Origin of the sequence: Dyadobacter chenwenxiniae (assembly GCF_022869785.1) — a bacterium.
Classification (GTDB): Bacteria; Bacteroidota; Bacteroidia; order Cytophagales; family Spirosomataceae; genus Dyadobacter; species Dyadobacter chenwenxiniae.
Genome location: NZ_CP094997.1, coordinates 4,037,009 through 4,152,351, shown reverse-complemented (window position 1 = coordinate 4,152,351; position 115,343 = coordinate 4,037,009). Strand labels below are relative to the sequence as shown.

94 protein-coding genes (2 of these 94 running past the window's edge) are annotated in these 115,343 nt (G+C 45.0%); 56 read left to right on the top strand and 38 right to left on the bottom strand.

The features are described from left to right. The 3 genes from MUK70_RS17685 to MUK70_RS17675 form a co-directional block, all read right to left on the bottom strand. Nucleotides 1–284, bottom strand: the start of a protein-coding gene (locus MUK70_RS17685) for a LytR/AlgR family response regulator transcription factor (RefSeq protein WP_234654172.1). It extends 451 nt beyond the left edge of the window; only the first 284 of its 735 coding nucleotides appear in the window; it begins with the start codon at nt 282–284; its stop codon lies off the left edge, out of view. Between the two features lie 199 nt (nt 285–483). Continuing rightward, entirely contained in the window at nt 484–1,827 is a 1,344-nt protein-coding gene (eat, locus tag MUK70_RS17680) for an ethanolamine permease (RefSeq protein ID WP_234654171.1), read from the bottom strand. Nucleotides 1,828–1,883: 56 nt separating this feature from the next. Beyond that, a complete protein-coding gene (locus tag MUK70_RS17675; protein WP_234654169.1) occupies nt 1,884–2,669 on the bottom strand; it encodes a phosphatidylinositol-specific phospholipase C/glycerophosphodiester phosphodiesterase family protein in 786 nt (261 codons plus the stop codon). Between the two features lie 207 nt (nt 2,670–2,876). Between MUK70_RS17675 and MUK70_RS17670 the strand changes: the two genes are divergently transcribed. Beyond that, nucleotides 2,877–4,562, top strand: a complete 1,686-nt coding sequence (locus MUK70_RS17670) for an amino acid permease (RefSeq protein WP_234654166.1) — start codon at nt 2,877–2,879, stop codon at nt 4,560–4,562. Here MUK70_RS17670 and MUK70_RS17665 read toward each other — a convergent pair. Both MUK70_RS17665 and hxpB read right to left on the bottom strand, forming a co-directional pair. Continuing rightward, nucleotides 4,559–5,899, bottom strand: coding sequence for a sensor histidine kinase (locus tag MUK70_RS17665; RefSeq protein ID WP_234654164.1), 1,341 nt, complete (start codon nt 5,897–5,899; stop codon nt 4,559–4,561). The two genes, MUK70_RS17670 and MUK70_RS17665, sit on opposite strands and share 4 nt — an antisense overlap. Nucleotides 5,900–5,925: 26 nt before the next feature. Further along, a complete protein-coding gene (gene hxpB, locus MUK70_RS17660) occupies nt 5,926–6,600 on the bottom strand; it encodes a hexitol phosphatase HxpB (RefSeq protein ID WP_234654163.1) in 675 nt (224 codons plus the stop codon). A gap of 76 nt (nt 6,601–6,676) precedes the next feature. Between hxpB and thiD the strand changes: the two genes are divergently transcribed. The 4 genes from thiD (at nt 6,677) to MUK70_RS17640 (ending at nt 11,220) form a co-directional block, all read left to right on the top strand. After that, on the top strand, nt 6,677–7,498 hold the full coding sequence (thiD, locus tag MUK70_RS17655) for a bifunctional hydroxymethylpyrimidine kinase/phosphomethylpyrimidine kinase (RefSeq protein ID WP_234654161.1): 822 nt from the start codon (nt 6,677–6,679) through the stop codon (nt 7,496–7,498). 399 nt (nt 7,499–7,897) lie between these two features. Next, entirely contained in the window at nt 7,898–10,216 is a 2,319-nt protein-coding gene (locus MUK70_RS17650) for a TonB-dependent receptor (RefSeq protein ID WP_234654159.1), read from the top strand. A 163-nt stretch (nt 10,217–10,379) separates the two neighbouring features. Continuing rightward, on the top strand, nt 10,380–10,655 hold the full coding sequence (locus MUK70_RS17645; RefSeq protein WP_234608456.1) for a 2TM domain-containing protein: 276 nt from the start codon (nt 10,380–10,382) through the stop codon (nt 10,653–10,655). Between the two features lie 64 nt (nt 10,656–10,719). After that, complete coding sequence (locus MUK70_RS17640; protein ID WP_234654157.1) at nt 10,720–11,220, top strand: pyridoxamine 5'-phosphate oxidase family protein; 501 nt, start codon at nt 10,720–10,722, stop codon at nt 11,218–11,220. Between the two features lie 177 nt (nt 11,221–11,397). Here MUK70_RS17640 and MUK70_RS17635 read toward each other — a convergent pair whose 3' ends face one another. Next, on the bottom strand, nt 11,398–11,937 hold the full coding sequence (locus MUK70_RS17635; RefSeq protein WP_234607925.1) for a YciE/YciF ferroxidase family protein: 540 nt from the start codon (nt 11,935–11,937) through the stop codon (nt 11,398–11,400). Between the two features lie 249 nt (nt 11,938–12,186). Between MUK70_RS17635 and MUK70_RS17630 the strand changes: the two genes are divergently transcribed. Further along, entirely contained in the window at nt 12,187–13,110 is a 924-nt protein-coding gene (locus MUK70_RS17630; protein ID WP_234654155.1) for an LEA type 2 family protein, read from the top strand. Between the two features lie 40 nt (nt 13,111–13,150). Here MUK70_RS17630 and MUK70_RS17625 read toward each other — a convergent pair whose 3' ends face one another. Together MUK70_RS17625 and MUK70_RS17620 are read right to left on the bottom strand one after the other, a co-directional pair. Further along, nucleotides 13,151–15,100, bottom strand: coding sequence for a glycoside hydrolase family 127 protein (locus MUK70_RS17625; protein ID WP_234654153.1), 1,950 nt, complete (start codon nt 15,098–15,100; stop codon nt 13,151–13,153). A 63-nt stretch (nt 15,101–15,163) separates the two neighbouring features. Continuing rightward, nucleotides 15,164–16,531: a sigma-54-dependent transcriptional regulator gene (locus MUK70_RS17620; RefSeq protein WP_234607928.1), complete on the bottom strand. Its 1,368-nt coding sequence runs from the start codon at nt 16,529–16,531 to the stop codon at nt 15,164–15,166. A gap of 360 nt (nt 16,532–16,891) precedes the next feature. Between MUK70_RS17620 and MUK70_RS17615 the strand changes: the two genes are divergently transcribed. From MUK70_RS17615 to MUK70_RS17595, 5 genes are all read left to right on the top strand, one after another. Then, nucleotides 16,892–18,139, top strand: coding sequence for an efflux RND transporter periplasmic adaptor subunit (locus tag MUK70_RS17615; RefSeq protein ID WP_234608137.1), 1,248 nt, complete (start codon nt 16,892–16,894; stop codon nt 18,137–18,139). A gap of 150 nt (nt 18,140–18,289) precedes the next feature. Next, nucleotides 18,290–18,967 (top strand): ABC transporter ATP-binding protein, encoded by a 678-nt coding sequence (locus tag MUK70_RS17610; protein WP_026632278.1) that lies wholly within the window; start codon nt 18,290–18,292, stop codon nt 18,965–18,967. A 31-nt stretch (nt 18,968–18,998) separates the two neighbouring features. After that, nucleotides 18,999–19,598, top strand: coding sequence for a hypothetical protein (locus MUK70_RS17605; RefSeq protein ID WP_234607929.1), 600 nt, complete (start codon nt 18,999–19,001; stop codon nt 19,596–19,598). A 30-nt stretch (nt 19,599–19,628) separates the two neighbouring features. After that, nucleotides 19,629–22,058, top strand: a complete 2,430-nt coding sequence (locus MUK70_RS17600; RefSeq protein ID WP_234654151.1) for an ABC transporter permease — start codon at nt 19,629–19,631, stop codon at nt 22,056–22,058. A 96-nt stretch (nt 22,059–22,154) separates the two neighbouring features. Continuing rightward, nucleotides 22,155–24,515, top strand: a complete 2,361-nt coding sequence (locus MUK70_RS17595; RefSeq protein ID WP_234654149.1) for an ABC transporter permease — start codon at nt 22,155–22,157, stop codon at nt 24,513–24,515. A gap of 11 nt (nt 24,516–24,526) precedes the next feature. Here the strand turns inward: MUK70_RS17595 and MUK70_RS17590 are convergent, their stop codons facing one another. Both MUK70_RS17590 and MUK70_RS17585 read right to left on the bottom strand, forming a co-directional pair. Beyond that, on the bottom strand, nt 24,527–24,928 hold the full coding sequence (locus tag MUK70_RS17590; RefSeq protein WP_234654147.1) for a PIN domain-containing protein: 402 nt from the start codon (nt 24,926–24,928) through the stop codon (nt 24,527–24,529). Further along, complete coding sequence (locus tag MUK70_RS17585) at nt 24,921–25,169, bottom strand: hypothetical protein (RefSeq protein WP_244784441.1); 249 nt, start codon at nt 25,167–25,169, stop codon at nt 24,921–24,923. Before MUK70_RS17585 ends, MUK70_RS17590 begins: the two co-directional genes overlap by 8 nt. A 78-nt stretch (nt 25,170–25,247) precedes the next feature. Between MUK70_RS17585 and MUK70_RS17580 the strand changes: the two genes are divergently transcribed. The 10 genes from MUK70_RS17580 (at nt 25,248) to MUK70_RS17535 (ending at nt 41,617) form a co-directional block, all read left to right on the top strand. Further along, nucleotides 25,248–27,632 (top strand): ABC transporter permease, encoded by a 2,385-nt coding sequence (locus MUK70_RS17580; RefSeq protein WP_234654142.1) that lies wholly within the window; start codon nt 25,248–25,250, stop codon nt 27,630–27,632. A gap of 20 nt (nt 27,633–27,652) precedes the next feature. Beyond that, nucleotides 27,653–30,043: an ABC transporter permease gene (locus tag MUK70_RS17575; protein ID WP_234654140.1), complete on the top strand. Its 2,391-nt coding sequence runs from the start codon at nt 27,653–27,655 to the stop codon at nt 30,041–30,043. A gap of 113 nt (nt 30,044–30,156) precedes the next feature. Next, nucleotides 30,157–30,384 (top strand): DUF433 domain-containing protein, encoded by a 228-nt coding sequence (locus MUK70_RS17570; RefSeq protein ID WP_234607936.1) that lies wholly within the window; start codon nt 30,157–30,159, stop codon nt 30,382–30,384. Continuing rightward, the gene (locus tag MUK70_RS17565) at nt 30,381–30,554 is read left to right on the top strand and encodes a DUF5615 family PIN-like protein (RefSeq protein ID WP_234654138.1); all 174 of its coding nucleotides are present in this window, start codon (nt 30,381–30,383) and stop codon (nt 30,552–30,554) included. The genes MUK70_RS17570 and MUK70_RS17565 overlap by 4 nt, the downstream gene beginning before the upstream one ends. Before the next feature lie 225 nt (nt 30,555–30,779). Further along, nucleotides 30,780–33,236 (top strand): ABC transporter permease, encoded by a 2,457-nt coding sequence (locus tag MUK70_RS17560; RefSeq protein WP_234654136.1) that lies wholly within the window; start codon nt 30,780–30,782, stop codon nt 33,234–33,236. 121 nt (nt 33,237–33,357) lie between these two features. Further along, nucleotides 33,358–35,778, top strand: coding sequence for an ABC transporter permease (locus MUK70_RS17555; RefSeq protein ID WP_234654134.1), 2,421 nt, complete (start codon nt 33,358–33,360; stop codon nt 35,776–35,778). An 86-nt stretch (nt 35,779–35,864) separates the two neighbouring features. Then, nucleotides 35,865–36,065 (top strand): hypothetical protein, encoded by a 201-nt coding sequence (locus MUK70_RS17550; protein ID WP_234654133.1) that lies wholly within the window; start codon nt 35,865–35,867, stop codon nt 36,063–36,065. Then, on the top strand, nt 36,065–36,622 hold the full coding sequence (locus MUK70_RS17545) for a hypothetical protein (protein WP_234654131.1): 558 nt from the start codon (nt 36,065–36,067) through the stop codon (nt 36,620–36,622). Before MUK70_RS17550 ends, MUK70_RS17545 begins: the two co-directional genes overlap by 1 nt. A 174-nt stretch (nt 36,623–36,796) precedes the next feature. Beyond that, the gene (locus tag MUK70_RS17540) at nt 36,797–39,211 is read left to right on the top strand and encodes an ABC transporter permease (protein WP_234654129.1); all 2,415 of its coding nucleotides are present in this window, start codon (nt 36,797–36,799) and stop codon (nt 39,209–39,211) included. A gap of 27 nt (nt 39,212–39,238) precedes the next feature. Next, the gene (locus MUK70_RS17535; RefSeq protein ID WP_234654128.1) at nt 39,239–41,617 is read left to right on the top strand and encodes an ABC transporter permease; all 2,379 of its coding nucleotides are present in this window, start codon (nt 39,239–39,241) and stop codon (nt 41,615–41,617) included. A gap of 5 nt (nt 41,618–41,622) precedes the next feature. Here MUK70_RS17535 and MUK70_RS17530 read toward each other — a convergent pair whose 3' ends face one another. Beyond that, complete coding sequence (locus MUK70_RS17530; RefSeq protein ID WP_234654127.1) at nt 41,623–42,018, bottom strand: type II toxin-antitoxin system VapC family toxin; 396 nt, start codon at nt 42,016–42,018, stop codon at nt 41,623–41,625. Then, nucleotides 42,019–42,228, bottom strand: a complete 210-nt coding sequence (locus MUK70_RS17525) for a DUF2281 domain-containing protein (protein WP_234654126.1) — start codon at nt 42,226–42,228, stop codon at nt 42,019–42,021. Between the two features lie 202 nt (nt 42,229–42,430). Here MUK70_RS17525 and MUK70_RS17520 point away from each other — a divergent pair, with 202 nt between their 5' ends. Beyond that, nucleotides 42,431–42,802 carry a hypothetical protein gene (locus tag MUK70_RS17520; protein WP_234654124.1) on the top strand — a complete coding sequence of 124 codons (372 nt, stop codon included), beginning with the start codon at nt 42,431–42,433 and terminating at the stop codon, nt 42,800–42,802. 46 nt (nt 42,803–42,848) lie between these two features. Here the strand turns inward: MUK70_RS17520 and MUK70_RS17515 are convergent, their stop codons facing one another. Beyond that, nucleotides 42,849–43,367 (bottom strand): hypothetical protein, encoded by a 519-nt coding sequence (locus MUK70_RS17515; protein ID WP_234654123.1) that lies wholly within the window; start codon nt 43,365–43,367, stop codon nt 42,849–42,851. 7 nt (nt 43,368–43,374) lie between these two features. After that, nucleotides 43,375–43,926: an RNA polymerase sigma factor gene (locus tag MUK70_RS17510; protein ID WP_234654121.1), complete on the bottom strand. Its 552-nt coding sequence runs from the start codon at nt 43,924–43,926 to the stop codon at nt 43,375–43,377. Nucleotides 43,927–44,081: 155 nt separating this feature from the next. Between MUK70_RS17510 and MUK70_RS17505 the strand changes: the two genes are divergently transcribed. The 16 genes from MUK70_RS17505 to MUK70_RS17430 all read left to right on the top strand — a co-directional run bounded on the left by MUK70_RS17505 (nt 44,082) and on the right by MUK70_RS17430 (nt 75,651). Then, entirely contained in the window at nt 44,082–44,420 is a 339-nt protein-coding gene (locus MUK70_RS17505) for a DUF6249 domain-containing protein (RefSeq protein ID WP_234654119.1), read from the top strand. A 191-nt stretch (nt 44,421–44,611) separates the two neighbouring features. Beyond that, nucleotides 44,612–47,050: a TonB-dependent receptor gene (locus MUK70_RS17500; protein WP_234654117.1), complete on the top strand. Its 2,439-nt coding sequence runs from the start codon at nt 44,612–44,614 to the stop codon at nt 47,048–47,050. Nucleotides 47,051–47,247: 197 nt separating this feature from the next. Continuing rightward, the gene (locus tag MUK70_RS17495) at nt 47,248–49,650 is read left to right on the top strand and encodes an ABC transporter permease (protein WP_234654115.1); all 2,403 of its coding nucleotides are present in this window, start codon (nt 47,248–47,250) and stop codon (nt 49,648–49,650) included. Between the two features lie 26 nt (nt 49,651–49,676). After that, the gene (locus tag MUK70_RS17490) at nt 49,677–52,088 is read left to right on the top strand and encodes an ABC transporter permease (protein ID WP_234654113.1); all 2,412 of its coding nucleotides are present in this window, start codon (nt 49,677–49,679) and stop codon (nt 52,086–52,088) included. Between the two features lie 11 nt (nt 52,089–52,099). Then, nucleotides 52,100–54,475, top strand: coding sequence for an ABC transporter permease (locus tag MUK70_RS17485; protein ID WP_234654111.1), 2,376 nt, complete (start codon nt 52,100–52,102; stop codon nt 54,473–54,475). 28 nt (nt 54,476–54,503) lie between these two features. Beyond that, complete coding sequence (locus MUK70_RS17480) at nt 54,504–56,933, top strand: ABC transporter permease (RefSeq protein WP_234654109.1); 2,430 nt, start codon at nt 54,504–54,506, stop codon at nt 56,931–56,933. A 115-nt stretch (nt 56,934–57,048) separates the two neighbouring features. Beyond that, a complete protein-coding gene (locus MUK70_RS17475; protein ID WP_234607951.1) occupies nt 57,049–57,459 on the top strand; it encodes a hypothetical protein in 411 nt (136 codons plus the stop codon). A 181-nt stretch (nt 57,460–57,640) separates the two neighbouring features. Then, nucleotides 57,641–60,022: an ABC transporter permease gene (locus MUK70_RS17470; protein WP_234654107.1), complete on the top strand. Its 2,382-nt coding sequence runs from the start codon at nt 57,641–57,643 to the stop codon at nt 60,020–60,022. Nucleotides 60,023–60,137: 115 nt separating this feature from the next. Further along, the gene (locus MUK70_RS17465) at nt 60,138–62,516 is read left to right on the top strand and encodes an FtsX-like permease family protein (RefSeq protein WP_234654105.1); all 2,379 of its coding nucleotides are present in this window, start codon (nt 60,138–60,140) and stop codon (nt 62,514–62,516) included. A 32-nt stretch (nt 62,517–62,548) separates the two neighbouring features. After that, nucleotides 62,549–64,927, top strand: coding sequence for an ABC transporter permease (locus tag MUK70_RS17460; RefSeq protein WP_234654103.1), 2,379 nt, complete (start codon nt 62,549–62,551; stop codon nt 64,925–64,927). Nucleotides 64,928–64,939: 12 nt separating this feature from the next. Then, the gene (locus tag MUK70_RS17455; RefSeq protein ID WP_234654101.1) at nt 64,940–67,360 is read left to right on the top strand and encodes an ABC transporter permease; all 2,421 of its coding nucleotides are present in this window, start codon (nt 64,940–64,942) and stop codon (nt 67,358–67,360) included. A gap of 12 nt (nt 67,361–67,372) precedes the next feature. Continuing rightward, nucleotides 67,373–69,790 carry an ABC transporter permease gene (locus MUK70_RS17450; RefSeq protein ID WP_234654099.1) on the top strand — a complete coding sequence of 806 codons (2,418 nt, stop codon included), beginning with the start codon at nt 67,373–67,375 and terminating at the stop codon, nt 69,788–69,790. A 233-nt stretch (nt 69,791–70,023) separates the two neighbouring features. After that, entirely contained in the window at nt 70,024–71,436 is a 1,413-nt protein-coding gene (locus MUK70_RS17445; RefSeq protein WP_234654096.1) for a capsule assembly Wzi family protein, read from the top strand. A 151-nt stretch (nt 71,437–71,587) separates the two neighbouring features. Then, nucleotides 71,588–73,987 carry an ABC transporter permease gene (locus tag MUK70_RS17440; protein WP_234654094.1) on the top strand — a complete coding sequence of 800 codons (2,400 nt, stop codon included), beginning with the start codon at nt 71,588–71,590 and terminating at the stop codon, nt 73,985–73,987. 57 nt (nt 73,988–74,044) lie between these two features. Then, a complete protein-coding gene (locus tag MUK70_RS17435; protein ID WP_234654092.1) occupies nt 74,045–74,332 on the top strand; it encodes a hypothetical protein in 288 nt (95 codons plus the stop codon). A 110-nt stretch (nt 74,333–74,442) separates the two neighbouring features. Beyond that, a complete protein-coding gene (locus MUK70_RS17430) occupies nt 74,443–75,651 on the top strand; it encodes a hypothetical protein (RefSeq protein WP_234654090.1) in 1,209 nt (402 codons plus the stop codon). A 40-nt stretch (nt 75,652–75,691) separates the two neighbouring features. Here MUK70_RS17430 and MUK70_RS17425 read toward each other — a convergent pair whose 3' ends face one another. The 3 genes from MUK70_RS17425 to MUK70_RS17415 are packed head-to-tail and all read right to left on the bottom strand — an operon-like array spanning nt 75,692 to nt 78,776. Then, nucleotides 75,692–76,618 carry a serine hydrolase gene (locus MUK70_RS17425; RefSeq protein ID WP_234654088.1) on the bottom strand — a complete coding sequence of 309 codons (927 nt, stop codon included), beginning with the start codon at nt 76,616–76,618 and terminating at the stop codon, nt 75,692–75,694. Beyond that, nucleotides 76,618–77,451 carry a carbohydrate-binding family 9-like protein gene (locus MUK70_RS17420; protein ID WP_234654086.1) on the bottom strand — a complete coding sequence of 278 codons (834 nt, stop codon included), beginning with the start codon at nt 77,449–77,451 and terminating at the stop codon, nt 76,618–76,620. Before MUK70_RS17420 ends, MUK70_RS17425 begins: the two co-directional genes overlap by 1 nt. Then, nucleotides 77,448–78,776 carry a hypothetical protein gene (locus tag MUK70_RS17415; protein ID WP_234654084.1) on the bottom strand — a complete coding sequence of 443 codons (1,329 nt, stop codon included), beginning with the start codon at nt 78,774–78,776 and terminating at the stop codon, nt 77,448–77,450. Before MUK70_RS17415 ends, MUK70_RS17420 begins: the two co-directional genes overlap by 4 nt. A gap of 146 nt (nt 78,777–78,922) precedes the next feature. Here MUK70_RS17415 and MUK70_RS17410 point away from each other — a divergent pair, with 146 nt between their 5' ends. Both MUK70_RS17410 and MUK70_RS17405 read left to right on the top strand, forming a co-directional pair. Continuing rightward, nucleotides 78,923–79,492, top strand: coding sequence for an RNA polymerase sigma factor (locus MUK70_RS17410; RefSeq protein ID WP_234654082.1), 570 nt, complete (start codon nt 78,923–78,925; stop codon nt 79,490–79,492). Nucleotides 79,493–79,800: 308 nt separating this feature from the next. Then, the gene (locus tag MUK70_RS17405) at nt 79,801–81,150 is read left to right on the top strand and encodes a GH1 family beta-glucosidase (protein ID WP_234654079.1); all 1,350 of its coding nucleotides are present in this window, start codon (nt 79,801–79,803) and stop codon (nt 81,148–81,150) included. Between the two features lie 25 nt (nt 81,151–81,175). Here MUK70_RS17405 and MUK70_RS17400 read toward each other — a convergent pair whose 3' ends face one another. After that, on the bottom strand, nt 81,176–81,406 hold the full coding sequence (locus tag MUK70_RS17400; RefSeq protein ID WP_234654078.1) for a hypothetical protein: 231 nt from the start codon (nt 81,404–81,406) through the stop codon (nt 81,176–81,178). 103 nt (nt 81,407–81,509) lie between these two features. Between MUK70_RS17400 and MUK70_RS17395 the strand changes: the two genes are divergently transcribed. Together MUK70_RS17395 and MUK70_RS17390 are read left to right on the top strand one after the other, a co-directional pair. Next, nucleotides 81,510–82,553, top strand: coding sequence for a DUF4097 family beta strand repeat-containing protein (locus MUK70_RS17395; RefSeq protein WP_234654076.1), 1,044 nt, complete (start codon nt 81,510–81,512; stop codon nt 82,551–82,553). Between the two features lie 105 nt (nt 82,554–82,658). Next, the gene (locus MUK70_RS17390; RefSeq protein WP_234654075.1) at nt 82,659–83,636 is read left to right on the top strand and encodes a ComEA family DNA-binding protein; all 978 of its coding nucleotides are present in this window, start codon (nt 82,659–82,661) and stop codon (nt 83,634–83,636) included. 21 nt (nt 83,637–83,657) lie between these two features. Here the strand turns inward: MUK70_RS17390 and MUK70_RS17385 are convergent, their stop codons facing one another. Next, a complete protein-coding gene (locus MUK70_RS17385; protein ID WP_234608138.1) occupies nt 83,658–84,377 on the bottom strand; it encodes an LOG family protein in 720 nt (239 codons plus the stop codon). Nucleotides 84,378–84,558: 181 nt separating this feature from the next. Here MUK70_RS17385 and rpiB point away from each other — a divergent pair, with 181 nt between their 5' ends. Next, entirely contained in the window at nt 84,559–84,990 is a 432-nt protein-coding gene (gene rpiB, locus MUK70_RS17380) for a ribose 5-phosphate isomerase B (RefSeq protein ID WP_234607969.1), read from the top strand. On the opposite strand, the gene MUK70_RS17375 is transcribed toward rpiB, so the two are convergent. Next, nucleotides 84,987–86,399: a hypothetical protein gene (locus MUK70_RS17375; RefSeq protein WP_234654073.1), complete on the bottom strand. Its 1,413-nt coding sequence runs from the start codon at nt 86,397–86,399 to the stop codon at nt 84,987–84,989. The two genes, rpiB and MUK70_RS17375, sit on opposite strands and share 4 nt — an antisense overlap. Nucleotides 86,400–86,500: 101 nt before the next feature. On the opposite strand from MUK70_RS17375, the gene rbfA reads away from it, so the two are divergent. The 3 genes from rbfA to MUK70_RS17360 all read left to right on the top strand — a co-directional run bounded on the left by rbfA (nt 86,501) and on the right by MUK70_RS17360 (nt 90,777). Beyond that, nucleotides 86,501–86,884, top strand: coding sequence for a 30S ribosome-binding factor RbfA (rbfA, locus tag MUK70_RS17370; RefSeq protein ID WP_234607971.1), 384 nt, complete (start codon nt 86,501–86,503; stop codon nt 86,882–86,884). A 16-nt stretch (nt 86,885–86,900) separates the two neighbouring features. Continuing rightward, nucleotides 86,901–88,127: an ABC transporter permease gene (locus tag MUK70_RS17365; protein ID WP_234654071.1), complete on the top strand. Its 1,227-nt coding sequence runs from the start codon at nt 86,901–86,903 to the stop codon at nt 88,125–88,127. Between the two features lie 82 nt (nt 88,128–88,209). Next, nucleotides 88,210–90,777 (top strand): M1 family metallopeptidase, encoded by a 2,568-nt coding sequence (locus MUK70_RS17360; protein ID WP_234654069.1) that lies wholly within the window; start codon nt 88,210–88,212, stop codon nt 90,775–90,777. A 20-nt stretch (nt 90,778–90,797) separates the two neighbouring features. Here MUK70_RS17360 and MUK70_RS17355 read toward each other — a convergent pair whose 3' ends face one another. From MUK70_RS17355 to rplU, 6 genes are all read right to left on the bottom strand, one after another. Then, nucleotides 90,798–91,862, bottom strand: a complete 1,065-nt coding sequence (locus MUK70_RS17355) for a LacI family DNA-binding transcriptional regulator (RefSeq protein WP_234654067.1) — start codon at nt 91,860–91,862, stop codon at nt 90,798–90,800. 448 nt (nt 91,863–92,310) lie between these two features. After that, nucleotides 92,311–93,357 carry a ferredoxin--NADP reductase gene (locus tag MUK70_RS17350; RefSeq protein ID WP_234654065.1) on the bottom strand — a complete coding sequence of 349 codons (1,047 nt, stop codon included), beginning with the start codon at nt 93,355–93,357 and terminating at the stop codon, nt 92,311–92,313. A gap of 30 nt (nt 93,358–93,387) precedes the next feature. Further along, on the bottom strand, nt 93,388–94,479 hold the full coding sequence (locus tag MUK70_RS17345; RefSeq protein ID WP_234654063.1) for a hypothetical protein: 1,092 nt from the start codon (nt 94,477–94,479) through the stop codon (nt 93,388–93,390). A gap of 80 nt (nt 94,480–94,559) precedes the next feature. Beyond that, the gene (locus MUK70_RS17340) at nt 94,560–95,156 is read right to left on the bottom strand and encodes a NifU family protein (protein ID WP_234654061.1); all 597 of its coding nucleotides are present in this window, start codon (nt 95,154–95,156) and stop codon (nt 94,560–94,562) included. A gap of 156 nt (nt 95,157–95,312) precedes the next feature. Next, on the bottom strand, nt 95,313–95,618 hold the full coding sequence (rpmA, locus tag MUK70_RS17335; protein WP_234607978.1) for a 50S ribosomal protein L27: 306 nt from the start codon (nt 95,616–95,618) through the stop codon (nt 95,313–95,315). Nucleotides 95,619–95,660: 42 nt separating this feature from the next. Further along, nucleotides 95,661–95,972, bottom strand: coding sequence for a 50S ribosomal protein L21 (gene rplU, locus MUK70_RS17330; protein WP_244784438.1), 312 nt, complete (start codon nt 95,970–95,972; stop codon nt 95,661–95,663). 279 nt (nt 95,973–96,251) lie between these two features. Here rplU and MUK70_RS17325 point away from each other — a divergent pair, with 279 nt between their 5' ends. The 6 genes from MUK70_RS17325 to MUK70_RS17300 all read left to right on the top strand — a co-directional run bounded on the left by MUK70_RS17325 (nt 96,252) and on the right by MUK70_RS17300 (nt 100,421). Continuing rightward, a complete protein-coding gene (locus MUK70_RS17325; protein WP_234654060.1) occupies nt 96,252–96,896 on the top strand; it encodes a thioredoxin family protein in 645 nt (214 codons plus the stop codon). A 23-nt stretch (nt 96,897–96,919) separates the two neighbouring features. Beyond that, entirely contained in the window at nt 96,920–97,828 is a 909-nt protein-coding gene (locus MUK70_RS17320; protein WP_234654058.1) for an SMP-30/gluconolactonase/LRE family protein, read from the top strand. A gap of 96 nt (nt 97,829–97,924) precedes the next feature. After that, nucleotides 97,925–98,605, top strand: coding sequence for a DUF1361 domain-containing protein (locus MUK70_RS17315; RefSeq protein WP_234654056.1), 681 nt, complete (start codon nt 97,925–97,927; stop codon nt 98,603–98,605). Next, the gene (locus MUK70_RS17310; RefSeq protein ID WP_234607982.1) at nt 98,580–98,954 is read left to right on the top strand and encodes a diacylglycerol kinase family protein; all 375 of its coding nucleotides are present in this window, start codon (nt 98,580–98,582) and stop codon (nt 98,952–98,954) included. Before MUK70_RS17315 ends, MUK70_RS17310 begins: the two co-directional genes overlap by 26 nt. A 24-nt stretch (nt 98,955–98,978) precedes the next feature. Continuing rightward, nucleotides 98,979–100,088 carry a hypothetical protein gene (locus tag MUK70_RS30965; RefSeq protein ID WP_310590005.1) on the top strand — a complete coding sequence of 370 codons (1,110 nt, stop codon included), beginning with the start codon at nt 98,979–98,981 and terminating at the stop codon, nt 100,086–100,088. 36 nt (nt 100,089–100,124) lie between these two features. Then, the gene (locus tag MUK70_RS17300) at nt 100,125–100,421 is read left to right on the top strand and encodes a winged helix-turn-helix domain-containing protein (RefSeq protein ID WP_234607983.1); all 297 of its coding nucleotides are present in this window, start codon (nt 100,125–100,127) and stop codon (nt 100,419–100,421) included. Nucleotides 100,422–100,482: 61 nt separating this feature from the next. Here MUK70_RS17300 and MUK70_RS17295 read toward each other — a convergent pair whose 3' ends face one another. Next, nucleotides 100,483–100,983, bottom strand: a complete 501-nt coding sequence (locus MUK70_RS17295; protein ID WP_234654054.1) for a DUF2911 domain-containing protein — start codon at nt 100,981–100,983, stop codon at nt 100,483–100,485. 179 nt (nt 100,984–101,162) lie between these two features. Between MUK70_RS17295 and recG the strand changes: the two genes are divergently transcribed. Next, nucleotides 101,163–103,283: an ATP-dependent DNA helicase RecG gene (gene recG / locus MUK70_RS17290; RefSeq protein WP_234654052.1), complete on the top strand. Its 2,121-nt coding sequence runs from the start codon at nt 101,163–101,165 to the stop codon at nt 103,281–103,283. 8 nt (nt 103,284–103,291) lie between these two features. Here recG and MUK70_RS17285 read toward each other — a convergent pair whose 3' ends face one another. The 10 genes from MUK70_RS17285 to MUK70_RS17240 all read right to left on the bottom strand — a co-directional run bounded on the left by MUK70_RS17285 (nt 103,292) and on the right by MUK70_RS17240 (nt 113,195). Continuing rightward, a complete protein-coding gene (locus tag MUK70_RS17285; RefSeq protein WP_234654050.1) occupies nt 103,292–104,635 on the bottom strand; it encodes an FGGY-family carbohydrate kinase in 1,344 nt (447 codons plus the stop codon). Between the two features lie 131 nt (nt 104,636–104,766). After that, nucleotides 104,767–105,462: a GDSL-type esterase/lipase family protein gene (locus MUK70_RS17280; RefSeq protein ID WP_234654049.1), complete on the bottom strand. Its 696-nt coding sequence runs from the start codon at nt 105,460–105,462 to the stop codon at nt 104,767–104,769. Nucleotides 105,463–105,548: 86 nt separating this feature from the next. Next, nucleotides 105,549–106,229 (bottom strand): outer membrane beta-barrel protein, encoded by a 681-nt coding sequence (locus MUK70_RS17275; protein WP_234654046.1) that lies wholly within the window; start codon nt 106,227–106,229, stop codon nt 105,549–105,551. Nucleotides 106,230–106,237: 8 nt separating this feature from the next. Continuing rightward, nucleotides 106,238–106,894 carry an outer membrane beta-barrel protein gene (locus MUK70_RS17270; RefSeq protein WP_234654045.1) on the bottom strand — a complete coding sequence of 219 codons (657 nt, stop codon included), beginning with the start codon at nt 106,892–106,894 and terminating at the stop codon, nt 106,238–106,240. A gap of 260 nt (nt 106,895–107,154) precedes the next feature. Further along, nucleotides 107,155–108,465 carry a TolC family protein gene (locus MUK70_RS17265; protein ID WP_234654043.1) on the bottom strand — a complete coding sequence of 437 codons (1,311 nt, stop codon included), beginning with the start codon at nt 108,463–108,465 and terminating at the stop codon, nt 107,155–107,157. A 15-nt stretch (nt 108,466–108,480) separates the two neighbouring features. Beyond that, the gene (locus tag MUK70_RS17260; protein ID WP_234607991.1) at nt 108,481–109,143 is read right to left on the bottom strand and encodes an ABC transporter ATP-binding protein; all 663 of its coding nucleotides are present in this window, start codon (nt 109,141–109,143) and stop codon (nt 108,481–108,483) included. A gap of 232 nt (nt 109,144–109,375) precedes the next feature. Continuing rightward, nucleotides 109,376–111,760, bottom strand: coding sequence for an ABC transporter permease (locus MUK70_RS17255; RefSeq protein ID WP_234654041.1), 2,385 nt, complete (start codon nt 111,758–111,760; stop codon nt 109,376–109,378). Between the two features lie 5 nt (nt 111,761–111,765). Beyond that, nucleotides 111,766–112,083 carry a winged helix-turn-helix domain-containing protein gene (locus tag MUK70_RS17250; protein ID WP_244784436.1) on the bottom strand — a complete coding sequence of 106 codons (318 nt, stop codon included), beginning with the start codon at nt 112,081–112,083 and terminating at the stop codon, nt 111,766–111,768. A 140-nt stretch (nt 112,084–112,223) separates the two neighbouring features. Then, the gene (locus MUK70_RS17245; protein ID WP_244784434.1) at nt 112,224–112,487 is read right to left on the bottom strand and encodes a hypothetical protein; all 264 of its coding nucleotides are present in this window, start codon (nt 112,485–112,487) and stop codon (nt 112,224–112,226) included. A 246-nt stretch (nt 112,488–112,733) separates the two neighbouring features. Then, entirely contained in the window at nt 112,734–113,195 is a 462-nt protein-coding gene (locus tag MUK70_RS17240) for a hypothetical protein (protein ID WP_234654037.1), read from the bottom strand. A gap of 197 nt (nt 113,196–113,392) precedes the next feature. Between MUK70_RS17240 and MUK70_RS17235 the strand changes: the two genes are divergently transcribed. The 3 genes from MUK70_RS17235 to MUK70_RS17225 all read left to right on the top strand — a co-directional run bounded on the left by MUK70_RS17235 (nt 113,393) and on the right by MUK70_RS17225 (nt 115,297). Next, on the top strand, nt 113,393–114,637 hold the full coding sequence (locus MUK70_RS17235) for an MFS transporter (RefSeq protein ID WP_234654035.1): 1,245 nt from the start codon (nt 113,393–113,395) through the stop codon (nt 114,635–114,637). 88 nt (nt 114,638–114,725) lie between these two features. Beyond that, nucleotides 114,726–114,956 carry a DUF433 domain-containing protein gene (locus tag MUK70_RS17230; RefSeq protein ID WP_234654033.1) on the top strand — a complete coding sequence of 77 codons (231 nt, stop codon included), beginning with the start codon at nt 114,726–114,728 and terminating at the stop codon, nt 114,954–114,956. Further along, a complete protein-coding gene (locus MUK70_RS17225) occupies nt 114,953–115,297 on the top strand; it encodes a DUF5615 family PIN-like protein (protein WP_234654030.1) in 345 nt (114 codons plus the stop codon). Before MUK70_RS17230 ends, MUK70_RS17225 begins: the two co-directional genes overlap by 4 nt. Here MUK70_RS17225 and MUK70_RS17220 read toward each other — a convergent pair whose 3' ends face one another. Continuing rightward, nucleotides 115,298–115,343: the 3' portion of an ABC transporter permease gene (locus MUK70_RS17220; RefSeq protein ID WP_234654029.1), read on the bottom strand. The gene runs 2,360 nt beyond the window's last position; only the last 46 of its 2,406 coding nucleotides appear in the window; its start codon lies off the right edge, out of view; its stop codon occupies nt 115,298–115,300.

Here is a 115,343-nt window from a genome sequence, read left to right as displayed (position 1 = left end):
GAAGCTTGCAAAGCCGCATTGACAATGGCTATATCCTCGTGACTGGAAAGAAACAGGAAGGGGATCTTGAAATTTTCACGAATGTAATGCGCAAGGTCAATCCCGGTTTGGTAGCCGTTCAAACTAATGTCTAAAATGGCAACATGGAAGACTTTGCTATTGAGTAATTCAACAGCCGTACTGTAATCCGTTGCAACGTCATTCGCATCATACCCGAAGCCGTTAAGTAAATATTGAAGATGTTTTGCTACAATCAGGTCGTCCTCAACAATTAAAATATTCATTCTGGATTTGTAAAATTCAATCCCATACTGTTAAAATCAGGGTTTACGAGCAGGGACAATGTTAGCATTTTCAAAAAATTGCAAATTTAAGGTTACCGTTGAGTAAAAATTCCAGATTAATGTACGAATTAGTTGTCAATCGAGACCATTTTTTTAAAACAATTTAGTAACCGGTAAAAACTATGTCGGCCTCAATCCTTTAATTACCTGTGGCGCTGTCGATGTGTTTGGAAACTTTGTGTCTCCCTGTTGCCATATAGAGAACAGTAACCAATACAAGCCCGGAAAAGAACCATAAGCTCAGGACCAGATTATAATAGATAATTGCAATGAGACAGACGACTGATAAGATAAGTGCTATGAGAGGGAAGTAAGGATAGGCAGGCACGATAAAGGGGCGCTCGAGACCGGGTTCATTACGGCGAAGCATGAAGAGCGCAACCATACTGATAATGTACATCACAACCGCTCCCAATGCCGCCAGAATGATCACCTGGTCAGTCGTGCCCAATTTAAGCGCGATGCACCCGACAATTCCGCCGCCGATGAGTGCCCAGTGTGGTGTCTGGAATCTGGCATTCACATTTCCCAGAAAAGAAGGTAACAATCCAGCCCTTGCCAATGCGTAAATTTGTCGTGAATACCCAATGATGGTGCCGTGAAAAGAAGCGATAAGCCCAAAAAGTCCCAGGCTGGCAAATAGTTGTGTAAGTGCACTGTCGCGGCCCAGCACAATGCCTAGTGCGGCGGGCAGGGGATAATCGATTTCGCTCAAAAGCCGCCAATGTGCTACGCCACCGGTAAAAACCATCACGGCGAGCGCCAGCACAACCAATGTTAAAATTCCGTAAATGTAACCTCTGGAAATAGTCCGTTTAGGATCTTCCACTTCTTCGGCCACCATGGCAACGCCTTCAATGGCGAGGTAAAACCAGATTGCAAATGGTAACGCAGCAAACACGCCTGGCCAGCCAAATGGCATCGGCTCGGTCACGAAAGTTTTGTATGAAAAATGCGGAGCAACAATGCCTATATAGATCAGCAGCTCGCCGACCGCCAGCAACGTCACCACCAGTGAGAACATTGCAGACTCCTTGATTCCCAGTAGATTAATTAATATAAAAATAACATAACAGGCAAAAGCTACATCTAGCACTCCCAGTGACGGATAAAGAAAGTGTGTGTAGCTTCCCAATGCAAATGCAATGGCGGGTGGTGTCACCAAAAATTCTACGAGTGTAGCGTAACCTGCTATTAACCCCCCAAACCAGCCAAAAGCGCGTTGCGAGTAAGAAAACGGCCCGCCAGCCTGCGGAATGGAAGTGGTAAGCTCGGTAAAGCTGAAAATAAATGTCACGTACATCAGCGTTACCAGGAGTGTCGCGATGAGGAAGCCAACGGTGCCCGAAACGCCCCATCCATAGTTCCATCCGAAATATTCACCTGAAATCACCAGCCCGACGGCAATCGCCCAAAGGTGTATTGGTTTTAAAACTTTCTTGAGCGTAGCGCCGGGCGCCGACGCGTTGTGTTCGGACGACATGGAGGAGAAGTTATACCATTGAAAAATGTAAAAGCAGTTAAATCTAATTAAAAATGTTATCGAGGTGCAGTGCGGAGGTAATCGCCCAATTCTTTTACTTTATCCGTATTCAGATAATCCACACCCAGGGCCATCATGATCTTCCAGGAATTGATGTTGTCCGGCGTAGCCCATAACCGCATTTTTTTACCCAGATCGTGGGTTTGCCTGATCACTTTCTGGATCGTTTTCTTTTCCTTTTCAGGTAAGGGGCCCTCGCCGTTCCATTTTGAGTATTTCCCGAAACCCTGGCTGATCAAGCCGACCCGTTTGAGTTGATCCGGCGTGTAAGTAAGTTCGGGTCTTCCATCGAAAAAAATGAAGTCCGGATATTTGTCAAAATCGGCAGGGGCGGGCGTGTTGCCGCTCACTACAATTGTTACAGTGCCGTTGGGTGCAAAAATTTGCTTGTGCGGTTCGAGTTCCCTGACCAGCGCAGCGAGCGTCTCCGAAGCCCCGGTTTTCAAATCAATCAGCAATTGTAACGGCACATCCTTTTGTGCATAAATGCTCCCGCCGTTTTTCTCGACGCTAGCGAGGATCGGCTGAATGTAGAGCGTACTTAATGTTCTTTTAGGATGGATGTCTTTTAGATTGTGAGCTACGAACAGCGTGTCATTTATTAAAAAAAGGTCCGCTTCAATGGACCCGAACTGCTGATCATAAGCGTCCCGGAAGGCACCTTTTCTTTCGTAATCATTGTGGGAATGAGCCTGAGCAGTTGTGTAGGCCTTCATGTCCTGGGCATCCAATATCCTGACAGAAAGCAGTATAAGGACAAGTAACGTAACGTTTTTTTTCATGGGATGTGGTGGGGTTGCTAGCCGGAAAATTAAGTAATTATATGGTTTCAAACACATTGTTTTCGCGTTTGATTTCAGCCCGGAGAATTTTCTATGGAAAATTTGTGATTTATTAAACAAAATATCAACGGATGGAAAGATGCGTTGAGAATATCGTTATTTTAGCCAACTTATTACATACCTAGACTTTGCCAAATCAGCGCCTGCATGAAACAAAATTCTTCTCTCTTTCGTAAAAAAACAGTTAGCCAAATACTTAAAGATGCTGATTCTGCGGAAAATGGCGGTTTAGCCAAGATCCTTGGCGTGAGGGACCTGGTCTCCCTCGGTATAGCGGCAATTGTAGGGGCAGGGATTTTCAGTACGATCGGGGTTGCGAGCTATAACGGTGGTCCGGCTGTATCATTATTATTCATTTTTACGGCTATTGCCTGCGTTTTTACAGCATTGTCGTATGCGCAGTTTGCGAGCACCGTGCCCGTCTCCGGTAGCGCGTACACGTATGCGTACGTTGCTTTTGGTGAGTTGTTTGCATGGATCATTGGCTGGTCGTTGATTTTGGAATATGCGGTTTCCAACATGGTCGTCGCGATTTCCTGGTCGGAATACTTTACGGGAATGCTTAAAGGCTTCGGCATTGTCCTGCCGGGCTGGCTTACGGTCAACCATGAAACGGCCTCTGATGCATTTGCCAAGTTGCAAAGTGGCGCTGCCGCCGAAATGAGCACTTACGAACGTTTTGCGGCTGCGGCTTATGAATCTTCTCCGGCAATCGGTGATTTCCACATCATGCTTAATCTGCCTGCGGGACTGATAACATTGCTTATTACTGCATTGGTTTACATTGGTATCCGCGAGTCGCGAACCGCCAGCAATATCATGGTGGTGCTGAAAATAGGGGTCGTTTTGCTGGTGATTTTCGCCGGGGCATTTTATGTAAAACCCGAAAACTGGTCGCCATTTGCACCCAATGGCATCAAAGGCGTCATGGGTGGGGTCGCCTCCGTTTTTTTCGCATTCATTGGTTTTGATTCTATTTCAACAACTGCCGAAGAATGTAAAAATCCGCAGCGCGACATGCCCAAGGCGATGATTTACTGTCTGGTAATTTGCACAATATTATATGTACTCATCACATTGGTGCTTACCGGAATGGTCAATTATTCAGAGCTGAAAGTAAGTGATCCGCTGGCATTTGTTTTTGAGAAAAATGGCCTTGATTTCATGGCTGGCGTTATTTCGGTCAGTTCTGTCATTGCTATTACGAGTGCATTGCTGGTTTATCAGCTTGGTCAGCCACGTATCTGGATGACGATGAGCCGCGATGGTTTGCTTTGGAAAAAATTCTCGAAGATTCATCCCAAATATCAGACTCCCTCCTTCGCAACCATTGTTACGGGTTTTGTAGTGGGTATTCCCGCATTATTTTTCAAGATGGATTTCTTTGTGGACCTGACCAGTGTGGGGACATTCTTTGCATTTATTTTGGTTTGTGGCGGCGTGCTTTATCTGGATCACACAGGCATTTCAGCGCAATCCAAATTCCGTGTCCCTTATCTAAATGGAAAATATCTGGTAGGACTTCTGCTGGTCCTTGCTATCCTTGGGTTAAGCATTTATGGACAAAGTGTGATAGACGAATGGAAAGCCATGTCGGGTATGGAAATCATTGAGCACAAGCTTTTAACGATCATTTTCTGGATCACCTGGTTCGTGATGGCCGTGATGAGCTACAAATACAATTTTTCGATTCTACCTGTTGCGGGAATTTTGACAAACCTCTACTTAATGACGGAATTAGGTTCCTCCAACTGGCTGATCTTCGTGATCTGGCTCGCGATCGGGCTTGTCATTTATTTCAGTTATGGATACAGAAAAAGCAAGTTAGCTTAAATAATCAGCGTAAAAACAGTTCCTTTTCCCACTTGCGAAGACACGTTCAGCTGCCCGTTGTGCTGCTGCAAAATCTGCCGTGAAAGGCTCAATCCAATGCCGGAGCCGGTCTTTTTTGTTGTGTAAAAAGGTATGAAAATATTTTCAATGGCCTCGGGTTCAATGCCGTCCCCATTATCCTCAACATCGATAATAGTCACATTGTCAGTCTGGTAAGCGCTTAGGGTGATCAATCTGTTGGTTTGATTTGAGAATGCTTCGGAAGCATTTTTTACCAAGTTAATGAGCACTTGCTGGATCTGGCTGGCGTCGGCTTTCACAGTTAATGTTTCCGGTTTTACAGAAATTTTCCACAAAACGCCCGAGCCCGTAAGGTCTGTTTGTAATAACTGGATCACTTCCTGCAAAAGTTCGGCAACGCTGAGATTGGCAAAAACAGGTTTTGGCAATGTTGTAAAATCGCGGTAGGCATTCACAAATTGCATCATTCCCTTGCTCCGTTTTTCCAGCGTGTGTAATGCTTCTTTCAAATCATTAACGGCTTCCTGGTCATTGGTGGATTTCTCGATGTCTTCATTTACAATGAGCCGCATTGTGCCTACAAGCGAAACTATGGGCGTCATCGAGTTCATGATCTCATGCCGGAGAACGCGGGTAAGGTTTTGCCAGGATTCCACTTCCTGTTGTTGCAGTTCCGTCTGAATATTCTGTAAAACCACAATCCTGACCCACATTCCCCGGAGCTGAATGGCCGCTCCCTGCAACGCAAGGGGTTGGTCGGAAGGCGTCCGGTAAAGTTCGCGCACACCACTATCGAGCGTGGAAAGCAATTCGTAAAGTCTTGGATGTTTTTCTTTTAACTCGCTCAGCTGATGCAACCTGTAAATACCCAGCATACGCAATGCCGCATTATTAATAAGATTAACCTGCCCGTTGCTGTCGAAAGTGATCAGACCAGTTCCAATATGCTGAACAATTGTATTCAAGTATTGCAAGTTAGCCTCCTTCTCCGCCCGGGCCTGGCGAAAAGCATGCAGCACCTCATTAAATTGCTGGTTAAGTTCCTTAAAAGTCCGGCCCATTTTATTGTCGGAACGGAAATTGATCGTAAAATCCGAGTAGCGGACTGATTCGAGGAAGTACGTCAGTTTTCGGTTAACATTGGTAACATACTGATACAATAATGATCCCTGAACAAAGATGAAAATGGTTCCCAGCACATATACAAGCACTTCGTTCGTGTGCTTGGACGCGAGCCAGGCAAGGGCAATCACGCTCAGGATAATTACCACTATCCTGATCATGATCACAATGCTGAAATGTCTTAGTCCGATCATTAATAAATGAAATTGATATTTGGGTATTAATTTTCAACCGCGTTTTGAGGCACGCCGGACATTTCGCTCAATATGAATTTTTCCAATGAACTGATCTTGTAGTGAGCCATATCAAATTTGGTATCCTCAAAAACCTCCATCGCAGGCACCGAAATTGTGATCATTCCCGCCGCATGAGCCGATCGGAGGCCCGCGTGTGAATCTTCAAAAGCAATGCATTCTTGCGGGAGCAAGCCCAACTTGGCGGCTGTTGTCAGGTAAACTGCCGGGTGCGGTTTGGTGAATTCTTCCAGCTCGCCCGAATGCCAGGTGTCGAAATAGTCAATGATGTCCAGCCTTTTCAGCACGCCTTCTATCAAGTCCATATGCGAAGCCGAAGCCACAGCCAGCTTCAAACCCTGGGCTTTTAAATTCTTGACCAATGCTATTGCGCCTGGCATTGCCACCGCGCGGGCCAGAATATTCTCATGGGCATATTCCAGGATCTGTTGCTCCAGCTCTTCAAAACTAGGGGCGTTCCAGGGCTGAATTTTGTGACAATATTCAAGGAAAAGTTTGATGGAAAGACCGGTTGTTTGGTTTTTGAGTGCATCGGAAATCGTGAAATTCACTCTTTGCATCACCCTGCGGGCGGCGTCTGTCCAGATTGGCTCCGAATCTATCAGCAATCCGTCCATGTCAAATATGGCAGCTTTAATCATTATTAAGTGAGTCTTTTTTTAGTCTACCCAAAACTACTACTTTCACCGATAAGTATTTACAAATCCCGGACCATTCATGAACCGATATCCAACCATACTTACCATTGCGGGGTCAGACAGCGTCGGCGGCGCTGGAATTCAGGCAGACTTGAAAACGATCGGCGCATTAGGCGGCTACGGCACATCTGCAATCACGGCACTCACTGCCCAGAATACCTTGGAAGTAAGAGCGGTTTTTCCAGTGCCAGCGGACTTTTTGAAAGAACAATTACTGGCGGTTCTGGAAGATATTCAGGTTGATGCGGTTAAAATTGGCATGATAGGCACTGTTGAAAACGCGTTGATTATCGCTGACATTATTGCGCAGTTCAATCCCAAATTTGTGGTTATCGACCCGGTGTTGACATCGACGAGCGGCACGAAACTTGCAACGACCGAGATGATCAGTGTTTTTTGGGAAAGGTTATTTCCAATCGCAGATCTTGTGACCCCTAACATGGACGAAGCGAAACTTTTGTTACCCACGGAAATCGGTTCGCTGGAAACCATGAAGAAGGCGGCTTCGGAAATGGTTACCAAAGGCTGCAAGGCTGTTTTGCTCAAAGGAGGGCATATGGTTTCGGAGAAGTTGTTTGATGTTTTGGTACAAAAAACCCAGGAAGTGTTGGTTTTCGAGTCAGACTTCATCCCCAGCCAGAATCTGCACGGAACCGGCTGCACGCTGTCTTCCGCTATTGCAACATTCATGGCTCATGGCAATTCCCTCCCGGAAGCCATCATCTTTGCCAAAGAATACATATCCGCCGCGATAGAAGCCGGCAAAGATGTGAAAACCGGCAACGGTAACGGTCCGCTGAACCATTTTTTTGATCCGGTGCCGTTGCGGGCAATGTTGTAGTAAAAATTGGCACCATTACAGTCAATGACAGGCGAATTCAAGAGGGATATAATTGGTAGGATAAAATGAGCCGTTATTTTTCGAAAAATCCCGGAGGGATGAAATTTTGGTAGAATGGAATGAAGTATCAATACGAAAAAATCCCGGAGGGCTGAAACGGCGTGTATGAAGTCACATCCCTCAGGGATTCGGCGGAACCGGTGCCCATTATCTTGCTACCAATATTGCATCGCTCCGCGATTCTGCGGAATGCTTGTTAATAACATTGCTACCAACATTGTATTACTCTGCGATAGCCTGCGGAAATAATTTGTTACAAAGTAGCCTCGACAAAATAATTTTTCCCAAAAAAATTAGGGTAGGGCATAGCTAAGTTGTCTGAAAGAAAAACTGTTAGCTATGAAAAAATATATCCTCGTGCTGATCGCTCTGGCGGTCTTCTCGCTGGCTTACGCCCAGCAACCTACCCAACTTGTTAAAGGACATGTTATCGATGCGGAATCCCGGCAGCCGGTGATCGGGGCAAATGTGATCATTACTACATTGAACCCGATCATGGGCGGGACGACGGATGCGGAGGGCACATTCCGTGTCGAAAAGGTGCCGGTAGGCAGGCATTCCTTCAAAATTACGAGTCTGGGTTATGACGATGCATTCCTTCAGGAAATCAATGTGGGTTCAGGTAAGGAGGTGGAACTGACCATTAAACTGGCTGAATCGTTCAGGTCGCTGGATGAAGTGGTGGTGAAGGCGCAAAAGGAAAATGGCACTCCGCTCAATGATATGGTGAGTGTCAGCGGGCGCTCTTTTACCGTGGATCAGACCAAGCGTTTTGCGGCTTCGGTGAATGACCCGGCCAGGATGGCTTTGTCATTTGCGGGTGTGGCGACCAATGATGACGGCGGAAATCAGATTATCATCCGTGGTAACAGCCCAAAAGGAATGTTATGGAGAATGGAAGGCGTGGAAATCCCTAATCCCAACCACTTCGGCGAAGAAGGTTCGAGCGGTGGAGGCATCAGCGCGTTGAGTGCGAACGTTTTAGGCAATTCTGATTTCCTGACAGGGGCTTTTCCGGCTGAATATGGCAATGCAACCTCGGGCGTTTTTGATTTGAAATTAAGAAACGGAAACAACGAAAAGCGAGAATACGCCATGCAAGCCGGCGTACTAGGCCTCGATTTTGCGGCTGAAGGGCCAATCGGCGCTAAGGGCGGGGCTTCCTATCTGGCCAATTACCGCTATTCAACATTGTCTGTACTCAGTAAGCTCGGTCTGAACATTCAGGGCGATGCTTCTACTGACTTCCAGGATGGTGCTTTCAAAATCCATGTTCCTTCTGACGACAAGTCTGTTGTGACGGTGTGGGGAATTGGCGGCATCAGTACTTCCAAGGAAAAAACCGGTTTTGAAAACGAGGTCTTCACGTCGAACCGCGGCATTTTAGGGATCAATTATCTGCGCTATATCAACAATAAGGCCTACGTGGAAAGCATCATTTCGTATGCTGGAACCAAGGTTACCGATGAAACCGACAACGTGGGAAAGCAAATTTCTTACAGACAAAGTTTCGTCAATCAGGCGCTCCGGATTTCTTCTCTCTTCAACTATAAGCTGAATGCCCGCAATACTTTCCGCGGGGGATTTATCATTAATCATCTTGACTTCAACCTTTTCGACAGGAATAATGAAAATGGTCCTTTTCGCACTTTTCTGGATCAAAAGGGGAATACTCAGCTTTATCAGGCATATGGCCAGCTTAAATCGCGTATATCACCGACAGTTACGATCAATGCGGGTGTTCATGGCATGCTATTGGGACTTAATAACCAGGTTTCGCTCGAACCAAGATTAGGGATGAAATGGGCTGTCGCTCCGAAATCCACGTTAAGCTTCGGTGCCGGATTGCATAGCAAAACAGAGTCAATATCAACCTATTTCGCGCAAGTGAATGCGGAAACCGGGAAAACGGCGGCAGCTAATAAAGATCTTAAACTGATGAAGTCTGCACATTTTGTAGGCGGTTATGAATTCCGTCCCACCAGCAGCTGGCGGATTCTGACAGAGGCTTATTATCAACATCATTATCACGTGCCGATCGGCACGCCAGGTTCCACAAAACCGTATCTGTTACATAATTCTCAAATTAACGAGATCAGCGGTTTCGCAAACGATTCGCTGGTAAGTGATGGAACCGGACGCAGTTATGGTGTAGAGTTAACCATTGAAAAATCGCTGACGGGCGGCATCTATTTAATGAGCACCACATCATTATATCAGTCAAAATACACAGGTAGGGATGGTATTGAACGGGATAGCAGGTTCAATGGACATTTTGTTCAGAATGTGCTGGCGGGAAAAGAATGGAAAGTTGGTAAGAACAAAACGAACGTCTTTGCAGCAAACATTAAACTGCTGGCATCCGGCGGAAACCGCATCACGCCTGTCGATCTTGAAAAATCCAAAGAAACTGGTAAAACGGAACTAGATTGGACCAGGGCTTACTCCCGGCAATTGCCCTACTATTTCCGGTCCGATGTCCGTGTCAGCTACACAAAAAACAAAAAACGTACGGCCTCGACCATTTCCCTGGACATTCAGAATGTTACCAACCGTTTGAATGCTTACGAACAAACTTACGACCCAACCGATAAGGTAGTCAGAAACACGACACAGACAGGCCTGATTCCGGTCCTGAATTATCGTCTTGAATTTTAAGCAATTACCAATCAGTTCATCCGGATAATCTGTTCTTTCGTCGTGAAAATAGTAAACTCTGTCCTCATTCACTTTTGCCGGGGCTGTGTGTGCTTTAAATTGGTATATCAATTGAGAAACGATTGGTTATAAAAATACCTTAACAAGCCAAACCGATACCGATATGGAAACGCCGCGTAATGAGTTTATCTGGAGAAAAGCGAAAAAGAGAGCATCATTCAAGGTTCATCTCAGCACTTACCTGGTTGTTAATGCTGGCTTGTGGCTGCTGTGGGCTGTAACTGCTTATCCACACTTTGGCAATGACCATTTGCCTTGGCCTGTTTTTCCGATGGCAGGATGGGGCATCGGGCTTTCAATGCATTTTTTTACCGCATATAGCAGCCTGGATGAAAAAGGATTGGCAGAGCGTGAATATGAAAAATTAATGCGCAGCTGATCAGGTTTTGGAATAGTTGTTTTATAATCTCAGATAAATAATTATCGGATTAAACTAAACAATTATGGAAAAGGACCTTCAAAATAAAGAGGCGATACAAAAATTAAAATCATTGGCAGAGGATATCCGGTTTTGTATGTACACCACTTACTCCAATGGAAAGATAGAGTCGCGCCCGATGACGACCCTGGAAATCGATGAGCAAGGAAATGTATGGTTTTTTACAAGCCGGAATACAGAAATCGGTGATGCCTCTAATCAGGGTGAGCCGGTCACATTAATTTATTCAGACCCCAAAAATAACACTTACATCAGCGTTTCTGGTACTGCGGAGATTGTAGAGAATGAGACCAGGAAAGAGGAATTGTGGAACCCGATGTCGAAGGCATGGTTCCCGGAAGGAAAGGAAGATCCGAATCTGGTTGTACTAAAAGTAACAACCGATGAAGCAGCCTATTGGGACGCAACCTCTTCGAAAATGGTAGTTTTCTTCTCCATGGTAAAAGCGGTCCTTACGGGTACAACGCCTGATGGCGGTGATCATGGGAAATTGAATCTGGCTTGATCCTTCCCCTAAATCCCCTAAAGGGGACTTTACGTTGTGCTTGAGGGTAACGGCAACAAAACGACAATAATAAGCCCCTTTAGGGGTTTGGGGCACTTGGGAGCACAATCCCATCAAACAAAAAGGGTTGGCCATTTGGTCAACCCTTTTTGTTTAGTCTGATGATGAAGTGTAATATTATTCTGCGCTGGCTTCTTCGTTCACATATGTTTCAGCCAGTTCTGTCAGTTTGTGGTCGGTTTCGCCTTCCTGATCAAGCGTCATTTGCAGCATATCTGCTACGTCGCCGTATCCAAGTGTGCGGGCAATGTTCCTTAATGTTCCGTAAGATGCGATTTCATAATGCTCTACTTTCTGAGCAGCCATGATCAATCCACAGTCGCGAACCATTGTTCCTTTGTCTGTGCTGCTGATAATCTCCTCGCCTTCCTCGATCAGGCCTTCCATAGCAGCACATTTTTTCGCCTGTGCTTTTTCGCCAACCAATCCGAAAATTTCTTCAAGTCTGGCCGCATGTTCCTCGGTTTCTGTTGTGTGTTTCTCAAACGCTGCTTTCAGTTCTTCCGAAGTAGCACTTTTCGACATCTTTGTCAATGCTTTTGCCAAGTGTTTTTCTGCCCAATAAATATCTTTCAGGCCGTCTACAAAAAGCTCTTTCAACTTTGCGCTATCTGATTCAGTGATTTGGTTAACGAATTTACTTTTGCTCGCTTTCATAATTCTAGTAGTTTGTTGTTATTAGATGTGAAGGATTTAATCCTTGTGACCTGCCTTCTTAAAAATCCGTACCAAAATCGGAGTGCCGTGTAAGACGTTGCGTCACCGTTATTGTGAAGACTTAACTACACATATACGTTCGCGGAAATCCGTTATTGGGGAAGTTTTTAAGTGACCCGCATTGATTCGGACATTTACCGGAACGATTTTTGAACAGAGCATTTATCCATTTATTTAAACCAACCTTTTATGCACTCCAACCGGTCGCTTAAAATCTCGCTTATCATTATGATACTTCTGGCGACCGCCGGACTTGGTTGGTATTTTTTTAAAAAATATAAGAATGAGAATGCAAACCCGGTTTCAGGATTGAAGCCGAAGGTTGAAATGGGAATTGGGCAAATCAGCAACATTACGGACAGTACCATTGATCTTTCGCTAAAACTGCTCGTCGACAATCCGCTCCCGGTTGGGATGGATGTGGAAAGGTTTGACTACTTCGTACAAATGAACGGGGTAACGATTATTGAAGATGAATATGCCAAACCGTTATCCATCAATCCGCGTGACAGCACATTGGTAACGATTCCGGCAAAATTGAAAATTGCCAAACTGAAAAAAGAAGGTGATTCCGAAGCAGCCACCGGCCAGGATAGTGCTGATTATCATTTCGAAGGCCGCTTCCATTTGAAGAAAGCCATTCTGGGAAAAGATAGCATTACGCTGGATATGGATAAAAGGTTGCCTCTTTACAGATTGCCGAAGGTCGAAATTGTGGACTATGATATGACAAAGTTTCGTTTGGGGAAATCGGAGGTGGTGTTGAAATTGAAGTTTTCCAACCAAAACCCTTTCCCGGTGCAATTCGAAAATCCTGCTTATGCTGTTGATCTCGGAAAACAGGACCGCCTTGCGGAAGGAAGTGTGAAAGGCGTTACCAAGGTCAAGGGGAAAAGCAGTGAGCTTTATGAAATCCCGTTGGCCATTGATATGGGTAAAGTTCTGAAAGCTGCCGGGCAGTTGGTTTCAAAAGGGAAGGGGCTTCCATTTACATTGTATTTCAAAAGCAAGCTGGTTTCGGAGAATGATATTTTTAAAAACAGTGATGTTAATATCATAGTCAACGGCACATTGAAGGATTTGGAAACTGTACAAAAAAACCTTTCGAAGTGAGTGTCCGAAAGGTTTTTCTGAATGTAGAAGCTTGATATTATCACTGACCTTTATTGAACCAGATCACCATTTCATTCGGACCGCGATTTGCCCAGGCATAATAGGGGATGAGCGTCACGTTGCCCGCCTCGGATTTCAGCACATTAACACCGCCCAACAAGCCTTGCTGATAACTGGCAGCAAAGGTCTGATTTTCTCCAATGGGAATAGCCAGCGCTTTTCCGTTGTTATCATGGCCTTCTGCACAATACAGAACAGGCCCGCGCTCAATGGCTATTTTGTCCTTATTAGCAGCAATCTTTTCATTTGAAATAATCTTCCTGACTGGCATATCCAGCGCCAATTCAACCTGATCCCCTTTTTTCCAGTTTCGGACCAGCTTAATGTAACCTTTTTCAATGTTGGCAGGCATATTTTTACCATTCACACGCAAGGTCACCGGCTTGGAATCTTTGCTCATATAATTGTAGAGGTTGCCCGGGATCGCCTCGCCAGTTGCCCAGCCCGGGATGCGCACAGACAAAGTGAAATTCCCGACTTTCTCAGGATCTACCAAAATTCTGACATTTCCATCCCACGGATAATTCGTTTGCTGCGCGAGTTTCACTGCATTATTGTTAACAGAAATAGTCGCGTCGTTGTCTGCGAACAAATTAACAATCAGCTCGTTGCCCTTTGTTGCATAAATGTAGGCAGGCATTGAAGGCAGAAAGCGCGACACATTGGTAGGGCAGCAGGCCGTTCCGAACCAGGGCTGTCTTTCTGCACCGGTGCCTTTGTTAAAATCGTTTACGCCATTGGAAGCCATCGGATTTACGTAAAAGAACTTATCGCCTTTCACGGACATTCCACCCAAAAAACCATTATAAAGCACACGTTCGAAAACATCCATATATTTGGATTCACCCGTGTAGAGATACATTTTGTGGTTCCAAAGCATATTCGCAATGGCCGCGCACGTTTCCGCATATGCATTATCATTCGGCAGGATGTATGCTTTATCAAAAGCCTCACCGTCTTCACGGGCGCCTACGCCACCCGTTACATATTGTTTTTTTTCCGTAGCATCTTTCCAGATTTCGTGAACGGCGTGGCTGTGTTCAGGTTCTTCCTCGATCGTAAGCATATCCGCAACGGCCGTGTATAAATATTGCGCACGAACCGCATGCCCTACGGCCTCTTTCTGCCTTACAAACGGAACCTGATCCTGAAAGTACGCGGGGCCGAGTTTGTGTTCGTCGAGATACAATGCCCGCTTGTCTGAGCGACCGCGCATATCAATGAAAAATTTCGAAAGATCCAGATATTCCTTTTTGCCCGTTGTCCGGTAAAGTTTGATCAATGCAAGTTCAATTTCCTGATGACCGGGAACAACCACTAACTGTCCGGGTTTTGTTCCAAATGTTTTAACCAGATGATCTGCATTTTTGGTTGCAATGTCCAGGAGCGTTTTCTTACCCGTGGCTTCGTAATGGGCAATCGCCGCTTCATAAAGGTGCCCCACATTGTAGAGTTCATGGCTGCCGTTTTCGAATCCGTAACGGTAAGGCCCGGCGATCCAGTCGTAGGAGCCGGTGGTGTCTTTGTTAATGGTCCTGATTGTATATAAATAGCCATCAGGCTCCTGTGCGGCTGCAAAAAGCGTGATCAGGCTGTCCAGATAATGGTCTAATTTGGGATCATATTGATTTTGCAGCACATAAGCCGCGCCTTCCACCACTTTGAAAACATCTGAATCATTAAACCGGACGCCTTCAAATTTGCCCTTCTTCAAACCGCCAGCCACAGCAAAATTGTCTATCCTGCCCGATTCCTCACATTGCTGCAAAGCATGCGGAACGGTCACTTCGCGAGCAGCTTCCACACGCGTGTGCCAAAAACCTTGTTTGGTTTTTACATTTTTAAGCGGAACGGCAGTGATTTTACTATTTTGTGCAAAGGTTAAATGGCAGCAGAACAGCAGGGAGAATAGCGAAAAATATTTGGTCATTATATGAATAAATTGATATTGAGCTAAGAGACTTTATTCGATATGACCCAAAAAACATGCCAATCAGAGGCCATACTTCTCCATTCTCCTGTAAAGTGCGGCACGGCTCAGACCAAGTTCACGGGCTGCATCTGTGATATTTCCGTTAAAACGTTTCATCGCCTTTACGATCAATGTCTTCTCCATATCTTCCAGGTCAAAGCCCGTGGCCGTAGTCGGCTGGCCGCCTGAGCTTTTCAGGAATAAGTCATCAGGCTGCAATGTTTTTTCCTGCGAAAGGATCACGGCGCGTTCAATGGCGTGCTGCAATTCTCGGATGTTACCCGGCCAGTTATATTGCTGCATTTTCTTGATCAATGCGCTGCTGATGTCGTTTACGGGGCGGTTGTATTTTTTGCCGTAAAGCTTGAGATAATATTCTGCAAGGGCACTGATGTCTTCCGGGCGCTCGCGCAGTGGCGGCAGGTCCAGTTCAATGGTGTTGATCCTGTAAAGCAAATCCTGGCGAAAGGTTTTTTCGGTCACCATTTTTTCAATGTTCATATTCGTCGCGCAAAGGAGCCGGACATCCAGCGCAATGGGCTTGTTGGAGCCCACACGCGTTACGCGGCGCTCCTGAATGACGGTGAGCAGCTTAGCTTGCAGTGAAAGGGTCAGGTTCCCGATCTCATCCAGGAAAATGGTCCCTCCTTTTGCTTCTTCAAATCTGCCTGCACGGTCTTCCTTAGCATCCGTAAATGCACCCTTAACATGACCAAAAAGCTCGCTTTCGAACAAGCTTTCGCTCAATGCGCCGAGGTCCACAACCACAAAAGGCTTATCCGCCCGTTTGGAATGCTGGTGTATGTGCTTCGCTAACTGCGTTTTACCGGTTCCGTTTTCTCCTAGGATCAGCACATTGGCATCCGTGCCTGCAACGCGTTCGGCAGTGGCCAGCACTTGTTTCATGGATTCGCTGGAAGCAACAATGTCCTCTCCGGCCGACTTGCCTTTCTTGCCGTCATCCTTGCTTTTCTCTTCCGCAACAACCAGTATTTTTTCATTTCCCCCTTCAATTGCACCGCTTATCGTGGCCAATAACTTATCATTTTCCCAAGGCTTTAAGACAAAATCCGTCGCACCCGCTTTAATAGCCCTGATGGCCATTTCAATGTCTCCGTAAGCCGTGATCATGATCACTTTGGAAGCAGGCTTAATATCCAGAATGCGATCCAGCCAGTGAAAGCCTTCCCGGCCGCTGTTCACGTCACGCGTGAAATTCATGTCCAGCAGGATCAGGTTATAATCGCCGTTGGTTACGAGAAATGGCAGTTTTTGGGGATTTTTTTCAATGTCTACCGTTTTGGCGTGGCGTTTCAAAAGAAGTTTGGCCGCACTTAATACGTCCACATCGTCATCGATGATCAGGATTTTTGCTTCAGAGAGTTGCATGGCTGGTTTGGGGTTCCTAAGGGATATTTCCCTTTATTGGCAATTGTTCGGTAAGATAGCAGATGCAATTCGAAATTTAATTTTATAACAAGCGAAAAAGTCACTATTTTACCCAGAAAGGCGCTAAAAATGCTTGTCCGCACCCGAACAAAATTGTCCGTTATCGGACATTTAAAACGGTTTTAAATATGTTTAAAACGCTGATATTAAGGTTTTTGTAGGGCTTTGTCTTCTTTGGCATAGGGATTGGATAGTAAAGATCAAAGTTTAACAGCGAATCCAATCACCAACAATATAATGGAAGTCAAAACACCTAACTCATCCAGCACCAGTAACAACGGTTTCACCGGGGGCTCGACAATGGACAAACTTAAACCAAAGAAATTCTGGACCACACAACGCATCGGAATCATCGCCGGAAGCACATTGCTGGTCGCATTTTTAGTATATCAATTCTTCTTTGCAGATAAGCGTAGCAAACTGAATGTTGAGCAGGATAAGCTAACGGTTTCCACCGTGAAGCAAGGCAAATTCGACGAGTTCATTGTGGTTACCGGGGTTGTGCAGCCACTGAAAACAATCCAGCTGGATGCGATTGTAGGTGGATATGTTACGGAGAAACTCATTGAAGGCGGTAACATGGTAAAACAAGGCGATGTGCTTCTACGACTCGAAAACCAAAACCTGAAACTGAGCTTCCTTCAATCAGAAACGGAGGCGAGCCGACTGGTGAATGATCTTCAAAATACACGTCAGAGCTTGCGTATTGCACGGTTTAATCTTCAAAAGACATTAAGCGAACTTGATTTTCAAATCGATCAGGCCAAGGATGCGCACGATCGTAATACCAAGCTTTATAAGGATAAGGTGATTCCCGATGCCGATTATCTAAAAACAAAAAGAGAATTTGAGCGCCTGACCAAGCAGCGTGACATTGAAGTTGAATCACAAAAATATCAGGAAGAAAACTCCAAAATGCAGATCTCACAGCTGGAAGGAACATTGGCCAGCACGCAGAAAAACGTAAACCTATGGAGACAAACGCTTGAAAATCTTTCGGTTAAGGCGCCTGTTTCCGGCTTGCTTTCTTCAATGAATGTAGAAGTTGGGTCTAATATTAACCAAGGCCAGAACATTGGACAAATCGATGACCTGAACGGTTTCAAAATGCGGGTAAGCGTGGATGAGCATTACATTTCACGGATTTTTGCAGGATTACAAGGTTCAATGGAATTCAACGGGAAAGATTACGGGTTGAAGATCATTAAGATATATCCCGAGGTTTTGAGCGGAAGATTTGAAGTTGATATGCAATTTGACAAAGGTGCTCCTGAATTGATTAAAAGGGGACAGTCTGCTCCAATCCGTCTGCAATTGGGTCAGCCGTCACAAGCAACATTGCTTCCTGTGGGTGGCTTTTTCTCCGAAACCGGCGGAAACTGGGTGTATGTGGTAGGCGACGACGGCAAGCGTGCCGCAAAACGAAAAATCACATTAGGTCGTAAAAACCCCGAATATTTTGAAGTGCTGGAAGGCTTGCAGCCGGGTGAAAAAGTAATCACCAGCTCATACGAGAACTTTGGGGACAATGAAGTGCTGGAATTCTAGGAGGCCGTCGGCAATCGGCCATCAGCTGTCGGCTGTCAGCAATCGATAGCCGATGGCTGACAGTCAAACAACCTCTCTCAATCAATTAAACAATCAATCATAACCAAATGGCTGACAGCCGACCGCTGAAAGCCGATAGCCAATAACAACATGATTAAAATTAGCAACCTTCATAAGATCTTTTCTACTGAGGAAGTGGAAACCACCGCCCTGAATGGCATTGACATGGATGTAAAAGACGGCGAGTTTGTCGCCATCATGGGACCATCCGGTTGTGGAAAATCTACATTATTGAACATCCTCGGTCTGTTGGACAACCCCAGTGAAGGCTCTTATGAATTTTACGGCACGGAGGTGGCTAAAATGTCAGAAAGGCAACGTGCGCAGATCCGCAAGGGCAATATTGGATTTGTATTTCAAAGTTTTAACCTGATTGACGAGCTAACGGTTTATGAGAACGTTGAACTTCCATTACTTTATCTCAAAACACCTCCTGCTGAGCGTAAAGAAAAAGTGGAAGCAGCCCTTACACGCATGAACATGATGCACCGCCGCAACCACTTTCCTCAGCAGCTTTCCGGGGGACAGCAGCAGCGGACCGCCATTGCCCGCGCCGTTGTAGCGACACCAAAAACAATTCTTGCGGATGAGCCTACGGGTAACCTCGACTCCAAAAACGGGGAAGAAGTAATGAACCTGTTGAGCCAGCTGAATGCAGCGGGAACCACCATTCTGATGGTAACGCACTCGCCTTACGACGCAGGTTTCGCGCATCGTATTGTCAACCTTTTTGACGGAAAGATCGTGACCGAAAAAGTGCACGTTTAGCATATCCAGAGCCCAACTACCAGATTTGACCATGAAAAAACTCCTTACCATTTTACTCGCCGGTGTCAGTACACTGGCGATTGCCCAGAAAAAAAACCATCTGAGCAGAAGCATCGATGACGATGGTAAAACATTGTCCATCCGCGTGACTGGCACTATCGACGGAAAGGAGATTGATTTTGAAAAATCGTTTGACGTAGAAGAGCTCACCAAAGAGGAGCGGATGGCACTGCGGGACAAAGTCCTGGATTCCATTGAGGCTGGCAACATGGATCTCCCATCGCCGCCCGCACCAAAATCACCGTCCATTCCAACGCCGCCAACTCCCCCTGCGCCCGTAGAGCCACTTGAACCGGTTCTTTACTCCTCCAATGATGCCGGGGCGCATATCTGGGTTTCGGACAACAATAACGAAAAGACCTCGACTGTTTCCGGCGAAAATGGTTATACCAAGCAGGTAAGATATAATCCTAAGTCCGGTGAGCTTTTCCTGAAATACAGGTTTGTTAAAAGAAACGAGGAATTTATTTACGAAAAGACCGTAAGCGCTTCTGAAAAGTCAGAGGAAGAACGTCAGGACATTATTGATGACTTTGAGATCGAAATAGAACTGCCGGGAAGGGGGATTTAAAGCTTTTCTGATTTTCAATCCAAAATTTACATGCTGCAAAATTACATCAAGATCGCCTGGCGGAATCTGCGTAAACATAAGTTTTACTCGTTTCTGAACGTCTTCGGCCTTGCATTGGGGTTGGCAAGTTGCTTGCTGATCACACTGTATGTCCTGGACGAGCTCAGTTATGATAAATCCTTCAAGCACGCCGATCGTATTCACAGGATTAATGCAGATATCCGTTTTGGCGGTGCAGACATGTCGCTTGCAGTGGCGCCTGATCCGTTTGCTTTTACAATGAAAAAGGATTACCCACAGATAGAACAGGTGGTGAGGTTACGGAATAACGGCAGTCTGCTCGTACGCCGCGCCGAGGTTGCAGAAAATTTTAAAGAAGATCACGTTGTTTACGCCGATTCTACTTTTTTCGAAGTCTTTTCGGTTCCGCTATTGATGGGTGATGCCGAAAAAGCGCTTAGAGATCCTTACACGGTCGTTATTTCGGCCAGCGATGCTGCTAAATTTTTTGGGGATGATAATCCGATGGGCAAAGCGCTGATCGTGGATAATGCTGATACATACACGGTTACAGGCGTCATGCAAGATATTCCCGGGCAATCACATTTGTGCGGGGTGAATATGCTGCTTTCCATGAGCTCCAATGCCGAAAGCCGAACCGGCGCGTGGGGCAGCCATAATTTCAACACCTATTTATTATTCAAAGAAGGTGTTGACCCAAGGGAATTTGAAAAGAATTTTGAAACCGTTTTGCAGAAGTATACGGGCAAGTGGTTGCAAAGCTTCATGGGCGCTTCGCTGGATGAAATGCGCAAATCGGGAAGTTACCTGCGCTATACACTCGTGCCGCTTACAAAAATTCATCTGCATTCCGACCGCACGGCGGAGATCAATGCCAATGGCAATATTCAGTACGTATATATCTTTGCGGTTGTTGCTTTATTCCTCCTCACCATTGCCTGCGTAAATTTTATGAACCTCGCTACGGCGCGCTCTGCGAACCGTGCAAAGGAAGTCGGCGTTCGCAAAGCATTGGGTTCTGAGCGCTCGTCGCTGGTTAGTCAGTTCTTGACAGAGTCGGTGATGTTGAGCTTTTTTTCACTCGCACTGGCCATTATTCTGGCATACCTCACACTTCCTTTTTTTAATAATCTGGCCAGTAAACAGGTTGATTTTCCTATTGGTAATGTTTGGTTTTGGGTTGCAACACTTGTCACCGGCGGCGTTGTAGGTGTTTTGGCGGGAAGCTATCCGGCATTTTTTCTATCCGCTTTTAAGACATTGAAGGTTTTGAAAAACAGCGTTGAGTTGCAGGGTAAGGGAGGTTATCTGCGCAATGCCCTCGTTGTTTTTCAATTTGTGATTTCCGTCATGCTCATTGTAGGCACGGGCGTAATTTACCGCCAGCTCAATTTTATCCAAACCAAGAAGCTAGGCTTTAATAAAGATCAAATGCTGATTGTGAATGACGCTTATGCGCTTGATAATCAGGTTACGTCATTCAAAGAGCAGGTGATGCAGCTTTCCAATGTGGCAAGCGGAACAGTAACCAGCTACTTGCCAACTCCTTCTTCCCGCACCGATAATTCCTTTTTCCCAGTTGGGCAAATGCAGCAGGAAAAAGGCGTTAGCATGCAAAACTGGGCGATTGACTATGATTTTGTTAAAACATTAGGACTGGAAATGGTGAGCGGGCGGCCATTTCAAAAAGAATTTCCGTCTGATTCAACCGGAATTATCATCAACGAAGCTGCTGCAAAAGTGCTCGGCTATGCCGATCCAATTGGGAAAAAAATATTTGGATATAAAGATCAGGAACTCAAACATCGCATTGATTATACAATCATCGGCGTTGTCAAAAATTTTCATTTTGAGTCTTTAAAAAAACACATAGGCGCACTCAGCCTTGTGCTTTCCCGCAGTAATGGAACCGTTGTTTTCAAGCTCGATGGCGGCGATATGGCTCAGACAATCGGCCAGGTTGAACAACTTTGGAAAAAGATGGCGCCGGGACAGCCATTCAATTACCGCTTCATGGACGAAGATTTCAACCAGGTTTACCGCAGCGAACAGCAAGTTGGGAAAATCTTTATCACTTTCGCAGCCATCTCCATTATTATCGGTTGCCTGGGATTATTCGGTTTATCCGCGTACACCGCTGAGCGTCGGACGAAGGAAATTGGTGTCCGGAAAGTGCTTGGAGCCAGCGTAGCCAACATTGTCACACTGCTTTCCAAAGAATTTTTAAGGCTTATCATCATTGCTATTTTGATCGGCACGCCCATCGCCTGGTTCGGGATGAACCAATGGCTTAACGATTTTGCCTATCATGTGGATCTGGCATGGTGGATGTTCCTGGCAGCAGGGGCGATAGCGATTACAATTGCATTGTTAACGGTGAGTTTTCAAAGTATAAAAGCCGCATTGATGAATCCCGTAAAAAGCCTGCGGAGCGAGTAGAGGAAGGTTATCGGCTTTCAGCTGTCGGGATGTTTCAGATATTTTTCAAATAAACGAAAGCCGGATGCTGATTGCCGACGGCCGACAGCCACCTATATGCTCAAAAATTACCTTAAAATCGCCTGGCGGAACTTGTTGAAAAACAAGACATTCAGCCTCATCAGCATTCTTGGTCTTGCATTAGGAATGGCATGCAGCCTGCTCATTATGCTATGGGTCCAGGACGAAATTAAGATGGACCGCTTCCATAAGAACGACGCCCGGATATTCACTGTCATGGAAAATCAGTTCTATTCAGGCGTCATCAACACATTCGCTGCCACGCCCGGAATACTGGCTGATCACATCGTAAAGGACATACCGGAAATTGAAATGGCCAGTCAGTGGCTTTGGGAAGAAGCGCCCGTGCTTGCGGTAGGCAACACATTTGACAATGAAAAAGGGCGCTATGTTCAAGGGGATTTCCTGAGCATTTTCTCCTTCGATTTGAGCCAGGGCGATGCCAAAACAGCCTTAAAACGTCCCGATGGCATTGTCATTTCTCAAAAAATCGCTAACAAATATTTTAAAGGGCAGGATCCGATCGGCAAAACCATCCGCGTGGATAATAAAGATGATGTGATTGTAACCGGCGTCTTGAAGGAAATTCCGGCCTACTCATCCGTAAAATTCGACTTCCTGATGAGTTACGATCGCTGGATCAAAGGCAATAAATGGGCGGAGGAATGGGGGAACAATGGCCCGCGCTGCGTTGTCCTGCTTGATAAAAATGCAGACATAGATAAGGTAAATGCCAAGATAAAAGGTTACCTCAAAACCAAAAACAAAGGCAGCAACATTGATCTGTTCCTGATTAATTATGGCCAGTCTTATCTTTATTCGAAATGGGATTCGGGTAAACAAAATGGCGGGCGGATTGAATATGTCCAGCTTTTCACCATTGTCGCCATCTTTATTCTGGTTATTGCCTGCATTAATTTTATGAACCTTGCTACTGCCCGTTCGGTAAAAAGGGCCAAAGAAGTAGGTTTACGAAAAGTGGTAGGCGCTTATAAATCCAGCCTGGTGGGTCAATTTATGGGAGAGTCGATCCTCATTACGTTGCTTGCGCTGGCTTTTGCGTTAGTCCTGGTTGCCGTGTTGCTGCCTTCATTTAATGCGCTCACAGAAAAGCAGCTGTCCCTGAATTTCTTTAATCCGACATTGCTGATCCTGCTGCTCATTCTGACGACCATTACAGGTGTTTTGGCGGGTAGTTATCCTGCATTGTTTATGTCATCGCTCAATCCGGTGGTTGTGTTGAAAGGCGCGCTGAAATTCAAACCCAGTGCCGCGTATTTCCGGCAGGGGCTGGTCGTTTTTCAGTTTGGCCTTTCCATTCTGCTAATCCTGTCTATGATCGTTGTTTACCGTCAGATTGAATTTATACAAAACAAAAACCTCGGTTTTAATAAAAGCAATCTGTTGTATATCAGTGATGTAGAGAAAGGTATGGCTAAGAATTTCGCATCGTTCAAGCAGGTTCTGGAAAATGAACCCGGCATTCAAGCAGTTACCGTTTCTCAGGCAGGGCCTATGGATTATGGAAGTTCTACGATGGGCGTAAGCTGGCCAGGTAAGGACACTACGCAACAAATGCTGTTCAATGTAAACCCTGTTGGTTTTGATTTTGTAAAAACAATGGGTATTCAATTGCTGGATGGGCGGGATTTCAACCCTGCATTCGGGACTGATACTTCCAATTATCTGGTTAATGAAGCTGCCGCAAAAAAGATCGGCTACAAGGATCCGGTAGGAAAGGAGTTGACCATGTGGCGCAAAAAAGGGAAGATCATCGGACTCATGAAAGACTTTCACATGGGTTCACTTCACGTCGCTATCGAGCCGCTGATTATCAATCTCCAGCCCAAGACAGAGAATTGGGGCGCAGCACTCATTCTGACAGAGCCGGGAAAAACCAAACTTGCGATTGCTAACACGGAGAAGGTTTTTAAGCAGTATAATGTCGGGTTCCCGTTCAAATATCATTTCGCCGATGAAGAGTTTGGGAATCTATACAAAGCCGAAACAGTCGTCAGCAAGCTTTCTAACTATTTTGCTTTTCTCGCGATATTCATTTCATGCCTCGGGCTGTTCGGGTTAGCCGCTTTCACAGCAGAGCAGCGGACAAAGGAAATCGGTGTTCGAAAGGTGCTCGGCGCAAGCGTTACCAATCTGGTCGGGATGCTTTCAATGGACTTTGTAAAACTGGTCGCCATCGCCGCATTGATCGCCTTTCCGATTGCAGGTTACTTTTTACAAAACTGGCTCGAAAAATATGCTTACCGGATCGAAATGGAATGGTGGTATTTTCTGGCAGCAGGCATAGCAGCACTACTAATCGCATTATTCACAGTAAGTTTCCAGGCAATAAAAGCAGCATTAATGAACCCTGTGAAGTCCCTCCGGGGGGAGTAAGAGGGGGGCGGTTATATAAATGGATTGACGATGGTAAGTTTGTTCTCAATCAGCTGGTTATGTTGCAGGTCCTCGGAATATAAGATGCTGCAATTTGCTTCTAACGCTGAGGCAACAATGATGCTGTCGAACAATTGGAAATCGTACTTGCTGAGCAAAAAGGAAGCCTTGTCCATAGTCCTGATGTTAATCGGGATAATGTCGCAAAACGCCAGCAAGCTTATACACTTTTCCAGAACTTCAAGTTTGGGTAACTTTTGCAATCGCTTGGTAACATTCAGATATTCTGAGATTACTTGGACGCTAATCGCCGGTTTCACTGCTAGCAAAGACTCACTGATTCGCCGTTTTTTTTCGTCAGACAAATCATACAGATATACCAAGACGTTTGTGTCCAAAGCTATTTTATTCATCGTAATTATTCGCTTCGTCACGGTCAAACTTAAAGTTGCTCAAATCGACAAGGCTGTCTTTAAAGATTTCGCGAATTTTTTCAATCTTTTGCTCCCTGGCTTCTATTTCAATACCAGCACTTTGAGTAGGATTCCCAATTTCAAAAGCAATCACTTCAACCTGTTTGCCGATCATTTCGTCGGGCAGGTTGAGTGTGTAGGAGTTGCCGGTAGGCACTATGATTTCCCTGATCAGTTCCATAGTTAAATGCATTTTCGTATTACCAAAGTTAACTAAAAAAAGACACAATCATTAGTCACTGTTACCACCATTCCAGCCATGATCAAGAACTATCTTAAAATTGCGGTTCGTAATTTGACGAGGAATAAGATTTTTTCCTTTATCAACATTGCCGGCTTGTCGCTTGGGCTTACCTGCTGTATGCTGATTGTGCTTTACACCAAAGATGAGGTTAGTTTTGACCGCTTTCAGGAGAATAAAGACCAGCTGTTCCGAATCAAAGTTACCATGTCGGACGACCGCGAGACCCGTACGATAGGGAGCACCAACACCATTCACGGGCCAAGTTTCAAGCAGGAAATTCCGGAGATTAAGGACATTGTGAGAGCCCAGAGCAACACATTTGTCACCAGAAAAGGAAATGAGCTGCTGAGCGAAGAAGTGCTTTTTGCCGATAATAATTTCTTCACCGTTTTTTCGATGCCGCTCGTTGCGGGGGATCCCAAAACAGTGCTTGCCAGCGTCAATTCCATTGTGCTGACAGAAGAGGTTGCAGAGAAATATTTTAATACAAAGGATGCCGTCGGGAAAACGATTGAGCTGAAAATCGGTGATAACTTCGAGAAGCTGGTCGTGTCGGGAGTTGCCAAGAAGTGTCCGCAAAATTCCTCCATCCAATTCGGTGCTGTAATCCCTTTTGAATTGCAGGTTACAAGAGGCTGGACAGATAAGGAGTGGTTGGGTTTTTACATGAACACCTTTGTTTTACTACATGAAAAGGCAGATTACAGAACGGTCATTCCAAAATTAAACCAGGTATTCAAGACCAAGTCAGCAGAGGAAATCAGCAAGATCAAAGATTTCGACCAGAAGATCAGTTTCAGCCTGCAGCCTTTCCTGGATATTCATTTGGATAGCGAGACAAGCGATTTACGGAATGGACTTGGTCGCGGCAGCAGTCCAATTTATTCATACATTCTTTCCGGCATAGCGATCTTTATACTGCTCATTGCCTGTATCAATTTTGTGAACTTAACCGTCGCCCGATCGTTAAAGCGCGCGAAGGAAATTGGCATTCGCAAGGTGGTGGGAAGTCAGCGTAAACAATTAATGTATCAGTTTCTTGGTGAGTCTTTCCTGCTGTCGTTTATCGCTTTCTCCTTCGCCATCATTTTAACGCTCGCCGTTTTGCCTACTTTCAATGAGTTGGCCAATAAGCAATTGGCGCTTTCTTATCTGCTGGATATGAAGCTCGTGTCCGGATATTTCGCCTTATTCTTCATTACAGGACTGGTTGCCGGCTTCTATCCTGCATTAGTGCTTTCGGGTTTCAGTCCTGCGCAAACATTGTACAACCGCACCAAACTGACGCAGAAAAATTACCTGACGAAAGGCCTGGTTGTCTTCCAATTTTCATTGTCGGTTTGTCTGGTTATCGGCACCATCGTCATCTATTCTCAATTCGAATATTTGACTAACAAAAACCTGGGTTATAACGATAAAAACCTGATGAGTTTTAGCCTGGGGCGCGGAATGTCAGGGGAACAATATCTGGATGTTGTCAAAGAAGAATTGCAGACCATTGCGGGAATTGAAAAAGTGGGTGCTTTCAATGGCAACTATAATGGCACACTTGGTGATATTGAGACAGGTAAAATAGATTTTGGATACATCGGAGTCGATGATGACTTCCTGAAAACCCTCGAAATTCCGATAGTAAAAGGCCGTAATTTCTCCAAAAGTTTCCCATCCGACCCAATGCAATCGGTTGTGGTGAATGAAGCGTTTGTGAAGCGTGCAGGCTGGGAAAATCCGGTCGGTAAGGTCATCAATTTTGAATGGAAAAACCAGAAAATGACCGTTATAGGCGTGGTGAAAAATTACCATTATGCATCGCTGAAAGACACAATAAAACCTTTGCTGATGACGCAGGACCCGAATTATGGAAAGAGCACATTGTTTTTAAAGTTAGCGAGTGGAAACACGGTAGAAACAGTAAAAACGGTTGAAAAAATATTCCGCAAATACGTGCCGTTCATGCCGTTCGAGTATCAGTTTGAAGACGCAAAAAATCGGAAGCGTTACGAATCCGAGGCGAAATGGAAACAAATGATCACGCTGGCAGCCATGTTATCCATTTTTGTTTCCTGCATCGGCTTGTTCGGCCTGGCCACCTTTAATGCTGAGACACGGGTTAAGGAAATTGGCATTCGAAAAGTGCTGGGAGCCTCCGCAGCCAGTATTGCAGCATTGTTATCCTCCGATTTTATCAAACTCGTATGGATTGCGATTGTCGTAGCGTTACCGTTTTCCTATTATGCAGTGGACATCTGGTTGCAGGATTTCCCTTATCGCATATCCATTTCATGGTGGTACTTTGCAGTTGCAGCCTTGCTGGCGATGAGCGTAGCCATTCTGACAGTCGGATACCAAAGTCTGAAAACAGCTATGCTGGATCCAGTCCAATCATTGAGAAGTGAATAAATCCCTAAAACCGAAATGCAATGCTTCGAAACCAGATTAAGATCGCTTTAAGAAACCTGCGGAGTGCCGGCTTATTCACCACTTTGAATGTTGCCGGACTTACCGGAGGAATGGTGGCGGCCGTTTTCATCCTGCTATGGGTGCAGAATGAGCTGAGCTTTGATAATTTTCATGCGAAGTCAGAGCGGATCAGCCGGATCGTTACGCATTTAAAAGTAAGCAAAGAGGAAACCTGGCATTGGTCCAACACACCGCTTTTGCTGGCCGAAGAAACGAAGGTTATTCCCGAAATCGAAGCGGTAAGCCGTGTTAATGCTGCTTCTAACCTCCCTGTCCGCATTGGTGACCGGAAGATCATTGGCGAAAATGCAGTGTATGTGGATACAAACTGGTTCAGCCTGTTTGACTATCAGTTTGTGGATGGTTCGGCCGCGCAGTTTCGCTCGGCTATCCGAAATGTTGCTATCACAGAAGCCAAAGCGCAGCAATTGTTCGGGCGCCCGAATGTGGCCGGAACGATTATTCGGATCGATACGCTCGACTACACGATTGCGGCAGTTTATAAAAATAACCCGCCAAATTCCAGCTTTCAATATGATTATATTTTGCCGCTGGGTGCTTATCTGGCCAATCCGAAGACTTATGAAGGTGATAAGAGCTGGAACCAGTTTAACTATCAGACATTCATTCTGCTCAGGCACGACGCCGACCGCAAAAAGGTTGCTGCCAAACTGACCGCACTGATTTCCAAGTTTAAAAAAGACGACAAAGGAAATCCTTCGTCAGATATCGTGCTGGAAGCGGAGCCTTTGGCAAACATGCATTTCAACACAGAAATCCAGGGTTCAGACAAGAGTAAGGGCGATAGGAAGACGATCTACATTTTCTTTGGCATGGCCCTGGTTATTTTGCTGGTGGCGTGCATCAATTACGTCAACATTACAACCGCAAGAGCCAGTGTCAGATCGAAAGAAGTGGGGGTGAAAAAGTTGCTCGGCGCAAAACATTCGCATCTTTTTGCACAATTTATGACAGAATCTGTGCTGACTTGCCTGATGGCTTTTGGGTTGGCACTGGTGCTGATTTATTCGTTAATGCCGGTATTTAATGATGTTACAGAGAAAAGTTTTGCGCTTTCATTTTCGAACAAGCCGCTTTGGTTTGTGCTGCTGGGAACCACTGTTTCCGCAATCCTGCTGACAGGCATTTACCCTTCGCTTTTGCTATCTTCTTTTAGACCGTTTGAAATTCTCCGCGGAAGTAACGTTCTGGGTTCTTCGAATGCGGGTTTCAGGAAAGGGCTGGTTGTTTTGCAATTTACGGTTACCGTGGTTTTTCTCATTTCGGCGCTGGTCGTGTTTCAGCAAATGAAATTTATTCGGGAAAAAGAGCTGGGTTATGACCGGGCGCACGCATTTGGTTTGAGGTTGCCATGGGCGATGAAGAACAAAATACAGCCAGCCACTTTCAAAGAGCAGCTTTTGCGTGAGTCGAGTATTGCGGATGTGACCATTTCGAGTCAGAGTATTGTGCAGATCAATAGCAGCACCACAGGATCGTATGATTGGGATGGTCGGCCAAAGGATTTCAATCCAGTTGTTTCCCAAATGGCAGTCGAGTCCAATTTTCAATCAATGTTTGGGTTAAAAATAGCCGAAGGTCGCTGGTTCGATGATAAAAGGTTAACCGACAAGCAGAATGTGGTGCTCAACGAAACGGCAGTTAAAAAGTTAATGCTTAAAAAGCCGGTTGTCGGCAAACGGTTTAATTTTCAGGGTAAAAAGGGTGTAGTGATAGGGGTTGTGAAAGATTTTCATTACAAAAGCCTGCGTGAAAAGATCGAACCGCTAGTGTTGTTCAATGACTTGTCGTGGAGCTTTGGAATTTATGTAAAAGCGCAGCCGGGCAGAGATGCCGAAGCGATTCGGGCTACGCAAAAAGTTTGGGAAGAAATGATTCCCAATTATCCATTGGAATACAATTTCCTGGACGAAACTTATGATAAGCTTTATAAAAACGAGGCCAAAACAGCCACATTGTTCAATACATTCACGACCATAGCCGTGCTTATTTCAAGCCTGGGATTGTTTGGCCTAGCTACATTCACGGCTGAGCGGCGGATGAAGGAAATCGGGATCAGAAAAGTGTTGGGCGCTTCCGTAACCGCCATTGTTTCACTGCTTTCGAAAGATTTTTTAATATTGGTTTTAATCTCAATTGTTGTGGCTTCACCGGTCGGCTATTATTTTATGGACAAATGGCTGCGTGGATTTGAATACAAAATTGATCTAAAATGGTGGCTTTTCGCAATGGCTGGCTCAACGGCAATCGTCATTGCACTGGTCACAATTAGTTTTCAAAGCATTAAAGCTGCACTTACGAACCCGGTAAAGTCATTGAAAACGGAATAATTAATGATAGTCGGCTTGACTGCGCTGGCTTTAACATCGATCAGCGTGATGCAAAATGTTTAGGCAAATCTTGGAATATTGGTTATTTTTGAGAACACAAGAATGCAGATCTTATGAATTTAGACCGAATAACTTTTGATCCGAAAATGATGGGGGGCAAGCCCTGCCTACGCGGAATGCGGGTTACAGTAGGAACCTTAGTGGGCCTTGTGGCTTCTGGCAGCACATTTGAAGATATCTTGAAAGCGTATCCATACATTGAAATCGAGGATATTAAACAAGCCTTATCCTATGCCGCCTGGCGCTCTGAGGAAATTGAAATGCCGTTTTTAGCCGCATGAAGATTTTAATTGACATGAATTTGTCGCCCTTATGGGTTGATTTTTTTGCTGGTAAGCACATTCATTCAGCTCACTGGTCATCAATAGGGAGAGCAACGGATCTGGACGAAATTATCTTCGAATATGCACGGATGAACAAATACATGGGCGTGACCCGCAAACTAGGATAACGACCAGTCCAATACCGAACAAAAGTGTCCGAAACTGGACACTTTTGTTGTTTTAAACTAAATCTAAGAAACTGTTAATCAATAGCTTAATATCCGTTCCGTTGCGGTGGTATAATTATTCATTAGGTAGAAATATCTATTTAGCTATGGAAAATAAAATATCCTCTTCAACCCAATGATATCGCTGGATTTGACGGATATCAACATTAATAAGAAAGTTTAGCCATGATTAAAAACTATCTCAAAATTGCATGGCGGAATGTGCTTAAAAATAAGCTCTTTTCCGCCATTAATGTGTTCGGACTGTCAGTGGGCATGACTTGCTGCATGTTGTTGCTGCTTTACATTCAAAGCGAAATTTCCTTTGACCAACACCACGAACACATTAACGACCTCTATCTTCTCCGTAGCGAGAATGTCCAGTCCAATGGTGAGAAAATGGATAACCCGCGGGGCCCGGCACCCTATGCACAAGCTGTAAAAATGGAGTTTCCGGAAGTGGTCCAGGTCACGAGGCTTTGGCAAAATTTTTTGGAAGACAAGTCGCTTTTTACTGTAAATCAACCCGGGCAAGGCGAAAAATCATTTTATGAAACGAAGGGGATCCATGCGGATTCCACGTTTTTTGATGTTTTCACCTATGAATTTGTGGAAGGCGACCCTAAAACGTCACTAAATGATGCCCACTCGGTGGTACTTTCAGAGGCAGTTGCGCGGAAGATTTTCGGAAGTGGACCGGCGCTCGATAAAACAATCCGGATTGGTGGGAAAACAGGAAAAAATGAAAATTTTCGGGTGACAGGTGTTTTCAAAAGTCAGGGCGATAGGTCGCACATTGATGCCAATTACTTCGTCTCGCTGCAAGTGGGTTGGGTAGGCGATTATTTGAGACAGCCAGATCTGGATTTTACCAATAACAATATGTTTTACCATTATCTGCGTCTTAAACCAGGCACGAGCGCAGAAAAATTCAGCCAGAAACTTCCTTCATTTATTGAAAAATATGCCCGCAAGGATTTAAAAATCGCAGGTTATGATAAAAAGCTTGCATTGCTGCCGGTGAAGGATATTCACCTTTTTAGCAAAATCGATAAAATTGTAACCCCCACAACCAGTACGACTTATCTCTACGTACTTGCCTCCATTGCCATATTTACATTACTCATTGCATGCATCAATTTTATGAACCTCGCCACAGCGCGCTCAGCGAAACGTGCGGCGGAAGTGGGCATGAGAAAAGTAATGGGCGCGGGGAAAAGCGGTCTGATCGGTCAGTTTTTGGGCGAATCAATGGTGCTGACATTCCTGGCACTGATCATTGCAGCTGCGTTTGTAATTTTGTTTCTTCCAATCTTTAATCAGCTTTCCGATAAAACATTATCGCTAACAGAATTGTTGATGCCGGAGATCATTGCCTCGTTTGTTGTTCTGGCATTCATTACCGGTTTACTGGCTGGCAGTTACCCTGCTTTTTATCTTTCCGTTTTCAATCCGCTGGATGTAATCAAAGGCAAATTTGTCAATTCGGTGTCGGCCACTGCATTACGAAGAGGGTTAGTTGTATTTCAATTCGTGATCTCGATCGGTTTGGTTGTGGCGACCATGGTGATTCAAGGTCAGATCAAATTCATGCAGGAGCAACCATTGGGTTTTGCCAAAGAGCAGCAAATCGTAATTCCCTTCCGCAGTGAGGAATCCAGGAAAGCGTATACTGCCCTCCGTAATGAGTTGCTGGAGAATAATCAGATTACTGCGGCATCGGGAACCAGCTTTTACCCAGGCATTCTGAACCCAAGCGATATGTCAGTTTTTTTGCCGGGGCAAAGTGTGAAAGAAGATCGGCTAATAAAAACCAACTGGGTTGCGCCGGATTTTATGCAAACGATGGGTTTCCAAATGGCCGCCGGACGCATGTTTTCCGCTGCATTTCCTGGTGATACCAATAATAAAATAGTTGTCAACCAGGCAACGTTACGGAAATTCGCCATTCCTCTGGAAAAGGCTGTTGGGCAGCATCTTGACTTCAATATGGGTGAAAATGGCATTGGGTCGCTTGAAATTGTGGGCGTGGTGAAAGATTTTCATTACCAGGATCTGCATAAAGCCATTGAACCGTATGCTTTTTTCCTGAGCGCGAATTCAAATCATAATTACATCATTGCCCACGTCAATACGAAGGACGTCAGCCAGGTGCTTCCCTTCATGGAATCCAAATGGAAGTCGGTGGTTCCGGGCGAGCCGTTTTCTTATACATTCCTGGATCAGGATTTCCAAAGTAATTATGCAGCCGATGCGCGTACGGCAAGAATTGTGAATTCATTTACCATCATTTCCATTTTGATTTCGTGCCTTGGTTTGTTCGGTTTGGCGGCTTTTGCGGCGCAGCAGCGGATAAAGGAAATTGGTGTCAGGAAGGTTTTAGGTGCTTCCATTAGCAGCATTGTAGGTTTGCTTTCAGGTGATTTTATCAAATTGGTGATCATTTCCATGCTGATCGCAACTCCGCTCACGTGGTATATTATGAATCAATGGTTACAGGATTTTGCCTATAAAATCAGCATTCAATGGTGGATGTTTGCAGCGGCCGGCGCGTTGGCAGTTATTATTGCCATGATCACGGTCAGCACGCAGGCGATTAAGGCGGCCATTACAAATCCTGTGAAGTCATTGAAAAGCGAGTAGGGCTTTGGCTTTCAGCTGTCGGCCGTCAGCCTTCGGCTTTTTTTTCTTAAATGTTAAAATGTCAAATATACATAATGCTGATTGCTGAAGGCCGACTGCCGAAAGCCAACAACCAAACACTATGTTCAGAAACTACATCAAAATCGCAATGCGTAACCTTTGGAAAAGCAAAGGTTACGCGTTTATTAATATTACAGGGTTGTCTGTTGCGTTCTGTATCAGCGCTTTTCTTTTTTTGACAGCCTATTTTCAGTTGTCGTTTGATAATTTTCATAAAGACAAAGAGCGCATTTATCAAACCTACTTTTTTTCCAATGATCCGGAGAAGGCACAAGCGTCCAGCTCGATGCCATTTCCTTTAACTCCTGCCTTGAAGGCGGAATTTCCTGAAATAGAAAGCATTACAAGGGTGGTGAACGGAAGTGATGTTTTGGAATATAAAGGAAAATATTTCGACAAGCAGGTCATGTTCGCAGATCCTGATTTCTTGAAAATTTTTACTTTCCCGCTCATAAAAGGCACTACTGAAACAGCATTACAAGATCTCAGCAGCATTGTTATCAGCGAAAACATGGCGAAAGCGATCTTCGGGAAAGAAGATCCGATGGGCAAATCACTGCAAGTTGGCCTGGATGCCAATCGCAAAGAATATGTGGTTACCGGCGTGCTGAAAGATTTTCCTGAAAATTCGTCCATCAAATACGACGCATTCGTAAGGACCGAAAATGCGGGCGGATATCAGCAGTCCAAGGAGCAATGGGATGCGCATTCTCACCGTGTTTATTTAAAATTAACCCCAAATGCAGATCAAGTTGCTTTTGAACAAAGGCTGAAACCATTTGCACAAAAATATTTTGCAGAGAGCATTACCAGTCTGAAAAGGAAAGGTGCGAAGCCGGACGAAAGAGGAGATATTTTCGCCATTAGAATTGAGAAGCTGTCTAACCTGCATTTCAATTCGAAGGTTTCAGGTGGCGGCGCAGCCCCGATTGCGCTGATATATGCCTTGATGGGGATCGGATGCTTTATCCTCTTAATTGCCTGCATTAATTTTATCAACCTCAATGTTGCCAGATCTTTCATTCGTGCACGGGAAGTAGGCGTCCGCAAATCGCTGGGTGCATTGAAAAATCAGCTATTTTTTCAGATCTGGGGTGAAGCCGCTGTGATCTGTTTCCTGGGTTTTTTAACGGGCATTATACTGGCAGTTCTGCTGCTTCCAAGCTTTAACGCTACTTTTCAAAGCAAGCTGAGCCTGAAATATATGTTTGAGCCGGATAAAATTGCGCTGTTATTCGGGCTTTTTATCCTGGTAACATTGATCGCAGGCGGCTATCCGGCATGGCAAATGTCCAAATTCAATGCTGTGGAGGTGCTGAAAGGGAAAGTTACATTGAAGAAGCCGGGCGTACTTCGCAACTCATTGATTATAGCGCAATTTACATTGTCGAGTTTGTTGATATGCAGCACTGTAATCGCAGTTCAGCAGGTTGATCATTTGCGGACGCAGCCGTTGGGATTTGATAAAGAGCAGGTGATCAGCATTCCGGTTGGTAGCAAGGTTAACGGAAACAAAGTGCTGCGAAGGCTGCGTAACGAGTTGGAGGGCGATCCTAATGTGCTCGCTATCAGTGGAAGCGAGGTTAACCTGGGTGTCGGCAGGGACCGAAGCACCTCCCGGAGCGTGATTGGGTTTACTTATAAAGAAAAGGATATTACAACCGATTGGCTTTCTATTGATTATGATTATCTCAAAGCATTGAATATAAAGTTGCTGGATGGTCGTGAATTCAACCCGGCGTTTCCGAGCGATTCGCTGGACCGCGTGATTATCACGGAAAGCATGGCCAAAATGATCCAGGAAAAAGATCCTGTCGGAAAATATTTCCAGACGGATACGGCAGGTGTTAAATATCAGATCATCGGCATGGTTCCTGACTTTCATTTGTATTCTTCCAAAAATGAGAAAAAACCGATTACCATGCATTTGGGAGGCTCGGGATCAGTCAATTACGTTTTTGTCAGGGTGACGCCGCAAAGCCTGCGGATCGCTATGGATAAGTTGAAAAGTGTCTGGAAGGAAGTTGCGCCGGAAACCGAGTTCACGGGATCATTTGTGGATGAAAACACCAATTCATGGTATCGCGAAGAAGGTCATTTATCCAGTGTTTTCAGTCTCGCTTCGGGCATCGCAATCATTCTTTCATGCCTTGGCCTGTTTGCCGTCGCCTTGATCGTGATGGAGCAGCGTACCAAAGAAATTGGCGTACGGAAGGTGCTAGGAGCCAGCATTCCGAGCCTTGTATTCGTGTTGTCAAAAGATTTTATCAAACTCGTACTGATAGCGATCGTCATCGCCACACCATTGTCCTGGTTTTTTATGCAAAAATGGCTCGACAATTACGCTTACCGCATCGAAATTAACCCCATAATCTTCATTCTGGTAGGAATCAGCGCCATCCTGGTCGCCCTGGCAACAGTAGGCTTCCAAAGCATCAAAGCCGCGCTGATGAACCCAGTGGAGTCATTAAAGAGCGAGTAGCGCTATTTACGGTATAAGAATTGCTTATAGGAATTTAATTTAGGCAGGTTTATCTTTGTTCATTAAATTCCTAAGCGCTTTTTGTTATGAATGATGTAGCTAGTAAAATGGGGATTATGATTAAGCGTCCGGCAACCATGAGTGCTTTGGAGCTTATCGAATGGAAGAAAAAATCTCTGGAAAGAGCCCGTGAATATCTTTTCTCGATAGGACAACCATTGGTGTATTACCGAAAAGATGGCACGCCTGTTGCTGAATACTCCGATGGGCGAATTGAAAAGCTCTAATGAATATCTATTTTATTTTTATTGCGGGGCCGCCGGGAATAGGAAAAAGTACTTATGGACGCGAACTAGTACCCCATCATATTCCCATCATCGATCACGATTTAGCTGCTTATCAATACAAAAAGAAAGGATTTGCAGATTATTCCCAGACAGCCTCTGTCAAAGTGAATCAATTTATTGCGCAAAGTTTGGCTAACAATACGGATTTTGCCTTGGAGCTCAATCTGGGGTACCAGTCTCACTATGATTATCTCCTGACACTTTCTTTACCGAAATATAAAAATCGTGCATTCCATCTTATTCTGTTTTTCACAGATGACGTCAATTTATGCATGATCAGAGCAAAGGCTCGGTTTGAGAACGGAGGGCATTTGGTTAGTAATGAGGTGATAGAAGAGATGTACAAAAACACGATACCGCTTTTAAAAGATCACCTCGGTTTATTCAAGTCGATTTCATTTGTTTCAATAACAGGATCAGAAGTCGAAGAAGTAACGGTGCATAATATTCCTCTTTGGTTAATAAACAACGATTTAGTAAAGTATTTAAAAGCCTGATCATTCCTTTACGGCTGTTTTTTCGATTGTTCAAACCCGTACAAAAGTGTTCAAAAGCGGACATGAAGCATTATATAAATTGATATAATCAACTGGTTATCAGTGTGCATTAGCGCTGGTATAAGAATTAGTGCTCTTTTCAAACATTCTCCCACAGAAAAGCACTGACCGGCCATGATCAAAAATTATCTTACTACTTCTTTCAGGAATTTAAGACGCAACTGGAATTTTACTTTGATCAACATTACCGGGCTTACTTTGGGGCTGGCTTGTTGTTTGCTGATCTTTTTTACGGTTCGCTATGAGCTTAGCTTTGATCAGCATCATAAAAACGTAGATCGCGTTTTCCGGATACTGAAACACACAAAAGGGGAGGTTGATAAAGGTTATAACACGGGAATGCCGCTTCCGGCGCTGGCGGCGCTGCGTAATGACTTCCCTGAAATCCGGAACCAGGTATCGTGCACATACGCACTGCGCGGCGCATTGATCACAATCGGAGACGGACCCAATCGCAAAAAGCATTCTGAGCAAAATAATGCAGTGTCGTTCATCGATCCGGAATATTTCAAACTCTTTGAGTACAAATGGTTAAAAGGCTCGGCAGCCAGTTCCTTAAATAACCCTGGGGCCGTGGTGCTTTCTGAAACTCAGGCAAAAAAGTATTTTGGCAATACAAACCCGATGGGCAAAACGATCCGGGTGGAAAACCACAGGAATTTTGTCGTTACCGGCATTATTCAGGACCCGCCTGCGACTACGAACTTCCCTTTTACAACCATGCTCTCATTCGCCTCTCTGAAAGACTACGGTTCATTTACGAACTGGGACGACTGGCAGAGCACTTATGGCGGCGGCCAAATGTACATGATGTTGCCTGAAAATGTGAGCGAAGAAAAAATGGAACAACAACTGGTTTCATTTGTCAAAAAATACAGGGAGCCAAAGGATGCCGCGGTTGAGGAATACATTTTACAACCCGTTAATGACATACATTTTGATACAAAAACCTCTAACTACACCGGCCGAACAATCAGTAAGGGAATGATCTGGGCAATGGTGCTGGTTGGAATGTTTATTTTGATCACGGCCTGCGTGAACTTCATCAACCTCGCTACTGCACAAGCCCTGCGTCGTGCGCGTGAAGTGGGCGTGAGAAAAGTATTGGGCAGTACGAGAGGCCAGTTGTTGAGGCAGTATTTTTCAGAGACTGCGGTAATTACTGTCTTATCCGTCATCCTTGCTTTGATCGTCGCGCAGGTTGTTTTGCCTGGCGTTGCCAACATCCTGAACATTAAGGCAGAGGGGGTTATTTTCGTAGCAGACATTTCCGTAATGGCTTTTCTGGTGGTGCTGACAGTGATTACGACCATACTTGCGGGCTTTTATCCGGCCATGGTGGTATCGGGTTACCAGCCTATTCTTGCTTTGAAAGGAAAAATGCGAACGGCAGGAAGCGGGCAGGCGAATCTGCGTTCCGGGCTGATCGTTCTGCAATTCACAATTTCGCAAATCGTTCTCATCGGAACATTGATCGCTTACAGCCAGATGAAGTATTTCCGCACGCTTGATCTCGGTTTTCAGAAAGATGAGATCATAAGTATGCAAATCCCCGCCCAGGACCCGGGTGTTTTGGAAGGACTGTATGCCAAGCTGGTTAATGAGCCGGGCATCAAATCCATGAGTTTCAGCGCATTCACACCTATGTCGAGAAGCAATTGGCAAACCGGATTTAAATATGAGAATGATGCTGAATTTCTTGATTATGAAGTGGTTATGCGTCCTGCTGATACGGCTTATGTAAAAACATATGGGTTGAAAATAGTGGCCGGGCGGATGTATTTGCCCGCTGACACCATGCGGGAATTTGTTGTAAATGAAGCCTTTGTGAAAAAATTAGGCTTCAAGAGCCCTGCTGACGCCATCGGAAAGCGGCTGACCATCGGCGGATCGGAATATAAGCTGCCGATTGTGGGTGTGGTGAAAAACTTTAATACATATAGTCTGCACCGTGAAATCATCCCCTGTGTCCTCACCACCCAACGCAGCAATTATGGCACATTGGGCATTAAGCTGTCCGAAAACGCGGATGCGAAGCAAATTGAAAGAATTGAAAAAGTCTGGTCAGCCACATTCCCTGACTATTTATTCAGCTACACCTTCCTCGATGAGACGCTTAACAGCTTCTATGAAAAGGAATCCAAATTGTTTGATCTCTTCAAAATTTTGACAGGAATTGCCATCTTTATAGGCTGCCTGGGATTGTATGGCGTTGTCGCTTTCATGGCCGAGTCGCGTACGAAGGAAATGGGCATTCGCAAGGCAATCGGTGCTTCGGCGTTTAATATTTTCAGTCTGTTTTCAATCGACTTTATCAAACTGGTTGTGATCGCGCTGGTCATTGCCTCGCCTGTCGCGTGGTATGTGATGAAGGGATGGTTGCAGGATTTTACTTATCAGGTGAAAATAAGTGCCTGGTTATATGTGGTTGCGGGCGTCGGGGCAGTCATTATTGCTTTAATCACAATAAGTTTTCAGAGTGTTAAAGCAGCTTTAGTGAATCCAGTGACATCTTTAAGGAGCGAATAAATTTTTTAACCTAATCCGCGTAACCCGATGATCACGAATTATTCTGTAATCGCATTCCGAAACCTCCTTAAAAATAAGGTCTATTCGTTCATTAACATTGCCGGATTGGCCGTAGGAATTGCGGTTGCCATGCTGATTGGCCTTTGGGTTTGGGACGAGCTTTCTTTTAATAAATATCACAAAAACTACGACAGGCTCACGCAGGCTTACATCAGCCAGACTTTCAATGGGCAGACCGGCAGCGGAAGGGCAGTGTCACTTCCGTCCGTAATGGAAATGGCGAATAAATATTCCGCTGATTTCAAGAACACGTCCATGGCGTCCTGGAATTTCGGGCATTTGCTGGCGAATGGCGATAAAAAGATTAACAAACGGGGAATGTGGGCGCAACCGGCATTTCCGGAAATGCTTTCCTTAAAAATGTTGAAGGGGGATTTGAAAACGGCATTGAAAGATCCCGGGTCCATAGTCATTTCCGAGAGCGTTGCCAAAGCACTTTTTGGCAATGAAGATCCTTTGAACAAAACGGTTAAGCTGGACATTAAAAAGAACGTGAAAGTGACCGGCGTTTACGAAGACATTCCGTTCAATTCGGAGTTTAATGAACTGAATCTTCTTTTGACCTGGAACGATTATCTGCTTTCAGAAAACTGGGTTAAGGAATCGCAGACGCAATGGGGGAACCATTCATTCCAATTTTATGCGCAGGTGGCCGACAATGCGGATATCGAAAAGGTTTCTTTAAAAATAAGGGATGTGGAAATACCGCACGCGTCATCGAAAACGGAGAAGCCGCAATATTTCCTGCATCCCATGAGCAGGTGGCACTTATATTCGGACTTTAAAAATGGTAAAAATGTAGGCGGAGGCATTCAGTTCGTATGGCTCTTTAGCATTATCGGCGTTTTTGTGCTGTTACTGGCTTGTATCAATTTCATGAACCTCAGCACAGCGCGTTCCGAAAAGCGGGCAAAAGAGGTGGGGATCAGAAAAGCCATCGGATCATTGCGCAGCCAGCTGGTCTTTCAATTTTTGAGTGAGTCTTTTTTGGTTGTTTCGTTGGCATTGGTGCTTGCATTGCTCATCGTTTTGGTGGCCTTGCCTTCTTTCAATGACCTGTCAGGCAAGCACGTGCGCTTCCCGTGGCAATACATTCAATTCTGGCTGATGCTGATTACTTTCTCCATCTTTACCGGCTTGATATCGGGAAGTTATCCGGCATTTTATCTGTCGTCTTTCAACCCGCTTTCTGTTTTGAAAGGGACATTCAAAGTGGGCAAATGGTCGGCAGTTCCGCGTAAGGTGATGGTTGTAATGCAATTTACGGTCTCCATTACATTGATTATCGGAACCATTATCGTTTTTCAGCAAATTCAGCATGCCAAGAATCGCCCTGTGGGTTATGACAGGCAGGGACTGCTTCAGATTGACATTTCGCCAAATTTATATGGCAAATATTACCCGTTGCGAGACGACCTGCTCAAATCCGGGGCCGTGTACGAAATGAGCGAATCGTCCAGCCCTACAACCGGGATTTATTCCAATCAGATCGGTTTTGAATGGGAGGGGATGGAGGCGGGCGCAACGCCATTGTTTGGAACCATTGCATGTACGCACGATTTTGGTAAAACAATAGGCTGGAAAATCATTGACGGACGTGACTTTTCAAGAGAATATTCGACAGATACTGCCGGTTTTATATTGAACGAGTCGGCCGTTAAGCTCACCGGGTTGAAGGACATTGTTGGCAAAACCATTCGCTATAATGGCAAACCACGTCAGGTTGTGGGTGTTATCAAAGATATGGTGATGCAATCGCCCTATGAGCCTGCTGTTCCTACCATCTTTTTAATGGATTACGAATGGGCAAATCTGATCAATATCAAACTTTTGCCAGGCGCACCGGTTGAAAAATCATTGAAAAAAGTTGAAGCTATTTTTAAGAAACATGATCCTGATTCACCGTTTGAATTCAAGTTTGCAGACGAAGAATACGAGGCCAAGTTTAGGGCTGAGGAAAGAATAGGAAAGCTGGCAAGGGTTTTTGCTGTATTGGCGGTTTTTATTTCCTGCTTAGGATTATTCGGACTTGCCGCCTACACAGCCGAGCAAAGAACGAAGGAGATCGGAATCAGAAAGGCACTTGGGGCCAGTGTTGCGCAAATGTGGGCGATGCTTTCGAAAGAATTTGTCTTTCTCGTGATCGTTTCCTGCGCGATCGCGTCACCGATCGCCTTGTATTTTTTGAGCGACTGGCTGAAAAAATACGAATATCACATTGAACTAAGCTGGGTTGTATTCGCCGTCTCCGCCGTAACCGCGATCCTAATCACATTAATTACCGTAAGTTTCCAAGCCATTAAAGCCGCGTTGATGAATCCTGTGAAGTCGCTGAGGAGTGAATGAGATATTTACCATACCAGGGCAACATTGTCCTGGTATAACTTGAATTTTGGATCAGAGGTTATTATTGAGAAATTCTCCACGACTGCCGTAACAATGATTATCCTGTCAAACGGATCGCGGTGCTCGTCAAAAAAATGGAGATCCTGATATGCAATGATGTGAGATTCCAAAATGCCAATGGATCTGATTTGAATAGATGCAGATCTTGACATTATGTCCGAAAGTGAGCTGGGCAATATGAGTTTGCCCAAGGTGACTTTTATTGAAATTTCCAACCAACTCGCATTACTGACGAAAATTTCATTTTCGAGGTCTTCAATGATTGATTTTGCTGGATGCGAGAGTTTGGGATTATTTTCTAAAAACCATATTAATGAGTGTGTGTCAAGCAAATATTTCATTTACATATATTCTTTTAGATCATCCAATGGGTCATCAAAGTCATCTGACATTTTAAATTTACCTGCTACAACGCCAGCTCTGCGCTTTTTTAAAGGCTTGGGAGTTTCATCGATGAATGTTACAATTACTTCCATACGCGTATTCACAGGCGGTTTTTCCGTCAATGTGATTTGTCCGTTTTCGAATATCCCTTTTACTGTCGTTAGCATTGGAGAGGTTGTCAGTTGCTAATCAAATATAACTGTTTAGCACGTTTTTGTAACCAGGTTATTAAAAAACCTCATTCATCGGCGATAAATGGCAGATCATCTAGCAACTAGATCAGTTGGCAGATTGGCTTTTTGGTCGATTAAACGTTTGTTGAAAAAGGGCCTCTAACCTACATAAACAAACAATTTAAACATTGAAACCATGAAAAAGACCATCTTAGCAATCGCAACCATAATTACATTAACAGTAGGAAACAGCTTCGCGCAACGTTACCGCCACGAAGCTCCGGCCATCAACAACTCACGCGGAGACAACGCTGTTGAAGAATACAATATCAACAAGCTGGACGAGATTGTGAAGCTGTCGCGGAAGCAGGAAAACAAGATCAAAAAGATCGAAAACCACTACGACCAGCTGATGTCGAACAGAAGATACAGCAGTTTTCAAAATACACAGAAACTGGAAAGATCAAAACAAAAAGACATCCTGGAAATTCTGACTCCGGCACAGCGCCAGCGTCTGTTTGCTTACCAAAACAGTTTCAACAAAGGACGTTACAACCGCAGGGGATAATGTGATTTGAACATTTTAGACTTGCCAAGCCTGAGCGGCCATGCTCTCAGATCTTGGCAAGTCTTTTTGTTTTTAAACGAATGAAATAATCAAAAAGCATAAGTGAAGCTAACCCAATGATAGCGAAGGAATAAAGCTCGGGAAGCTTATTCATTTTGTCGGAAATAAGATAGGCTGGCCGGGCGACGCTATCGATGGCGCTTATGATCTGTGATGGTTGATCCGATTGGCTGCCAGGAATAAATAAGCAGGCCAGCAATGCCAATGTGATGCAGGCCGCAATCCACAGCCAAGTTTTTCTTGATATAACGGGCTTATAAGCAATAACTTTGGGAGCAGGTTGCAGCTTTAATAACAAGTTATTCGTGAATGCTGCGGAAGGTTGCTCCGGCTGCATCTTTTTTAGCAGTGTTTTTAGGGCTAGCTCTTCAATGGCCGCCGCATGCTGCATTTCTATCGCTACATTGTTAACCACTCGCTGGGTAAAGTCCGCCTCCGGAATTTCGGGCGTGACTGTTTTCAACAGTTTCCTGAACGCTTCTTCGTTATTATTTTCCTTTTCCATGCTCCGCTTATAACAAGAATTGTAGTTCTTTTCCTAAAATCTTCCTGGCCCTGAACAACTTAACCTTAATGTTTGCTGCCGATAAGCCCGTAATTTCCTCAATTTCGTCAATCGAATTTTCATTCATATAATATAACGTGATCAACAGCGACTCTATTTTGGGCAGTTTTTCAATGGCTTCTTTTACGAATTTTTCGCGTTCTGCAACTTGCAAATGGTCAATTTCCGGCGTTGCGTGGTCGTACTCGTAATGGTCCGTCAGTTCATCGTTCAGCGAGGAAAATTGCAGCTTATTCTTCTGCAATTTAGAAACCGAGGTCCGGTAAACAATCGTGTAAAGCCAGGTTGAGAATTTTGAATTTCCCTGAAAAGCATTGATCTGTAAATACGCCTTTACAAAACTTTCCTGCGCCGCATCTTCTGCATCTTCAGCATTGCCCAAAATCTTGACAGCAATCGTGTAAGCCATATTTTTATACTTATCCACAAGAAAAGTGAAAGAAGTCAGTTCTCCTTTTTTAACATTGTCAATATGAATCTGGTCTCCCTGATTTTTCATGCATTCGGATTACTCATCTGCTTATAAGACTGGTGATATGGAGCTCTGGTTACAGATTTCAGCTTAATTTTTTTGTTAAAAAATTTTTCAAAAAGCTGTAACCAACGCCATTCTTTTGCTGTCCAATGGGGGTAAACGTTTTAATCAGCACAATCATGAACGGAGTCATTATATCCCTTGGCGCATTTGCAGGAATTTTTGGAATAATCTACGTCTTTTTCGTAACACGCCACCGCGAACGTATAGCCCTTATCGAAAAAGGCGCGGACGCATCTATTTTTAGTGATAAGAGCTTCATTAGCTACCCTACATTGAAATTTGGAATGCTGTTCGTTGGAGTGGGATTGGGGATCTTAACAGGTAATTTTCTTGACAACCAATACGATTTCAGTAAAGGAGTGGCCTATCTGTCCATGACTTTCCTCCTTGGCGGCGTGAGCCTGATCCTCAATTTCATCATCGAAAGAAAGATGGTGAGTCAGGGTCAAAAATAATTTAACATAGTACCTTGCATCGCAAAGTACCTTTCTATACATTTGTTGCGTTGTCAGGCTTATACTGCCTTTTAGTGTAGCCCGCAACGAAATTCTGAGTGCAAGCATTCCCGGAAAATTCGAAAAGAGTGAAAACTCTTACCGGAATTCTTATGCCTTTAAAATCTATTAGCCCATAAAATTTATTAGCCATGAAAACATTACTCCTATTCATTCTTACTGCCCTGATCTCGGGGCTCGTCTGCCTGCAGTCCGAAACATTTGGCCAGGGTTTGCCCTCTGGGGAGGGCAAAATTTCCGGAGCTGTCGCAGATTCTTCGAGTAAAAAGCCACTGGATTTTGTGACCGTTAACCTGATGATCGGAACAACCGCCGTGAAAGCTGATTTTACTAAAACAGACGGGTCATTTTCTTTTCAAAAATTGAAGCCTGCGAAATATTCAGTGGTCATCGTTGGCGTGGGTTATAAAACAAAAACCATCGCAGCAGACCTTTCCGACAGCACCAAAACCACAGCTGATCTCGGCACTATCGGCATTAGTCCCAGCGTTGTCGGGCTCAAAGAGGTGACGGTTACGGCATTGAAACCAATTGTTAAACAGGAAGTTGACCGCATTACTTACGATTTGCAGGCCGATCCCGAAAGTAAAGTGTACAGCGTTCTGGAAATGATGCGCAAAGTGCCCTTTCTGTCTGTGGACGGTGATGAAAACATTTACCTTAAAGGCAACGCCGATTTTAAAATCCTGATCAACGGAAAGCCATCCAGCATGGTTGAACGCAGTTATAAGGAAGTTTTGCGCAGCATGCCTGCTTCATCCATCGAGCGTATAGAAGTGATCACAACGCCTCCGGCGAAATACGATGCCGAAGGTCTGGCGGGCATCATCAACATCATTACCAATAAAAAAGTAGACAACGGATACAACGGCACATTGAATGTCAGTGAACGTTTTCGCGTGGGCGGCCCGGGTTTCGGCGGAACATTGTCTGCTAAGCTGGGCAAATTTGGCATGACGGCACTGGCGGGCGGAAGTCAGTTTAATACGCCCTTGACGCGCACCCGTATTGGCCGCACGGCATTGGGAGCCGAACCGTCCGAATTGTTTCAGGAGAATTTTTCAAAATCAGGCAATAGAAACGGTTACATTGGTTATGAGCTTAGTTATGAAGTGGATAGTCTGAATCTGCTGAGCGCACAGGTGAATTTCAATGGCAGCAGATCCGACGGTTCGGGTAACCAGACTTCGGTTATTGATGTAAACGACGAAATTATAGAAGGTTACCGCGTCAGAAATTACAATGACGGCCACGGCAATGGAATGGATGGCGCATTGAATTATCAAAGAGGCTTTAAAGCCGACAAAAACAGACTGCTGACATTCTCTTACCGGTATTACGGTTTTAATAATAATCAAAAGACCAATTTGGCTATTTCGGAGCGGATTAACTACGACACGCCGGATTACCGCCAGATCAACGACCAAAGCTTTTCAGAGCAGACTTTTCAGGTTGATTATGTGTATCCGATCAAAAAGCTGAGCATTGAAGCTGGTTTGAAGGGCATTCTGCGCGACAACAAAAGTGATTTTCAGTACAGCACTTACGATGCTGAAAGCAAGACATTTGTGATTAATACCGGCATGAGCAACAAGTTTAACAACACCCAAAATGTGTTTGGCGCTTACAACACCTATCAGTATAATTTCAAGAGCTGGGGCTTGAAGGCCGGAGCCAGAATTGAGCAAACTGTGATTAATGCCGACTTCATTTCAACCGATTCGGAAGTGAAACAAAACTATTTTAATGTGATCCCCTCGGTTTCGGTCAGCAGGAAATTTAAAGATGATGTTGGCCTGAATTTCGGCTACACACAACGCATCCAGCGGCCCGGGATTTATCAGCTTAACCCGTTCATTGACCGCACCAACCCAAGTTTCGAAAGGACGGGAAATCCCGATCTGCGCCCTGCGTTTGTGCATGATCTGCAATTGGGTTATAGCAAATCAAAGAAAGGATCAATCAACTTCGGTGTGGGTTTCACACAATTCAAAGATTTGATTTTTGCCGTCGCCGTTTACAATCCGGAAACCGAAATCACCCGCACCTCATTCGGGAACACGGGAAAGGCCAGGCTCATCAGTGGAAATTTGAACATGAACTATCCGATTACCAAAAAATGGAATTTCAGCGCGAACCTCCGCATCGCGCACGGAAAAGTGACCGGTTTGGTTAACGGCGCAACGATCACCAACAGCGGAATCATGTATCAGCTGTCCGCTTCCACCGGCTACAAGCTTGAAAAAGACTGGCGCATCAGTGCGAACCTGGTGAGTATGGGGCCGAGCGTGAACTTGCAAGGCACTTCCAATTCCATGATCAGTCCTTCTTTCAGCATCAATAAAGACATTATCAAGGACAAGCTCTCGTTTTCGGCGGCAGCCAATAACCCTTTCACAAAATTCAGGAAATACCACACCGAAACGTCAGGACCCAATTTTACTTCCTTTAATGACAGAAGAGATTACTTCCGCTATTTCAATGTCAGCCTCAATTACAAATTCGGCCGTTTGAAAGAAACCATTAAGAAAAACAAGCGTAGCATCAGAAACGACGACGTTCAGAACTGATGTGGCTGGATGAGACTTCCTGATTCTCCCATACTTGCGAAGTCCGGTGCATCTCATAGCCGAACAATCTTGTTCGTTATCGGACAATCATCATCGTTTCAAATTGCTGATAATCAGTAATTTGAAACGATGGCATAAATTTGTTGTTTCACAAGCAAGAGCGCCCATCGTTCAAAACACCAGGAACCCCAATAGCCATGTTTCAAAACTATCTTAAAATTGCCGTCAGAAACTTGCTGAAACACAAGACATTCAGCTTTATCAATATTTCGGGCGTTGCCATTGGCCTTGCTTGCTTTTTGCTATTGTCCCTTTATGTCAAAGATGAGCTGAGTTACGACCGCTTTCACGCAAATGCCGAGCGGATATATCGTTTAAACCGAACATTCCTTTCCAAAGATGGAACAGAATCCCTGCGTTTGGGGCATGCGGCGCCGCCTTTTGGGCCGTTGGTGAAACAGGATTTTCCGGAGGTGGAGCAGGTTGTGCGTTTGCTGGAAATGGGCGGGCTGATTGAGCATGGTGAGCAGATTTACAATGAAAGTGACGTTTTTGCAGCAGAGGCCAATATTTTCAAAGTATTTTCATTCAAAGTGACGCAGGGAAATCCGGACAAAGCGCTGGAAAATCCTTTCTCCATCATGTTTTCAAAAAAGATGGCGGAAAAATATTTTGGCAAAGAAAATCCGGTCGGTAAGATCGTCAGATTGGAAAATGCGTTCGATTGCACGGTAACGGGTGTTTACGAATCGCTGCCATCGCAGTCCCATTTCCATCCCGAAGCATTGATTTCTTTCTCAACATTAAACGACGACCGCGTTTACGGAGCGGAAGGACTAAGGTCAAACTGGGGCAATAATTCGTTTTCTACATTTTTGCTTTTGCCCAAAAATTACGATCCGCAAAAGCTGGTAAAAGCATTCCCGGCATTCCAGAACCGGCATATTGATCCGAAAGCATCAACCTATTCAGTCCTGAATCTTACGAAGCTGACGGACATTCATTTGCATTCACATTTGGATTCCGAAATGGAGGCGAATGGTGATATTCAATATGTTTACCTGTTTTCGGCCATCGCGATTTTCATATTGGTTATTGCGTGCATTAACTACATGAACCTTGCCACTGCACGCTCGGCCACCCGGGCAAAAGAGGTGGGCATGCGGAAAGTAATCGGCGCAGTAAGGCATCAGTTGATCCGTCAGTTTCTCAGCGAATCTATTCTTTTGGTATCCGTTTCGCTGTTTTTTGCTATTGTAATTGTTGTGCTGTGTCTTCCGTTTTTAAATGACTTCACCCAAAAACAGCTTTCGTTCAATGCGCTGATGGACCCGGTATTCCTGAGCATTGTGTTGGGCATTACTTTATTTACCGGAATTATTGCCGGAAGTTATCCGGCTTTTTTCATGACATCATTTCAGCCGTTAAGTGTATTTAAAGGCCGGATTGCATCTGCCTTGAAAAACGGGAAACTGCGTCAGGGGCTCGTGGTGACCCAATTTGCGATCGCGGTCGTGCTCATCATTTGCACCGCGGTAGTTTATAATCAAATGAAATTCGTGAAGAATTATAAGCTGGGTTATTCCAAAGATCAGATCGTACTGCTGCGTACCGGAAGCGATTCGCTGATCAATTACGAGAGTATTAAGCAGCAATTGAAGGCAAACAGCAACATTGTGGAAGCGGGACGCTCCTCGCGGATCCCATCAGGGCGCTTGCTGGATTCGTGGGAAGCCTACGTGATGAAGGGCGATTCCATGGCGCCTGCCGATATTGGCGTTAAATCGTTGTCTATAGACGAAGATTTCATCCCGGCATACCAGATAGAAATGGCTGCGGGGAGGAATTTTTCAAGGGCTTTTTCAACGGATAAAACGAGTGGCTTTATTTTAAACGAAACCGCAGTCAGACAGCTTGGCTGGAAAAACCCTGCTGATGCAGTTGGTGCCCGTTTTGGTTATGGCGAAATCCGCGGTCAGATTGTGGGCGTTACAAAAGATTACCATTTTGAATCCCTGCACCAGAAAGTAGCGCCGATTGCTATGTTTGCCCAAACAGACAGGCTAGGGTGGATGTCGGTGCATATTTCTGGCGGTAATATCAAAGACGCTTTGGCACATATGGAGTCCGTTTGGCAAAAGCAATTTCCGCAACGTCCTTTCGAATACGAGTTTCTGGATCAGAAATTCGGAGTTTTGTATGCCACAGAACAAACCCAGCAGCTGCTATTTGGTATATTTTCAGGTATAGCAATCTTCATTTCCTGCATGGGTTTACTCGGTTTGTCGATTTTCATGGCCGAGATCCGGACGAAAGAAATTGGTGTGCGGAAAGTGCTTGGTGCATCCATTGCGAGTCTGGTTATCCTGTTATCCAATGATTTTCTTAAATTGGTGCTCATTGCCATTGTAATCGCCTCACCCATTGCGTGGTATGCCATGAATACCTGGTTGCAGGACTTTGCTTATCATACAAACATTCATTGGGGCGTATTCGCATTCGCTGCCTTCACTTCCGTTGCAATCGCCTTATTTACCATCAGTTTCCAAAGCATTAAAGCTGCTTTGATGAACCCAGTCAATTCACTCAAAAGTGAGTAAAATTCAAACCATAATTTGTATAACACATGCTGAAAAACTATCTTAAAATTGCTGTTAGAAATCTCTGGAAATACAAGACCAATTCTATTGTAAGCATTATAGGGCTTTCACTAGGGATTGGTTGTTTCCTTTTGCTGGCCACTTATGTCCTTCACGAAATCCGTTACGACCGCTTCCAGGTCAATGGCGACCACATTGTAAGGGTTAATTTGTTCTACCAAGCCGGCGACAGCGAGCCTGTCAATGTTGCCATTACAGCGACTGGCGTGGCGCCTGTGTTCGCAAGGGAATTTGAGGAAATTAAGCATGCAGTAAGGTTGTATCCATTGAGCGGGGACGCGGCAGTGGCAGTACAATATGGCGACAAGCTATTTAATGAGAAAAAGGTGCTTTTTGCTGATTCCACATATTTCAGTGTCTTTCCTACCCACTTCATTGAAGGGGACGCGAACACAGCATTGTCTCAACCTAATTCCGTCGTAATCGACGAGACAACTGCCCAGAAATATTTTGGCAATGAAAGCGCAATCGGCAAGTCAGTTACCATGAACGAAAAACTAACCTTGCAGGTAACGGGTGTAATGACTGACATTCCTTCCTATTCTCACATTAAACCCAATTGGCTGGCCAGTTACAGCACATTACCGCGTTCCAAATCGGAGGCATTTGATTCGGCAAATGATTATACGTATTTGCTTTTGAAGCCAAACGCAAACGTAGAAACATTGCAGGCGAAAGTGGATCAGTTTGCAATCAAAAACCTGAATAATCCACAAGATCCTTCGTCCAAATTAAGGCTCAAACTGGAAGCATTTAATCGCATTCATCTTTATTCCAATGTTTCCAATGGGCTGGAAGCATCGGGTAATTACAAATACATTTACATTTTATCCGGTGTTGCGCTGCTAATCTTGGTAATCGCTTGCATTAATTTTATCAATCTCGTTACTGCCCGTTCGGCGGTAAGAGCGCGGGAAGTGGGTGTGCGTAAAGTGATGGGCGCTGGCCGAGCGGAGGTTTTTCGCCAATATTTATTTGAATGCGGGCTTATTACAATCGCCGCCATTGTGATTGGCTTGCTTATTTCTTTTTTAGGCTTTCCAGTGATCAGCAATCTCACAGGCAGCGCATTAGGATTGAATATCTGGCCATCTTTTTCGGTTGTTTTGCTTTTGGTCGCATTGGCAATTGTGGTAACATTGCTTTCGGGGCTTTATCCTGCGGCGGTGCTTTCGGGATTTGAGCCGGTGAAGGTTTTGAAGGGAAAAGTGCTTGCTACGAACAGTGGAAGTGGTTTACGCAGTTCGCTGGTGGTTTTTCAGTTTACGATTTCAATTCTTTTCATCGTGGGAACAATCATAGCCAACCAGCAGCTTCATTTTATTCAAAACAAAAATCTTGGAATAAACCCTTCGCAAATTGTGGTGATGGACGTTGGTTCGGGTATTTCGGAAAGTAAGCTTGCGGCTATGAAAAGCGAGTTGCTCACTTATCCCGTCATGAAATCGGTCACGGCTTCTTACGATTCGCCGGTTAATGTGCAGGGTGGTTACACAATTACGGCAAATGACAAGCCGCAGGGTTTTCAGTTGAACATTACGGCCATTCCAGTGGAAAAGGACTTTGTGCCAACATTGGGCATGCAACTCATTGCCGGACAAAATTTTAATAACACCGACATTCTCCGGGCCAACACCGATTCCGCCGAATTGCGGCATTATGCTTTCATTTTGAATGAATCCGCAGTAAAAGCGATGGGCTGGACGCCTGGAAATGCCATTGGGAAACTGGTCAATCTGAATGGCCGGAGAGGGGAAGTGAAGGCTGTGGCCAAAGATTTCCATTTCAGGTCGTTGCATGAGAAAATTGGCCCAATCGCCATTATGCCTGAATACAATTATTTTGGAAAAGTTATGGTGAAAGTGGCTGGCGATGAAACGACTCAGGCAATTGATCTGCTGCGGAAAAACTGGAAAGCAAACTTCCCGATGCGACCATTTGGATATCATTTTCTGGATCAGGAATTTGATCAAATGTATAAAGCCGAATCGCGTGTTTCAACCATTTTAGGGCTATTTTCAGCAGTCACGATTTTCATTTCCTGTCTCGGATTATTCGCATTGATCGCCTTCATTTCGGAACAGCGTACAAAGGAGATCGGCGTTAGAAAGGTGCTTGGTGCGTCGGTTGCCAGCATTGTGGTGCTGCTTTCAAAAGACTTTGTAAAACTGATGCTCATTGCCATCATCATTGCCACGCCAGCAGCATGGTATGCCATGAGTTTATGGCTTGCAGATTTCGCTTACCAGATCAAGATTAGTCCCTGGACTTTTGTTTTCACCGGTTTGGGAGCCATAGCCATTGCATTGATTACGGTAAGTTTCCAAAGCATCAAAGCCGCATTAATGAACCCGGTTAAGTCATTGAAAAGTGAATAAAGCCTAAGCCTATGCTTCAAAACTATCTCAAAATTGCCCTGAGGAATCTTGCCAGGAACAAGACTTATTCCCTGATCAACATTTTCGGGCTGGCATCCGGAATGGCCGTTTCTGTGCTGATCCTGATGTTTGTAATGCATGAGTTTAGTTATGACAAATTCCATAAGAACCACGAACGCATTTACCGCATCCTGGCGCGGGTAAAAATGGGCGAAATGGATATGCAGTTCGATTCGTTTTCAACAAAGCTCGGGTCGGTTTTAAAGGAATATAATCCGCAGGTGAGGGATTATGCGCGGGTTAAGACGATTGTGGATAAGGTGGTTATCAAAAATCCGGAAAAGCCATCCGAAGTATTTTTTGAGAAGAATGTAATGTTCGCTGATCCTTCTTTCCTCCGTATTTTTACATTTAAACTCAAAGAAGGAAACCCGAAAGCAGTGCTGGAGAATCCCTTCGACGTCGTTATCTCGGAGCGTGCAGCTGAAAAATATTTTGGTAAAAGTGACCCTGTCGGCAAAACGCTGATCTACGAAGGGAACCATCCCTTGCGCGTTACAGGCGTCGCCGAAAATCCGCCATCTAATTCCACTTTCAATTTCGATTTTATAATCTCGTCACTGACATTTCCTGCGCTCAGCGCCCATAATAAAGATGCCTGGGATAATGCCGGTGCATTCAACATTTACCTGCTGCTGGACTCAGAGCAGTCGGTCGCGGCGGTGGAGAGGAATATAAAAAGGGAAGGAATGCGAACCGGCGCATTTGATAATCAGGCTACTTACACGCTGGAAGGCTTCGCCAGCACGCATTTAGGTAATAATTTCCATGATTCCGGCAACTCAAAGCTGATTTCCATATTTGCAGGCGTTGCTTTGCTGATCCTGTCGCTGGCGCTTTTCAATTATATGAGCCTTACCACCGCTCGTGCTACATTGCGGGCAAAAGAAGTTGGCGTTCGCAAGGTGATAGGCGCGGGTAGGAGCGGCCTTGTTCGCCAGTTTTATACCGAATCGGTCCTTCTTTGTGTGCTGGCATTTTTGTTCGCCTTCATCTTTGTGTTTCTCTTGCAGCAGCCTTTTTACGACTTGCTTAACCTGCAAATTGATGCCTCTTTTCTCATATCTCCCTCATTTTTAGCTTTTCTTGTCGTGTTATTACTGCTTTCTGCTTTAATCGCGGGAAGTTACCCGGCTCTGATTTTGTCAGGATTTGCCCCGTTGGATGTATTAAAAGGAAGGCTTGGCGGAAACCACAGCGGTGCTATATTACGAAAGTTTTTTATGGTCTTCCAATTTACGGTCTCCATAGCGCTTATCATTTGCAGTTTGGTTGTAAAAAACCAGCTGACATTTATGCAAAACAAAAAGTTGGGCCTATACAAAGATCAGATACTGAGCATTCCGCTTTCAGCGACGGTTGCAAAAAGTTACTTTCCGTTGCGTGATGAAATAAAACAACAGGCGGGCGTTCAAAATGTAACGGTTACCAATTCAGGGCTTTTTAAGGGTTATAACATGTGGTTTGTTAAGAACTTCACCACAAAAATTGATGTCGGCCTGGCTAATATGGTCACCGATAATCAGTTTGTGAAAACCCTTGGACTGAAATGGAAAACGGAGCCGGCCAATGGCGTCTTGAAAAACCGCAATCACGTGTTGCTGAATGAAACTGCTATTAAAGAGCTAGGCATTAAGGGTAATCCGATAGGCCAGTTGCTGGGCGAAAAGGATGAAATCGCTGGCATTGTGCAGGATTTTCATTTCACTTCTGTCCAGAGCAGCATGAAGGCAATGGAATTGATCATCGTAAGCGATACCACGAATATTCTCAACTTTCCCGGATCAAACGGAGTGCTTTACGCGCGTCTGAACCCTGATGCCGACATTCAGGAGAAGGTCGCCATTATTGGGAAGATCTTCAAAAAGTACGATCGCGAGAAGCCATTCGAATATTATTTCCTGGATGATGCTTTCAATGAGACATTCAAGACAGAGATCCGTATGTCCGCAATGTTCTCCGTTTTTACCGGCTTGGCGATTTTTATTGCTTGTATGGGGCTTTTTGGTCTGGTCACTTTCACTGCCGAAACGCGCACCAAGGAGATAGGCATTCGCAAAGTGCTGGGCGCTTCCGTTTCAGCAATAGTCGCTTTGCTATCAAAGGACTTTATACAACTTGTTGTAATAGCGATTGTGCTGGCCGTGCCTGTTGCCTACTATTTTATGGACAAATGGTTGCAGGATTTTACTTACAAAATTCAGATGCCTATCTGGATATTCGTAGCTGCTGGCAGCCTTTCCATTGCTATTGCATTGATTACCATAAGTTTCCAGAGTGTGAGAGCCGCATTAATGAATCCCGTTGAATCGTTAAAGAATGAATGAGCAGGCCTTAGCATAACGACCTAAATTTATGCTTAAAAATCATCTCAAAATTGCGTTGCGGACGGTTATACGTTATCGCAATTACACCGTCCTGAATGTGCTGGGCCTGTCCGTAGGCGTGGCTGCGTGCCTGCTGCTGTATGTGGTTTATACATATGAGTCGGGGTTTGATAAATTTCACTCGAAAGCGGACCGCATTTACCGGATCGTAAGGCAGAACGACTATCCCACCGGACAAACAGATTATACACCCGGAAGCCCGCTTCCTTATTATGCAGCTTTGAAGGTGGATATGCCACAGATAGGCACAATCGTGCCTGTTTGGGGAACCTTGGAACCGCAGGTGACAATTTTGGGAAAAGATGCGAATAACCAGACTTCCAAAAAGAAATTTTACGAAGACAATGATGGGTTACTCACTGTCCCTGAGTTTTTTGACCTCTTCGATTTTCCGTTTTTGATTGGTTCCAGAACCGTTTTGAAAGATCCCAATGTCATTGTCCTTTCGCAGCGACGGGCTGAAAAATATTTCGGCAAATGGCAGGAAGCAATGGGGCAATATGTGAAGATTAATAACAAAACGGTCATGAAAGTGGGTGGAATCATCGCAAACCCGCCGCTTAACACCGACTTCCCGATTGACATTGTTGTGTCCTATGAATCGAAAAGGCAGCAGCCGCTGGCATTTGGCTTTGGCGGGTTCGAAAGCTGGGGCGGCACGAGCAGCAATGATCAACTATTTGTGCTTCTGCCAGAAAACGTGGCGCCAGCGAGCATTAACAAGCTTTTTGTAAAGTTTGTCGCCAAACATTACAACAAAAAGGAAAATGCGCAGATCAAACAATTTTTAGCTCCGCTGGCCGATCAGCATCACGACAAACGTTTCATCAATTATGCCGATCACATCATAGACCGAAATGTGCTTTGGACGCTTGTTGTGATTGGTGTGCTGATCATTGCGATGGCTTGTATTAATTTCATCAATTTGGCCACCGTCCAATCTGCACGTCGCTCTAGGGAAGTGGGTGTTCGCAAGGTGCTCGGCAGCGGGCGGGCCGAGCTCATGCGTCAATTTTTAAGTGAAACCGTGCTTATCGTCGGATTCGCAGTGTTGTTGGGCGTCATCATTGCCATGCTTTGCATGCCGTTACTAGGCAAAATTTCGCGTGTTCCGGTTGATCTGCCTGTCATCCAAAACCCTGAAATGTGGCTTTTCGTCATTGGTCTGGCGCTCATTGTCAGTTTTATAGCAGGGTTTTATCCCGCAGTGGTCATGTCCGGGTTTAAACCCATCGAAGCCATCAAAAGTAAGATTGCTAACCGCTCGCTTGGCGGCGTGTCATTGCAAAAAACGCTCATTATCGTGCAGTTTGGCATTTCACAAATCCTGGTCGTAGGCACCATTGTGACCATTGCACAAATGAACTACATTGGCAACCTGGATCTTGGCTTTGTGAAGGAAGGCGTTTATAATGTGAATCTTGACGATGCTTATAAAAGCCGTTTTGAAGCGTTTCGCAACGAACTCGAGCAAAGCCCGGACATTTCTTCGGTGAGCTTTTCATCCGACGTTCCGTCGTCGGATAATAATTGGTCTGGAAATTTTGCATTTGGGAATAGGGGCAAAGACGAAGATTTTCAGGTGTTCAATAAATTTGCCGACCAAGACTATTTCCAAACTTACGGGTTTGAATTTGTCGCGGGAGGGCCTTACCAGGCCGGTGACTCTGTCGGGTCGTGCGTTGTGAATGAAACTTTCCTGGCAAAGGTCGGAATTAAAAATCCGCAGGAAGGCATTGGCAAAAACCTTCGCATGGGTGGGGGAGAATGGCAGCCTATTGTTGGCGTTGTGAAGGATTTTAAGGCCAATTCTGCGCGGGACGCGGCAAAACCCATCGTTATCATGCCTATGCCGCAGTATTACTGGATGGCCGGAGTTAAAATAAAAACCCAGAATGTGTCCAAAGCAGTTGCTTCAATCGAGAAAATTTACAGTCAAGTATTTCCGGAAGTAGCTTTGCAAGGTAAATTTTTTGATCAAAGCATCGAAGAGTTTTACAATCAGGAACGGCAATTAAGCCTGCTATACCAGATTTTCGCGGGACTTTCCATCTTTATCGCGTGCCTTGGACTATTTGGGCTTGCCACGTTTATGGCGCAACAGCGAATGAAAGAAATTGGCGTGCGTAAAGTTCTGGGCGCTTCTGTTTCAAGCATCGTCGGATTGCTTTCCCGTGACTTTCTGATGCTCGTTTTTATCGCCATCCTGTTAGCATCACCGGTTGCCTGGTATTTCATGGACAAATGGTTGCAGGACTTTGAATATAAGATCCACATGAGCTGGTGGATGTTTGCGGTCAGCGCTGTTCTGGCCATTCTCATCGCATTTACCACGGTTAGTTTTCAGAGCATTAAGGCCGCATTGATGAACCCCGTTAAGTCGCTGAGGAGTGACTAACGTATGTCGCTAACCGTTTAGTAGTTTTGGGGTGTTTTGTTTGACAATATGAATAAATTTTTGTAACATTTGTTGAAGAATGGTCATATTTAGCTACCTCAAAACTACTATTCATATGCGCCGTACACTCTATTATTCCCTGGTTTTTGTTTTAATGCTTTTCGCGCAAGCCTGCGTGGATCACGAGCTGCCTGGAACCCCGCCTCAATTGGAAACATTGAAATGGAGCTCAGGCAATGGTTGGAAATGTAGTTATACCCTTAACTTGGACATCAAGGATGTAGGAACAAAGGCTGTGAAAGAGTATGGCATTGTTTATACCACAATCGGAGTCGGGAATCCACGTGTAGGCAATCCCGTTGTTGAAAGTGATTCCAAAGAAGTTTTTCCTATGCCATTTTTACCGGGACCTAAAAGCAAGCTTTCTGGTGATATTTGTGGTCCTAACGTATATTATCGTGCTTATGCTATTATGGAAGACAATTCGGTCGTCTACGGGAACGAAATAGCATTTAATTATAACTGAGCCGGATTCTAATGTCCAGATAAAAAATCAGCTGTTCGATTTCGGACAGCTGATTTTTTGTTTCGTTTAGTAAGTAACTGATAAATAGTTACTTAAAATTGTTTCCAAGGGTGGCACATATGTTTTGGGAACCCGCTGAGCGCTCTGCCAGCGTAAACTGACAATCCTTCGAACCAAAGCTATGTTTAGGAATTATTTCAAAATTGCCATCCGTAATTTGTGGAAACACAAAGTGTTCTCTTTCATTAATATCATGGGTCTGACCGTCGGTATGTCGGCATGCTTTCTGATATTTCTTTATGTGAATTTCGAGCTGAGTTATGATGCGTTTAATACCAAAGCCGACCGTATTTACAGGCTGGTAACAGACATTAAGACGCCCTCTGAAACCATTAATGCAGGCATTACGTCCTGGGCTTTTGCACCGAGCATAAAAAGCGATTTTCCCGAAGTAGAAGCTTTCACGCGCGTGAGCGGCGGGAGTTTTCTGGTAAGGAAGGGAGATATTAAATTTCAGGAGGAAAAAACGGTTTTTGCGGATTCGACCCTATTTCAGGTTTTTGATTTTAAACTCATTAAAGGAGATCCCAAGACAGCATTAAAGGATCAGTTAAGCATTGTCTTTACAGAAAAAGCGGCAAAAAAATATTTCGGAGACGCAGATCCGGTGGGGCAGACATTGCTGCTTTCCGGCGAAGGTTTGCCTGCAAAAGTGACTGGCGTCATGAAAGACATTCCCGAAAATTCGCAGATCAAGGGTGATATGTTTGTGTCGATGACCACAATGACCCAACGTTTCAACAAAGGACTGGACGATCAATGGGGTAATTTCGGCGCCACAACCTATTTGTTGCTGGCGCCAGGAACGGCCAAGGCTGCACTCGAAAACAAGTTTCCGGCATTTCTGGAACGGCGCGCCGGCAAGACGATGAAAGAATCGCAAATGTATTACAAGCTCTTTTTAGAGCCGCTCCGGGATGTTTACTTAAAGTCAACAAGGGACGTGGCGGAATCCGGAAGCATGAACAATGTGTATGTGTTCTCGGTTGTAGCCATATTTATTTTGCTGATCGCGTGCATTAATTTCGTTAATCTCACCACGGCGCGCTCGGTAGAGCGTGCGAAGGAAGTGGGGATTCGCAAGGTTGTTGGCGCACCGAAAATGCTCGTCGCCAGACAGTTTATCAGCGAGTCTATTCTGTTATGTTTGATTGCCTTTGTATTTGCCGTCGTGCTTTCAACTGCATTGATTCCGCTGTTCAATAACCTTTCGGGGAAAGTGATCAGCACCGGGATTTTAGATAACCTGCCTTTTGTAGCCGGAATGTTCCTCGCTGCCATTCTTATCGGTATTCTGGCCGGGATTTATCCGGCATTGGTGCTGTCTTCATTTGAACCGGTTGTGGTTTTAAAAGGGCGTTTTACGACGAGTGTGAAGGGGATTTTGTTAAGAAAATCATTGGTAACCATTCAATTTGCCATCTCCATTGCACTCATTATCGCAACCATCGTGGTGTACATTCAGATGGATTTCATGCGCAACCGCGACCTTGGGTTCAGCAAGGATCAGATGATGATTGTGAATTCCCAGGGAGATCCGAAAAAAGACGCATTCAAGCAATCGCTCGCGGATATCACCGGTGTAAAATCAACCGCCGCGTCTTCCAGCGTGCCGGGCAGTGGAAACCCGGGCGCTTATTCCGAAATTGAAAACAAGAGCGGCGATTTACAGATCGCAAACCTGGATTTATACTTTGTTGATTTTGATTATATTCCTCAATTTGGCCTTAAAATGGCTGCCGGACGTCCATTTTCGCGAGATTTCGGAACGGATACAACGCAAGCGATGGTCATGAACGAGGCGGCAGTGAAGCTGTTTGGTTACAGTTCCCCTGAGGAAGCAATCGGCCGCAGGTTCAAGCAATGGGGGAGAGAGGGTAAAATTGTTGGCGTTGTCAAAGATTTCCACTTCCGTTCATTACAGGAAAGGATCAAACCGCTGACTATGCGTATCGAGCCGGGCGGCAGCGAGCTGGTTTCCATCAAAATTGACGGCGGAAACATCAAAGAAGCGGTCGCGGCTGTGGAACAGAAATGGAAGACAATCATGCCAAACCGGCCATTCAGTTACTATTTTATGGACGAGTTTTTTGACCGGCAATACAGAAGCGAAGAACGTTTTGAAAAGCTATTCTTCAACTTTGCTATCCTGGCAATTTTCATCTCCTGCCTGGGACTTCTTGGCCTGGCTTCATACAGCACGATGCAGCGCACAAAGGAAATTGGTGTGCGAAAAGTGATGGGCGCTTCTACGGGCAGCATTGTTGGCTTATTATCGAAGGATTTCCTTAAACTGGTGCTCATTGCATTTGTAATTGCCTCACCCATTGCATACTATGGAATGTATCGCTGGCTGGAAAACTTTGCCTATAAAACCGACATTTACTGGTGGATATTCGCAATAGCAGCCTTTTTGTCAGCCGCAATCGCATTTGCAACGGTGAGTTTTCAAAGCATCAGGGCAGCGTTGATGAATCCGGTCAAAAGTTTGAGGAGTGAGTGAGTGAGTGAATGAGTGAATGAGTGAATGAGTGAATGAGTGAATGAATGAATGAATGATTAGAAATAAATAGAAGGCTGATGGCCGACCGCTGACTGCCGAAGTAAATTCAATTGCAATGCTTCAAAATTATTTCCAAATCGCTTTGCGTAACTTGTTGAAAAACAAAATGTACTCGGCTATCAACATGACCGGTTTGGGCATTGGCATGGCGGGGGCGATTATTATTTTTCAGCTGGTTTCTTATCATTTGGGGGTTGACAGACATCATGCAAATGCAGATAAAATTTTCCGCATGGTGGTGGATCTGCACCTGGAAGATGGCTCCGTGGAGCATGAGCGGGGCTCTGCGTTTCCTTTGCATACCACGCTCAGGAAAGAGTTTGCCAATGTTGCGCACGCAGCTTATCTGGCTGATCGTGAGCTGACAGTCAGCATTGAGCAGCGAAATAATTCCAAGAAGTTTTTCGAAAAATCATCGGCAGCTTTTACGGATTCTGAATTCTTTAAAATATTTGATTATCAATTTGTTGCTGGCAATGCGGCTGTATTGAATTTGCCCAATCAGGCCGTTATTACGGAGCGCTATGCGCAAAAATATTTTGGAAATGCCAATCCGATGGGTCATTTGATCCGACTTAATAATGCTGAGAATGTGACGGTTGCTGGTGTGATTAAGGATTTCCCTGAACAAACAGATTTCAAAAAGGATGTTTTCGTCTCGCTTCCAACATTAAAAAAGTTGGTTCCTGAATATGGTTATGAAGACTGGGGCTGGATTGATAGCAACCGCGAAACATTTGTAAGCCTGCGTTCGGCGGAGGATAGAGATGCGTTGGAAAAACAAATGATCGGCTTTGCGAAGAAAATCCATGGCGCCGACAACAATGTGTTCCATTATCATTTACAACCACTTTCGGACGTTCATTTCAACCTAAGTTATGGGGGCAAAATCAAGTATTACACCATTGTCATGCTGGCAACGGTTGGTTTGCTGCTGATACTCATTGCCTGTTTTAATTTTATCAACATTTCAACGGCGCAATCCTTTAAAAGAAGTAAGGAAGTAGGGATCAGGAAGGTGCTTGGTGTTTCACAGTTGCAGGTTTTCTGGCTTTTCATTCATGAAGCCGCTTTGTTTACCTTCATATCATTTGTTTTCTCCATTGTTCTTTCCAAAATATTGATTCCAATGCTGAGTAACTGGCTGGAAATCAATTTGGAAATTAATCTTTTTGCCGATTTCAGTCTGCTCGCATTCAGCGTTTTGCTATTGTTTTTCGTGGTTTGCGTGGCGGGCATTTATCCTGCTTTGGTGATTTCCAATTTAAATCCTGTTCGGGCGATCAAAGGCCTGGCGGCGACCGATGAACGGGGCTCTTTCTCGGTTAGAAAAGGTCTCGTAGTGGCGCAGTTCAGCATTTCATTTGTTTTGATTGCCGTTTCGATGGTGATCATTCTGCAATCCAGATACTTGAAAAATAAGGATTTGGGCTTAAATAAAGACCTGATCCTGCATGTAGGATTGCCGGACACGGAAACGGCGAAAATTGCGGCACTTACCAATGAAATTCCAAGAATTAAGGAGGTTGCCAGCATTTCGTTTTTCAGGAATCCACCATCTTCACAGGCTGGAAATGGCGGCAGCATTAAATTTGAAAATCGCGACTGGGAAAAATTTGTGACCAGATCGAGGGTTGCGGATAATCATTACATAGCGACTTATGGATTGAAACTCATCGCCGGGCGCAACCCCAGTCAGTCGGATACGCTCAGCGAGCTCCTGGTTAACAATAAGTTGGTCAAGGCATTGGGATTGAAATCGCCTGAGGAAGCGCTGAATAAGCGTTTGGTGATTGGTGATATGGATAACAAAACAGGCGTCATCGTCGGTGTTCTGTCCGACTTCAATAATGCGGATCTCTATTCCGGTATAGAACCAACAGTTATTTATGCTTCCAAAAGACATTACCGAAGCGCCGGAATCAAGCTGGAAAATCTCAGCGCTTCAACGATCCCGGACATTATGAATGTCTGGCAGAAACAGTTTCCGGAATATGTGTTCCAGTATAGTTTTTACGACGAGGAAATAGCCGGATTCTACAAAAGGGAAGAGCTGGCCTCCAACCTGACGTCCATGTTCGCGCTTTTATCCGTATTTCTTTCTTGTCTTGGCTTGTTCGGCCTGGCATTATTTTCCATTGAACAGCGCACGAAAGAAATTGGCATTCGCAAGGTTTTAGGAGCGTCCGTTGCCAGTATAACTGCTTTATTATCAACCGATTTCTTGCGACTGGTTATTGTAGCGATCATTATAGCAAGCCCCGTTTCCTATTATTTTATGAACAAATGGTTGCAGGATTTTGCATACAGGATCGACATTGAATGGTGGATTTTTGCCATTTCTGCGGTGCTGGCCGTCCTGATCGCCTTTCTTACCGTTGGTTACCAATCTGTTAAAGCCGCGCTTGCTAATCCTGTGCAAACGTTGCGATAAGAAGTAAGTTAATAACCTATAAACAGGCTGCCATGATCAAGAATTATTTCAAAATCGCCTGGCGTAACTTATTGAAGGAGCGTGAGTTTACAGTGCTGAACCTGATCGGGCTTTCCACCGGACTCGCCTGCACATTGCTGATCTATTTGTGGGTTAACGACGAGCTCCACGTTGATAAATACAACGAGAAGGACGACCGCATGTATCAGATCATGGCGAACCACAAGAGTGAGGAAGGCCTTGAAACGATCCATCACACGGCCGGCCCGCTAGCCGCTTCCCTGGCTGCTGAGTTTCCTGAGGTGGAAAATGCGGTGACAGTGCTGCCGGCTTCCTGGTTTTCCGACAAAGGGACTGTGACATTTAATGATACGCACCTTAAAACGGGTGGGCAGTTTGTAGGAAAAGATTATTTCAATGTATTCACTTGCCCGGTTGTTGATGGTGATCCGAAAAGTATTTTCAGAGATAATCAAACCATTGGGATTTCACATGCATTAGCGCTGAAACTGTTCCGCTCGACGGACAATGTTGTTGGCAAAAGCATTAAATGGGAACACGGCGAATTCGGTGGAATTTATAATATCGGCCTTGTTTTCGAGGGGAATCCAGTGAATGCAATCGAGCATTTCGATGTCCTGTTCAACTTTGATCTTTATGTAGCGAAGCGCCCCGGCATGAAATCCTGGTCCAACAGCGACCCCAGCACTTACGTCATTTTGAAGCAAGGCGCAGATAATGATCAGTTTAATGCTAAGATCAAGAAGTTTCTCGCTACAAAAGACAAGAACATTGATATTACTTTGCTGGCGGTAAAGTTTTCGGATAAATATCTGCACGGGCATTTTGAAAACGGCGTTCAGGCAGGTGGACGGATTACGTATGTGCGGCTTTTTTCGGTCATTGCATTATTTATCCTCATTATCGCGTGCATCAACTTCATGAATTTGTCCACGGCCAAAGCATCCGGACGAATGAAGGAAGTTGGGATCAAGAAGGCAATTGGTGCCATGCGGAGATCGTTGGTTGTACAATATCTGGGCGAGTCGGTGATGATGGCATTTCTGGCATTGATTGTTGCTATCGCGCTGGTTTTTATCCTGCTGCCACAGTTTAATCAGATTACAGGAAAGAACATTGCCTTTGTTTTTGATATAAAAATGATTGCCTCTGCGCTGATCATTACATTGGTAACCGGCCTCATTGCAGGCAGTTACCCAGCTTTTTATCTGTCGGGCTTCAATACCATTTCGGTTCTGAAAGGCGCATTCAAAACCTCCGTGAGTGAGCTTTGGTTAAGGAAAGGTTTGGTTGTATTTCAATTTACGATCTCGGTTATTTTTATCGTTTCTGTGCTCGTTGTTTACCGGCAGATCCAATTTATTCAGAGCAAAAATCTGGGTTATAGTCGGGATAACATTATCCATTTTGAGATCCCGATGAGCATGGATTCTGCGAGTTTGAAAAAATCCGAAGCGTTTGTCAGCCAACTCAAAGAATTGCCGGGCGTAAGCAATGTATCCAGTTATTACCACGACCTGACAGGAAGCCACGGTGCTGTTTCAGACTTTCAATGGCCGGGAAAACAGCCAGGTAAGAACATTGATTTCGCCAACCTGGAAGTGGGCTATAACTTCATTGAAACAACGGGAATGGAGCTAATAGCGGGGCGAAGTTTCTCCCAGAGTGACAATTCCCGCAATGAGATCGTCTTCAATGAGGCGGCTATTAAGAGCATGGAGCTTAAAGATCCAATCGGTAAAACGGTGAAATTCTGGGATCAGCAGCGGCAAATTGTGGGCGTTGTAAAAGATTTCAATTTTGAGTCACTATACGAAAAAGTGAAACCGTGCTTTTTCCAGACTTACCCGGTAATGCCCAACATTATGGTGAAGATCCAGGCCGGAACCGAAACGCAGACCATTGCCAGAATCAATCAGACATTTGCGGATTTCCACAAAGGCAATGTGTTCGAATATCAGTTTTTGGATGAGAATTACAATGCATTATATGCTTCTGAGCAGCGCATTGGCATTTTATCGCAGTTTTTTGCCGCACTTGCGATCCTCATTTCATGCCTCGGTCTGTTCGGACTTGCGGCTTTCACGGCGCAGCGCCGCCAGAAAGAGATCGGGATCAGGAAAGTGGTGGGCGCGACCATTCAGGACGTTGCAATGTTACTTTCCGTCGATTTTCTCAAACTTATTGTAATTGCGATGGTCATTGCCTTTCCGCTCATCGGCTGGGCCATGAACCGCTGGTTGCAAGAGTTCGCTTACCATGCGGAAATCGACATTAATGTGTTTCTTGTTTCTGCGATCTCGATCTGCACATTAGCATTGGTAACGGTTGGTTACCAGGCCATTAAGGCAGCGGTAATGGATCCGGTAAAGAGTTTGAAAAGCGAATAAAACAACAAACTTATGATACAAAATTATTTGAAAATCGCCTGGCGGAGCCTATTAAAAAATAAGGTTTATAGTGCGATCAATGTGTTCGGGTTGGCCATTGGCATCACCACTTGCATGCTCATTACGTTGTACGTAATGGACGAGATCAGCTACGACAAGCATCAAGTGCACGGTGAGCGGATTTATCGGGTTGCGTCGCAGGTGCAAGGCGAAAAATGGGTGGCAGCACCCGGGCCAATGGCAGCGGGTTTGAAGCGTGATTTTCCCGAAGTGGAGCAGGTAACGAGGTTGCTCAGGATGCCGGGCATTGACAAGTTCCTGTTAAAAAACGAAACGGGCGAGAAGCAGTTTTACGAGACAAACGGCTATTACGTCGACTCAACCTTTTTCCAGATTTTTACTTATGATTTTAAATACGGCGATCAGAAAACGGCTTTGAATCAGCCTAATTCGATCATTATCACGGAGGAAATTGCCAGTAAGCTGTTTGGTAATGTCAATCCGGTCGATAAGATCATTAAGGTTAACCTTCCATTTGCGGTGGGTTCGTATACAGTCAAAGGTGTGCTTCGGAATAATGATCATAAATCGCACATTCCAGCCAATATGCTGCTGTCCATGAACAACAGTGATGTGGGGCAATGGGCAAAAGGGCAGACAAACTGGGCGACAAACAACATTTTCCACACTTATTTGAAGCTGAACGCAGACAACAATGCAGATGCTGTGGAGGGAAAGCTGGATGCATTTTTGAAAAGAAACGGCGCTGCGGATTTGAATGTGATGCAGTTCTCCAAAAAGCTGTTTCTCCAACCATTAAGGGACATTTATCTTTACTCAAACTTCGATTTTGAAATTGCACCCAACGGGAACGTCAAATATCTCTACATTTTCAGTTCGGTGGCCGCATTTCTTTTACTGATCGCCTGCATTAACTTCATGAATCTGAGCACGGCCAGAAGTGAAAAGCGGGCAAAGGAAGTAGGCGTAAAAAAAGTGGTTGGGGCGGCCAAAAGTTCTCTGGTAGGGCAATTCTTGTGGGAATCTTTACTACTGAGCACATTGGCTTTGCTGATCTCGCTGCCGTTTCTGGAATTGCTTTTGCCAACATTCAACCAGCTGACCGGTAAGAATTTATATCTGCTGCAGCATCCCGAAATTTTGGGCTATTTATTCGCATTGACCATTGTAACCGGCTTGCTGGCAGGTTTTTACCCGGCTTTTTACCTCTCTTCTTTTTCCCCGATCGCTACATTAAAAGGACGTTTTAAAAGTAATAACTCTGCTGTTTTTGTGCGCAAAGGACTTGTTGTTTTTCAATTTACGGTGTCCATCGTCCTGATCCTGGGTGCAATGCTGATCAGCCAGCAAATGGAATATCTGAGTAATCAAAATCTTGGTTTTAATAAAGGTCAAAAAGTGATTTTGCCGTTGCAAACAACAGAAGCAGGCAAAAATTACAAGGCTTTTAAAAACGAACTTGCCAACATTCCGCAGGTAAAAGCTTCTGCTGTGGGCTCCACTTATCCCGGCATTGAGAATGTGTTGGACATGCTTTTTTATGCGGAAGGCAAAACAATGAAAGAGAATGTGGACGTGAGTTTCGCCAACATTGACAATGATTACATCAAAACGCTGGGCATTAAGTTGCTGCAAGGCAGGGGCTTTTCCAATGCATTCAGCGCCGATTCCAATGCGCTGGTCTTGAATGAAGTTGCCGTTAAAAAGCTTGGCTATAATATTGGTAATGCCGTAGGGAAAAAGATATATTCCGATTTTCACGACCGGAAAATAACCATGACCATTATTGGCGTCGTTAAGGATTATCATTTCGAATCGTTGCAGCATGAGATAAAACCGCTTGCGTTAACAGTTTCACCGTTTTTTAGCTCAACAAACACCTATCTCATCGTGGATGTGCACGGAGGCAATTACGGCGCGTTGATGGGAAAAATAGGCGATGCGTGGAAAAAAGTAAATCCGGGTTCACCATTCGAATATTCCTTCCTGGACAGTGACTTTCAAAAAAACTACGAAAAAGAAGAAAGGACATCCAGGCTTATCAGATATTTCTCTTTGATCGGCATCGTCATCGCTTGCCTCGGGTTATTTGGTTTGGCCACATTCACCGCCGAACAGCGCACCAGGGAAATTGGCATCCGAAAAGTTTTAGGCGCTTCGGTGCTGGGTATAACGGGACTGCTCTCGGCGGATTTCTTGAAATTGGTTTTCATTTCCATTGTAATCGCTACGCCGATTTCCAGTTGGGCGATGAATAAATGGCTGGAAAATTTCGCTTTTAAGACCGTCGTTTCCTGGCAAATCTTCGTTGTCGCGGGCATAGCGGCCATTTTGGTTGCATTTGTTACCATTAGTTTTCAAAGTATCAAAGCCGCATTGACTGATCCCGTAAAAACATTGAAAAGTGAATAAAAATAAAAAGCCATGCTAAGAAATTATCTCAAAATCGCACTTAGGAACCTGCTCAAAAGCAAAGGTTACTCGGCCATTAACATTGGTGGATTGGCCATCGGAATGGCTGTCGCAATGCTTGCCGGACTTTGGATCTACGACGAATTATCATTCAATAAAAACCATAAAAACTACGATCACATCGGGATGATCGTAGTGGATCAGGTGTTTGGAGGGGAATTACAAACGTCAAAATCGGTTCCTTATCCATTTGTTCAGGAGCTAAAAACCAATTATAGCGACAACTTCAAATACATTGTGCCATCCACCCACACCAGTGACGGCATTTTGACAGTGGGCGAGAAGAAACTGAACAGAAAAGGCCAGTTTATTGCCGCCGAAGGACCCGAAATGCTGTCCCTGGAAATGCGTCGCGGCTCTTGGGCCAGCTTGCAGGATCAGCAGTCCATCATGCTATCTTCGTCCGCTGCGAAGGCGCTCTTTGGGAAAGTGGATCCCATGAACAAGGTGGTATCGGTCAATTCGGATATGCTTTTGAAAGTTGCAGGCATTTACGCGGATTTCCCCAAAAACTCGCAGTTTTACGATGTTCATTTTCTTGGAAGTTGGGATTATTTTATTGCTAACAATCGCTATATGCGTGAAAAGCAATGGGATAACCATGCACTAAACCTATATGTGGAAGTCAAACCAGGGGTGGAATTTGCGAAAGCTTCAGCGGCAATCAAAGATTCGGAATTGAATGTGATCCGGCACCTGGATAACATGAAAAATGAGGCTGCTACAAATCCGCAAATGTGGGTGCACCCCATGAGCGACTGGCACCTTTATTCCAATTTCAAGAATGGACAAGTGGACTCCGGGCCGGTGCAATATGTGTGGCTCGTGGGCGTAATCGGCTTTTTCGTTCTATTATTGGCCTGCATTAACTTCATGAACCTGAGCACGGCCCGATCCGAAAAGCGGGCCAAAGAAGTAGGCATTCGCAAGGCGATCGGGTCGTTGCGTTTGCAGTTGATAGGCCAGTTTTTTTCAGAATCATTTCTGGTTGTATTGCTGTCTTTTGCTATCGCCATGATCCTCTTAAATTTGTCATTGCCCTGGTTTAATGATCTGTCCGCCAAGGAAATGATCGTGCATACAACCAATTCGTATTTCTGGCTGGTGAGCATTGCGTTTATCCTCATTACGGGATTCCTGGCTGGAAGCTATCCCGCATTGTATCTGACGTCTTTTCAGCCCGTGAAAGTCTTGAAGGGCAGCATTATGCATGTCGGGCGTTTTGCTTCGTTGCCCCGTAAAGTGCTGGTTGTAATGCAGTTCACGGTTTCAATTGCATTAGTGATTTGTACGATCATCATTTATAGCCAGGTGAATTTTGCCAAAAATCGTCCGGTAGGCTATTCGCGTGACGGCTTGCTGATGATAGAAATGAAGTCGGATGATTTTTATAAAAAGTCGGAGCTGATCAGTGCTGAGTTAAAGCGGACGGGCGTAGTCGGGGAAGTTGCTTTGTCCCAAAGTCCGGTTACGGATGTGTGGTCACAAAACGGCGGTTTTAGCTGGAAAGGCATGACGATGGAAAATCCGCCTGGTTTCAGCACGCTGACCGTCTCGCCGGAATATGCAAATGTGGTGCAATGGAAATTTGTTGCAGGCCGAAATTTTTCGGGAAATCTGGCCTCCGATTCTGCCGGATTTGTTATTAATGAAACAGCCGCAAAGTTGCTGGGTTTCAAGCAGCCAGTTGGGGAAACATTGAGCTGGCAAAGCCATTGGATGACGAATGATGTCAAGAAGGATTTCAGGATTTTGGGTGTGGTGAAAGATATGGTCATGGAATCGCCGTTCCAAAAAGTAGCACCGAGCGTTTTCTTTTTGTTTGGAGAGCCCAACTGGATCAATATCCGGCTTAACGATGGTGTCAACGCCAGTGCTGCATTGCCTAAAATAGAAGCAGTGTTTAGGAAGCTTACGCCGACTGTGCCCTTTGAATACAAATTTGCCGATCAGGAATATGATGCAAAGTTCCGTTCCGAAGAGCGGATGGGTAAGCTGGCTGGTTTCTTTGCCTCGCTAGCCATTTTTATTTCCTGCCTCGGACTTTTCGGGCTTGCCTCATTCGTAGCCGAACAACGGACAAAAGAAATAGGCATCCGCAAAGTTCTGGGTGCTTCCGTTCGTAATCTATGGCAAATGTTATCTCAGGATTTTATACAGCTTGTGGTCATTGCCGCCATAATCGCGACACCGATCGCCTGGTATGCCATGCAGGAATGGCTGGTGAAATACGCTTACCGGACTGAAATTTCCGGGTGGATATTTGCCGGAACAGGCCTGGGTGCGCTCATTGTCACATTGTTAACTGTAAGTTATCAAGCCATCCGCGCAGCAATGCTGGATCCCGTGAAAACATTGAAAAGCGAGTAAGTCGGGCAGTCGGCGATCAGCAGGCAACTATCGATGCCAACCGCTGATCGCCGACTGCCGTTTAATAATATTGAAATAATTTATAGGTAGGAAATCTTTGTATAATCGTCTTTATCTTGCGGGGAAATCCTTCATTAAAGTGCGTTATGCATAGGTTTAGACTGATTTTTTACACCACTATTTGCCTGTCTATATTCCGATGTCTGTGCGTCAATGCGCAAACAGGAGATGTATTGCCCTTAGGCTTAAAAGCTGGACTGGAAGCCGGTGCATACATTTCGTCCCCCGAAACAACCCCCTTCTGGCTGCGCACCAACCAATTTGGCATTGTGCCCAAGACCGGCCCTGCCGGACAAATTCAAGGTTCGGTCCGAAGAGATTACGTTTTTTTTGACAGCCTTTCTAATCGCCCGCAAAAGATGGATTGGGGATTTGCAGTGAATCCGGTCCTTACGTATAATGATCAGGATCAGTTCAAAGTCCTCCTGCCCGAAGCACATGTGAAGGCAAGGTTCAAAATGCTTGAAATTTATGCAGGGAGAAGGCGGGAGGTGATGGGTTTGGGGGATACAACATTGTCTTCCGGCTTTTATGCAGGTTCCGGAAATTCGCTTCCTATCCCGAAAGTGCAGATTGGAACGATAACCTTTGTTCCGTTGAAATTTACACGCAATTTTCTGGCTGTGCATGCGGGTTTCGCGCATGGATGGTTTGATGCAGATTATATCAAGGGCGTCAGGCTTCATCAGAAATTTCTTTATTTCAGGCTCGGGAAGGTTAAATCCAAAAGCAAATTTTACTTTGGGTTGAACCACAATGTGCTTTGGGCTGGACATTCCGAAGAGTTGAAAAATCACCCGGAACTGGCATTGAATGGTGAATTGCCGTCCTCCTGGAAGTTTTATCCCAATGTCGTGCTGGCCTACACATCCAAAGACTGGTTTACCAAAAACGGTTACGGGTCATTTGACAGTTACCGGCTGGGGAATCATTTAGGAAGCTATGACTTTGCCTTCGAAACGAAGCTTGGTGACAACCAATTGTTCATTTATCACCAGCATCCTTTTGAAGACGTTTCGAGCATGATTTTTAAGAATGTACCCGATGGCTTATTCGGCATTAATTTGAAAACGGGTGTATTGCCCAATGCGGGCTTTGCTGTCACGCGCCTGACGCTGGAATTCCTGACAACCAAAGACCAGTCGGGCTCCTCCTTTTACATTCCCGGAAGCACTTACCAGGGCGCCGATAACTATTTTAACCATTCTCAATATTCAAAAGGCTGGTCGTATTTCGATCGCACCGTCGGCACGCCGTTTATTGTGCCTGGTAAGGATATGGATCAGTCCAATCCGACCAGTCGGCGCTATTTTCCCGGAAACCGTGTCAATGTCTGGTACGCGGGCGTGCAGGGAAGTTTGGGGAATACGCTTGCATTGACATTAAAGATTTCTTACAGCCGTAATTTTGGGATGCCGGGCGATGCGTTTAATCCTGTTCGTGGCCAGTTATCTTCTTATCTGGCCGGCGAATATGTATTTCCTCATTTAAAAAAGACCGCTTTAATAGCAAAATTAGGACTGGATAACGGAGATCTTTTTGTGAATAGTGCAGGCGCATATTTTGGTATCAAAAGGACCTGGTAGCAACAAAATCCTGAGTTGTTCACAGCCGAACAGGGTTGTCCGATTTCGGACAACCCTGTTCGTTTTTTGGCGGATAAGACATTGATAATTAGCTTATTGATGATATTGGCACAAATTTGTTGCTGACCACTTATCTTATTCCTGTCATACCATGCTCAAAAATTACCTGAAAATTGCTTTTCGCAATATCTGGAAGAATAAAGTCTTTTCCGGGATCAACATTATAGGCCTTGCGATAGGAATGGCCGCCTGCATTCTCATTATGGTTTTCGTTTTTTATGAAAACAGTTTTGATACAGTCCACTCCAAAAATATTTACCGGCTCGATGAAGTCCAGAAGTTCAAAGGCATGGTGGCACCTCAAAAAGTGGCCCTTTCCATGTTTCCCATGGGCCCGACGCTTAAAAATGAATTTCCCGAAATAAAGAATTTCGTACGCATTAAAAAGTTTGATAACGTCGCAATGCTGTATCAGGAGAAAAAATCGGAGTTGACGAGTGCGCTTTGGGTCGATGCAAATTTTTTGGAAATGTTTGATTATAAGCTTATTGATGGCCAAAAGGGGAATGTGCTGAAAGAACCTAATTCAGCGGTTCTTTCGGAAAAAAGCGCTGCTAGCATTTTTGGAAATCAAAATCCGATCGGCAAGTCCATCATTCATTACGGCGAAGACACGCTTACATTCAAAGTAACCGGTGTGATGAAAAACGTTCCGGCCAATTCGCACTTGCAGTTCGAAGCATTGTTTTCGTTCAGCACGATCATCAAGCCAAATTATATGGATAACTGGGGAGGGAACTGGCTGGTTACTTACCTGGAACTCGCTTCGGGCGCCGATATAGCCGCGCTGGAAAAGAAATTTCCCGCTTACCTGGGCAGGCACATGAGCAAAGAAAACGCCAGTTATTATGAGCTTTTCCTGCAACCGCTCGCCGATGTGCATGGAAAGTCCACCGAGATCACTCACGATTATATCAATTACCAGAAGTTTGATCGCAGTTACACGTACATATTTTCCGTGATCGGCATTATTGTGCTGGTCATCGCCTGCGTTAATTTTATGAATTTATCGACGGCCCGTTCAACTGGCCGGGCGAAGGAAGTGGGTATCCGGAAATCGATTGGTGCACAGCGGTTTCAGCTGGCCGGTCAGTTTATAGGCGAGTCTGTTCTGCTGGCTTTTATGGCTTTGGTGCTGGCAATCCTGATGGTGAAGCTGTTGGTTCCTGTCGTGAGTAATTTCAGTCAGCGTGCACTTGACTTCGCCTTTTTTACCAATCCTTCGCTACTATTCGGCATCTTGTTCGGGACCGTTGTGATAGGCATATTTTCGGGATTGTATCCGGCTGTCTTTCTGTCGTCGTTTCAGCCGATCCTGGTTTTGAAAGGCACATTAAAGACCGGAAAAGCCAGTTTCCGCAATTGGCTGGTCATCGCGCAGTTTTCAAGTGCCGTTTTCCTGATCATAGCCACAGGCTTTGCGGTCAAGCAATTGCGCTATATGGAACAAAAAGATCCTGGTTTTGATAAAGAACAGGTTGTAATCATTCCACTCGACTCGAAATCCGGCCCTAAATACCAGGCGCTTAAACAAGAATTGCTGTCCAGCTCATTTGTGTCAGGCGTCACAGGCTCTCAGCAACGCCTGGGCAATAACCTGCATCAGACCGGCGTCACTTTTCATGGCGAAGGCCCGCAGAAAGAGATTGCCTCTTCCCAAGTGGTTGTGGACCCCGATTATTTGTCTTTGTATAAAATTAAGATCATTGCCGGCAGGAATTTCCGCGAAGATGCCGCGGACAACGCAAAAGCCTACATTGTAAATGAATCGCTGGCGAAAGAACTTTTGAAAGACCAGCCCACATTGACCCTGCAAACATTAATAGGGAAGCATTTTGGTTTCTCAGGCATGGATTCCGCGGGCGTGATCGTGGGTGTTGCAAAGGATTTCAATTTCAACTCCTTGCATCATAAAATAGAAACGCTTTGTCTTTTTAATCAAAAGGATTGGGGTTATGAGGAAATGTCGGTGCGGATCAAAGGCAAGGATGCGAAGCAGGCCATTGCAGGCATTCAATCTGTATGGAACAACATTGTGCCCGAGCAGGATTTTAAATATTCATTCCTGGACGATCACTTTGCAACATTGTACAAGGCTGACAGTCAGGTAAGTGAGATTGTAGGCATTCTTGCTGGGCTGGCAATTTTCGTATCTTGTCTCGGCCTGTTCGGGCTTGCTTCGTATTCGGCCGAGCGTCGCGTCAAGGAAATTGGCGTACGCAAAGTCATGGGAGCATCCGTTGCCGGCATTGTTGCGCTGCTTTCCAAAGACTTTTTAAAGCTCGTCGTCGCTTCCATTCTCATTGCCACGCCCGTTGCCTGGTGGGCGGTGAGCACCTGGCTTAAAGATTTTGCGTACAGGATCGACATTGAATGGTGGATTTTCGCGCTGGCCGGTGCGCTTTCTGTGGTGGTTGCGCTGCTTACCATCAGCTTTCAGAGCATTAAGGCGGCATTGACAAACCCCGTAAAGTCATTACGAAGTGAGTAACTCAGATTTTTATTGCTAAACACCTCAGCTATGTTGCATCTCTAATCTATAACAATCATGAGCCATATTGCCATCCCAATCCCACCGCTTCAAGGAAAGCAGGAGATTAAAGTTGAAGTAACAATCAATGGTATCAAGCAAAACTTGTTTTACCGCGTTGAACTTTTTTATTGGGAAGACTGCTCAAATCCGGTCGCGCACCGTGCTGACTGCATAAGCGAAATGCTTTCGCATCACGATCCGGAATGGACGGTTTATTACATAGGCGCGCCCAATGACGATTTTGTGCCAATCACTTTTGTGAAAAAAGAGAGCCGGAACCTGCTCAGGGAGGCGGTTGCTTAGGTTTGAAATAAAACATCTTATCCCTTTCGAAATCTTTATTTGCATCAATGTTGCATTATTGAATCTTGCGGTTCTATATTTGCATCAATGTTGCATTTAAAGATTTTTTTATGAAAAAGAATTTATTCAAAACACTTTTAACCCTTGGTCTGGTTTTCGCGCTCGCTTCCTGTGATAAGGACGATGATAACCCGGTTGATCCAGTCGCGCAAAGCGAATTCAAGTTCATCCGCATTCTCGTGAACGACGAGGTTAGCAGGGAAATTTCATTAGTAGATCCTGTTAAGCTTACGGTTGAAAAATTCGAAGCACAGTTTCCGAAATCTGCATTGTACGGCACGCAAGCGGGTCGTTTTGGTGCGTTGGTGAATGGTGCCAACAATCACGTGCAACTTTTTGACACCGGTTTCGAAGGGCACGGTGATCATGTCGACGTAAAAGGGACGCCCAAATTTGGTGCACTAACGGGCACGGGAAATAAGCCGACGCATTTTAAAAGCAAAGGCGACGAGATTATCACTTTCAATGATGGGGACGGGACGCTGGCCATTGCCAAGGAAGCGGATTTCCACACGCCGGGTGCTAAAATGACGATCATTAAAACCGGAAATGTTGCGCACCACGGCGCCATGACCAAGTTTGACAATGGCACTTATGCCGTTACAGAAAAAGATGGTTCCGTGGCCGGCACATTACCCGAGCGTGTGAAGATCATTGACGCTTCGGGCAAGACACTTTTCGCGTCCACGCTTCAGACAAAGGGCATTCATGGCAATGCCACCAATGGCTCGGTTTCGTTATTTGGCTCTTCCAGCGGAATTCTGGTCGTGGAACCCAGCGGCAAACAGAGGTTAATCGCGCATCCGGCCGACTTTGGGGATGCCTGGTTCGGATCTATTCTGGAAGCAAAAGGCGCAGGGAAATTCATCGGATACACCGCTGCAAAAGGTGCATATTTAATTGATGTTGCTGCAAACACTGTGACGCCAATTCTCGCCAGCACAGACATTATGCAGGCCAAAGTGGATTATGCAGGAAATAATCTGGTCATCCTGCTGCACAGCGGCGAATTGCAGATTTTTGATTTAAAGACAAATTCGGTAAAGAAAACCGGATCCGTAATCCCGGCCACGGTGAAAGAAGAGACGCAAAAGCCTCAACTGGAAGCAACTACGCGCTTTGTTTACCTTACGCAACCCAAAAGCGGAGAGTTGCTGCGGATAAATGCGGACGATCTGTCGAAGGTCGAAAAAATCAGAGTTTCAGCCACGCCTTATCGTTTGAGCGTGCTGGGTATTGAGTCAGACGAAAGCCATTAGCCATGATAAACCTTTCGGGTTGTAATGATCCGGAAGGTTTTTAAAACCAAAATTTCTCAGATTCCGGCAGCGGCTTCCAGTTGTTTTTTGGCTCGAAATGATTCCAGATAATGGCAGAGAGCTTGCGGATGAGCGCATAGCCTTCGTTGCTTTTTTGCCACGCCTGGTCCTGTTGATTTTTTGTTGCCACACAAAACACATAATCCCCGTGCGGCGCATGAATGACAAGCACTTCTGACTTGGCCTGGTTAACGGCCCCGCTTTTCGCAGCGATCCTGATGCTGGGCGGAATTTGCGAAATGGCCTCTCCATCCCAAAACTGCATTCCCAAATAGCGGTACATACGCTCGCTTGCCGCCGGGCTGATTGCGTTACCATTGCGGATCATGGCAACAAGTTCGGCCATTTCCCGGGGCGTGGTTTGTCCCCAGCCATATTTAGCCTGGTTTTCTTTCCGCCCCGGCGTGCGCGAGTTGACGCGTATGTTGGCAAATCCGTTGCTTTCCAGCCACTGGTTAATGGTTGCGCCGCCGCCTGCCATTGCCTGGAGCCACAAACTGCCGGTATTATCACTCAGCGAAATCATCAGATGTACAATTTTCGGCAATGCGATCCGCGTGCTATCCTTAAATGATCCCACAATGCCATTGTCGTATTTCAAAGAGTCGCGATAGATCAGTTCCTGAGTGAATGCGACTTCGCCACGATTGATTTTATCAAAGATCCCACACAATATCGGCACCTTCACCATGCTGGCCGTTGGGAAAATGGAGTCTGCGTTGACTTCGGCAATGCGGTTTGTTTTCAGGTTGCGCACATAGATCCCTGCTTCCCCATGAAACCCGGCCATCGCAGCCTCGAGCTTTTTGACGAGCTTATGGTCCACTGATATTTTGCCAACAGCGGAGGGCTGGGCTCTGGCGAATAATACAGAAAACAGAAGGAGTGAAAGCAGATATTTTCTCATTATTTATTCTTCTTTTCTTTTGGATCTACAAATTGAAGATAACCCCAGTATTCCGGGTAATGCATGTTTATGATGCCTTGCGGGGACCATACCCAGTTATATTCGGGCAGGACTTTGCCGGTATCAACGTTTCTTTTTCTCGTGTATTTTCCGTCTTCGGACACTTCGTGCTGCCAGTTCACCCTGGAAAAGTTGATCCGCCACTCCGAGCCGTTGGCTGGAATAATGGCAGGCACATGCTCATTGGTGAGCGATGCGAACGGGATGGCTATTTCCAAAGTCCAGCGCTTGTCCGTGTCTTTGGCATTATTGACCGTTCCTTCAATACTTACCGCCGATTTAAGGTCCTTAATGTCCCATTTCAATTGTGCGCGGCCACCTTTTTTGTACGTTTTAGGCAAGAAAAGGTCAAATGTGTTGTTGATGGCATTTACTTCCAGCTCATAATAATTTTCTCCATCCCCATCGGGATCAATGAACACTTCAAAATCGTTTTCAAGATAAACGATCTGGTCCTTCTTCTCCTGATAGGCCCAGATATGTTCTTCTTCAATCACTGCGGCAATGTATAAATATGCATCGTCCCACAACATTTTGGCTTTTGTATGCTGGTAGGGAAGCGGTTTTTTGTTTCCTTCTATGTCTACGAACTGCGCAGTCCAGGGCGCTTTTTTCCAGGATCGCTCATCCAGGTTGCCGTCGATTTTGATTGGGCCAGCAGTTTTTGGACTAATGTATTTTTTGGGTGAATCCGTTTGGCCAAATCCTGTTGTAAGCGTGACGAGGTTAGCAAAAAGGAGTAACGATGTAAGGTTTAGGAAATTTATTTTCACTTGTATTGTTTGTCAGTAGCCAGCAAATCACTGGCTTTCATTGGATTACTTAATATTTTTTCAAATGCTTTCCAGCGTTTTCCGGAATCCTGGCCAGCCGTTCCTTCAATGTAATTTTTCACCAGGTCTTGTCCGTAATTGTAATTGATGACATAGCTTCTGTATTTTTTGATAAATCTGAGATAATCCGTAGCGCCTTTTTCAGTCAGCAGGCAATAGTCTGTAAGCCAGCGTAATGCTTCTTTGTCAGTCATGGATTTATTAACAAGGCCTCTTGCCACTTCATTCCTTGCATAATTGAGCGCTGACCCGATTTTAAGCGCTTCAAAATAAAGATGCGCACCCGTTGTATCTATACCCGCGAGGGGCATGAGAACCTGTTTGCAGTATTGCTCCTGAGAGTCGCCGGGGAACGCAATGGAAATGCCATAATTGGCGCTTCCTTCCGCAATCAGCGACTGGGGACTAAAAAGCGGATACAGTGAAATTTCCAGAGCGCCCTTATCGTGATAAATGTTTTTTTCCAAAAGCGCATTGAAAACATGATGGCCCGGATAACCTTCGTGGCAAGCCAGATCAATGGCCCTTTGGATGAAAATAGGCTGACTGATGTTGATCTGGATCAGGCTTTGGTAATTGCCTTTATACCAGTTATATCCCGACCAAGGCTTGTCTGTCACATATTCCAGCTTGAAATTTTCACCGGGAGGCAGTTTGTAATGTTGCAAAGTACGCTTTCTGGCTTCCGCAATCGCAACCCGGAAAACGGTGTCAATCTTATCCTTGGGAAGCAAAAACCGCGAGGCGATTTTTTGAAAACGGTCGGGGAGGGGACCCTTACCCGGCAACATGCTATCCATTCTCGCGATCAGGTCCTGGAAATGTTTTTCATCATAAACAGGCGCAACAGCATCGAATAATTCTTTCGATTCTGTATCAAATGCGGCACTTTCGCCGGAAAAAATCCTGATCCTCCGCTCGAATGCGGTTAACTGCGATCCGAGCCAATCCGCCCGGGAGCGAATGGTGTCATTGGTTGAAGCAGCACGCAGCCCGGCAACTTGTTTTTTTAAACCGGAAACTCTCAGGATCAGGCTGTCTTTCGGAAAATCGGATGTGTCATTCAAAGCGGCAGGACGGAGTGAATCCGGGCCATAATAAGCGTCTACGAAGTCGGGATCATATTGTCCGATGCTCAGCCCCAGTGCCACATATTCCTGGCCGATTTGTTTTAGCTTTTCCTCATCGACGGAAGACTGTTTTCTAGACGAACAGGCGATGACCGTACACACCGAAATGCATGCAAGGATGTTTTTAAGGGTCATTCGAATAAGCAGTTAAATGAAACACCAATTCCCACATTGGGTGTAAATTACACACATTGATTGTAATCGGAAGTGGAATAATATTAATAATATCACAAAATCAAGCTATGGATCCCGTAACGACGAACCCAGATAATATTAAATATATGGCTGCCAGGTATACCTACACAGAACAAGAGCTGACTTCTCTTCTGAAATCCAACGATCGTGCTGCCTTTGAATATTTGTATGATCACTATTCTTCGGCCTTGTACGGGATCATTGTGAAGATCGTAAAAGACGAGGAGCGCGCCTGTGATGCGATGCAGGATACATTTCTTAAAATCTGGAAAAACATTGGCAGCTATAATGCCGAGAAAGGGACATTGTTCACATGGATTTTAAATATTGCCCGCAACACGGCTATCGACAAGTTGCGTGTAGAGGTTAAAAAAGAAAAGGTTGTCAAGCTTGAATCGGTGCGTGATGGGGATCTTTCTCCTGCAACCATATTTAATCCGCTTCCTGCAACGATTGATCTGCGGTCGATCGTGGAGCGCCTGCTTCCCGAACGCAAATTGCTGATCGAAATGGTGTACTTCCAGGGTTACACGCATGAAGAAGTTTCGGAGCGGCTGAGTTTGCCGTTGGGGACTGTTAAATCCCGGATTCGTAAGGCGTTGCAGGAACTACGTCAAGTATTTGAGGTGGATACACCCGAAGCTATTTTCGCCTGATGCCCCAATCCATATTGTTTCTATCTCTCTCCTTCATTTTTATATCCCTACTTCCCGATTTGGTGGATTACTTTTGGAGGTTTGGGCCAAAAGCGCACATTTGAAAGTCTGCCGGCATTTTTCCGACGTCCTCCATGTGTTAGACGAATGGATCAAAGGTCACGCGGGTTTTGCACAGGCTCCATAATCTCCCAATTAGCAGTCTGCTTTTTTTACGGCCCATCGTGCGCTCCTCCATTCGTAATTAACGGGTGAAGGCTTTTCTTTTATAATATGTTGCTAACTTTCCGGCTCATAATGTTGAATCAGTGATCGGGGACATTCATTTCAGTAAGCAGGATTTTGGCGATGATTTTAGCTGGGGAGTGGCCACAGCCGCTTATCAGATTGAGGGCGCGGTGGACGAGGATGGCAGAGGGCCATGCGTTTGGGATAAGTTCGCCAAGATCAAAGGGAAAATCAAAAACGGCGATAATGCGCACATTGCCTGCGATTTTTACCATCAATATGAGAGCGACATCGAGCTTGTCCGGACCCTTGGATTCAAGGAATTCCGGTTTTCCATTTCCTGGTCGCGCATTTTGCCGCATGGGTTTGGCGAAATTAACGAGGCGGGCATCGCATTTTATAATCGGGTGATCCACAAATGCCTGTCTCTGAACATTATTCCCTGGATCACGCTTTATCACTGGGACTTGCCACAAGCGCTGGAAGATCTGGGCGGGTGGAAAAGCAGAAAAATTCTGGAATGGTTTGAATCCTATGCCACTATTTGTGCAAAAGCATTTGGCGACCGGGTGAAAAAGTGGATTGTATTGAACGAACCCATGGCCGTTGCGGGGCTCGGTTACACCACCGGGCTGCACGCCCCGGGGAAAAAAAGTATTGCGAATTTCCTTCCGGTTGTGCACCATCTGGCTCTATGCCAGTCCATTGGCGGCCAGGTGATCCGGGACAATGTCGCAGGGGCTTATATTGGAACGGCCATTTCCTGCTCCTATGTGCATGCGGCAAGCCAGAACCTGAAGGACCTGCGTGCTGCAAAGCGTGCTGATGCGCTGATGAACCGCCTGTTTATCGAACCTGCGTTGGGTTTAGGTTATCCCATCGATGCTTTTGGGTTTTTAGGCAACATTAAAAGATATATGCACGCCGGGGATGCCGAACGGCTTCGTTTTGACTTCGATTTCATTGGGATACAGAATTATTTCAGTGTTGTCGTGAAGCATTCCTATTTTGCTCCGGTGGTTTGGCTGAAAGAAGTGCCCGCAAGACTGAGGAATGTCCCGGTAACGGCCATGGGCTGGGAAATCAGCAGTGATGGCATGTATGATATCCTTAAACAATTTGATGCTTATAAAGGCATCAAAGAAATCATCGTTTCAGAAAACGGTGCAGCATTTCAGGATAATATTGATGGAGATGAAGTTCGGGATATCGATCGCAAAATTTTTTATCAGAACTATTTAAATGCGATCCTGAAAGCAAAAAAGGATGGCGTCAATGTGAAAGGCTATCTGGCCTGGACGCTCGTGGATAATTTTGAATGGGCAGAAGGTTATGATGCCCGGTTCGGACTGGTTTACGTAGATTTTCATAACCAGAAGCGCATGATCAAGGATTCAGGTAAATGGTTTGCATCTTTCCTGAAAGCCTGAAACGCTGCGGGTAAATGTGGTTGATTTATAAATTCAGAATATTTTTTGCTTCTTTTTCGGAGTAATAAGGCCCAAGCTCGGCCTCGTCGATGATTTCCTGAACTTGTTCTTCCGAAGCGGACACAGGCTTACTGCTTGCGGCATCATTGTGATTTTCAAAAAAGTTGATCATTCCTTTTTGTTTCAGGTTTTCAAGGATTTTGGTGATCAGTTCCTCTTCTGATTCATTCATTACTTCAACGTGAAAGGTTTTCATAGTTTTACTTTTTGTAATTAATATATTATTCCAAAAATCATACCGCCGGTGCAACCTCTCCACCGATTTTGTCATCATTCCCCAAAACCTAATCATATTAGACATGACAAAGAGAAACCTACTATTAATAATGCTTTCATTGTTCACTGTCGGCGCTGTTTCGGCCCAGAGTGATCATGATAAACCTTATGTGACCAAAAACTTCAACAGCGCCAATCTCAAAGAGCTAGCCGTTGAAACTTCTGGCGGGTCTATTACGGTGAACGGTGGGCAGAGCAGCGGATTTCAGGTAGATATGTATGTCAGGCCTAACAATTGGAATGGGAAGGATAATTTAAGCAAAGAAGAAATTGAGGACCGCCTGGAAGACTACGACATTTTGATCGGCACAGAGGGAAACCGGGTGGTTGCGACTGCAAAACGCAAAAACAATGTGAAATGGAATGATAAGCGCAACATTTCCATCGGCTTCAAAGTATCAGCTCCGAGAAACATTGCGACAAATCTTAAAACCAGCGGCGGGAGCATTCACATTGCATCGCTGAGCGGTGAGCAAAATTTTACTACCAGCGGCGGAAGCCTGAAAGTGTCCGATCTGGACGGTGTGATCCGTGGCAGAACTTCGGGAGGCAGCATTGATGTTAGCAATTGTAAAAAGGACATTGAACTGCACACCAGCGGCGGAAGCATCAAGGCGACCGAGCTGACCGGCAAAATTGAGCTCAAAACTTCGGGAGGCAGCATTATGTTGAACAGCCTGGAAGGCGACATTGAAGCGCGCACCAGCGGCGGAAGTGTGAAAGGGGACGACATCAAGGGATCACTGAACACCGGCACGTCGGGCGGTTCGGTAAGGCTTGCGAATGTTTCAGGAAGTTTAAGAGCCAGCACGAGCGCAGGCAGTATTGAGGTGGAAATGGCTAAATTAGGCGAGTATGTGGATCTTTCGAGTTCGGCAGGAAGCGTGCGCGTAACAATGCCGATGGACAAAGGTGTTGATCTGGATTTGAAAGGCAATAAAGTTAACATTTCCCTCAAAAACTTTGACGGGGAAGCTGAGAAGGACCGCGTTCGGGGCAAAATGAATGGCGGCGGCATTCCGGTGACGCTTTCCGCAAGCAGCGGAAGTGTTTTTGTAAACCAATAACCCGATAGTATCCATAAGCTGCGGAGATGCCAGGGCGTCTTCGCAGCTTTTTTTGTGACTTCATTTCAAAATCTGCGTCAAAGCATAAATTCATCGCTTTGACATATGTTTCGTAAACTGGCAGACTTGCTGCAATCGTATTTTGGTATTTCAAAAAAGGAAGCGAGAGGCGCGCTCGTCCTCATGGTGCTTTGCTTGTTCTTGTTATGGTTTCCTTTTTTATTCCGAAGGTTTTTGCTGCCTGTTTTGCCCATTGAAGAGCAACCGGTTAATCTGGAAATGCTGGATAGTCTCGCTGCTGCGCTTGAAAAGGCAAATCAATCCAAGAATAGAGAATTTAAGCCATTTCCAAAAAAGGAATATGCCAGAAGGCCGCCAAAACCAGTGAGGGTTTTTGATTTTGATCCCAACTTAGCGAGCATTGATCAGCTTGAAACATTGGGTATTCCTGCATTCCTAGCAAAACGAATCGAGAAGTTTCGCACGAAAGGCGGCAAGTTCCGGAAGAAGGAAGATTTGCTTAACATTTACGATTTCCCATCCGGGCTTTTTCACAAGTTGGAAAAACACATTGTTTTCGATTCACAAATTGCACTTGAACCCGGCGCCGGCAAAACGAAGAAACCGGATATAAACAAAAAAGCGCCTTACCCAACATTCAGGAAGCCTGTTAAGCCTGTGATGGCCGCCTTTGATATGAATACAGCCGATACAACGGAGCTGGTGATGTTAAGGGGAATCGGAAGTAAACTCTCCCTGCGCATTCTGAAATTCCGTGACGCATTGGGCGGGTTTCATTCTCCGGACCAATACAAGGAGATTTTTGGGCTGGACTCGCTGGCTCTCTCAGAACTTCAGCAATATGGAAAGGTTAGTAGCGCAGTGAAAAAAATCAGCATTAATAGCGTTACGGCCGAGGAATTGAGCAAGCATTCTTATTTCAAAAACAAAAGGATCACCTCGACCATTATCAATTATCGCAATCAACACGGACCATTTCACACAATCGACGATCTCAGGAAAGTGCGCGTCATAGATGATGTTATGCTCAAAAAAATAGAGCCATATCTTCGTTTTGATTGAGATATGGCTCGTTTTGAATGCTTAGAAGTTGGGTTTCAACATGTATTTATTGTAGAAATTATCAATCACTCTCACGGCTTCGTCCGGAGTGTCCACCACGCTGATCAGTTTAAGATCTTCGGGATTGATATTCCCTTCGGTCAGCATGGTTCCTTTAATCCAGTCGAGCAACCCGGTCCAGTAACTGGTTCCAACGAGGACGATCGGGAAGCGGCCGATCTTTTTGGTCTGGATCAGAGTCATCGCTTCAAACATTTCATCCAATGTTCCGAAACCGCCCGGCATGACAATAAACCCTTGTGAATATTTCACGAACATTACTTTCCTCACAAAGAAGAAATCGAAGTTAATGTTCTTGTCGGGATCGATATAAATATTGCTATGTTGTTCAAAAGGGAGTTTGATATTTAGTCCGACAGATTTCCCGCCCTGCTCGCGTGCGCCTTTGTTACCGGCTTCCATAATCCCCGGCCCGCCGCCTGTGATAACGCCATATCCGTGCCTTACAAGCTTTGCTGCAATGTCTTCGGCGGTTTTGTAATGGGGGTTGTCCGAAAGCGTTCGCGCCGATCCGAAGATGGAAACACAAGGGCCAATTTTGGCGAGCTTATCAAATCCTTCGACGAACTCGGCCATTACTTTAAATACAACCCATGAATCTGCACTTTTTATTTCATTCCAGTTCCGGTCTTCAAAAGCCTCTTTAATCCGCTTTTCATCTTCCGGAACCGCGGGATTCATGAGGGAAACATCTATTAATTCGGCATTGGTTGGTTTTGCTCCTTCACTCATATTCGGTCATTCGATTTAGTTGTTGAAGCAGATAATTATAACTTTGTTACCTGCATCATTAAAATTATAAAATATTAACTTTAACCGCCGCTGATAATAAAAGCAGACGGTTACAATTAACAAAAAAGTAATGAGAAAAATTGCTATCGGTTCGGATCACGCGGGTTTTCCTTACAAAGAGCCAGTCATTAACTGGTTGACCACGAATGGTTTTGAAGTGAAGGATTTTGGGACATACAGTGCTGATTCTGCGGATTATGCAGATTTCGCCCATCCTGTTGCCAGCGGCGTTGAAAGTGGCGAGTTCGAAAAAGGCGTGTTGCTATGCGGCAGTGGTCAGGGTGTTTGCATTACGGCTAACAAGCACCAGGGAATCCGTGCAGCATTGGTTTGGGACTTGCCGTTAGCAGCCTTAGCACGCCAGCACAACGATGCAAATATAATTTGCCTACCCGTTCGATTTATCGAACTGGAAACGGCACTGGCAAGCGTAGGCGCATTTCTCGCAACCGAATTCGAAGGTGGCCGTCACCAGACACGCGTTGACAAAATTGCGTGCTAAATTTTGCGCTGATAAATCCCTTTCCAGGGGCTTAATTCATATTGATTTCTCAATGCCGGAACGCGGTAAAGCAGTTTCGGCATAATGTTTACTTTGTCAATGACATAGTCGGGCGGGTCCTTTTTGAAATTATCATACACATGGATCACGCTGTCAAAATTGTCGAGATTCCGCAAATCGTAGCTGGCCAGTTCCCAGTTAAGATAAGGTGTTGCGGTGTAATTATTAATGTATTCCCCTGAATGCTGTCCCAGCACCAGCACGCGCTTTTTTTGAATTTGTTCAGGCAGTTCAGCTTGTTTGGCGCGCAGATTTTCCAGCTTACCCATCGAAAGTCCCGGTATAATGCCCCGTAATCCCTGATATTGGATCAAAAGAATTACTGTGCCCATGGTGATAAATTGCAGCTCATCCGCCCAGCTTTTCTTTTTAAAACTCTGAAAATAATGGGTTGCGAAAAAAGCCGCGGGAGGAATGAAAATGACGAACTGCATTGGCGCCATGAATTGCATCAGCGGAATAGTGAACACGGCGATAATGAACCACAGCGCCATCACCTGCTGGATACGCGTTTGGTAATTGACAAACCGCAGCGTGGTAAAAATCCGCATAAAACCCATCACCCCGAAGCCCAGCGGAAGCAATAAGGATGCAAGCAGTGAGGAAAAATCATTGAGATTATATTGTTTAACCTGAAAAACGGAGGTTAGCAAGTTCCTGTTCAGGCTTTCGATGCTATTGTTCATATAAAAGAACAGCACGACCATTAGTAAAGGAAAAACAGACCCGAATAAACCCAGTAAATGGTGCCGGACCGTGGAGCCGGTGTAAAACAATAAAGCCAGAAATGCCCAGATCATAAACAATGAAGCAGGCAGATAAAACAATGTTGCAATCCCGATATAGAGTCCCATTTCAAAAACCTGCGGCGTAACTTCCCGCCTGACCAGAATCTTGACAATGGAACCAAAAGCAAAAAGCAGGAATGTATTGGCCATCAGCATGGGTGATAATGTGCCCATGTCGAAAGAAATGTTCAGAAACAGCGCATACAGTGCGCCTGGCAGGAATGTGCGTTCCGGAAAAACTTCCCGGGAATGTATAACGTAATTGAAATAGAGGATCTGGACGATGGAAACGGTGATGGCTGCCAGCTGGTAAATCCATTGTTCCCGCCCGAATAGCGTATCGATAAGCCAGTAAGTAAGGCCCGAAAAGGGGCTCACATTATCCCACACATCGCGGTAGAGCATAAAGCCACGGCCCATCTGCTCGCCTACGAGCATCCAGCTTAGTTCGGGGATAAGCAGCGGCGCACCACCCAGGAAAAATGGAAGGCGGAGCAGTAAGAAAAATACTACCAGACTGATGGTCTGATACCGTGCGTTGACGCGAAAAAAACTTAGCAAGAAGTATGCGGATTATGTATCTTATCAGAATAACTTTCACGAAATTACAACTCCGCATTCTACAAAAACAAAATAAGTCCGGATATTTGTACTTTTGAAACATGGAATCTAAAAGACAACAAAAAGTAGGGAGGCAGATTCAGAAGGATCTTGGAGAGATATTTCAAAAGGACGCACATCATTTAACGAATGGCTCTTTTGTTACCATTACGGCCGTTCGCGTTACGCCTGACCTGAGCATTGCAAGAGCATATCTGAGTTTTTTGCCTGATAAAAATAAATCGATCTTACTGGAAACGATTCAGGAAAATACCAAATTCATACGCCAGAAATTAGCCGAAAGGGTGCGTCACCAGCTGCGCATCGTGCCCCATTTACAATTTTATATGGACGATACTGCGGAGTATGCCGCCAAAATGGATCTGCTTTTTTCGGATATCGTGATCCCACCAGCTCAACCTGACGAGGAAGAAGAATCCAATTGATTAAAGCGCCTACTAAATGGATCTTTCTTACCGGATCGCCGTCCGCTATTTTTTTTCAAGGAACAAACGCAGCTTCATTAGCGTCATAGCCCGGATTGCTATGGCCGGTGTGGCCGTGGGAACTATGGCAATGGTGGTGGTGCTTTCTGTTTTTAATGGAATGGAAGACCTGAACCGCAAGATCTTCAAAACTTTCGATGCGGATATTAAGGTCACGCCCGCGGAAGGAAAGCGGTTCAAGGTGGATAATGCTTTTATTCAGAAAATCAAATCCGTCGAGGGCGTTAAGCTGGTTACGCAGGTTGTGGAGGACAATGCATTGGCGCAATATGGCAATCAGCAGATCATTGTCCGGCTGAAAGGCGTAGACAGCACATTTGAGCGGCAAGGACAACTGGATACAGCCGTTATAGAAGGCTCGCTGCAACTTTACGGCAACGGCGGAACACCGTATGGCATCATTGCGGAAGGTGTGCGGAATGCTCTGTCCATTTCACTGGACGACATTATCACGCCATTGCAATTAATGTATCCCAAAACGGGCACGAAAACGCTCAATCTCACTTCTGCGGAAGCATTCAACCATTTGTCACTCAGGCCCGGCGGCATATTTTTTATAGAAACGCGTTACGATGATTACGTGATTGCGCCCATTAAGCTGGTAGAAGGTTTGATGGAATACAAAGGTGAAAGGTCATCGCTGGAAGTGCAGATTAAGCCCGGGTTCAGTGAAGGAAAGGTCAGTGGCGAGATCGCCGGGAAAATTGGAAACGGATTTGTAGTGAGGGACCGGAATTCGCTCAATTCCGACTTGCTTCGCGCCATCCGTTTGGAAAAACTTTTTGTGGCTATAACCTTGTCTTTCATTATTTTAGTAGCTGCAATTAACATTTTCTTCTCGCTAAGCATGCTGGCGATTGAGAAAAAAAAGGATGTTTCCATGCTTTATGCGCTCGGCGCAACGCCCGGGTTGATCAGAAGGATTTTCCTGGCCGAAGGCGCTATTGTAGCGTTTTCAGGCGCGATTGCCGGACTGGGCGGCGGCGTTGCATTATGCCTGCTGCAATTGAAATACGGACTGGTTTCGATGGGAATGGCGACTTCGTTGGTGGATGCTTATCCCGTCAAATTAATATGGGAAGATATACTCTATACCGGCATTATCGTCGTTATCATAACAATGCTGGTGTCGTACATTCCAGCACGGAGAGCGGCAGAGGCGGGGCGGATCCTGCCAACCTGATATTTAAAAGAGAAGAACAAATATTAACTGAATCACTTTGACTTACTTCCACACGACCAACTTCAAAAGAAACGGCAACGATATGAGGCTTTTTTTTAGCCGTTTGATTTATACATTTTACGCAGCATTTTTATTGCTTTCAGTTCCTGCCGATGCTACGGAACTTGCGGATACATTAAGGAGAAGAAATCCGGGATCGGTTTCGAAACTAGGCCCTTACCGCCCTGAAAGGCCCAGGAAATGTGACATTCTTTACACCCGTCTTGATGTGGCCTTTGATTGGGAAAAACAGCAGGTCCCTGCGTCCGCTGTTATAATGTTTAAACCACATTTTTATCCGCAAAACACATTAGAGCTGGATGCGAAGGGTTTTGATATAAAAAGCATCTCCTTAATGGACACTGTGGGTGATTACGGCGCATTGTCTGCGGAGGAAATTCAGGGCAAAATCAAGAACAAGCTGGAATACACCTACGATAAGCGAAAATTGCTGATCAAGCTCGACCAGAATTACACCAGAAAAGACACAGTTTACGTCAAAATCGATTACGTAGCCCGTCCTAACGATGTTCCGCGGGACAAACCCGGCGACAGCGCTTCTGAAAAAGGACTTTATTTCATCAATGCGGATGGAATGGATGAAGGTAAACCGAAACAAATCTGGACGCAAGGCGAAACCGAAGGAAGCAGCTGCTGGTTCCCGACCATTGATGCGCCTAACCAAAAATTTACGCAGGACTTTTACATTACCGTAGACAGCACTTACAAAACCTTGTCAAATGGTCTGCTGGTTGCGCAGAATGAAGGTAAAAAAGGAACCCGAACGGATCATTGGAAGCAAACGCTTCCGCACGCGCCTTATCTGGCGATGATGGCAGTCGGCGATTTCGTGGTGGCCAAAGATATGATGCCCAATGGTTTAGAACTTAGTTATTATGTGGAGCCAAAGTACGGTCAGGACGCACACGCCATTTTCGGCCGGACACCTGAAATGATGGGTTTTTTTACCAACGTTTTCGGCGTTGAATATCCTTGGGAGAAATACGCACAGATCGCCGTAAGAGACTTTGTGGCCGGCGCTATGGAAAATACAACCGCCACGGTTCATGAGGAAGGAGTTCAGAATGATGCCCGCTCGCTGGTCGACGGCAATTCGGACGCTGTGATCGCGCACGAGCTGGCGCATCATTGGTTTGGAGATTATGTGACTTGTGAAGAATGGGGTCAACTGCCTTTGAATGAGTCTTTTGCAAACTATTCGGAATATTTGTGGAGTGAATATGACAATGGCAAATACGAAGCTGACTGGCAGAATTTGCAGGAAATGAAAGCTTATTTGGCCGAATCCGAAACCAAGCAGGTTCCGATGATCCGCTATTTTTACAAGGACCGCGAAAATATGTTTGACAGCCATTCCTATGCAAAAGGAGGACGTATCCTGCATATGCTGCGCAATTACGTGGGTGACGATGCCTTTTTTGCTTCTCTGCAAAATTATCTCAAAACGCATGCGTTCGGGACCGCGGAGATTGATGATCTGAGAATGTCTTTCGAAAAAGTGACCGGTGAAGATCTGAACTGGTTTTTCGACCAGTGGTTTCAGCGTCCGGGACATCCTACGATTAAGATCCAGCAGGAATACGCGTCTGGAAAGGTGCTTTTAAAACTAAAACAAACCCAGGATACGCTGGCAACAACAGTGTATCGCCTTCCTCTGAAAGTGGATGTGTGGGTAAGCGGCAAGAAAAGCCAGTATAATGTGGTGGTTGACAAAGCAACCCAAACGCTCGAATTTCCAGCCGCCAAAAAACCTGATCTGGTTGTTTTTGATGCGGATGCCCAGTTACTGGGCGTTGTAGAACATGAGAAAAACAGGCGTGAAATGGAGTTTCAGTATGTGAACAGTGATCGTTTCTTGCATAAATACGAAGCATTGGCATCATTGGAGGGAAGCCTCACAGACACGCTGGCCCGCGCCATTTTGGTGAAAGCCATGACCGATCCATTCTGGAAATTCCGTCAGATGGCAATCAGCAACTTTTCGGAATATGATGGTGATGGCTTCGCGGATATTGAGAAAACGATCCAAAGCGCTGCCCGTATGGATGCCCACCCGCAGGTGCGCTCGGAGGCGATGATCATACTGGCTTCTTTTGGCGATAATAACAGCGATTCCATTTTTAGGGAAGCATTGAGCGATAGTTCCTATCAGGTCATTTCTGTTGCTATCGAGAAATATCTGATGGCCCAGCCTACGGATGCCAATGAAATAGCGGCTCAGTTCGAAAACAGCCCTAACGACGCCATTGTGACTTCGGTTGGTAATTATTATGCAGGACTTGCGCAGCCAGAACGGTTTGATTGGTTTTTGGAAAAAATGAAAGCCATGAAGCCTACGGAAAAATACAATTTCTTACAGGTTTTTGGGAAGTATCTGATCAAATCCAAGCAGGATGTGCAACGCAAGAGCATTCCGGTCCTTGAAGGCCTGGCGCGCGATAATCCTTCCTATTTCGTTCGGTTTGGCGCATTTCAGGCGTTAGGTCTACTTACAGACATTCAGGGCGTGGTGGCTTTACGGAAAGATATCCGTGCAAAAGAAACAGAGCCCAAGCTGAAAGAAATGTATAGCCAGTTTGGTGATCTGTAAGCCACATTCAAAATGTAATTTTACTGCGGATCCAGATAATAGTCCAGATTTTCCTTGGTAATGATGTCCAGCGGCAGGAATTTGATCGGCTGAATATCTTTCTTGAACACCAGAAAATTGGCCAGCTGGTGAATTCCCCAGTAACCCTGGCCCAACGGATTTTGATTGATCAGGAAGTTGATAATTTCTTTTTCCAGGTAATTCAGATTTGGTTTCAAAAGGTCGTAACCAACGAGTTTAATGTCTGTCAGAGCCTTCTTTTCCAAATAGGAAGCCACTTCAAATGCTTTGGAATTGGTCACATAAACCGCTTTTATTTCAGGCTCTTCCGTTAATATCGCATCCAGTTGATCATCCAGCGTTTCGCCGTCAGGGAAATTGATTTCCCTACTAATGATCTTAAACTTCGATTCGTGCTTATCTGCTCCAAAATAATCCCGAAAGCCAGCCTCTTTTGTGATTAAGTGAGCGGAATTGGAAATATCTTCATTGACGTGTGCAACCAAAACGGTTCCTGGTGACTGCAAACCGAAACTCAGGATTTTGGCAGCCAGTGAACCGCTGCGATAGGAGTCTTGTCCAATGTAACAAAGTGGGTTAACGTGCTCGATTTGCGTGTTAAAGAGGACATAGGGAATGTTTAAATTGGCCCATTCTTCAAAAAACGGCAATGCTTCTTTATAAAAAACCGGGGCGATCAGAACACCATCAGGATGCTCTTTTGAAACCTCCCTGGCTTTGGAAATAAAAGACTGTTCCTCATGCGAATTGAAAATGAACAGACTAATGTATACGCCATACTGCCTTAGCTCTTTTTCAGCCTTTTCCAACCCTTTTTTTGGTGCTTCCCAGTATGAATCGGCATCCGGGTCAGGGATTAGAACGGCCAGATTATACGTCCGCTGCGATTTTAACGACTGCGCAATAAAGTTGGGTTCATAATTAAGCTCTTTAATAATGCTTAAAATCCGTTCGCGCACATCATCAGCAACACGGCCGCGGTTATGTAAAACCCTATCTACGGTTCCTTTCGATGTTTGGGCCTTTTCTGCTATATCTTTTATTCTGACGATTCTTTTTTTCACTTTCTTTCGGTCTTCAATACGCTTTCGTTTTTCGGTTGCTAAGGCGAATATCAAATTTTTATTTGAAGGATATACGGTTTAAAATAAACTAATGCAGCGACGACAATACTTTTCAAATTTTTTTTATGATAAATTTGAGATTCTCCCAAAATGAATTTAGTTTTACCCTATAAAAATCCATTTTTTCGGTAACGCCCGGGTACGATCCCGATGTGCATTTTTGCCTGTGTGCTCGAACACTTTTTTGCAATTTGGTTGGATTAATCAATTTTACAATTAATTTTGTCAGGAAGATCTCAATTAAAATATTATTCTACGTTCCTCGTCCTTAACAACTGAAAGAACCTAACCTTTAACCTTTTCCAGAATTACTACCCATTTTTCTGCTAATCCTAAATCCATGACAAAGCGTACGAAGTCACATTCGTGCGCTTTTTACTTAACAGGGCTACACAATTTCAATGGAAACGCCTTCTGAATCGGCGTAAGCGGAGCATGTCAGGATCCAGCCGTCCTGCAAATCGCGATCGGTAAGGACCTCATTCACGGTCATGTGTAACTCACCGCTCCTGCATATGCCCGCACACGTAGCGCATCTCCCGCCTTTACAGCTATAAGGCAGATGAATTCCGGCAGCAAGGGCGGCATCCAGAATGGTTGTATGGGCTGGAACGAACAGGTCGTGCTCCTGGCCCCGAAAATTGAGTTTCACCACATGTGGGTACGAAATCCGTGGTGGTGGCGGGGGGCTCGGGATAACAAAGTTCTCTTTCCGGATTTGCAAAGCAGAAAATCCCATGAAATACAACGTAATCTCAACCGAACGCATTAATTCATAAGGGCCACAAATGAAGAACCGGGCTTTTAAAGGTTGGAAACGCAGCGATTTGCTGACCATTTGTTCTAATCGCGTATTGTTGATCCGGCCTCGGAGACCATTCCAGTCTTCCAGAGGCTGACTATGAATGTGGATGACTTTCAGGCGTTCCGGGAAGCTTTCCTGCCATTGCTCAATCTGGTGATGAAACAGCGCATGTTTTGCATTGCGGCTGGCATAAAGCAGTGTAATGTTGCTGTGCTTTTCCTGGATAAGGGTTTGTTTTAAAATAGAAAAAAGAGGGGTGATGCCACTCCCTGCCGCGATCAGCACAATGTCACGCGCAGTTCCTAATGAATCTTCCAGGACAAACCGACCCGAAGGCGGCAACACATTAAACCGATCACCAACCTTAACATTGTCGATCCAAAACCGTGAAATTTCACCATTAGGGACTCGTTTAACTGTAATAGCCGGATTCTCATCCACATCTGGCGCGGAGCTCATGGAGTAGGAGCGACGGGTTTCATGTCCGTGCATGGGGATCAGGAACGTAAGAAATTGCCCCGCCTTATAAGTGAAAGGCTGCTTGTTTGTTCTTTCGAAAATAAAGGTCTTGGCATCGGTTGCCTCAGTGATAATTTGCTTAACCTGCAAAGAAATCGTGGCTTCGGACATGTGGTAGCTGGTCTGTGATCGAATTGGGACTTAACGCATATTTTGCACGGAGTTGTTCCAAAGCGTCTCATATTCGGCCAGGAGCGTCCAGCAATGCGCTTCACAGATCCAATGCATATGAAACAACGGGTTGATAGCTACCTTGTAAAGCACTGGATTCTCGTAAGCAGTAAGCAGGCCGGCAATAAAGAAAAAGAATCCCTTAAAATCCCTTTTGGTGAAGTTTTGAATGTCAATGTGCTCCGTTTTCGTGCCAAGTCGGATCAGTGAAGAGGAAATTATGACCTTATCCATAGCATTATTAGTTGTTTTTAAAATACGCTGTGCATCAGCAATTAATTTGCTCTTAACTGGCTGCAAAGCAGGCGGATTGAAAGCCGCTATCAGGCGTGCGACGTGGTAAATAATGAGTGGTGTCCGCGGATATTGATGTGCACATCGGAATGGCATTGCAATGTATCGATCTGTTTCGATCACCGAGCGGATATATTCCAAACTGCCCTCATCGTGCTCATTCAGAGGTAGATCGTATTGAAGAATGCAGTACATTAAGTTACTTAGGACGCAAACGTCGAATTCTACATACATGTTTTTGCCAAACCATGTGGAGTAGGCTTTGAGGCTTTTGTATTCTTCAAATGTGTTGCGGACGCTCAGCTTTGTCCCGTTTGCATGAAGTTTAACTTTCTCTTTCAGCCAGGCAAGTTCAATAGTGGTTGGCTTGGTTGTCAGGTAAATAAATGCGGTGTCATCCACATCGTCGGGAATGCGGAAATGTTCAAAACGGTGGAAAATGTGGCCGTTTGGGAAATGTCGCGACGGCTTGGTTTTCCAGAAATTATATGTTTTGAGCCCGTCTTTGTTTTGAAAAGCAGGGTAATTTTTAATCACATTATTACAGATCCGTTCAATGGTTTTTTGCTGTTCTACGTCTGCATATTTTGCAATAGATTGTAGTGTGAAGCAAATGATTGTGGAGAAGAAAATCGTCGTGTCCGGTCGTCGGTAACCGATCATGCTGTTCTGCCTGTGCGCCGGGAAGATGCCCGCCGGGAAGTAGCGCGCGCCTTTCGATTGCAGACTTTCTATTTGTTTCAGAAAAAATGGCAGCGATTGCTTCATGTGCCGAAACTAACAAAAAAGGGCATAAAAAAAGAAACCTCATCGCGTGGACAGGGTTTCTCGTTAAGCTTGATGATATATTAAACACCTTCGGCAACCACTTCCTTAACATTGGGAACCATGCGCGTCAGCAGGTTTTCGATGCCTGCCTTCAACGTCAATGTGGAAGACGGGCAACCGCTGCAAGAGCCTTGTAACAACACCTTCACAACACCTGAATCTTCGTTGAAAGAATGGAAATTGATGGCACCTCCATCAGATTCAACAGCCGGACGCACGTATTGATCCAGCGCCGCTTTTATCTTTTGAACTGTATCAGAATCCCGGGAATCGACGATCAATGTGTTTTTATCAATCGTTTGTTGTTCAAACACAGGGTGATTTTCTTCGAAATAGATTTTAATAAACTGTTTTGTGTCTCTCAAAACCTCTTCCCAGGCAATGTCATCATCTTTGGTAATGGTAACAAAGTTGCTGGCTATAAAAACCCTTTTTACATGTGGAAACTGGAAGAGGTCCGAAGCCAGCGGGGAGGCTTTTCCTTCTTCCAAAGCAGCTTCCAGCGAAGGATAATCGAATGAAAGTCCATCGGGCACCAACTCGAAGTTCAGCACAAACTTCATCGAATTGGGATTCGGACTCAACTCTGTATATACAAAAACCGGGCGTGTTAGCATTTTATGGGTAAGTATGTTTTAAACGGGTAAATGACTTGTTTTTGGTAAACAAGCAAACTGGTATTTTGGTTTGGTGCCTTCCTTTAAACATAAAAAAACCCAAAGGACTATAAATCCTTCGGGTTCTCTAATTGTCAAATTCTTGACCTTTGCTGATTAAGCTTCTGCTGTTACAGGAGCCTCAGTTGCAACAGCGTTTGCTGCAACAGCAGTTGGTTCGATGTGAACGTATGATTTGTTTTGACGCGTTTTGCGGAAAACTACATTGCCTTCAACCAATGCAAATAAAGTATGGTCACGGCCTATGCCTACGTTGTTACCAGGATTGTGTTTCGTACCACGCTGACGAACCAGGATATTTCCTGCTTTGGCAAGCTGGCCACCGAATAATTTTACTCCCAGACGCTTGCTTTCCGATTCACGTCCGTTTCTCGAGCTACCTACACCTTTCTTATGTGCCATGATATCTTAACTATTAATTATAATTTCTTTATTTAAAATTGATTAAGCTACGATTTCGTCAATGCTGATCTTCGTCAGATACTGACGGTGACCGTTCTTAACTTTGTAACCTTTACGTCTTTTCCTTTTGAAGACGATCACTTTTTCACCTTTAAGGTGTTCAAGAACAGTTGCTTTAACAGAAGCACCAGCTACTGTTGGAAGACCTACCTGTACTGTGCCTGCGGTATCAACCAGAAGGACTTTGTCAAACACAAGAGCAGCGTTCACGTCACCTTCAAGCCTATGCGTGAAGATTTCGAGACCCTTTTCAACCTTAAATTGCTGACCTGCGATTTCTACGATTGCGTACATGTTAATAAATTATGTAAAACTGATTTCTAAAATGAGGTGCAAAGATAGACAGTTGCGTACAGAATAACAATGCTTTAACGCAAATGTTCGACAACTTTTGGTGTAGTAATGTATAATTATTTGCTGCCATATAGTTAAACTTGTTCAAAACATTACCTTTATATGATAACCAGCCGTCACAACGTTCATTCAATGAATTAACAAAACTTAACAATCCGATTTGTTACTTTATTCCATCCATTTACGTCTAACCATAGAATGCGTTTAAAAAGCAAAAAAATGAAAATTTGTTTATGGGTTTCGATGGTTTTAAGTGTAGGATTGTTCACCCCGGCAAAGGCTGTTGATCTCCGGTTGTTATTAACTGAAACTAAGCAGTCGGGAGGTTATCAGGTGGGCGATGCAGCTGCCGGTTTCCGCCTGAAAGGTACAGACGGCAGCATGGTTTCCCTGAACGATTTTAACAATGCAAAAGGCGTGATCGTGATTTTTACGAGCAACCATTGTCCTTTTGCCAAAGCTTATGAGGACCGCATCATTGCGCTCAACAATAAATTCGCCTCCCAGGGTTACCCCGTCATAGCGATCAATCCAAGTGACCCGGCGACACATCAGGACGATACATTTGAAAAAATGAAAGAGCGCGCAGCTTCGAAAGGATATGGTTATCCGTATCTGGCAGACGATGCCCAGCAAGTGGCAAAAGCGTTCGGAGCGGGACGAACACCGCAGGTTTATATTTTACAAAAAAACGGGGCAAAGTTTACGGTGCGTTACATTGGTATGATCGACGATAATCCGCAAGACCCGGCTGGCGTAACCAAATTGTATGCAGATGAGGCGGTTAGTAATCTTTTAAGCGGCAAACCGGTTGTGACGACCATTACCAAACCGGTCGGCTGCGCGATTAAATGGAAAAATTAGTGCGTTTTTTGACATTCCTTATCATGAATAGATTTTTTCTCCTCCTCATTTTCTGCGTCGCTTTTGTTCAGATGACCTTTGCGCAAACGAAAAGCAAAAAATTTTCAACCGAAGGCGAGTTTACAAGTAATTGTGAAGGGCCTGCTGTGGACAGCGAAGGGAACGTATACGCTGTCAATTTCGCGCGAGACGGAACAGTTGCTATTATGAGCAAGAAAGGAAGCGCCAGTTTTTTTGTGACGCTCCCCAAAGGCAGCACCGGAAATGGTATTCGGTTTGCTGACAAGAACACGTTCTATGTTGCGGATTTTACGGGGCATAATCTCTTGAAAGTAAACCTGATCACAAAAGACATTTCCGTTTTTGCCCATGAACCTAAAATGAACCAGCCCAATGACCTTGCCATAACCGCGAAAGGCCATATTTTTTGCTCAGACCCGAATTGGAAGGAAGGCACTGGCCAGATCTGGCACGTTTCGCCAGAAGGCAAAACGAGAATAGTTGCAGAAAATATGGGCACGACGAACGGGATTGACATCAGTCCGGATGAGAAAAAGTTATACGTCAATGAAAGCGTGCAGCGGAATGTCTGGGTTTTTGATCTGGCACCGGACGGCTCTCTGTCTAACAAAAAACTCCTGCACAAATTTGAGGACGGGGGAATGGACGGCATGCGCTGCGATGTCGAAGGCAATTTATACATAGCCAGACATGGGAAAGGCGAAGTTGCTGTGTTGTCGCCGGATGGCAAAGTAATTCAGACCATTACAACGATTGGTAAGAAGGTTTCCAACATCTGTTTTGGTGGCAAGAATGGTAAAACCTGCTACATTACCCTGCAAGACCGCGGCTGTCTCGAAACTTTTAAGGCCAATACCGCAGGAAGAGAATGGGCCATGATGAAGGCGTTTGCTGAGGCCAATAAGAAATAATTTATCCTGATTGTTCGAAAAGGTAGTCAACTTGTTTGAAAACTAAACTTGGTTTTACTTACTTTGTAATTCAAAGTACTTTAAACTATTAGCATAATGTTGGAAAAACTGGTACGCTATCTGCAAAGCAATCAAAAAGTCGCCCTGCTGGCTTTCATTTCATCCGCTGCAATGACCTTGCTGTTATTCAGGATGCTCATTCACAACTGGGATTTCATTTTCCTGGCCTGGAACCTGTTTTTAGCCTGGGTGCCGCTGGTCTTTATCAAATCGGTCTGGGAGAAGGAAGCACGACGCAGGCTGCCTTTCGGACTTTTGATGGGTTACCTGATGGTCTGGCTGCTTTTTTTTCCAAATGCACCTTACATTATTACCGATCTCAAACATTTGAAAGGAGCTCCCGAGAATATCATCTGGTATGATGCGTTGATGATCTTCACATTCTCAGTTGCCGGATTTCTGACCGGCTTGTACAGCATCCGGATTGTGCACAGGATCATCACGCGCCGCTGGAACGAGCGGTTGGCTTGGCTGGCGATCCTGGTATCCATGGTATTAAGCGGTTTCGGCATATTTCTGGGACGTTATGGACGGTGGAACAGCTGGGATATCGTTACGCAGCCAGGCGCACTTGCAAGAGGCATTTTCAAGAGCATGCAGGACCCAATGGCCATAAAACACACATTGACGTTTTCGTTCGTGCTGATGTTGTTGTACTTTGCGTTCCACATTTTCGCAGAACTCAAACAAAATGAACGGACCCATAGATTTTCTTAAAGCCGCGCGCAGCTTTCGCTTTGCCGGTGTGGGAATTTACAATCTATTTCGCTACGAGAACAATGCGCGCATTCATTTGATGGCTTGCATCCTGGTGTTGATGGCCGGCGTATTTTTTAATATTTCAAGCGTTGAATGGACCATTATCATCATTCAAATCGCGCTGGTACTGGCTGCGGAGGCGTTTAACACATCCATCGAAAAGCTGGCAGACCTGGTCATGCCCGACTATCATCCGGTGATTAAAGTTGTGAAAGACACAGCTGCGGCTGCTGTGCTGCTCCTGGCAATTTCTGCAGTGCTGGTCGGCCTTATTATTTTTGTCCCGAAATTTTTGCTCCTTTTTTGATATAACACCTTTTCAATCTGTTTTATGAATTCAAATGAGGACTCTCTGCACACCTTGAACGAGATCCGCAGTCTGATGGAGCGGTCGTCGAAGTTCTTGTCTCTTAGTGGTTTAAGCGGCGTTTTTGCAGGGATTTTTGCCTTAATAGGCGCTGCCGCGGCGTATGTCAGATTTAAGACCGACTGGCTTGCACAAGTCTCCACGCCATCGGTAACATACAGCAAAGGCTCGCACGAGGATGTAACATCCTTCCTGTTAATCGACGGCTTATGCGTTCTGATTCTTTCACTGACAGTCGGCATCGTAATGACCGTTAGGAAAGGAAAGAAAAGAGGGCTTAAAGTTTGGAATGGAAGTTCCAAAAGACTTTTGGTAGGCATGCTTGTTCCCCTGGGCGCGGGTGGGGTTTTTTGTCTGGCTATGTTACAATACGGCATCGTCTGGGTCGTGTTTCCTGTAACATTGATTTTCTATGGGATTGCCCTGGTCAATGCCAGCAAATTTACTTATCCCGAACTTTTTTATTTAGGCCTGTCTGAGATTGTCCTGGGTTGCATTACGCTGTTTCTGACGGGTTATTCGTTGCTTTTTTGGGCGTTCGGGTTTGGTATTTTGCACATTGTTTACGGTCTTACTATGCACAATCGCTATGATCGTGAAAAAATTACGGCGGGGAAAGTGCCTGCAAAAGGTCTTTTCGGAATTTTGTTTATCCTTGCGTCGTTCGCTTGTCATGGCCAGAGCACACAAGACAGCACAGTTCGCCAGGTGAAACGTTGGTATGATAAGGAAACCATTTATCTTCAGGGAAATGGTTACGTGAAAGACAATGTTTATTACAGGGGACAAAGGGCGCTGAAAAACGAGTTTGCTTTCTCGCAGGGAGGGTTTGAGCTTTTCAGGAAATCGCGGCGAACAAGAGGAATCGCTACGGTCCTTTCGATTGCAGGCGCCATTGGCTCTATCAATTCCCTGGTTTCGGGCAACCGGAATAATGTGAAAACATTCTTTTGGGTCTCACTCGGAACAGGTTTCGTTTCAACAATTTTAACAGTGCAGGCGAATAGTCAGCGGGACCAGGCGATCTGGCTCCGGAACAGGGACGCTATGCTTTTTTTGGAAGCCAATAAATAATGGATCGTTGTTGACTTGGTTTTAAAGCAAGTATAAATGGAGTGGTTAGAGAAGTTTAATAAGGTTTTTGAAAGTAAAATTAGGCTTGGGCTGATGTCTGTGCTTGTGGTGAACGATTCGCTCAGTTTTAATGAATTAAAAGAACTTTTACAGCTAACCGACGGGAACCTGGCATCTCATTTAAAAGCATTGGAAGAAACTAAATACATAGCATTTCAAAAGCAATTTCTGGGCAGAAAGCCCTTAACAACCTACAAAGCCACGGATGAAGGGCACAAAGCATTTACGGATCACCTGCAAGTGCTGGAAAATATGATTCGGGAGAATTTGTAATAAATCAAAGCGGGCTACTTTCAATTGAAAGTAGCCCGCTTTGATTTATTACAAATTAGCATTAAAATTTCAAAGGAACAGAGAAGCCTGTTTTATCCCATTGGAAATCAAGCGAAGTTGCGGTTGATTTGAATGTCAGTTTTTCTTCTGACGTAGGGTAAGTTTTGCTTGGTACAGTCACTTTCAAAACATCTTTTTCTTTGTTTTTGTCATAATCATATGCTCCTGACTGTCCCAAAACGCTGTTCAGGATAATCGTCCACTCTTTTTCACCTGGAATTGTGAATAGGCTGTAAGTCCCGGCTTTCACAGATTTGCCCGCGAACATGCCATCTTTCTTGAATGTGATCTCCGTGGAAGCATTCGCGCCGGTTCTCCATACTTTGCCATATTTTTCTAAACTTTCACTTCCTTCCTTACCAAAAAGAACCCTTCCTTTTTTCGAAGGCTGGCCGTAAGCAACGCTAACATTCGGGCCGTCTGTTGTTATGCGTGGACTTTGAGCAGCAGCCCATGTCAATGAAACTAATGTCAGGAAAAGTGTTAAAAATGTGGTTTTCATAAAAAGTAAAAATTGATTTTAGGTGGATAAAATTAATAATTCAACGAAATACGCCATTCAAAAGTTGTTAATCAAGCCGTTTAGTTCTAAAAGCACCGTTAAGTGGGCACATTAACGTTGATTAACATATCGAAGGAGTCAAACCTTTGTTTTTTACGAATTCACGCTATATTTGAACAATGACTTCTGACGCAATCCAAACGGTAAGAACCCGCTTCTTTGATACGAAAATCGAGTTTTTGAAAGGAGTAGGGCCTCAAAAAGCTGCCCTGCTCAATCAGGAACTGGGCATTTTTACATTTGGTGACCTCATCCAGCATTATCCTTTCCGGCACGAAGACAGGACTGTTTTTCACAAGATCAAGGACCTGAACGAACAGTTGTCAGGTGCGCAAATCAAAGGCAGGCTGCGGGAGTGGACTATGACGGGTGAAGGCAACAAAAAGCGACTCGTGGCTTACTTCACAGACGGCACAGGGATTTTGGAACTCGTTTGGTTTCAAAGCATTGCCTGGTATGAAAAAAATCTTCGCCCGAATACGGAATACATTGTTTTTGGAAAACCCGTTGCATTTGGTGGCAGATGGAGCATTACGCACCCTGAACTGGACCTGATTACGCCTGAGAACGAAAACGGTGGTTTCTGGCAGCCCATTTACCCGCTTACCGAAAAGCTCAGAAGAAAATTTGTCGATAGCAGGGCGATAGGTAGGATGATGAAATCGCTCCTGGAAATTTCCAGGCCGCATATCCGTGAAACGCTTCCTGAAACGCTCGTTCAAAAATACAGGCTTGTTTCCAAGGCAGATGCGCTATGGAATTTTCACCTGCCGCAAAGTGCGCAATGGCTGCATCAGGCGCAACGGCGACTTAAATTTGAGGAGCTGTTTTACAATCAGTTCAGGCTGATTAAAAATAAGCTGTTGCATAAAACGGAATATCCGGGAATGGTTTTCAGCCATACTAATTTGGTAAAGCAGTTTTATGACAACCATTTGCCGTTTACACTTACTAATGCGCAAATCAGGGTGCTAGCCGAAATTCATGCGGACTTAAAAACCGGAAAGCAGATGAACCGCCTTTTGCAAGGCGACGTGGGTTCGGGTAAGACCATTGTGGCGTTCATTTCCATGCTTTTCGCGTTGGATAACGATGCCCAGGCCTGTTTGATGGCGCCAACAGAAATCCTGGCAGACCAGCATTATCAAGGGTTGAGAAAATTTGCGGACTTGCTCGGTGTCAACATTTGCAAGCTCACAGGCTCGACGAAAAAGAAGGAAAGAGAGTTGATCCACAAGCAATTGCTGGACGGTTCCATGCATATTATCGTGGGTACACACGCGTTGATTGAGGACATTGTCCAGTTTAAAAATCTTGGTTTGTGTATTATTGACGAACAACACCGCTTCGGCGTGGCACAACGGGCCAAGTTATGGGCCAAAAACAGTCATATCAACCCGCATATGCTTGTCATGACGGCAACGCCAATTCCACGCACATTGGCTATGACGTTGTACGGCGACCTGGATATTTCGGCCATCAATGAACTCCCGGCCGGCCGAAAACCGATCAAAACGGTTCACCGTTACGACGCGCATCGCTTGTCTGTTTTTGGTTTCCTAAAAGACGAGATCGCAAAGGGACGGCAGATTTATATGGTTTATCCATTAATTGAAGAATCCGAGAAAATGGATTTGAAAGATTTAATGGACGGCTACGAAAGTGTTTCACGCGCATTTCCCAATGTGCCGCTGAGCATTTTGCATGGTAAAATGAAGTCTGCCGATAAGGATTTTGAAATGGCCAGATTTGTACGCGGCGAAACCAAAATTATGGTTGCAACAACGGTTATTGAAGTTGGGGTCAATGTGCCCAATGCGTCCGTAATGGTCATTGAGAATGCAGAAAGGTTTGGTTTATCTCAATTACACCAGCTCCGTGGCAGGGTAGGGAGGGGCGCGGAACAATCGTATTGCATTTTAATTACCGACTATAAAATCAGCAAAGAAACCAAGCTGAGAATTGAAACGATGTGCAGAACCAATGATGGTTTCGAAATTGCAGAAGTGGATCTTCAACTGCGCGGGCCGGGGGATTTGTCGGGAACGCAGCAAAGCGGGCTTTTGGATTTATTGGTTGCTAATCTGGCGCAGGATGGAGAAATATTGAAAGCTGCGCGTCAGTCCGCAGAGGAAATCCTGCATGCAGATCCTGACCTGCTCCAACCTGTAAACCAACCTATCCTTGCTCATATTGAACATATGGGCAAGGAAGCTACTAATTGGAGCAGGATCAGTTAATGCTGATTTTATGCTTTTATCTCGTAAATCTCTTTTGAGAATTCGAATGTTTGCGGCCTTGTCACGTGCAGTGCAGCACCCAGGGAAGTTGCATAAGGCAGATCCGTTGCGTAGACTGTGTGATTTGGATAGTTACGCGCGATAAGTCTGGCGAAAATCTCATTTCTTGCAAAGCCGCCGTCAATGTAAATCGCTTGCACATCATTGATCCCGATCAGATCCAGCGATACAAAAAGCAATTCTGTAAGGCCTTTAATCAAATGATGGTAAGCGCTTTCAGCTGTCGCAAATGCGCTGATCTGCCATTCTTGCGTGTTAGGCTCGGGGAAAGGACCATTTCCGGTCATGCATGCCGTGTAGAAACGGGGCGTATCAGCATTTAAAATTTCCTCATCATAAGCCACACCCTTGTAAAAATCGGGATCGACGCGGAAATATTCGGCGATACGGGCAACCTGATAATCATGTTCCCTGCCCAAAAACAAGCGCGAAGCGGTTACCCCGCTGCCCTCAGGGGTCAGGTAATTCATGCAGTCGCGTTCGAGCTGATAGGACGTCATCGGCTTGGAGGCGAAGGAATTGAAGTTAATACACCAGGTTCCCGTTGACAGCAGCACAAATGGCTTCTTTACCGCCATTCTGTAAGGGATCAATGCCGAAGAGCTGTCGTGCAAGCCAAATCCAGATTGGATTCCTTTATCATGATGTCTGTAAATAAAGGAAGAGGATGCCAGGACCGGTGCCAGCTTTTTGTGAATTCCCTCGTCCTTCACCCAATCATGATAATCCCACATTTCAAAACTCCAAAGCGCTGTGTGACAGCCTAATGACGTATAATCACTAACTTTTCTGCCTGTCAGCAAATAAAGAATGTATTGCGGTAAATGTAATGTTGTAGCGATCTGTTTGTAAATGTCCGGGTAGGTGTATTTCAGCCAGTAAAGCTGCATGCCCGAATTAAGCATTCCCATAGCCGGAGAGCCCGTTTGCAGTGAAAGCCGGGTTGGGTCGCCGTATGTGCTGTAAAATTGCTTTAAAAGATTTTCGGGGAATGGTTTCAAATAAGAGTATAAGGGCGTGAGCGGCTTGTTGGAAGCGTCCAAATGAACCAAGCTCGCACCATATGCAGCCACATTAACAGCTTTGATGTCGTATCTCGGGTCTTCCAGCAATATCGCCCAGCGATCCTGCACCCATTTGGTCAGCAATTCAATATCCTCGGTCGGGAACCCGTCTTCGTCCGTTGTTTCGGGAAGTGACTCTGAAAATTCATCTATTATCTGATACTTTTCATCAAAAAGTATATACTTCTTATTGGTCCTGCCAATGTCAAAAACCGCTGTTACTTTCATTATTCGAATGCGATATCACTTTTTTACCCGGAAATGTATTTTTCGGTTAATATAGTGACTTTACGTTAAAACCAATACCCTTACCTGTTCTTTTAAAATCTTTGATTTTCGGCCAGCCAGCCTGACATTTGTTACAATGTCTTCTCTAAAATAGGCTTGAAAACGGCTGTCCACCGACGGTAACCTTCATCGTTCATATGGAGGCTGTCGCCTACGAATATACTGCCGTCCGGCCTTCCATTTTTCAGCATAACAGGCCACACATCTATATAATGATGCTTTCTATCTTTTTTGATATAATCCTGAATGAGCTGATTGGCCTTGATCACGTCATCCTTTCTTGCCCAGCGGGATGGGGAAGGTTTTAGTGAAACAAAATATAGTTGTACATCCGGAAGTTTCGCACGCACCAGTTTTACAAACGTAACATATTCATCCCTAACCTGTTCGGGTGTTTTAGGCTTCTTGCCGAACATATCGTTTTCGCAATAGGTCACAATTGTTTTGGGTTTGTATTTCAACACATTGCGTGGCGCGTAATAGATTACTTCGGGAAATGTAGATCCGCCGAAACCACGGTTAATGATGGGCAGTGGCGCAAGGTCTTCGGCAACATTTTGCCATTTGGTAAAAGAGGAACTACCCGTAAAGACGATACCGCCTGGTGCAGGCATTTTTTCATCATCTTTTTGTTCAAAAACCACAATGGATGCCTCTGATCTTCTTACATCGTAATCCGGCTGCCAGGGTTCAGAAAGGTTGGCGGTGTTGGGTTTATGGCAGGCACTTAGCCATACAACGGAGATCAGCAGGAAGATTTTTTTCATTCGGGGCAAGAAAAGTGGATATACCAAAAAGGCATATCCACGGTATTCTTAATGTAAAAACTTCAAAAAGTTAGCAGTAAGGCCGTTTAGTTGGCCAGGAAATAGCGAAGGCCTAAGCCTACGCTGGGAAAATTAAAGGTAGGGGACAGGTTATAATTGAACTGACTGGCTTTTGTAGTCTGAGAAGACGCCAGAAATTCATTGTTGGTTTTCGTGTAACCCACTGAAAATGGCGTAGCAAATCCAAGACTTGCATCCAGCCACCATCTTTCGGACAACTTATAGTAAACTCCTGCACTTACTCCCAGTGAAAGATTGGTTGTATGCGTTTTTTGTTCATTTATGTCGTTTTGTTCAGTAAGCCACTCTTTTTTGTAGCCATAGTTGAGGTTTACGTTCGGGCCAATGTAGATGCCGATTTTCTCATTGAAATGTTTATAAAATTGCCAAAAGCGTCCGACGCCAATTCCATATTGGTTTATCCCACTTTTAGGCTCGCTTTGACCATTGATGTATCGCAAACTTTTTCCTCCACCCACATAACCGGTCAGGTTCCAGCCGACTGCTTTGGTCTGCGTCTTGAACATGCCGATCCCAATGCTGACATTTCCATTGTAGTTATTTGTTGCTTCGTCCAGATCAGGATTTGTATTGTAGAAACTTGCGCCTATCCCTCCGGACAAAAATCGCCTTCCTTCCAATTGGGCCTTTACAGCACTTGCTGCACATATTTGCAGTAACAGTATAAATATAATTCGTTTTTTCATGGCGGCGTTTAGTTAGATTTTTGAATATACCAGGCGGCCCTGACAGTAAAATACTGCTGAATTTCAGATCTTAGTCCGGTTTGGAAACTGACATTGTTGTTGTCATTAAAATTGAGGTAAGAAAGGTTCAGATTGAATACACTGACATCCGTTTCAAGCCAAAACCGGGGTGTCAGCCGATATGCAACGCCCGGAACAATACCCAGTCCAACGCCATAGCCGTTTTCGAAAGAAGACTCGTCGCCCTGAAAGTCTTTGCCGCGAACATAGCTCAGGCTCACTCCCGAATGGACATATAGCAACCATTTGCTGCTCAGTGCTTTATACCGCCTGATGTAGGGTGTAAGATTTACTGCTAACCCGTTATATCCGGATTTTATTTCAGTTCCGACCAGATTGCTTTTTAACCTGAAAAAGCTGATCGATGGGCTAAGGCCAACACCGATCATTGTATTTTCTTTGAAAAACCAGCCTGTTTGTAGCGATGGGGAGATGTTAATTACTTTGTTGTCAGATTCATAGGGCGAGTCAAATTTCTGACTGTTGGTTTGCCCATTGGAGTTGATGGTCGCGCCCCAATAGCGGGTGCCTTTCTGTGCCTGTGCCTGAACCTCGCCTATCAGGCACAAAAGGCCTATGGACGAGAAAAGGATAATTTTTATCATAGCTGTTGTTTTTAGTTAAGCCGAAGCAAGATAAAAATCTTTATGTAACCAATGAGATAATTAACTTTATTTAAATAAATAGTCCTAAAAAAGAGGCAGTGATAGTGTCACTGCCTCTTAAAAATTACCGATACCAAATTTAACCTAACATTCTTTCTGCTTCCGGCTATTGCCATCGGCCATCAATTTTTTGTAGTTATAAAAACAACTATCATCTCCAAAAGCCAACAGCCAACAGCCGATAGCCGAAAGCCGACAGCCTAAAACACCCCGGCCCAGTTTCCCTGGCGATAATATTGTAATAATCTCTGTTGCATCAGATAATCATATTTTGCCTGAATCGCATTCGCCTGCGCTTTGGCAAGGTTAGCCTTTGCCAGCGAATATTCGTATGAGTTGGCAATTCCAGCGTTCATCTTGCTTTCAATCACCGCGAATGCAGCCGTAAGCGATTCCACCTGACCTTGCGCAGAGGCTTGTCTGTCGGCCATCGATTGCAGGTTTAGTACAGCCAGCTCAATGGCTTGCCGCAGAACCTGGTTGGTTACGTCCAGTGTATTTTGCGCCTGGCGTTCCTGCACCTTGGCCAGCTCCACGCGTGGCTTGGTAAGCCAGCGGCCCATAATAGGAATGTTCAGATTCAGCTGCAACGAGCCGTTACGGGTCGCATTCAATTGATTGAAATAATCCAGATTCTTGTTACTGGTTGCATAAACGGCACCAAATCCGCCCTGCAATCCCAGCGAAGGATAATTAAGCGCTTTTATAGACTTCACCTGATACGAAAAGCTTTGGCGGTATAATTCAGCGCTTCGTATTTCGGGAAAACTTTTTTGGGCATCTTCATAAATGTCGATCGCATTAGCGGCGGTTAGTGCCGAGTCTTTTGGAGCAAGTGCCTCGAAATCAACTTTGTCGTCTGGCGTGACATTCATTCTCTGAAAAAGGACCAGTCTGGCAGTGCGGTAATCGGTTAGGGCCGTCACCTGACTGAATTTGTCATTGGCCAGCTGAGCCTTGATTTCATAAAGTAAATTGACTCCAACCGTCCCGGCATTCACCTGTTTGGAAATCCTGTCCACCTGCGTTTCAGAAGATAACACTTGTTCTGTCCAGGATTCGTAAAGTGCTTTTGTTGCCAATACATTTACGTAATTCTGCATCAGCAACACCGTTTGAGCATTCAATATCGCTGTACGGTTTTCTTCGGCAGACTCTTTAAGCAAAACACCTTGTCTGATCTGGTTCTGTACTTTGAAACCCTGGAAAACGGGCATTTGAAAATTGAGCCCAAGCGAACTATTACCGAAAACCTCATCTATATACGTATTGGTAGACTGATCAATACTCCGGCCGGCATTCAGGGTCTGCGTTGATCCGAAAGAGATCTGTGGCAGGATCTGTGACTTGGTTTGCCTCAATTGAGCGTGGGCAGCCTCAGCCTGAAGGCTACTTTGCTGGTAAATCAGGTTATTTTTAGCGAGCAGATCCACGCATTCCGCCAGACTGAGCGAAGATTGAGCCTTCCCGAAAAGCGGTAAAAGGCAAAAAAGTAAAATTAAATGTTTCATGGCTAATAAATGATGTTAGGCTAACCACCCGTCTTTGAGTCGGACAACCCGGTTTCCGTATCCGGCATTGACTTCCGAATGCGTTACCTGGACAATGGTGACTTTATCTTCTTGATTTAATTTTTGAAATAATTCCATAATCTCAATCGACTGTTCCGAATGCAGGTTTCCTGTTGGTTCATCTGCAAAAATCACTTTCGGATTGTGTACAATGGCGCGCGCAACGCCTACCAACTGCTGCTGTCCACCGGAAAGCTGGTGAGGGAAAAGGTCTTTTTTGGCAACCATATTGAAGCGGTCCAGCAACTCGGCAACCCGGCTTTTACGTTCCGAACCAGGTGTTCCTTTGTAAAGTAATGGTGTTTCAATGTTCTCATAAACAGTCAGTTCGTCGATGAGGTGATATGCCTGAAATACGAATCCAATGTGGTGGCGGTGCAGTTCCGTACGTTTTTTCTCAGACAGTTTTTGAACGGGTTCATCCAGAAAAAGATATTCGCCTTCGGAAGGCTCTTCAAGTAATCCTAAAATATGCAGCAAAGTTGATTTACCGGAACCGGAAGGGCCCATAATCGATACAAACTCGCCTTCTTTAATGTGTAAATCAATGTGGCGCAACACATAAGTTTTGCCAAAACCTGCCGGGTAATATTTGGATATCTTTTCTAACTTAATCATAAAAATTTAAGGTTTGAGATTTTAGGTATAATTACAGACAAGCTATTTTAAAAGCAAATGCATATACCGCCGTCTCTTATGCCAGTCCTATTTTAAAAAGGCTTGCCAGAAGGTTAACTCGCTGATTGTTAGTTAATCTGTTTTATAGTAAAAAGGCTAATCGTCCGAAAACGTACAAATGTGTACGGTATCGGACGATGATCAATGGAGCATTGAAAATGGGCAGAAAGGGTTACTCGGCACGCAAAGAAGACACCGGATTTTTGAGCGCCGCAAGAAAAGCCTGGGACGAAACCGTGGTCAATGTGAGCACGAACGCGAGGCTGCCGGTGATGGCAAACATCCACCACGTAATATCAATTCGATAGGCAAAATCGCTCAGCCAGAGATTCAGTAAATAATAGCTGACCGGGCAGGCGCACAGAATCGCAATGGCCACAGCCAGCAGGAAACTGCGTGAGAACAATATGGCAATATGTGCAGCGGTAGCGCCCAAAACCATCCGGATTGCCGTTTCCTTCGTCCGTCGCGCGGTTGATAAATGGGTTAACCCAAACAATCCCATACAACAAATGGCGATGGAAATAGCTGTTGCATATCCAATGATCTTTTGCCAGCGCATCTCTGTTTTGTATTCCAAAGCATTTTGCTGGTCGAGAAAATTATAATTAAAAACAGCGCCCGGTAAAACTTTCTTGAATGTCCGTTCCAATAATGCCAATGCCTCTGTTTGCTGCTTCATTTCAACCTTAACCCAAAGCGCGTCACCGCCGAATCGATCGCTCATAGGCATTATCAAGGGCTGAATGCGTTGTTTAAACGACCCGTAATGAAAGTCTTTCGTTATGCCGATAATCGTAAGGTTTTCCGCGAAATCAGATTGAGGCCTGATTTGTGCACCAACGGGATTCTTTATTTCTGCTGCTTTCACAAATGCTTCATTGACCAAAACACCAAACTCACGGTCCGAACGAAATTGATCTGAAAAGTTTCTGCCGTTCGCGATCATGATCTGCATGAGGTCAACATATTTTTCATCAATCGTGCGGACGTAACTAAGCGTTTTACTCTCGCCAACCTGCACGTCCCTAAATCCAAATTCGCCTGCCAGCGAAATGTGTTTAATTGAGGGATTTTCTTTTAAAAGATCCCTGAACCTGCGTGTAACCTGATGCACATCCCGAACGCCGGAAATCCGGATTTTTACAATCTGATGCGGATTATATCCCAAGGTTTTTGACTGGATAAATTGCATTTGTCTGTAAAAAACCATTGTTGCAATCCCCAAAGCAATGGCAATGGCAAACTGAAACACAAGTAAACCGCGTCCCAACAGGTTATCAGAAGATAGTTTTTGTCGATTATTCAGCGCGGTGATTGGATTGAAATTGGCCAGCAGATATGCCGGATAAAGACCTGAAACGATAATGTTGATGCTCAAAATCCCAAGCAGCGCCAGCATCAACGATGGTTTAATAATCTCCGTTAATGTGAACTGCTTGTCGGCCAACTGATTGTAAACCGACAAAACAGAAATGGTAATCCCAATCGCACAAACAAAAGCCAGTATATTGATGATGGCAGACTCGCCAAGAAATTGCAGCATAATGGCCATCCGACTGCTTCCGGTTGCCTTCCTGATCCCGACCTCCTTTGCCCGGCGCATTGCATTAGCAATACTGATATTGATAAAATTAATGCTGGCCATGAGCAAAATGAATGCTGCCAGACCCAGGAAAATGAGCGAATAAATTGGCTTGCTGCCGTTGATAATTCCGGCTTCGCGGTTTTGATTGGAGACCTCCTGGGGATTAAGATGAATGTCCGTGATACGCTGCAACCCATAAGCAACACTTTTTGTGCTTTTGGTATTCATTTTATGGATCCGGTTAAATTTCCCGATCACTTCTTCGTAGTTAGCCCGCGGATGCAGCACAACAAATGTTCCCAGATAGGCGCTAAGCCAGTTTTTGTCATCAAATGAAACTTGTAGAAATGCGAAAGGGGAGAGCATGTCAAACTGGATCGATGAATTCACCGGAGGGTTTTCCACCACAGCCGAAACCACCAGTGGTTTACCAAGCCGCATCGCAGACGGATCGGCGTCCATTTGCAAAATCCGGCCTACGACGTCTGTCCGGTTGAAGAATTTGCGTGCGGTTTTCTCGGTGAGTACAACGGAGTGGACACTTTTCAGTGCGGAGTTCTTGTGGCCATGCAGCAGATGGAAAGAGAACACGTCGAAGAAAGAGCTGTCCGCGAAAAGCAACTGTACATTCAATGCCCGCTCCCCGGCCCGAACATCGCTATAAATGTCGCCGCCCATAATCCGGGCGTAATGCCGTATCTCAGGAATCTGTGCCGAAAATGCTGGTCCCTGCACCTGGCCGGTGCCACCTGTTGTCGTTGCCTTGCCCTCATCGGTGTAAGTGGTCGTAATGCGGTAAAGGTTTGGGTTGTGTGCATGAAACTGGTCATAACCGTGCTCATCTGCGAGATAAATGACCGCTAACAGCACACAAACGGTGCCGATTGCCAGTCCGGTTACGTTGATAAAGGCATACAGTTTCGTCTGCCATAAATGGCGGCAGGCAATTTTCAGGAAAGTTTTGAACATGGGTTTTAGGAAAAAACCTCCATTTTGTAGCCGACGCCGTGGACGGCCGTGATTTTTACAGCGGGTTCATTAGCCAGCATTTTCCGGAGCCGGGAAACGAACACATCCACACTGCGGCCTACGATGACACCTTCATCTTCCCAAACGGATTTGAGAATGAAATCACGTTCCAGGACTTGATTTCGATGTTTGGCAAACAATGCAAGCAGTTTCGCTTCCCGAAATGTAAGCTGGTGCGTTGCATTACTGGAAACCAATGTCTGGTTAGACAGGTCAAAAACCGATGATCCGAGAATTATTCTGGAATCATTAACAGCTTTCACAGCAGGCGGTTGTGTAAGAGCATTCCTATGGCTAGCTTTTTTCCAAACCATGAAACCTAACCCGGCCAATGCGCTTCCGAAGGGCAACAACCACCAGTTCCCGCTTGCAGTTTTGGCGTCCTTATTGTCAGGGACAAAGCTTACTTGAAGTTGGTAACATCCTTTTCCTGAGTTCTTCCCCCGCAAGTAACCCCTTCTTTTCCTTCAAGTTCGAGGAAGTTGTAGCCAAGCTGGACTTCCCCGTTATCGCATCTCAGCACGGTCACATTGTAACCGCGTTCGATATGCTGCATTTGCAAAGATTGTTTCAAAAGATGAGGAAGCTGCTCGTAATCAAACAAATGCTCCATTCTAATCGAAAAAGTGTTGGCATCAATTTGCTTTACCGGAGGAATGGTTGACAATGAGTCGCCGTTTTTCAGCAACAGCAAATGGGCCGTGCGCCTGAGTGCAAGGTTCGTTTTTTCAGCAAAGCGGAGATTTTCGTTATTTGCGAAAACCCGCTGTTTGCAAAAAGCACAGTCCAACGGCCAGCACCAGACCGAGGGTTGTCCTGGTACCCATAAATATTCGGCGTAACCCGGGTTGGATAGGCTGCATTCAATTGGACTTAAAGAGGTTAGAACAAATTTAGTATAATCCCGAACGAATCAGCAACCGTCGCCTTTTTTAGTAAACCCAAACCATCTAAACTGCGGTGTTAACTGGCTGCTTTGCACTGTAATAACGCGCCTGCCGATCTGATTTTCATTGTTGACAGGATCAATGATAAGCTGATCGCCCGATCTTGCCGCCTTCAATACTTCGTAAATATCGCCTTCTAAAACCGGATTTTTATGCGCATAGGCATTGCCATCAACGATCTTTCCACCTCTTTTCAGGTAAATGAGGAAGGGCACTTTGGTAACGCGGCTAGACTTCGGATCGAGCTTAACCAACGACAACTTACCGCCCCTCGCAGCTGCGAGTTCGGCAGGGCTCACGGAACGGCCGTTGAGCAAAACCGGATTCCAGTAGAATCCGTCCAATGTTTCATTAGGCAATGCAACGGACGGTGGCAGCGAGAAAAAGACAGTCAGTACGGCGACGATTTTCCAGAGGTTGCTTTTCATGATCTTGACATTAAAGTTGGCGTTTTTTTGAATAAGCCAAATGTAATGCAACCGGCGAATGACGCTTTAAAACGCCTGTAAAACATTGTAAACGAAATGTAAAAGATTCAAGATGGATTAAATGCATTAAATTTTCAATCAAAACAGAACATTATCCTGCTTCCTGAGTGTTACTAAAATGAACACGCAACATTGAATTGAAAACAGTTTCTTCCCAAGATCCCTACGCAGCACTCCGCTACTCCGATTTCCGGTTTTTTATATCCAATTCGTTTCTATTTTCCGCATCGATCCTTATCCAGGAAGTGATCGTAGCATACGAACTTTACAAGCTCACGCACGACCCGCTGGCGCTTGGTTTAATAGGGCTTGCGCAGGTAATTCCGTTCGTTATCACCTCGATTTTCGGCGGTTATGTGGCCGATCAGAAAAATAAGATTACGATCATGCACATCAGTCTAGTGGTGATTTTGCTGGGTTCGGTGATCCTTTACATGGCATTTCAGCCCTTCATTCACGATACGCTTTCTTCGACGCAGCATTTGATCGTCATTTATTCTGTTTTTGCACTAATAGGCTTCGCGAAGGGCTTTTATTCACCAGCTTCGAGCTCTTTGAAGCCATTTCTGGTGCCCAGGGTGATTTACCACAATTCGTCAACATGGAGCAGCTCATTTTCCCAGGCCGGATCCATAACCGGTCCGGCTATCGCCGGTTTTCTCTACGCTTACATGGGACTCACGCACACATTACTGATCGTGATCGGAAACTTTGTAATCTGTTGGATTCTGTTAGGAATGATCAAAACGCGGCCTGAGTTTCCAAAGATTGTGACGCCCATCATGGAGAGTCTGAAAGAAGGATTTCGCTTTGTCTTCCGGACGAGGATTGTGCTCTATGCTATTTCGCTGGATCTTTTTTCTGTGCTTTTCGGAGGTGTGGTGGCAATTTTGCCTGTTTTTGCGGAAGATATTTTAAAAGTCGGGCCGGAAGGTTTGGGCTTGTTACGCGCTGCGCCTTCTATCGGTTCGATGTTGACCATGTTTGCAATGGCTTATTACCCGCCTACGCAAAATGCCTGGCGCAACATGCTGATCGCCGTTGCTGGTTTCGGTGTTTGCACCATTATTTTTTCTTTATCGACCAACTTCCTCTTGTCCTGCGCTGCCCTATTCGCCACCGGTGTTTTCGACAGCGTGAGTGTGATCGTGAGGCAAACGATCCTGCTCATTTACCCGCCCGACGAAATGCGTGGGCGCGTAGCCGCAGTAAACGGTATTTTTGTAAGTTCCTCCAACGAGCTCGGCGCCTTCGAGTCCGGCGTTATGGCCAAAGCCTTTGGCACTGTCCCATCTGTCCTGGCCGGTGGCGTGCTAACCATTATCGTTGTTACCTACATTTATATGCGGTCAAAGGATCTGTTTTCGGTTCGGCTGAGTTAAACGGATTTTCGGAATTTCCGTTTTCAAGCTTGGTAGCCCCTGTCATTAGGAACATTTTGTTATTTTTGTCTAACACATAAAATCAGTTATGTATATCTATAAGAACATTATCAGTGTAGAGGAGGGCAAACGAAATGGTAAGCCGTGTATCCGTGATATGCGGATTACGGTTGAGGACATTTTGCGCTGGCTTGCTTCCGGAATGTCATTTGAAGATATCATTCAAGATTTTCCGGAGTTGAACAAGGAAGATATCGTTGTTGCATTGGAATTCTCGGCGAATCAGCAAAAACGGATTTTTTATGACGTCGCTGCATGAGGTTATTAATTGATCAAAACATTTCTCATCGATTAATATCGGCTATTTCCGAAGTATACCCGGAAGTTGACCATGTAAAGAGTCTGGACCTGATTAATGCAAATGACCATGATATCTTCATGTTTGCCCGCAAAAACAGTTACGATGCGGTTGTTACGATCGACGACGATTTTGTCCGGCTGCTTCACCTGTTTTCTGTTCCTCCCAAAGTAATTTGGATCAGAACAGGAAATTGCGCTACCAATTACCTCTCCGAAATCTTAATTTCAAAAGCCGAGTCAATAAAAGAATTTGTGCGAAGTAAGGAATATGTCCTATATGAGGTTTTCAAACCGGTGTAATCATTCACTTCTAAGACTCTTCACAGGATTCGTCAATGCGGCTTTT

Excerpts from the sequence above, each read along its gene's own strand:
- eat (WP_234654171.1), bottom strand. The coding sequence starts at position 1,827 with ATGTCGTCCGAACACAACGCGTCGGCGCCCGGCGCTACGCTCAAGAAA.
- MUK70_RS17675 (WP_234654169.1), bottom strand. The coding sequence starts at position 2,669 with ATGAAAAAAAACGTTACGTTACTTGTCCTTATACTGCTTTCTGTCAGG.
- MUK70_RS17670 (WP_234654166.1), top strand. The coding sequence starts at position 2,877 with ATGAAACAAAATTCTTCTCTCTTTCGTAAAAAAACAGTTAGCCAAATA.
- MUK70_RS17665 (WP_234654164.1), bottom strand. The coding sequence starts at position 5,899 with ATGATCGGACTAAGACATTTCAGCATTGTGATCATGATCAGGATAGTG.
- hxpB (WP_234654163.1), bottom strand. The coding sequence starts at position 6,600 with ATGATTAAAGCTGCCATATTTGACATGGACGGATTGCTGATAGATTCG.
- thiD (WP_234654161.1), top strand. The coding sequence starts at position 6,677 with ATGAACCGATATCCAACCATACTTACCATTGCGGGGTCAGACAGCGTC.
- MUK70_RS17650 (WP_234654159.1), top strand. The coding sequence starts at position 7,898 with ATGAAAAAATATATCCTCGTGCTGATCGCTCTGGCGGTCTTCTCGCTG.
- MUK70_RS17645 (WP_234608456.1), top strand. The coding sequence starts at position 10,380 with ATGGAAACGCCGCGTAATGAGTTTATCTGGAGAAAAGCGAAAAAGAGA.
- MUK70_RS17640 (WP_234654157.1), top strand. The coding sequence starts at position 10,720 with ATGGAAAAGGACCTTCAAAATAAAGAGGCGATACAAAAATTAAAATCA.
- MUK70_RS17635 (WP_234607925.1), bottom strand. The coding sequence starts at position 11,937 with ATGAAAGCGAGCAAAAGTAAATTCGTTAACCAAATCACTGAATCAGAT.
- MUK70_RS17630 (WP_234654155.1), top strand. The coding sequence starts at position 12,187 with ATGCACTCCAACCGGTCGCTTAAAATCTCGCTTATCATTATGATACTT.
- MUK70_RS17625 (WP_234654153.1), bottom strand. The coding sequence starts at position 15,100 with ATGACCAAATATTTTTCGCTATTCTCCCTGCTGTTCTGCTGCCATTTA.
- MUK70_RS17620 (WP_234607928.1), bottom strand. The coding sequence starts at position 16,531 with ATGCAACTCTCTGAAGCAAAAATCCTGATCATCGATGACGATGTGGAC.
- MUK70_RS17615 (WP_234608137.1), top strand. The coding sequence starts at position 16,892 with ATGGACAAACTTAAACCAAAGAAATTCTGGACCACACAACGCATCGGA.
- MUK70_RS17610 (WP_026632278.1), top strand. The coding sequence starts at position 18,290 with ATGATTAAAATTAGCAACCTTCATAAGATCTTTTCTACTGAGGAAGTG.
- MUK70_RS17605 (WP_234607929.1), top strand. The coding sequence starts at position 18,999 with ATGAAAAAACTCCTTACCATTTTACTCGCCGGTGTCAGTACACTGGCG.
- MUK70_RS17600 (WP_234654151.1), top strand. The coding sequence starts at position 19,629 with ATGCTGCAAAATTACATCAAGATCGCCTGGCGGAATCTGCGTAAACAT.
- MUK70_RS17595 (WP_234654149.1), top strand. The coding sequence starts at position 22,155 with ATGCTCAAAAATTACCTTAAAATCGCCTGGCGGAACTTGTTGAAAAAC.
- MUK70_RS17590 (WP_234654147.1), bottom strand. The coding sequence starts at position 24,928 with ATGAATAAAATAGCTTTGGACACAAACGTCTTGGTATATCTGTATGAT.
- MUK70_RS17585 (WP_244784441.1), bottom strand. The coding sequence starts at position 25,169 with ATGGAACTGATCAGGGAAATCATAGTGCCTACCGGCAACTCCTACACA.
- MUK70_RS17580 (WP_234654142.1), top strand. The coding sequence starts at position 25,248 with ATGATCAAGAACTATCTTAAAATTGCGGTTCGTAATTTGACGAGGAAT.
- MUK70_RS17575 (WP_234654140.1), top strand. The coding sequence starts at position 27,653 with ATGCTTCGAAACCAGATTAAGATCGCTTTAAGAAACCTGCGGAGTGCC.
- MUK70_RS17570 (WP_234607936.1), top strand. The coding sequence starts at position 30,157 with ATGAATTTAGACCGAATAACTTTTGATCCGAAAATGATGGGGGGCAAG.
- MUK70_RS17565 (WP_234654138.1), top strand. The coding sequence starts at position 30,381 with ATGAAGATTTTAATTGACATGAATTTGTCGCCCTTATGGGTTGATTTT.
- MUK70_RS17560 (WP_234654136.1), top strand. The coding sequence starts at position 30,780 with ATGATTAAAAACTATCTCAAAATTGCATGGCGGAATGTGCTTAAAAAT.
- MUK70_RS17555 (WP_234654134.1), top strand. The coding sequence starts at position 33,358 with ATGTTCAGAAACTACATCAAAATCGCAATGCGTAACCTTTGGAAAAGC.
- MUK70_RS17550 (WP_234654133.1), top strand. The coding sequence starts at position 35,865 with ATGAATGATGTAGCTAGTAAAATGGGGATTATGATTAAGCGTCCGGCA.
- MUK70_RS17545 (WP_234654131.1), top strand. The coding sequence starts at position 36,065 with ATGAATATCTATTTTATTTTTATTGCGGGGCCGCCGGGAATAGGAAAA.
- MUK70_RS17540 (WP_234654129.1), top strand. The coding sequence starts at position 36,797 with ATGATCAAAAATTATCTTACTACTTCTTTCAGGAATTTAAGACGCAAC.
- MUK70_RS17535 (WP_234654128.1), top strand. The coding sequence starts at position 39,239 with ATGATCACGAATTATTCTGTAATCGCATTCCGAAACCTCCTTAAAAAT.
- MUK70_RS17530 (WP_234654127.1), bottom strand. The coding sequence starts at position 42,018 with ATGAAATATTTGCTTGACACACACTCATTAATATGGTTTTTAGAAAAT.
- MUK70_RS17525 (WP_234654126.1), bottom strand. The coding sequence starts at position 42,228 with ATGCTAACGACAGTAAAAGGGATATTCGAAAACGGACAAATCACATTG.
- MUK70_RS17520 (WP_234654124.1), top strand. The coding sequence starts at position 42,431 with ATGAAAAAGACCATCTTAGCAATCGCAACCATAATTACATTAACAGTA.
- MUK70_RS17515 (WP_234654123.1), bottom strand. The coding sequence starts at position 43,367 with ATGGAAAAGGAAAATAATAACGAAGAAGCGTTCAGGAAACTGTTGAAA.
- MUK70_RS17510 (WP_234654121.1), bottom strand. The coding sequence starts at position 43,926 with ATGAAAAATCAGGGAGACCAGATTCATATTGACAATGTTAAAAAAGGA.
- MUK70_RS17505 (WP_234654119.1), top strand. The coding sequence starts at position 44,082 with ATGAACGGAGTCATTATATCCCTTGGCGCATTTGCAGGAATTTTTGGA.
- MUK70_RS17500 (WP_234654117.1), top strand. The coding sequence starts at position 44,612 with ATGAAAACATTACTCCTATTCATTCTTACTGCCCTGATCTCGGGGCTC.
- MUK70_RS17495 (WP_234654115.1), top strand. The coding sequence starts at position 47,248 with ATGTTTCAAAACTATCTTAAAATTGCCGTCAGAAACTTGCTGAAACAC.
- MUK70_RS17490 (WP_234654113.1), top strand. The coding sequence starts at position 49,677 with ATGCTGAAAAACTATCTTAAAATTGCTGTTAGAAATCTCTGGAAATAC.
- MUK70_RS17485 (WP_234654111.1), top strand. The coding sequence starts at position 52,100 with ATGCTTCAAAACTATCTCAAAATTGCCCTGAGGAATCTTGCCAGGAAC.
- MUK70_RS17480 (WP_234654109.1), top strand. The coding sequence starts at position 54,504 with ATGCTTAAAAATCATCTCAAAATTGCGTTGCGGACGGTTATACGTTAT.
- MUK70_RS17475 (WP_234607951.1), top strand. The coding sequence starts at position 57,049 with ATGCGCCGTACACTCTATTATTCCCTGGTTTTTGTTTTAATGCTTTTC.
- MUK70_RS17470 (WP_234654107.1), top strand. The coding sequence starts at position 57,641 with ATGTTTAGGAATTATTTCAAAATTGCCATCCGTAATTTGTGGAAACAC.
- MUK70_RS17465 (WP_234654105.1), top strand. The coding sequence starts at position 60,138 with ATGCTTCAAAATTATTTCCAAATCGCTTTGCGTAACTTGTTGAAAAAC.
- MUK70_RS17460 (WP_234654103.1), top strand. The coding sequence starts at position 62,549 with ATGATCAAGAATTATTTCAAAATCGCCTGGCGTAACTTATTGAAGGAG.
- MUK70_RS17455 (WP_234654101.1), top strand. The coding sequence starts at position 64,940 with ATGATACAAAATTATTTGAAAATCGCCTGGCGGAGCCTATTAAAAAAT.
- MUK70_RS17450 (WP_234654099.1), top strand. The coding sequence starts at position 67,373 with ATGCTAAGAAATTATCTCAAAATCGCACTTAGGAACCTGCTCAAAAGC.
- MUK70_RS17440 (WP_234654094.1), top strand. The coding sequence starts at position 71,588 with ATGCTCAAAAATTACCTGAAAATTGCTTTTCGCAATATCTGGAAGAAT.
- MUK70_RS17435 (WP_234654092.1), top strand. The coding sequence starts at position 74,045 with ATGAGCCATATTGCCATCCCAATCCCACCGCTTCAAGGAAAGCAGGAG.
- MUK70_RS17430 (WP_234654090.1), top strand. The coding sequence starts at position 74,443 with ATGAAAAAGAATTTATTCAAAACACTTTTAACCCTTGGTCTGGTTTTC.
- MUK70_RS17425 (WP_234654088.1), bottom strand. The coding sequence starts at position 76,618 with ATGAGAAAATATCTGCTTTCACTCCTTCTGTTTTCTGTATTATTCGCC.
- MUK70_RS17415 (WP_234654084.1), bottom strand. The coding sequence starts at position 78,776 with ATGACCCTTAAAAACATCCTTGCATGCATTTCGGTGTGTACGGTCATC.
- MUK70_RS17410 (WP_234654082.1), top strand. The coding sequence starts at position 78,923 with ATGGCTGCCAGGTATACCTACACAGAACAAGAGCTGACTTCTCTTCTG.
- MUK70_RS17400 (WP_234654078.1), bottom strand. The coding sequence starts at position 81,406 with ATGAAAACCTTTCACGTTGAAGTAATGAATGAATCAGAAGAGGAACTG.
- MUK70_RS17395 (WP_234654076.1), top strand. The coding sequence starts at position 81,510 with ATGACAAAGAGAAACCTACTATTAATAATGCTTTCATTGTTCACTGTC.
- MUK70_RS17390 (WP_234654075.1), top strand. The coding sequence starts at position 82,659 with ATGTTTCGTAAACTGGCAGACTTGCTGCAATCGTATTTTGGTATTTCA.
- MUK70_RS17385 (WP_234608138.1), bottom strand. The coding sequence starts at position 84,377 with ATGAATCCCGCGGTTCCGGAAGATGAAAAGCGGATTAAAGAGGCTTTT.
- rpiB (WP_234607969.1), top strand. The coding sequence starts at position 84,559 with ATGAGAAAAATTGCTATCGGTTCGGATCACGCGGGTTTTCCTTACAAA.
- rbfA (WP_234607971.1), top strand. The coding sequence starts at position 86,501 with ATGGAATCTAAAAGACAACAAAAAGTAGGGAGGCAGATTCAGAAGGAT.
- MUK70_RS17365 (WP_234654071.1), top strand. The coding sequence starts at position 86,901 with ATGGATCTTTCTTACCGGATCGCCGTCCGCTATTTTTTTTCAAGGAAC.
- MUK70_RS17360 (WP_234654069.1), top strand. The coding sequence starts at position 88,210 with ATGAGGCTTTTTTTTAGCCGTTTGATTTATACATTTTACGCAGCATTT.
- MUK70_RS17350 (WP_234654065.1), bottom strand. The coding sequence starts at position 93,357 with ATGTCCGAAGCCACGATTTCTTTGCAGGTTAAGCAAATTATCACTGAG.
- MUK70_RS17345 (WP_234654063.1), bottom strand. The coding sequence starts at position 94,479 with ATGAAGCAATCGCTGCCATTTTTTCTGAAACAAATAGAAAGTCTGCAA.
- MUK70_RS17340 (WP_234654061.1), bottom strand. The coding sequence starts at position 95,156 with ATGCTAACACGCCCGGTTTTTGTATATACAGAGTTGAGTCCGAATCCC.
- rpmA (WP_234607978.1), bottom strand. The coding sequence starts at position 95,618 with ATGGCACATAAGAAAGGTGTAGGTAGCTCGAGAAACGGACGTGAATCG.
- rplU (WP_244784438.1), bottom strand. The coding sequence starts at position 95,972 with ATGTACGCAATCGTAGAAATCGCAGGTCAGCAATTTAAGGTTGAAAAG.
- MUK70_RS17325 (WP_234654060.1), top strand. The coding sequence starts at position 96,252 with ATGAAAATTTGTTTATGGGTTTCGATGGTTTTAAGTGTAGGATTGTTC.
- MUK70_RS17320 (WP_234654058.1), top strand. The coding sequence starts at position 96,920 with ATGAATAGATTTTTTCTCCTCCTCATTTTCTGCGTCGCTTTTGTTCAG.
- MUK70_RS17315 (WP_234654056.1), top strand. The coding sequence starts at position 97,925 with ATGTTGGAAAAACTGGTACGCTATCTGCAAAGCAATCAAAAAGTCGCC.
- MUK70_RS17310 (WP_234607982.1), top strand. The coding sequence starts at position 98,580 with ATGAACGGACCCATAGATTTTCTTAAAGCCGCGCGCAGCTTTCGCTTT.
- MUK70_RS30965 (WP_310590005.1), top strand. The coding sequence starts at position 98,979 with ATGAATTCAAATGAGGACTCTCTGCACACCTTGAACGAGATCCGCAGT.
- MUK70_RS17300 (WP_234607983.1), top strand. The coding sequence starts at position 100,125 with ATGGAGTGGTTAGAGAAGTTTAATAAGGTTTTTGAAAGTAAAATTAGG.
- MUK70_RS17295 (WP_234654054.1), bottom strand. The coding sequence starts at position 100,983 with ATGAAAACCACATTTTTAACACTTTTCCTGACATTAGTTTCATTGACA.
- recG (WP_234654052.1), top strand. The coding sequence starts at position 101,163 with ATGACTTCTGACGCAATCCAAACGGTAAGAACCCGCTTCTTTGATACG.
- MUK70_RS17285 (WP_234654050.1), bottom strand. The coding sequence starts at position 104,635 with ATGAAAGTAACAGCGGTTTTTGACATTGGCAGGACCAATAAGAAGTAT.
- MUK70_RS17280 (WP_234654049.1), bottom strand. The coding sequence starts at position 105,462 with ATGAAAAAAATCTTCCTGCTGATCTCCGTTGTATGGCTAAGTGCCTGC.
- MUK70_RS17275 (WP_234654046.1), bottom strand. The coding sequence starts at position 106,229 with ATGAAAAAACGAATTATATTTATACTGTTACTGCAAATATGTGCAGCA.
- MUK70_RS17270 (WP_234654045.1), bottom strand. The coding sequence starts at position 106,894 with ATGATAAAAATTATCCTTTTCTCGTCCATAGGCCTTTTGTGCCTGATA.
- MUK70_RS17265 (WP_234654043.1), bottom strand. The coding sequence starts at position 108,465 with ATGAAACATTTAATTTTACTTTTTTGCCTTTTACCGCTTTTCGGGAAG.
- MUK70_RS17260 (WP_234607991.1), bottom strand. The coding sequence starts at position 109,143 with ATGATTAAGTTAGAAAAGATATCCAAATATTACCCGGCAGGTTTTGGC.
- MUK70_RS17255 (WP_234654041.1), bottom strand. The coding sequence starts at position 111,760 with ATGTTCAAAACTTTCCTGAAAATTGCCTGCCGCCATTTATGGCAGACG.
- MUK70_RS17240 (WP_234654037.1), bottom strand. The coding sequence starts at position 113,195 with ATGAAAAGCAACCTCTGGAAAATCGTCGCCGTACTGACTGTCTTTTTC.
- MUK70_RS17230 (WP_234654033.1), top strand. The coding sequence starts at position 114,726 with ATGTATATCTATAAGAACATTATCAGTGTAGAGGAGGGCAAACGAAAT.
- MUK70_RS17225 (WP_234654030.1), top strand. The coding sequence starts at position 114,953 with ATGAGGTTATTAATTGATCAAAACATTTCTCATCGATTAATATCGGCT.